The organism is Priestia sp. 179-F W1.4 NHS (assembly GCF_045369295.1).
Lineage (GTDB): Bacteria > Bacillota > Bacilli > Bacillales > Bacillaceae_H > Priestia > Priestia zanthoxyli.
Window position 1 is genome coordinate 1712466 of record NZ_JBIQFF010000001.1, and the last position, 115343, is coordinate 1827808.

119 protein-coding genes, 2 pseudogenes and 1 riboswitch (1 of these 122 only partly in view) are annotated in these 115343 nt (G+C 38.3%); of the genes and pseudogenes, 97 read left to right on the forward strand and 24 right to left on the reverse strand.

The window, feature by feature from the left end; genetic code table 11:
* From ACH0CI_RS09330 to ACH0CI_RS09350, 5 genes are all read left to right on the forward strand, one after another.
* Positions 1-142: the 3' end of a polysaccharide deacetylase family protein gene (locus ACH0CI_RS09330; RefSeq protein ID WP_406901291.1), read on the forward strand. It extends 569 nt beyond the left edge of the window; 142 of the gene's 711 nt are visible here — the last part of the coding sequence; the start codon falls outside the window, past its left edge; the stop codon is at positions 140-142.
* A 15-nt stretch (positions 143-157) separates the two neighbouring features.
* Complete coding sequence (locus tag ACH0CI_RS09335; RefSeq protein ID WP_028412811.1) at positions 158-751, forward strand: DedA family protein; 594 nt, start codon at positions 158-160, stop codon at positions 749-751.
* Positions 748-1881 carry an MGDG synthase family glycosyltransferase gene (locus ACH0CI_RS09340; protein ID WP_335707017.1) on the forward strand — a complete coding sequence of 378 codons (1134 nt, stop codon included), beginning with the start codon at positions 748-750 and terminating at the stop codon, positions 1879-1881. Before ACH0CI_RS09335 ends, ACH0CI_RS09340 begins: the two co-directional genes overlap by 4 nt.
* Before the next feature lie 92 nt (positions 1882-1973).
* Positions 1974-2723: an oxygen-insensitive NADPH nitroreductase gene (nfsA, locus tag ACH0CI_RS09345; protein ID WP_028412813.1), complete on the forward strand. Its 750-nt coding sequence runs from the start codon at positions 1974-1976 to the stop codon at positions 2721-2723.
* 429 nt (positions 2724-3152) lie between these two features.
* Positions 3153-4226, forward strand: coding sequence for a 3D domain-containing protein (locus ACH0CI_RS09350; RefSeq protein WP_406901292.1), 1074 nt, complete (start codon positions 3153-3155; stop codon positions 4224-4226).
* Between the two features lie 80 nt (positions 4227-4306).
* Here the strand turns inward: ACH0CI_RS09350 and ACH0CI_RS09355 are convergent.
* Positions 4307-5449, reverse strand: a pseudogene (locus tag ACH0CI_RS09355) (C40 family peptidase).
* A 194-nt stretch (positions 5450-5643) separates the two neighbouring features.
* Between ACH0CI_RS09355 and ACH0CI_RS09360 the strand changes: the two are divergent.
* The 8 genes from ACH0CI_RS09360 to ACH0CI_RS09395 all read left to right on the forward strand — a co-directional run bounded on the left by ACH0CI_RS09360 (position 5644) and on the right by ACH0CI_RS09395 (position 11795).
* The gene (locus ACH0CI_RS09360) at positions 5644-6693 is read left to right on the forward strand and encodes an anthranilate phosphoribosyltransferase (protein WP_154992080.1); all 1050 of its coding nucleotides are present in this window, start codon (positions 5644-5646) and stop codon (positions 6691-6693) included.
* A 152-nt stretch (positions 6694-6845) separates the two neighbouring features.
* Entirely contained in the window at positions 6846-7148 is a 303-nt protein-coding gene (locus ACH0CI_RS09365; RefSeq protein WP_335707020.1) for an urease subunit gamma, read from the forward strand.
* Between the two features lie 14 nt (positions 7149-7162).
* Positions 7163-7489, forward strand: a complete 327-nt coding sequence (locus ACH0CI_RS09370; RefSeq protein ID WP_335707021.1) for an urease subunit beta — start codon at positions 7163-7165, stop codon at positions 7487-7489.
* A gap of 1 nt (position 7490) precedes the next feature.
* Positions 7491-9200, forward strand: a complete 1710-nt coding sequence (gene ureC / locus ACH0CI_RS09375) for an urease subunit alpha (RefSeq protein WP_406901293.1) — start codon at positions 7491-7493, stop codon at positions 9198-9200.
* Between the two features lie 9 nt (positions 9201-9209).
* Positions 9210-9656, forward strand: coding sequence for an urease accessory protein UreE (ureE, locus tag ACH0CI_RS09380; protein WP_325077535.1), 447 nt, complete (start codon positions 9210-9212; stop codon positions 9654-9656).
* Positions 9649-10335: an urease accessory protein UreF gene (locus tag ACH0CI_RS09385; RefSeq protein ID WP_028412820.1), complete on the forward strand. Its 687-nt coding sequence runs from the start codon at positions 9649-9651 to the stop codon at positions 10333-10335. The genes ureE and ACH0CI_RS09385 overlap by 8 nt, the downstream gene beginning before the upstream one ends.
* Before the next feature lie 39 nt (positions 10336-10374).
* Positions 10375-10989, forward strand: a complete 615-nt coding sequence (ureG, locus tag ACH0CI_RS09390) for an urease accessory protein UreG (protein ID WP_325077533.1) — start codon at positions 10375-10377, stop codon at positions 10987-10989.
* A complete protein-coding gene (locus ACH0CI_RS09395; protein WP_406901294.1) occupies positions 10986-11795 on the forward strand; it encodes an urease accessory protein UreD in 810 nt (269 codons plus the stop codon). The genes ureG and ACH0CI_RS09395 overlap by 4 nt, the downstream gene beginning before the upstream one ends.
* A gap of 254 nt (positions 11796-12049) precedes the next feature.
* Here ACH0CI_RS09395 and ACH0CI_RS09400 read toward each other — a convergent pair whose 3' ends face one another.
* Positions 12050-12688, reverse strand: a complete 639-nt coding sequence (locus ACH0CI_RS09400) for a HoxN/HupN/NixA family nickel/cobalt transporter (protein WP_033579443.1) — start codon at positions 12686-12688, stop codon at positions 12050-12052.
* A gap of 272 nt (positions 12689-12960) precedes the next feature.
* On the opposite strand from ACH0CI_RS09400, the gene ACH0CI_RS09405 reads away from it, so the two are divergent.
* From ACH0CI_RS09405 to ACH0CI_RS09485, 17 genes are all read left to right on the forward strand, one after another.
* Complete coding sequence (locus ACH0CI_RS09405; RefSeq protein ID WP_033579442.1) at positions 12961-13422, forward strand: hypothetical protein; 462 nt, start codon at positions 12961-12963, stop codon at positions 13420-13422.
* Positions 13423-13654: 232 nt separating this feature from the next.
* On the forward strand, positions 13655-14422 hold the full coding sequence (locus tag ACH0CI_RS09410) for a carotenoid biosynthesis protein (RefSeq protein ID WP_033579441.1): 768 nt from the start codon (positions 13655-13657) through the stop codon (positions 14420-14422).
* Positions 14419-15132, forward strand: a complete 714-nt coding sequence (locus ACH0CI_RS09415; RefSeq protein ID WP_335707023.1) for a lysophospholipid acyltransferase family protein — start codon at positions 14419-14421, stop codon at positions 15130-15132. Before ACH0CI_RS09410 ends, ACH0CI_RS09415 begins: the two co-directional genes overlap by 4 nt.
* Complete coding sequence (locus ACH0CI_RS09420; protein ID WP_406901296.1) at positions 15129-16235, forward strand: glycosyltransferase family 2 protein; 1107 nt, start codon at positions 15129-15131, stop codon at positions 16233-16235. The genes ACH0CI_RS09415 and ACH0CI_RS09420 overlap by 4 nt, the downstream gene beginning before the upstream one ends.
* Positions 16232-17692, forward strand: a complete 1461-nt coding sequence (locus ACH0CI_RS09425) for a phytoene desaturase family protein (protein WP_406901297.1) — start codon at positions 16232-16234, stop codon at positions 17690-17692. The genes ACH0CI_RS09420 and ACH0CI_RS09425 overlap by 4 nt, the downstream gene beginning before the upstream one ends.
* A 132-nt stretch (positions 17693-17824) precedes the next feature.
* Positions 17825-18553, forward strand: coding sequence for a hypothetical protein (locus tag ACH0CI_RS09430; RefSeq protein ID WP_028412829.1), 729 nt, complete (start codon positions 17825-17827; stop codon positions 18551-18553).
* A 157-nt stretch (positions 18554-18710) separates the two neighbouring features.
* Positions 18711-19454 carry a sugar phosphate isomerase/epimerase family protein gene (locus ACH0CI_RS09435; RefSeq protein ID WP_033579437.1) on the forward strand — a complete coding sequence of 248 codons (744 nt, stop codon included), beginning with the start codon at positions 18711-18713 and terminating at the stop codon, positions 19452-19454.
* On the forward strand, positions 19451-20410 hold the full coding sequence (locus ACH0CI_RS09440) for a sugar kinase (protein ID WP_033579436.1): 960 nt from the start codon (positions 19451-19453) through the stop codon (positions 20408-20410). Before ACH0CI_RS09435 ends, ACH0CI_RS09440 begins: the two co-directional genes overlap by 4 nt.
* A gap of 2 nt (positions 20411-20412) precedes the next feature.
* The gene (locus ACH0CI_RS09445; RefSeq protein WP_013083743.1) at positions 20413-21693 is read left to right on the forward strand and encodes an MFS transporter; all 1281 of its coding nucleotides are present in this window, start codon (positions 20413-20415) and stop codon (positions 21691-21693) included.
* A 26-nt stretch (positions 21694-21719) separates the two neighbouring features.
* Positions 21720-22364, forward strand: coding sequence for a bifunctional 4-hydroxy-2-oxoglutarate aldolase/2-dehydro-3-deoxy-phosphogluconate aldolase (locus tag ACH0CI_RS09450; protein ID WP_406901298.1), 645 nt, complete (start codon positions 21720-21722; stop codon positions 22362-22364).
* Between the two features lie 101 nt (positions 22365-22465).
* Positions 22466-23476: a LacI family DNA-binding transcriptional regulator gene (locus ACH0CI_RS09455; protein WP_034266759.1), complete on the forward strand. Its 1011-nt coding sequence runs from the start codon at positions 22466-22468 to the stop codon at positions 23474-23476.
* 102 nt (positions 23477-23578) lie between these two features.
* Complete coding sequence (hxlA, locus tag ACH0CI_RS09460; RefSeq protein ID WP_335707026.1) at positions 23579-24214, forward strand: 3-hexulose-6-phosphate synthase; 636 nt, start codon at positions 23579-23581, stop codon at positions 24212-24214.
* Positions 24214-24762, forward strand: a complete 549-nt coding sequence (gene hxlB, locus ACH0CI_RS09465; RefSeq protein ID WP_033579433.1) for a 6-phospho-3-hexuloisomerase — start codon at positions 24214-24216, stop codon at positions 24760-24762. The genes hxlA and hxlB overlap by 1 nt, the downstream gene beginning before the upstream one ends.
* Positions 24763-25098: 336 nt before the next feature.
* The gene (locus ACH0CI_RS09470) at positions 25099-26070 is read left to right on the forward strand and encodes a DHH family phosphoesterase (protein WP_098113318.1); all 972 of its coding nucleotides are present in this window, start codon (positions 25099-25101) and stop codon (positions 26068-26070) included.
* Between the two features lie 21 nt (positions 26071-26091).
* Positions 26092-26841, forward strand: coding sequence for an SDR family oxidoreductase (locus ACH0CI_RS09475; protein ID WP_033579431.1), 750 nt, complete (start codon positions 26092-26094; stop codon positions 26839-26841).
* A gap of 270 nt (positions 26842-27111) precedes the next feature.
* Positions 27112-27759 carry a nitroreductase family protein gene (locus tag ACH0CI_RS09480; RefSeq protein WP_033579430.1) on the forward strand — a complete coding sequence of 216 codons (648 nt, stop codon included), beginning with the start codon at positions 27112-27114 and terminating at the stop codon, positions 27757-27759.
* 426 nt (positions 27760-28185) lie between these two features.
* Entirely contained in the window at positions 28186-29757 is a 1572-nt protein-coding gene (locus ACH0CI_RS09485) for an APC family permease (protein WP_406901300.1), read from the forward strand.
* Between the two features lie 58 nt (positions 29758-29815).
* Here the strand turns inward: ACH0CI_RS09485 and ACH0CI_RS09490 are convergent, their stop codons facing one another.
* Positions 29816-30379, reverse strand: a complete 564-nt coding sequence (locus tag ACH0CI_RS09490) for a YdcF family protein (protein WP_406901302.1) — start codon at positions 30377-30379, stop codon at positions 29816-29818.
* A gap of 147 nt (positions 30380-30526) precedes the next feature.
* Positions 30527-30706: riboswitch (cobalamin riboswitch) on the forward strand.
* A gap of 92 nt (positions 30707-30798) precedes the next feature.
* Here ACH0CI_RS09490 and ACH0CI_RS09495 point away from each other — a divergent pair.
* The 3 genes from ACH0CI_RS09495 (at position 30799) to ACH0CI_RS09505 (ending at position 34869) form a co-directional block, all read left to right on the forward strand.
* The gene (locus tag ACH0CI_RS09495; RefSeq protein WP_406901303.1) at positions 30799-32325 is read left to right on the forward strand and encodes a cobyric acid synthase; all 1527 of its coding nucleotides are present in this window, start codon (positions 30799-30801) and stop codon (positions 32323-32325) included.
* Positions 32326-32530: 205 nt separating this feature from the next.
* On the forward strand, positions 32531-33589 hold the full coding sequence (locus ACH0CI_RS09500) for a FecCD family ABC transporter permease (protein WP_028412841.1): 1059 nt from the start codon (positions 32531-32533) through the stop codon (positions 33587-33589).
* Positions 33586-34869, forward strand: coding sequence for an ABC transporter ATP-binding protein (locus ACH0CI_RS09505; RefSeq protein ID WP_033579427.1), 1284 nt, complete (start codon positions 33586-33588; stop codon positions 34867-34869). Before ACH0CI_RS09500 ends, ACH0CI_RS09505 begins: the two co-directional genes overlap by 4 nt.
* Positions 34870-34886: 17 nt before the next feature.
* Here ACH0CI_RS09505 and ACH0CI_RS09510 read toward each other — a convergent pair whose 3' ends face one another.
* The 7 genes from ACH0CI_RS09510 to ACH0CI_RS09540 form a co-directional block, all read right to left on the reverse strand.
* On the reverse strand, positions 34887-35705 hold the full coding sequence (locus ACH0CI_RS09510; RefSeq protein ID WP_048019032.1) for a hypothetical protein: 819 nt from the start codon (positions 35703-35705) through the stop codon (positions 34887-34889).
* Positions 35706-35749: 44 nt separating this feature from the next.
* Entirely contained in the window at positions 35750-36175 is a 426-nt protein-coding gene (locus ACH0CI_RS09515; protein WP_028412844.1) for an Hsp20/alpha crystallin family protein, read from the reverse strand.
* 89 nt (positions 36176-36264) lie between these two features.
* Positions 36265-36768 (reverse strand): Hsp20/alpha crystallin family protein, encoded by a 504-nt coding sequence (locus ACH0CI_RS09520; protein ID WP_028412845.1) that lies wholly within the window; start codon positions 36766-36768, stop codon positions 36265-36267.
* Between the two features lie 51 nt (positions 36769-36819).
* Positions 36820-37062 carry a spore germination protein gene (locus ACH0CI_RS09525; RefSeq protein ID WP_013057626.1) on the reverse strand — a complete coding sequence of 81 codons (243 nt, stop codon included), beginning with the start codon at positions 37060-37062 and terminating at the stop codon, positions 36820-36822.
* A gap of 107 nt (positions 37063-37169) precedes the next feature.
* Positions 37170-37412, reverse strand: a complete 243-nt coding sequence (locus ACH0CI_RS09530; RefSeq protein ID WP_013057625.1) for a spore germination protein — start codon at positions 37410-37412, stop codon at positions 37170-37172.
* A gap of 143 nt (positions 37413-37555) precedes the next feature.
* Complete coding sequence (locus ACH0CI_RS09535; protein ID WP_406901305.1) at positions 37556-38335, reverse strand: STAS domain-containing protein; 780 nt, start codon at positions 38333-38335, stop codon at positions 37556-37558.
* 182 nt (positions 38336-38517) lie between these two features.
* Positions 38518-39723 carry a TcaA 3rd/4th domain-containing protein gene (locus ACH0CI_RS09540; protein ID WP_335707030.1) on the reverse strand — a complete coding sequence of 402 codons (1206 nt, stop codon included), beginning with the start codon at positions 39721-39723 and terminating at the stop codon, positions 38518-38520.
* A 198-nt stretch (positions 39724-39921) separates the two neighbouring features.
* Here ACH0CI_RS09540 and ACH0CI_RS09545 point away from each other — a divergent pair, with 198 nt between their 5' ends.
* From ACH0CI_RS09545 to ACH0CI_RS09555, 3 genes are all read left to right on the forward strand, one after another.
* Positions 39922-41067, forward strand: a complete 1146-nt coding sequence (locus ACH0CI_RS09545) for an acyl-CoA dehydrogenase family protein (RefSeq protein WP_335707031.1) — start codon at positions 39922-39924, stop codon at positions 41065-41067.
* Between the two features lie 90 nt (positions 41068-41157).
* Positions 41158-41667, forward strand: a complete 510-nt coding sequence (locus tag ACH0CI_RS09550; RefSeq protein WP_406901308.1) for a GrpB family protein — start codon at positions 41158-41160, stop codon at positions 41665-41667.
* Between the two features lie 60 nt (positions 41668-41727).
* Positions 41728-42660 carry an alpha/beta hydrolase gene (locus ACH0CI_RS09555; protein WP_406901309.1) on the forward strand — a complete coding sequence of 311 codons (933 nt, stop codon included), beginning with the start codon at positions 41728-41730 and terminating at the stop codon, positions 42658-42660.
* Between the two features lie 128 nt (positions 42661-42788).
* On the opposite strand, the gene ACH0CI_RS09560 is transcribed toward ACH0CI_RS09555, so the two are convergent.
* Entirely contained in the window at positions 42789-42941 is a 153-nt protein-coding gene (locus tag ACH0CI_RS09560; RefSeq protein ID WP_080743170.1) for a YflJ family protein, read from the reverse strand.
* A gap of 149 nt (positions 42942-43090) precedes the next feature.
* On the opposite strand from ACH0CI_RS09560, the gene ACH0CI_RS09565 reads away from it, so the two are divergent.
* From ACH0CI_RS09565 to ACH0CI_RS09640, 16 genes are all read left to right on the forward strand, one after another.
* Positions 43091-43954 carry an alpha/beta fold hydrolase gene (locus ACH0CI_RS09565; protein ID WP_406901311.1) on the forward strand — a complete coding sequence of 288 codons (864 nt, stop codon included), beginning with the start codon at positions 43091-43093 and terminating at the stop codon, positions 43952-43954.
* Positions 43955-44301: 347 nt separating this feature from the next.
* Entirely contained in the window at positions 44302-45645 is a 1344-nt protein-coding gene (locus ACH0CI_RS09570) for a copper amine oxidase (RefSeq protein ID WP_406901312.1), read from the forward strand.
* A 106-nt stretch (positions 45646-45751) separates the two neighbouring features.
* Positions 45752-46714: a class F sortase gene (locus ACH0CI_RS09575; RefSeq protein WP_335707033.1), complete on the forward strand. Its 963-nt coding sequence runs from the start codon at positions 45752-45754 to the stop codon at positions 46712-46714.
* Positions 46715-46944: 230 nt separating this feature from the next.
* Positions 46945-48483, forward strand: a complete 1539-nt coding sequence (locus ACH0CI_RS09580; RefSeq protein WP_406901313.1) for an AbgT family transporter — start codon at positions 46945-46947, stop codon at positions 48481-48483.
* Positions 48484-48747: 264 nt separating this feature from the next.
* On the forward strand, positions 48748-49974 hold the full coding sequence (locus ACH0CI_RS09585; protein ID WP_028412855.1) for an ammonium transporter: 1227 nt from the start codon (positions 48748-48750) through the stop codon (positions 49972-49974).
* 14 nt (positions 49975-49988) lie between these two features.
* On the forward strand, positions 49989-50351 hold the full coding sequence (locus ACH0CI_RS09590) for a P-II family nitrogen regulator (protein ID WP_013057611.1): 363 nt from the start codon (positions 49989-49991) through the stop codon (positions 50349-50351).
* A 762-nt stretch (positions 50352-51113) separates the two neighbouring features.
* Positions 51114-52289 (forward strand): branched-chain amino acid ABC transporter substrate-binding protein, encoded by a 1176-nt coding sequence (locus tag ACH0CI_RS09595; RefSeq protein ID WP_406901314.1) that lies wholly within the window; start codon positions 51114-51116, stop codon positions 52287-52289.
* An 81-nt stretch (positions 52290-52370) separates the two neighbouring features.
* Positions 52371-53357: a branched-chain amino acid ABC transporter permease gene (locus ACH0CI_RS09600; protein WP_406901315.1), complete on the forward strand. Its 987-nt coding sequence runs from the start codon at positions 52371-52373 to the stop codon at positions 53355-53357.
* 9 nt (positions 53358-53366) lie between these two features.
* A complete protein-coding gene (locus ACH0CI_RS09605) occupies positions 53367-54653 on the forward strand; it encodes a branched-chain amino acid ABC transporter permease (RefSeq protein WP_033579415.1) in 1287 nt (428 codons plus the stop codon).
* A gap of 12 nt (positions 54654-54665) precedes the next feature.
* A complete protein-coding gene (locus tag ACH0CI_RS09610; RefSeq protein WP_335708045.1) occupies positions 54666-55463 on the forward strand; it encodes an ABC transporter ATP-binding protein in 798 nt (265 codons plus the stop codon).
* Positions 55460-56167 carry an ABC transporter ATP-binding protein gene (locus tag ACH0CI_RS09615; protein WP_335708046.1) on the forward strand — a complete coding sequence of 236 codons (708 nt, stop codon included), beginning with the start codon at positions 55460-55462 and terminating at the stop codon, positions 56165-56167. Before ACH0CI_RS09610 ends, ACH0CI_RS09615 begins: the two co-directional genes overlap by 4 nt.
* A gap of 299 nt (positions 56168-56466) precedes the next feature.
* Positions 56467-57375 carry a hypothetical protein gene (locus ACH0CI_RS09620; protein ID WP_335707252.1) on the forward strand — a complete coding sequence of 303 codons (909 nt, stop codon included), beginning with the start codon at positions 56467-56469 and terminating at the stop codon, positions 57373-57375.
* A gap of 217 nt (positions 57376-57592) precedes the next feature.
* Positions 57593-58690, forward strand: a complete 1098-nt coding sequence (locus tag ACH0CI_RS09625; RefSeq protein WP_154973683.1) for an acyltransferase — start codon at positions 57593-57595, stop codon at positions 58688-58690.
* A 121-nt stretch (positions 58691-58811) separates the two neighbouring features.
* Positions 58812-59348 (forward strand): sigma-70 family RNA polymerase sigma factor, encoded by a 537-nt coding sequence (locus tag ACH0CI_RS09630; protein ID WP_335707253.1) that lies wholly within the window; start codon positions 58812-58814, stop codon positions 59346-59348.
* 1 nt (position 59349) lies between these two features.
* Complete coding sequence (locus tag ACH0CI_RS09635) at positions 59350-59748, forward strand: PadR family transcriptional regulator (RefSeq protein WP_033579410.1); 399 nt, start codon at positions 59350-59352, stop codon at positions 59746-59748.
* A complete protein-coding gene (locus ACH0CI_RS09640) occupies positions 59745-61019 on the forward strand; it encodes an FtsW/RodA/SpoVE family cell cycle protein (RefSeq protein ID WP_335707254.1) in 1275 nt (424 codons plus the stop codon). The genes ACH0CI_RS09635 and ACH0CI_RS09640 overlap by 4 nt, the downstream gene beginning before the upstream one ends.
* Positions 61020-61029: 10 nt before the next feature.
* Here ACH0CI_RS09640 and ACH0CI_RS09645 read toward each other — a convergent pair whose 3' ends face one another.
* Entirely contained in the window at positions 61030-61317 is a 288-nt protein-coding gene (locus ACH0CI_RS09645) for a hypothetical protein (RefSeq protein WP_028412858.1), read from the reverse strand.
* Positions 61318-61538: 221 nt separating this feature from the next.
* Here ACH0CI_RS09645 and ACH0CI_RS09650 point away from each other — a divergent pair, with 221 nt between their 5' ends.
* From ACH0CI_RS09650 to ACH0CI_RS09660, 3 genes are all read left to right on the forward strand, one after another.
* On the forward strand, positions 61539-62027 hold the full coding sequence (locus ACH0CI_RS09650) for a GyrI-like domain-containing protein (RefSeq protein WP_033579408.1): 489 nt from the start codon (positions 61539-61541) through the stop codon (positions 62025-62027).
* Positions 62028-62120: 93 nt separating this feature from the next.
* Positions 62121-62411 carry a hypothetical protein gene (locus ACH0CI_RS09655; RefSeq protein WP_013057601.1) on the forward strand — a complete coding sequence of 97 codons (291 nt, stop codon included), beginning with the start codon at positions 62121-62123 and terminating at the stop codon, positions 62409-62411.
* A gap of 324 nt (positions 62412-62735) precedes the next feature.
* Positions 62736-63194 (forward strand): hypothetical protein, encoded by a 459-nt coding sequence (locus tag ACH0CI_RS09660; protein ID WP_033579407.1) that lies wholly within the window; start codon positions 62736-62738, stop codon positions 63192-63194.
* Positions 63195-63235: 41 nt separating this feature from the next.
* Here ACH0CI_RS09660 and ACH0CI_RS09665 read toward each other — a convergent pair whose 3' ends face one another.
* On the reverse strand, positions 63236-64456 hold the full coding sequence (locus ACH0CI_RS09665) for a DUF418 domain-containing protein (RefSeq protein ID WP_406901317.1): 1221 nt from the start codon (positions 64454-64456) through the stop codon (positions 63236-63238).
* 165 nt (positions 64457-64621) lie between these two features.
* On the opposite strand from ACH0CI_RS09665, the gene ACH0CI_RS09670 reads away from it, so the two are divergent.
* From ACH0CI_RS09670 to odhB, 6 genes are all read left to right on the forward strand, one after another.
* Positions 64622-65518, forward strand: a complete 897-nt coding sequence (locus tag ACH0CI_RS09670) for an NAD-dependent epimerase/dehydratase family protein (RefSeq protein ID WP_028412863.1) — start codon at positions 64622-64624, stop codon at positions 65516-65518.
* Positions 65519-65639: 121 nt separating this feature from the next.
* Positions 65640-66086, forward strand: coding sequence for an OsmC family protein (locus ACH0CI_RS09675; RefSeq protein ID WP_060746886.1), 447 nt, complete (start codon positions 65640-65642; stop codon positions 66084-66086).
* A 138-nt stretch (positions 66087-66224) separates the two neighbouring features.
* Positions 66225-67769: an MDR family MFS transporter gene (locus tag ACH0CI_RS09680; protein ID WP_406901318.1), complete on the forward strand. Its 1545-nt coding sequence runs from the start codon at positions 66225-66227 to the stop codon at positions 67767-67769.
* 66 nt (positions 67770-67835) lie between these two features.
* Positions 67836-68423 carry a PadR family transcriptional regulator gene (locus ACH0CI_RS09685; RefSeq protein ID WP_028412866.1) on the forward strand — a complete coding sequence of 196 codons (588 nt, stop codon included), beginning with the start codon at positions 67836-67838 and terminating at the stop codon, positions 68421-68423.
* Positions 68424-68787: 364 nt separating this feature from the next.
* The gene (gene sucA, locus ACH0CI_RS09690) at positions 68788-71649 is read left to right on the forward strand and encodes a 2-oxoglutarate dehydrogenase E1 component (protein WP_033579402.1); all 2862 of its coding nucleotides are present in this window, start codon (positions 68788-68790) and stop codon (positions 71647-71649) included.
* Between the two features lie 16 nt (positions 71650-71665).
* Entirely contained in the window at positions 71666-72961 is a 1296-nt protein-coding gene (odhB, locus tag ACH0CI_RS09695; RefSeq protein WP_406901319.1) for a 2-oxoglutarate dehydrogenase complex dihydrolipoyllysine-residue succinyltransferase, read from the forward strand.
* A 41-nt stretch (positions 72962-73002) separates the two neighbouring features.
* Here odhB and ACH0CI_RS09700 read toward each other — a convergent pair whose 3' ends face one another.
* Positions 73003-73611 carry a TetR/AcrR family transcriptional regulator gene (locus ACH0CI_RS09700; RefSeq protein WP_176343862.1) on the reverse strand — a complete coding sequence of 203 codons (609 nt, stop codon included), beginning with the start codon at positions 73609-73611 and terminating at the stop codon, positions 73003-73005.
* Positions 73612-73804: 193 nt separating this feature from the next.
* On the opposite strand from ACH0CI_RS09700, the gene ACH0CI_RS09705 reads away from it, so the two are divergent.
* The 8 genes from ACH0CI_RS09705 (at position 73805) to ACH0CI_RS09740 (ending at position 81946) form a co-directional block, all read left to right on the forward strand.
* On the forward strand, positions 73805-74980 hold the full coding sequence (locus tag ACH0CI_RS09705; protein ID WP_406901320.1) for a YhgE/Pip domain-containing protein: 1176 nt from the start codon (positions 73805-73807) through the stop codon (positions 74978-74980).
* 35 nt (positions 74981-75015) lie between these two features.
* Complete coding sequence (locus ACH0CI_RS09710; protein WP_406901321.1) at positions 75016-76527, forward strand: FAD-dependent monooxygenase; 1512 nt, start codon at positions 75016-75018, stop codon at positions 76525-76527.
* A 149-nt stretch (positions 76528-76676) separates the two neighbouring features.
* On the forward strand, positions 76677-76868 hold the full coding sequence (locus ACH0CI_RS09715) for a hypothetical protein (RefSeq protein ID WP_335707260.1): 192 nt from the start codon (positions 76677-76679) through the stop codon (positions 76866-76868).
* A gap of 121 nt (positions 76869-76989) precedes the next feature.
* Positions 76990-77682, forward strand: a complete 693-nt coding sequence (locus tag ACH0CI_RS09720) for a response regulator transcription factor (protein WP_028412871.1) — start codon at positions 76990-76992, stop codon at positions 77680-77682.
* Complete coding sequence (locus ACH0CI_RS09725; RefSeq protein WP_335707261.1) at positions 77679-79148, forward strand: sensor histidine kinase; 1470 nt, start codon at positions 77679-77681, stop codon at positions 79146-79148. The genes ACH0CI_RS09720 and ACH0CI_RS09725 overlap by 4 nt, the downstream gene beginning before the upstream one ends.
* Positions 79149-79173: 25 nt before the next feature.
* Positions 79174-80241, forward strand: coding sequence for a TolB family protein (locus tag ACH0CI_RS09730; RefSeq protein ID WP_406901322.1), 1068 nt, complete (start codon positions 79174-79176; stop codon positions 80239-80241).
* Positions 80242-80397: 156 nt separating this feature from the next.
* A complete protein-coding gene (locus ACH0CI_RS09735; protein ID WP_098625807.1) occupies positions 80398-81159 on the forward strand; it encodes a M15 family metallopeptidase in 762 nt (253 codons plus the stop codon).
* A 115-nt stretch (positions 81160-81274) separates the two neighbouring features.
* Positions 81275-81946: a DUF421 domain-containing protein gene (locus ACH0CI_RS09740; RefSeq protein WP_257042608.1), complete on the forward strand. Its 672-nt coding sequence runs from the start codon at positions 81275-81277 to the stop codon at positions 81944-81946.
* A gap of 27 nt (positions 81947-81973) precedes the next feature.
* Here ACH0CI_RS09740 and ACH0CI_RS09745 read toward each other — a convergent pair whose 3' ends face one another.
* The 3 genes and pseudogenes from ACH0CI_RS09745 to corA form a co-directional block, all read right to left on the reverse strand.
* Complete coding sequence (locus ACH0CI_RS09745) at positions 81974-82708, reverse strand: polysaccharide deacetylase family protein (RefSeq protein WP_406901324.1); 735 nt, start codon at positions 82706-82708, stop codon at positions 81974-81976.
* 83 nt (positions 82709-82791) lie between these two features.
* Positions 82792-84093 (reverse strand): annotated as a pseudogene (locus ACH0CI_RS09750) (polyamine aminopropyltransferase).
* A gap of 407 nt (positions 84094-84500) precedes the next feature.
* Positions 84501-85463, reverse strand: coding sequence for a magnesium/cobalt transporter CorA (gene corA / locus ACH0CI_RS09755; protein WP_406901325.1), 963 nt, complete (start codon positions 85461-85463; stop codon positions 84501-84503).
* A gap of 130 nt (positions 85464-85593) precedes the next feature.
* Here corA and ACH0CI_RS09760 point away from each other — a divergent pair, with 130 nt between their 5' ends.
* From ACH0CI_RS09760 to ACH0CI_RS09830, 15 genes are all read left to right on the forward strand, one after another.
* Positions 85594-86469, forward strand: a complete 876-nt coding sequence (locus tag ACH0CI_RS09760; protein WP_049165233.1) for an STAS domain-containing protein — start codon at positions 85594-85596, stop codon at positions 86467-86469.
* Positions 86470-86687: 218 nt separating this feature from the next.
* On the forward strand, positions 86688-87758 hold the full coding sequence (gene ssuD / locus ACH0CI_RS09765) for an FMNH2-dependent alkanesulfonate monooxygenase (RefSeq protein WP_406901326.1): 1071 nt from the start codon (positions 86688-86690) through the stop codon (positions 87756-87758).
* A gap of 121 nt (positions 87759-87879) precedes the next feature.
* Positions 87880-88653 carry an alpha/beta hydrolase gene (locus ACH0CI_RS09770; RefSeq protein ID WP_335707267.1) on the forward strand — a complete coding sequence of 258 codons (774 nt, stop codon included), beginning with the start codon at positions 87880-87882 and terminating at the stop codon, positions 88651-88653.
* 79 nt (positions 88654-88732) lie between these two features.
* Entirely contained in the window at positions 88733-88933 is a 201-nt protein-coding gene (locus ACH0CI_RS09775; protein ID WP_013057578.1) for a DUF6501 family protein, read from the forward strand.
* 279 nt (positions 88934-89212) lie between these two features.
* A complete protein-coding gene (locus ACH0CI_RS09780; protein ID WP_216890276.1) occupies positions 89213-89452 on the forward strand; it encodes a YiaA/YiaB family inner membrane protein in 240 nt (79 codons plus the stop codon).
* A gap of 124 nt (positions 89453-89576) precedes the next feature.
* A complete protein-coding gene (locus tag ACH0CI_RS09785; protein WP_335707268.1) occupies positions 89577-90098 on the forward strand; it encodes a hypothetical protein in 522 nt (173 codons plus the stop codon).
* Positions 90099-90207: 109 nt separating this feature from the next.
* Positions 90208-90426, forward strand: a complete 219-nt coding sequence (locus ACH0CI_RS09790) for a spore germination protein (RefSeq protein WP_013083687.1) — start codon at positions 90208-90210, stop codon at positions 90424-90426.
* An 8-nt stretch (positions 90427-90434) separates the two neighbouring features.
* Positions 90435-90668 (forward strand): hypothetical protein, encoded by a 234-nt coding sequence (locus ACH0CI_RS09795; RefSeq protein WP_028412882.1) that lies wholly within the window; start codon positions 90435-90437, stop codon positions 90666-90668.
* Between the two features lie 154 nt (positions 90669-90822).
* Positions 90823-91164, forward strand: a complete 342-nt coding sequence (locus ACH0CI_RS09800; protein WP_013057574.1) for a DUF1033 family protein — start codon at positions 90823-90825, stop codon at positions 91162-91164.
* Between the two features lie 70 nt (positions 91165-91234).
* Positions 91235-91792, forward strand: coding sequence for an RNA polymerase sigma factor SigY (sigY, locus tag ACH0CI_RS09805; RefSeq protein WP_232217030.1), 558 nt, complete (start codon positions 91235-91237; stop codon positions 91790-91792).
* Positions 91789-92109: a YxlC family protein gene (locus tag ACH0CI_RS09810; protein ID WP_335707269.1), complete on the forward strand. Its 321-nt coding sequence runs from the start codon at positions 91789-91791 to the stop codon at positions 92107-92109. Before sigY ends, ACH0CI_RS09810 begins: the two co-directional genes overlap by 4 nt.
* Positions 92109-92309, forward strand: a complete 201-nt coding sequence (locus ACH0CI_RS09815) for a hypothetical protein (protein ID WP_063247752.1) — start codon at positions 92109-92111, stop codon at positions 92307-92309. Before ACH0CI_RS09810 ends, ACH0CI_RS09815 begins: the two co-directional genes overlap by 1 nt.
* Positions 92310-92501 (forward strand): PLD nuclease N-terminal domain-containing protein, encoded by a 192-nt coding sequence (locus ACH0CI_RS09820; protein WP_013057569.1) that lies wholly within the window; start codon positions 92310-92312, stop codon positions 92499-92501. It begins immediately after the preceding gene.
* 12 nt (positions 92502-92513) lie between these two features.
* Complete coding sequence (locus ACH0CI_RS09825) at positions 92514-93404, forward strand: ABC transporter ATP-binding protein (protein WP_406901327.1); 891 nt, start codon at positions 92514-92516, stop codon at positions 93402-93404.
* Entirely contained in the window at positions 93401-94177 is a 777-nt protein-coding gene (locus ACH0CI_RS09830; protein ID WP_406901328.1) for an ABC transporter permease, read from the forward strand. The genes ACH0CI_RS09825 and ACH0CI_RS09830 overlap by 4 nt, the downstream gene beginning before the upstream one ends.
* A 27-nt stretch (positions 94178-94204) precedes the next feature.
* Here ACH0CI_RS09830 and ACH0CI_RS09835 read toward each other — a convergent pair whose 3' ends face one another.
* Together ACH0CI_RS09835 and ACH0CI_RS09840 are read right to left on the reverse strand one after the other, a co-directional pair.
* Positions 94205-95008, reverse strand: coding sequence for a lipid II flippase Amj family protein (locus ACH0CI_RS09835; RefSeq protein ID WP_406901329.1), 804 nt, complete (start codon positions 95006-95008; stop codon positions 94205-94207).
* Positions 95009-95116: 108 nt separating this feature from the next.
* Positions 95117-95263 (reverse strand): YuzK family famiily protein, encoded by a 147-nt coding sequence (locus tag ACH0CI_RS09840; RefSeq protein WP_014459567.1) that lies wholly within the window; start codon positions 95261-95263, stop codon positions 95117-95119.
* A 251-nt stretch (positions 95264-95514) separates the two neighbouring features.
* On the opposite strand from ACH0CI_RS09840, the gene ACH0CI_RS09845 reads away from it, so the two are divergent.
* Both ACH0CI_RS09845 and ACH0CI_RS09850 read left to right on the forward strand, forming a co-directional pair.
* The gene (locus tag ACH0CI_RS09845) at positions 95515-96162 is read left to right on the forward strand and encodes a VC0807 family protein (protein ID WP_043981572.1); all 648 of its coding nucleotides are present in this window, start codon (positions 95515-95517) and stop codon (positions 96160-96162) included.
* A gap of 135 nt (positions 96163-96297) precedes the next feature.
* A complete protein-coding gene (locus ACH0CI_RS09850; RefSeq protein WP_223260190.1) occupies positions 96298-96570 on the forward strand; it encodes a hypothetical protein in 273 nt (90 codons plus the stop codon).
* Between the two features lie 57 nt (positions 96571-96627).
* On the opposite strand, the gene ACH0CI_RS09855 is transcribed toward ACH0CI_RS09850, so the two are convergent.
* Entirely contained in the window at positions 96628-98328 is a 1701-nt protein-coding gene (locus ACH0CI_RS09855; protein ID WP_406901330.1) for an L-lactate permease, read from the reverse strand.
* A 382-nt stretch (positions 98329-98710) separates the two neighbouring features.
* On the opposite strand from ACH0CI_RS09855, the gene ACH0CI_RS09860 reads away from it, so the two are divergent.
* The 8 genes from ACH0CI_RS09860 (at position 98711) to ACH0CI_RS09895 (ending at position 109245) form a co-directional block, all read left to right on the forward strand.
* Positions 98711-100036: an FAD-binding oxidoreductase gene (locus ACH0CI_RS09860; protein ID WP_406901331.1), complete on the forward strand. Its 1326-nt coding sequence runs from the start codon at positions 98711-98713 to the stop codon at positions 100034-100036.
* Complete coding sequence (locus tag ACH0CI_RS09865; protein WP_406901332.1) at positions 100037-101398, forward strand: (Fe-S)-binding protein; 1362 nt, start codon at positions 100037-100039, stop codon at positions 101396-101398.
* Complete coding sequence (locus tag ACH0CI_RS09870; RefSeq protein ID WP_406901333.1) at positions 101382-102833, forward strand: FAD-linked oxidase C-terminal domain-containing protein; 1452 nt, start codon at positions 101382-101384, stop codon at positions 102831-102833. Before ACH0CI_RS09865 ends, ACH0CI_RS09870 begins: the two co-directional genes overlap by 17 nt.
* Before the next feature lie 171 nt (positions 102834-103004).
* The gene (locus ACH0CI_RS09875; RefSeq protein WP_406901334.1) at positions 103005-105182 is read left to right on the forward strand and encodes a malate synthase G; all 2178 of its coding nucleotides are present in this window, start codon (positions 103005-103007) and stop codon (positions 105180-105182) included.
* A 107-nt stretch (positions 105183-105289) separates the two neighbouring features.
* Entirely contained in the window at positions 105290-106066 is a 777-nt protein-coding gene (locus tag ACH0CI_RS09880; RefSeq protein ID WP_335707277.1) for a fumarylacetoacetate hydrolase family protein, read from the forward strand.
* Positions 106067-106118: 52 nt separating this feature from the next.
* A complete protein-coding gene (locus tag ACH0CI_RS09885) occupies positions 106119-106913 on the forward strand; it encodes an IclR family transcriptional regulator (protein ID WP_034268928.1) in 795 nt (264 codons plus the stop codon).
* A 143-nt stretch (positions 106914-107056) separates the two neighbouring features.
* Positions 107057-108289, forward strand: a complete 1233-nt coding sequence (locus ACH0CI_RS09890; RefSeq protein ID WP_034268925.1) for an aminopeptidase — start codon at positions 107057-107059, stop codon at positions 108287-108289.
* 119 nt (positions 108290-108408) lie between these two features.
* Positions 108409-109245, forward strand: coding sequence for a hypothetical protein (locus ACH0CI_RS09895; protein WP_406901335.1), 837 nt, complete (start codon positions 108409-108411; stop codon positions 109243-109245).
* Between the two features lie 29 nt (positions 109246-109274).
* Here ACH0CI_RS09895 and ACH0CI_RS09900 read toward each other — a convergent pair whose 3' ends face one another.
* On the reverse strand, positions 109275-109409 hold the full coding sequence (locus ACH0CI_RS09900) for a hypothetical protein (protein WP_013083673.1): 135 nt from the start codon (positions 109407-109409) through the stop codon (positions 109275-109277).
* Between the two features lie 80 nt (positions 109410-109489).
* Positions 109490-109981 (reverse strand): hypothetical protein, encoded by a 492-nt coding sequence (locus ACH0CI_RS09905; protein WP_028409022.1) that lies wholly within the window; start codon positions 109979-109981, stop codon positions 109490-109492.
* A gap of 407 nt (positions 109982-110388) precedes the next feature.
* Here ACH0CI_RS09905 and ACH0CI_RS09910 point away from each other — a divergent pair, with 407 nt between their 5' ends.
* The 3 genes from ACH0CI_RS09910 to ACH0CI_RS09920 all read left to right on the forward strand — a co-directional run bounded on the left by ACH0CI_RS09910 (position 110389) and on the right by ACH0CI_RS09920 (position 112604).
* Positions 110389-110808: a hypothetical protein gene (locus ACH0CI_RS09910; protein WP_028412901.1), complete on the forward strand. Its 420-nt coding sequence runs from the start codon at positions 110389-110391 to the stop codon at positions 110806-110808.
* 72 nt (positions 110809-110880) lie between these two features.
* A complete protein-coding gene (locus ACH0CI_RS09915) occupies positions 110881-111897 on the forward strand; it encodes a glycine-rich domain-containing protein (RefSeq protein WP_406901336.1) in 1017 nt (338 codons plus the stop codon).
* 128 nt (positions 111898-112025) lie between these two features.
* Positions 112026-112604: an HAD-IA family hydrolase gene (locus ACH0CI_RS09920; protein WP_033579376.1), complete on the forward strand. Its 579-nt coding sequence runs from the start codon at positions 112026-112028 to the stop codon at positions 112602-112604.
* Positions 112605-112606: 2 nt separating this feature from the next.
* Here ACH0CI_RS09920 and ACH0CI_RS09925 read toward each other — a convergent pair whose 3' ends face one another.
* Together ACH0CI_RS09925 and ACH0CI_RS09930 are read right to left on the reverse strand one after the other, a co-directional pair.
* On the reverse strand, positions 112607-113203 hold the full coding sequence (locus tag ACH0CI_RS09925; RefSeq protein ID WP_028412904.1) for a mechanosensitive ion channel family protein: 597 nt from the start codon (positions 113201-113203) through the stop codon (positions 112607-112609).
* A gap of 848 nt (positions 113204-114051) precedes the next feature.
* Positions 114052-115074 carry a hypothetical protein gene (locus tag ACH0CI_RS09930; protein WP_335707616.1) on the reverse strand — a complete coding sequence of 341 codons (1023 nt, stop codon included), beginning with the start codon at positions 115072-115074 and terminating at the stop codon, positions 114052-114054.
* Positions 115075-115343: the final 269 nt, after the last annotated feature.

Sequence of the window (115343 nt, forward strand, 5' to 3'; positions counted from 1 at the left end):
TTTACACGATAATGGAGATACCCCGGGAGCAGATGAAAAAGCACCTGAAATGACGATTGCGGCGTTAGAAGAATTTTTACCTTACTTAAAACAGCAAGGGTATGAAAGTATAACCATGCAGCAATTGATGAATCAATCGTAAATAGAGGAGCGAGCAGTGGACTTAACAATTATTTCTCAGTATATACATTCCTATGGTTATATTGTTATTTTACTTGTACTTTTTTGTGGGATCGTTGGAATTCCAGCGCCTGAAGAATCATTTTTAATATTATTAGGCATGTTTATTGCCAAACATCAGCTGAACTTATACGAATCATCTCTTTTTGCTTTTTTAGGTGTTATAACTGGAATGCTTACTGCTTACGGGCTAGGAAGGTATGCGGGAACCCCATTTTTTGATAAATACGGAAAATACGTAGGGTTAACCAAAGAGAAAATTGAAGCGGCAAGCGGCAGCTACCATAAATATGGGATATGGACCATTTTATTTGGTTTATATATTCCAGGCTTACGTCAAATTAGCCCATATATGGCAGGAATAAGTCGCTATCCGTTTTTGCTTTATTTGCTGTTATCGGTGGTAGGCAGTCTAGTATGGGTCCTTTCTTTTCTCGTTCTAGGTTACTATGTAGGAGACCGGATTCATATTTCGTATATCATTATGGGAGCTGTAGCTTTTTTTGTTATTTATTTACTTATAAAAAGAAAAAGAAACCGAAAACGTCTTGAGAGGAGGGATGGTCAATGAGGAAGGTTCTGTTCTTGCCGCTTTTTCAGATGCCATCTGGTCATCACCAAGTAGCAGACGCCGTTATGGATGCCATCATGGAACGTTTTTCCCACGTTATTTGTCAAAAAATTGATTGTTTAAGCTATTGGAGCAAACCGCTTGAACAAATGATTTCATCGATATACATGAAATGGATTTCTGTTTTTCCAAAGCAGTTTGAAAAATTTTATTACGGGCATGTATACAAAAAAAACGACCATACGATGGATGATTTTGTCGTGAAAAAGTGGCCGATTATCGAATATCATATGAAGAAATTAATTGATGCAGAGCAGCCCGACGTCATTGTTTGCACACACAGCTTTCCTTCCTGTGTATTAAGCGGCTTAAAAGAAAAAGGAATCATTGATCTTCCTATTATAAACGTATACACCGACTTCTTAGTAAGCGACGTATGGGGTAAAAATGGAATCGAGCTTCACTGCGTGCCTGATCAGGATACGAAAACATTTCTACAAAACGTTCACGGTGTAAAAGAGTCTTCTATTTATGTAACGGGCATTCCCGTTCATAAAGCGTTTTTAAAAAGACGGATTGACCATCTCATGCCACAGAAGCATATCCTGATTGCCGGCGGAAATTCGGGCCTTGGGAATGTACGCAAAATGCTTCAGCAGCTTCCGCAAAACTGTACGTATATGTATTATGTGCTGTGTGGAAAAAATAAAAAGTTGTATCAAGAACTAGTGAAACTAAACCACCCGAAAGTTAAAGCGGTCCCGTATGTAAAATCAAGAGAGAAAATGAATGATTTATATGAAGGAGCAGATGCCATTGTCACAAAAGCAGGAGGCGTTACAATTAGCGAGGCCCTTCATAAGAGACTACCTATTTTTATTCATTCATCTCTTCCCGGTCAAGAACAAATTAACATTGAATATCTAAAAGAAAAAGAGCTGCTGATACCGCTTAATGATGCTGAAGCCTTTGAACAGCAGCTTAAGAACATTTTAGAAAATGATGTGAAACGAAACCGGTTGATAAAGCGAATGGACGAATATGTAGACAGCTTAGAAGTAAAAGTAGATCGCGTGCTTGCAGATCACTTTAAGCTGTATCGATATGAGACAAGTCAAAATCAATTTTAAGCAGAACATTGGTTATTTCTTTTTACATTCGATAAACTAACTGTAGTTATAACATCTGTAGAAGGTTAAATGAAGTAAAAGGAGATTATAATATGAACTCAGTTATTGAAACGATTTTAAATCATCGTTCTATTCGCAAATATGAAGACAAACCATTGTCAGAAGAGCAAATTCAGACGATTGTAGAAAGCGCACAGGCAGCTTCCACATCAAGCTATATTCAAGCGTACTCCATTATTGGAGTAAAAGATAAAGAAACGAAGCGAAAGCTTGCCCAATTAGCAGGAAATCAGCCTTACGTAGAAACAAATGGACACTTCTTTGTATTTTGCGCTGACTTTCATCGTCATGATGTCATTGCAGAAATGGAGAAAAAAGATTTATCGACAGCGCTCGAAAGCACAGAGCAGTTCATGGTAGCTATTATTGACGTTGCCCTTGCTGCGCAAAATGCAACGCTTGCTGCTGAATCAATGGGACTTGGAGCTTGTTATATTGGCGGTTTGCGTAACGAATTAGAAGAAGTAAGCAAATTGTTAAAACTGCCTCATCATGTAATCCCGTTATTTGGTCTAACGGTTGGACATCCAGCGGGTATGACGGATAAAAAGCCGCGCTTACCATTTAAACATGTGTATCATGAAGAAACATATGAGCCAAACCATGAGCAGACGAAAAAAGAATTAACGACGTATAACGAAGAAATTTCTGCTTATTACAACGAACGAACAAATGGCAAACGCCAAGACACATGGACTGGTCAAATGGCTGAAATGCTTTCCAATCCTAAGCGTATGTATATGAAAGAATTTGTTGAAAAGCAAGGATTTAATAAGAAATAAAAAGACTGGGACACAAGTAGTTTAGCCGAATTGAAAAGCGAACCGCTCATCAGAATCTTTGATGAGCGGTTCGCTTTTTTTGTTATGGTGAACATAGGTTTCATTTATGTAGTTCCTTCTAGCAGTTGACTGGATTCATTTCCAACCTCTTTTTTGTTATGAAAAAAACTTAATATACCCGTTAAAGGGTCAATAAAAAAGAAGAGGCATAGCCAGCAATGATAGAGAAATTTAACGATTTTGGTTAAAACAACAATAAAAAGCAGTAAAAAGTAGAAACGTTTCATCATATAGCCAAATTATCAGAAATATTACGTTTAAACGTTCCTTTTTGTTAAGTTTTGTAATAAAAGTAGCATGGCTCTGTAACGGCTGTGAAATGTGAGGATGATATCATTCAATCATTGAGTAAATAAGGAGGTATTCGTAATGAAAAAATTTATATTTACTCTAGGAACAACAGCAATCCTTTCAGCGGGATTTGTAGGTGCAGCTTCTGCTTCTACAAGCGGAACGTATCACGTAGAAAAAGGTGATACGTTATGGAAAGTCGCTCAAAAGCACAGCGTGAGCGTAGACGAGCTAAAAGATGCAAATAACTTAACATCTAATATTATTTATCCAAATCAAGAATTAAACGTAGCTACTATAAAAGAAATGACGCACAAAGTTCAGCAAGGAAACACATTATGGTCCATCAGTCAGCAATACGGCGTGACGGTAGATCAAATTAAAGAATGGAACGGACTGAAGTCAGATTTAATTTATCCTGGCGAACAACTAAAAATTCAGTCTCCAAACGGCCAAGCTCAGCAATCAAGCCCTTCAGTAGCCCAAGCTGCTCCAGAAACTCAGCAAGCTCAAGCGCCGGCTGCACAAACTCAAGAAGAACAGCAGCAAGCTCAAGCTGAACAAGCTCAAAAAGAACAGCAGCAAGCTCAAGCTGAACAAGCTCAAAAAGAACAGCAGCAAGCTCAAGCTGAACAAGCTCAAAAAGAGCAACAGCAAGCTCAAGCTGAACAAGCTCAAAAAGAGCAGCAGCAAGCTCAAGCTGAACAAGCTCAAAAAGAACAGCAGCAAGCTCAAGCTGAACAAGCTCAAAAAGAGCAGCAGCAAGCTCAAGCTGAACAAGCTCAAAAAGAGCAGCAGCAAGCTCAAGCTGAACAAGCTCAAAAACAACAACAACCTGCTGAATCGTCACAACAAGCCAGCGGCAAATCAATGACAGTTGAAGCAACTGCCTATACGGCTAATTGTGCTGGATGTAGCGGTACAACTGCTACAGGAATGGATTTAAAAGCAAATCCAAACCAAAAAGTAATCGCTGTTGATCCTAGTGTTATTCCGTTAGGTTCGAAAGTTTATGTAGAAGGCTATGGTGAAGCTGTAGCTGCCGATACAGGTGGAGCAATTAAAGGCAATCGAATCGATGTATTCGTTCCTTCTGAAGGTGATGCTCAACAGTTCGGAAGAAAATCTGTTAAAATCACGGTTATGAACTAAGAAGTTCTTTATAAAATTGCTAGTCTAGTATAGAAATACATAGCTAGTAAAACAAAAGAGGTGCCTTATGGCACCTCTTTTTACTTTATAATACGCTTTGCGCCCGCATAGCTGTTTTTCCAGTACGCTGTTGAAAGTGATTGCGTTTTAACGCCTTTGCTGCTGACATAAATGAATTCTTGTTTGTCTAGGTAAATTCCTACGACTGAAACGGATTTGCCGTTTTTAAAGAAAACTAAATCTCCAGCCTGCAGACTGTTTTACTTTACGTCCGTTCCGCTTTTATACTGATCTGCTACTGTACGGGGGATAGAAATAGTTGAACCCGCGTTTTTATATACATACTGTGTGTACCCTGATACATCAAAACCTTTTGGTGTCGTGCCTCCATATTTATATGGCTTTCCAATTAGCGTTTTGGCATACGATACGATTTGCTGCTGTTTTGCACTAACAGAAGTTTGGGGTGCTGGAGCCGGCGCAGGTGCGCTCGTACTTTTCACTTTCAGCACTTGTCCAACTTTTAGCGCATCTGTTTTTAAATTGTTTAATTTTTTTAATTCAGCTACCGTCATGCCGTACTTTTTAGCGACTGCTGTCAGCGTGTCTCCCTTTTTCACCGTGTAGGTGCCATTGTTATCAGCCGGTGTAGATGGAGCTGTTGGTGAAGGTTGAATATCTTCATCAAGCAAATAACTCATATTTGCGCTAAACGTTACTTTTCGCTTCGTTTTATAGCTCTTCGCTTTTTGCTGAAATTGCGTATTGTATGCGTTGATTTCTTTTTCAAAATTTGCAGAGATCTTATTAAATTCCGCGTCACTTACATCTCCATACGCATAGTCTTCAAGATCTACAATGTAATTGTAAAGAGCAATTAAGCTGTCATACAAATACCCTTGAAGCTGATCAGCTTCTGAATTAAGATGATTCATCGCGTGATTTTTATCAGTCTTTGTTAGAAACTGGTCAATTTGATCCGCAAGCTGATCATATGCCGCTAACGCTTTTTCGTCATCTTTTATTCCTTCAATTTCTTTTAGCTTTTTTTCTACGGTTTTATAAAATGGTGCGTAATAATCTGCTAGCGAATTAACGTCTTTTTGATAAACGCTCACAGAAGAAGCAGCATAAGCAGAGTGGCTAAAAACAGGCGTTGTCACCGATGCTCCTACTAAAACGGATGCTGCTATAAATGGTACAAGTAGTTTCTCTTTTTTCATTTGTAAAGTCCCCCAAATATCCAAATAATAGTATAGCAGATAGATTATACTATATTAGGTTATAAAAGAACTAGTACTTTTCCTTTAATTTCATATTTTTTAGCAGTTTGCGTACCTGATAGAAGATAATCTAAGGAACAAAGGAAATATGTGATACAATGTACAAATATTCAGTTAAAAAGGAAGTGTACGATATGCAACAATTTATCAAAGAAATAGCGCGCGGAAAAAGAGGATCAACTGACTTAACGTATGAACAAGCAAAAGAAGCAGCTCGCTTAATCGCTTCTGGACAAGCTACGGATGCTCAGGTCGCTGCTTTTTTTATTGCGGAACGCATTAAAACCGAAAATGCAGATGAACTATTGGGATTCGTTCATGCTTTTCGTGAAAAAACAAAAGAGATACCGCTGTCTCAGCCGTTAAAAGATAAATCAATTGATTTTGCAAGCCCTTATGCAGGGAGAAATTCATTTTTTGCGACCATTCCTGTATCGATTTTATTAGCTGAAAGAGGTGTGCCAGCTTTTTTACACTGTACAGAAGCGCTTCCTCCAAAGTTTGGAACAACGATTGAAGATGTACTTCATTCATTACAGATCCCTCAAGCTCAAACGATTGAAGACATCGGTCATACGTTAGAAACATTAAAAATTGGCTTTGTAAATGCTGAAACAATCTCTTATCCTCTTAGTCGCATCAAACAAATTCGTCATGAAATTGGCGTAAGAACACTAATTAATACGGTTGAAAAACTATTAAATTTATCAAATGCTTCTTCTTTAATGATGGGCGCTTTTCACCGCACGGCCATTAACAAAATTGTGCCCATTTTTGCTTCGCTCCCGTTTAAACATGTATACGTGGTGCAAGGTATAGAAGGATCTGAAGATGTACCTGTACATAGAAGCAGCTTTGTTTTTACTATCTCAGAAGGAGAGATGGAGTCGTTTATTGTCAATCCAAAAGAATACGGACTGTTTGTGGAAGAAGAACACTTTGAAAAGAAAATAAGTGTTGAAAAACAAGCGGCATATGTGACGCGCATTTTGGAGGGTGAATCTTCTTCCGAACTGACTTATGTCTATAATCAAGTAGTATTAAACGCCGGCTTGCGCTATTATTTATTTGGCTATGAAACTTCTATTGAAAAAGGAGTAGACTATGCAAAACGTCAGCTAGCTGAAGGTCTGGGTTGGAAACACCTGCAGAAATGGAAAACACAAGTGATTTCAGAAGAGTAAAAGGTGAGCAAATATGCTCATCTTTTTTTATCGAAAGATATAAATCCTTTGTTTTTTATCAGAAAATTTAATATAATTAGTTGTGTGTTTGTGTTAGAAAATATCACATTTGATGTTAATAAGAAAATAGATTAGCAGAAAGGAAGCTTTCATTGAAACTTACGTCGAGAGAACAAGAAAAATTAATGATTGTCGTAGCTGCAGACTTAGCAAGACGCCGTCAGACAAGAGGATTAAAACTTAACTATCCCGAGGCAGTAGCGATTATTACATATGAAATTATGGAAAAAGCTCGCGATGGCAAGACGGTAGCACAGCTAATGCGAGAAGGTACCAAGATTTTAAAACGAGAAGATGTAATGGAAGGTATTCCGGAAATGATTCATGATATTCAAGTAGAAGCTACCTTTCCAGACGGAACCAAGCTCGTCACTGTTCACGATCCAATTCGTTAAGAGGAGGGAAAAATATGATTCCAGGGGAATACGTCTTAAAAAAAGAACCGATCACATGTAATAACAGAAAGCAATCGATTAGCGTGACTGTAATCAATAGAGGCGACCGCCCCGTTCAAGTAGGTTCACATTTTCATTTTTTTGAAGTGAATGCCGCGCTCGAATTCCCCCGCGAAGCTGCGCTTGGCTATCATTTAAATATTCCAGCCGGTACAGCCGTTCGCTTTGAGCCAGGTGATGCAAAAGAAGTAGAGCTGGTTGCTTTCTCCGGAACAAGAGAAATTTACGGTCTGAACAATAAAACAAACAGATCGCTTTCTGATAGAAAGGAAGATGTATAAGATGAGTTTTCAAATGTCGCGACGTCAGTATGCAGATATGTTTGGACCAACCGTTGGAGATGCTGTTCGTTTAGCAGACACAGAGCTATTTATTGAAATTGAAAAAGATTTCACAACCTACGGAGATGAAGTGAAGTTTGGCGGAGGAAAAGTGCTTCGTGACGGAATGGGGCAGCACCCTCTTGCAACGCGAAGTGAAGCAGCGGACTTAGTGTTGACAAATGCCATTATCGTTGATTATACAGGCATATATAAAGCAGATATTGGAATAAAAGATGGACTCATTCAAACTATTGGAAAAGCGGGTAATCCGCTGTTGATGGATGAAGTAGACATCATCATTGGTGCGAGTACGGAAGTAATTGCAGCTGAAGGGAAAATTGTAACCGCCGGCGGTATTGATGCGCATATTCATTTCATTTGTCCGCAGCAAATTGAAACCGCCCTTGCCTCTGGCGTGACAACGATGATTGGAGGAGGAACAGGACCTGCTACAGGAACAAAGGCTACCACTTGTACACCCGGAGCGTGGCATATCGAACGAATGCTTGAAGCCGCTGAAGCATTTCCGATGAATATTGGCTTTTTAGGAAAAGGAAATGCAAGTGCGAAAGAGCCTTTAATTGAACAAATTAAAGCAGGAGCAATTGGACTAAAGCTTCACGAAGACTGGGGAACCACGGCATCTGCCATCGACACAAGCCTGCAAGTAGCAGACGAGTACGATGTTCAAATTGCGATTCATACAGATACTTTAAATGAAGGCGGCTTTGTTGAAGATACGATTGCAGCAATTGGTGATCGAGTCATTCATACCTACCATACTGAAGGAGCTGGAGGCGGGCATGCACCTGATATTATGGAAATGGCAAGCTTTCCAAACGTGCTTCCATCATCAACTAATCCAACAAGACCCTATACGGTCAACACGCTTGAAGAGCATTTAGATATGCTCATGGTATGTCATCATCTTGATCCTGCTGTACCAGAAGACATCGCTTTTGCTGATTCCCGCATTCGCAAAGAAACGATTGCAGCTGAAGATATTTTACACGATTTAGGTGTATTCAGTATGATTTCTTCAGATTCTCAAGCAATGGGACGTGTAGGAGAAGTGATTACACGAACGTGGCAAACAGCTGATAAGATGAAAAAGCAGCGAGGAAAAATTGATGGTGACAGCGAAGTCGGCGATAACGCACGTGTCAAACGCTATGTAGCTAAATATACGATTAATCCAGCTATCGCTCATGGAATTTCCGAATACGTAGGATCAGTAGAAACAGGGAAAATAGCTGACTTAGTCCTATGGGAGCCAGCGTTTTTTGGAATAAAGCCTGACTTGATTGTAAAAGGCGGTTTAATTGCTCACAGCTTAATGGGAGACCCTAACGCTTCAATTCCAACCCCACAGCCGGTCTTATATCGTCCGATGTTTGCTTCTTATGGAAAAGCAAGAGCTAAAACCTCCGTTACGTTTGTGTCAAAAGCAGCGTATGAGAACAAAGTGGGCGAAAAACTAGGGTTACAAAAGCTGCTTAAACCAGTAAAAGATATTCGTCAGTTAAAAAAAACAGATATGAAGTTAAATGGAGAAATGCCTAAGATTGAAGTTGATTCCCAAACGTACGAAGTAAAAATAGATGGACAAATGATTACATGTGAAGCGGCAGAAGTTGTGCCTATGGCGCAGCGATACTTTTTATTTTGAGGTGAAAAAATGGTAATCGAAAAAATTATCGGAAATATAGCAACATTAGAAAAACGAGCTCCGCATATAGAAAAGGTATATATCGAAAGTGATCACTTAGTAAAACGCGTTCAGCGCGTTGTAACAGATCACGGTAAGGAACTCGGAATTCGTCTGAAAGAAAACCGCGAGTTAGTTGATGGCGATGTACTATTTATGGATGAAAGCAATATGATTGTTGTGCAAGTTCTGGCAGACGATATTTTGACCATTCAGCCGATTGATATTCAGCAGATGGGAGAAATTGCTCATCAGCTTGGGAACCGCCATTTGCCGGCGCAGTTTGAAAGTGGAGACATGCTTGTACAGTACGATTATTTAGTCGAAGAATTGCTTCAGCAGCTCAACATTCCCTATAAGCGCGAAAAAAGAAAAGTAAAACAAGCTTTTAAGCATATCGGACATAGTCATGACTAATTCATTGCTTTCGCTGATTCAACTATGTGATTCAAATTTCCCATCGGGTGCATTTTCGCATTCGTTTGGTTTTGAAACGTATATTCAGCGAAATCAAATTTACGACACAGAAACCTTTCAAGAAGCGCTTCGTACATACCTTGATGTTCAGCTGACGTATACGGACGGCTTAGCATGCAGGCTGGCTTATGAGTATGCTGTTCGTGACCAGTTTAACGAAATTATGAGAATTGATCATGAACTATACGCTCTTGCTTTGTCGAAAGAAACAAGAGAAGGTACAAGACGGGTGGGCCAGCGCATGTTAAAGCTTTGCTTAGAGTTATTTCAAGGCTCTTATTTAGAAAAGTATATGAGTGAAGTAAAAGCAAAGAAGGCGTACGGACATCCTGCTGTTGTATTTGCATTAGCCAGCCTGCAGTTAAACATTACAAAAGAAGAGGCAATTTTAAGTCATTTGTACGCTAGCATCTCTTCATTAATTCAAAATGCTGTTCGCGGCATACCAATCGGCCAAACCGATGGGCAAAAAACGCTCGTTCTTTTTCAGCCGCTGCTGCAGCAAGCGCTTCAGCATATTTTGCAAGCAGATCAAGAGGAATTTGGTGCCGTGACACCAGGGTTAGAAATTGCTCAAATGCAGCATGAACAATTGCATGTTCGATTGTTCATGTCATAAAAAAGGAGGGAAGGCCTTCTAACGATGAAGGCGTAAAAAATGGATGCAATTAAAATTGGAATTGGTGGCCCTGTTGGTGCAGGGAAAACAATGTTAGTAGAACGATTAACGCGTGCGCTAGAAGGGCAGCTAAGCATGGCGGTCGTTACAAACGATATTTATACAAAAGAAGATGCGCAATTTCTAGTAAAAAACAGTATCTTGCCAGAAAATCGTATCGTCGGAGTAGAAACAGGAGGATGTCCTCATACGGCTATTCGGGAAGATGCATCTATGAACTTTGCTGCAATTGATGAGTTAGTGGAACGTCACCCCGATGTTGAACTTATTTTTGTAGAAAGCGGAGGAGATAATTTAGCCGCAACGTTTAGCCCAGAGCTCGTTGATTTTTCAATTTATATCATCGATGTAGCACAAGGAGAAAAAATCCCGCGTAAAGGCGGTCAAGGAATGATTAAATCTGATTTATTCATTATCAACAAAACAGATTTAGCCCCATATGTAGGAGCCAGTTTAGAAGTAATGGAAAAAGATACAATCCAAGCGAGAGGGCACAAGCCTTTTGTTTTCACCAATTTAAAAGAAGATAAAGGGCTCAATCAAGTGATAGAATGGATCAAAAAAGAGGCCTTTTTAATCGGCCTTGAATCATGAGCTACACGGGTTATTTAGAGCTTCGTGCAGAAAGAAACAGTGAGCGAACGGTTATTAATGATACTTATCATTACGGGGCTTTCAAAGTTGCCAGACCTATTTACATGACTCTTGAATCACCTTTTGTTTATATGCTTCACGTAGGCGGGGGATACGTGAGCGGAGACAAATACAAAACGATGATAACGGTCGAGAAAAATGCTCAGCTGACTGCTACTACTCAATCTGCGACAAAGGTGTACAAAACACCGAACGCAGCTGTTTTACAAGAAACGTGCATAACCCTTGAAGAACAATCCATCATGGAATATATACCAGACCCGCTTATTTTGTATGAAAATGCTGCATTTGTCCAAGAAATAACGGTTCATATGGCAGAAAACGCTGCTTTGTTTATGTGTGACAGCATCACCCCGGGGTGGTCGCCGGATGGGCAGCTGTTTCAATATACCTCTATGCGTTCCAAGCTGAAACTGTATGTAAACGAGCAGCTGAAGGTATACGATCACTTATACTTGAAGCCAGAAAACCATCTGCGCGGCATGATGAAAATGGAAGGGTATACTCATTTTGGATCGATTATTATTGTTCATCCAAACGCCGACGACGCATTTATAGCGAAAGTACATCAGCTGTGCGAAGAGGCAGGCTGTAAAGCAGGAGCTTCCGCACTTCCGATTTCCGGATGTGCTATTCGAATACTAGCTGCTAGTACACAAGAAGTGGAAGAGATAATCGTCAAAGTATACGGATTGTTCCGGCAGGAGTTATTAAAAGCTGAAGTATCACTTTTGCGTAAGTATTAAAGTGCCTGTACAAAAGTATAGTAGTTAAAGAAAAATCCGAACGAGCTGAACTCTTGATAGAGAATCAAATTCGTTCGGATTTTTTATTGGTAGGGTGAACGTAGGTTTCCCGTATGTAGTTCGTTCTAGCCGTTGATTAGAGGACAAAGCGAAGTCTTGCACAGAAATCAACAGCTGTGGAACAAGCAGTCCAAATCATTTATCCTACTTATTCGTCTTTAGATTGAATTATTTTCATTATGTTTTATTCTCTGTTAGAACCACAGACTAAATAATCCGTCGCTTACACCTAAATTATACATATAATAGAGGCCAAATATAATGCTGACAGCACCTGTTACCTGCATCAAACAGCGGTTTAACGTCACTTGCTTTTTAGTTGTAACGAATGGAATTCCAATAACCGTCGTAAATAACAGCATGCCAAGACAAGTGCCGATTCCAAAAATGATAATGTACAGCGCACCTTGCCATACGTGAGTAACGGTGCTCATCGTTACTACAACCATCGCTGCGCTTCCGGCCAGTCCATGAACAAAGCCAATGCCTAATGACTTTAAGTAAGACGTTTTTTCGTGATGCGTATGCACTTGTTTTTTGTAAGACAGAAACGATGTAAAACCGAGATAAACGAGCATAATGCCCACTAAAAATTCAAGTGACATGCTCATACGTTCAGAAATACTGCTTTTTAACACTATTAAAATCATGCCAAAAATAAACAGCGTAAGCGTATGACCAATCCCCCAGTATACTCCTGCAAGCGAAGAGCGCCACAGCTTTTTACTTTTTGAAGCAATGGTTGATACAGCGATAATGTGATCTGGTTCTAGAGCATGCTTGATTCCTAAAAAAAATCCTAGTATTAAAATTGAAAAAAAACTTGTTTCCATGTCAGCTTTCTCATCCTTTCGTACGTATAAAACTAGTATATCGCACGCTTTTGTTTTAATAAACAGAAAATTCTAAACGAAAATGTCTGGTTGAATAGCTAAAACATTTATCAATTTACAATAAGTTACAAATATTAAAGGAGATGTAGTATAAAAATTTTACATTTACAAAAACTATAAGTAAATTATTGTGAGGTTGATAACTATGGACAAAATTTCTACTGATATCATGCTGTGGAGTTCTTTTATACGTCAAAATGTTGGGATAGAACGTGACTAGACTAGAAGCTCTTTTATGGAGCATTGCGTTGCCAGGCTTTGGACAATTACTAAACAAAAAACATATAAAAGGAATTTTGTTTATTGTACTTGAATTTCTCATTAATATGGGCGCAAATTTTAATGAAGGCATTCGCTTAAGCTTTTTGGGGGAAACAAAGCAATCCCTCGAGGTAATGAACATGCAGTGGTTAATGTTTTATCCATGTTTATATTTTTTTGCAATTTGGGATGCTGTTAAAGAAGCAGAAAACGGCGCATCGAGATTTACATTTATTCCTTTTGTCTCCTGTGCTTATTTTGTTACAGTAGGCATTATGTATTCCTCAGTGACAACCATCAACGGTGTTTTTATAGGCCCAATTTGGCTCCCTATGCTGTCTGTTGTACCGGGACTGGTTATTGGACTCATTGCCAAAAAGCTATTAGAAGTGTATATACATAAGAAAAAATAAACGTCATTTCAATCTATACATCCGTAGATTTTAATGGACGTTTATTTTATTTTTGTTTATAAATAAGTAATAAAGTCTCTTGTTTAGGGAACGTACTAACAGTGGCTATTTTCACATAATCTTAAGAGAGTGTGTTCTACTCATAGAAAAGAGCACATTGAAAATGGAGAGAAGGTGTACAAGCTTATATAATAGCAATTTGATAAAAAGAAGCTGGAGAGAAGGTGAATCGATGATCACAAATGGTATTTATCGTTTTTTTCTTATTTGGTACGTATGCGGAGTCGTTTTGCTTTCATTTGATTTGCTGCCTTCATGGTTAGAATGGGCAAATGCTGTTTTTTTACACTTGAGCAGTCTTCTTGCTCTTATTTATCTAGCTAAAGCCTATGGAGTAAGGCGGGCACTGGTCGTTGCCGTATTTGTGACAGGCGCATCTATTTATGTCGAAAGTCTAGGTGTTAAACATGGGTTTTTGTTTGGATCCTACGATTATGAAAAAGATTTTGGCGCTAAAATCTTAGGAGTTCCTCTGACCATTGGATCGGCTTGGTTTATGGTCGTAATCACAAGCAGAATATTAGCTCTCGGAATTATGAAGCGCATGGAGCTGCCGTTTATTGTCCATGGAATTGCCTATGCGGTCATTAGTTCGCTATTTGCTGTTATTATGGATTTGGCTATTGATCCCGTTGCCTATGTTGTTAAACAATATTGGGTGTGGGAAGGGGACAGCTTTTATTATAATATTCCTTTATCCAATTTCTCCGGCTGGTTTTTACTGTCTTTCTTCATTCAGCTGGTCGTATATTTCTTTTTAGCTAAGGTTCCTAAAGAAGAAGAGCCGGTATGGGAAAGAAGAATGGTGTTTTTGTATAGTGCAGTCGTCATGATGTTTGTAATTGTAGCATTAGTAAATGGCCTGTGGCTTGTGGTATGGCTGACGATGATTCCTTTTCTTATTCTTTATATTGTGTATAAAAAGGAGACTCGCTTATGATTTATCCGAAGAAAAACTCAATATTTGAGCGCTTTTTTCAACTGTTTGTCACATATCAGCTCAAAAAACAGTTTTATCGTATTCATTTACATATAGAAGAGCTCCCAAAAGATAAAAAAATGTTATTAATTGCTAATCATTCCAGCTGGTGGGACGGTTTAGTGACATTTTATTTAAATAACGCGGTATTGAAAACAGATCTATACGCTATGATGTCTGAACAAGGAATGAAGGATTTTCCTTTTTTTCAACGAATTGGGGCTTTTTCAGTAAATGCAGCGTCTCCGAAGCATACGGTGGAATCGTTAAGGTTTGCCAGTAGGCTGTTAGAAGATAAAAAAGCGGTGCTTGTTTTTCCTCAAGGAAAAGAAGAGCATCTTGAGAAAAGACCGTTAGCTTTTTCTGAAGGACCTGCTTTTCTTCTAAAAAAGCAATCTGACGTTGAAGTTATTCCCATTACATATTATTATACGTTTCGCCATGATCAGCGACCGGAGCTTTTTATCTGGGTAGGGCAAGCTGTTTTTTACGACTTAGCCAATGCAAGAGAAGATATAACCAAAACGCTAGCCGCTGCAGTCACTGCTCAGCTCGATCATCAAAAACAAAACATCATTCAAGAAAACGATGAGGAATTTACGACTTTATTAAAAGGACGAAAGACGCTTAGCGAGTGGTTAACGTGGTGGAAAGCGAAGGTGAAAGAATGATTTACTATATGCTTTTATTTATTTTGATGCTGCTTCTAACCATTGTAAATATTCAAGCAATGCCTAAATTAAATAGATACAAGTTGAATTCAAAAACACCTCAGCCTCTCATTTCTATTTTGATTCCAATGCGAAACGAAGAACGAAATGTAAAGCGAATCATTTCTTCTGTTAAAGGATTAACGTACAGCAATCTAGAATGTGTCATACTAGACGATCAGTCCACAGATGAAACACGAACACAGCTGTGGAAAGAAATTCAAGGGGATTCAAGGTTTACCATCATAGAAGGAAAAGAGCTGAAAGAAGGGTGGGTAGGAAAAGTTCATGCCTGTCACCAGCTGTCACAAGCTGCAAATGGAGACTATTTATTGTTTGTAGATGCCGATGTACAGCTCAAAGAACGCACGCTAGAACATACTTTAGCCACCGCACAAGCGACAAAAGCAGCTCTTTTAACAGGATTTCCACGTTTTCCCGTAAAAACGTGGTTAGAAGCATTGGTTGTTCCGCTTCAGCATGTGGTTGTTTTTAGCTATTTACCGGTTGTGGTAGCGAACCGTAACAAGGTGAGCAAAGCTTCAGCAGCTCACGGTGCTTTTATGTTTATAAAAAAAGAAGCTTATGAGATCGCAGGAGGACATGAAGCTGTTAAAACTTCACTAGTAGAAGATGTGCATCTAGCTCAGCTTTTTAAGAAAAAGAAACAGCGCGTTATTTTAGCCAATATTACGTCTCACGTTAGCTGTTATATGTATGAAACAACTGAAGAAGTATGGAATGGGTTTGCTAAAAATATCTTTGTTGGTCTAGGCCGATCCGCTAAAGCAGTTTGGATACTGAGCGTTTTTTTTACCTGTTACTATGTGCTGCCGTTTCCTTTGTTTATAGCAGGAATTCTTACAGGCAACATACTTTGGATTCTTCCTTTTTGCATTATGCTTTTTCAGCGGTTTTTAATTGACCGGTCGGCTCAGCAAAAAGGGCTTTTGTTTCTTACTATGCCGGCGTCGGCAATTGTGCTGATGCTGCTCATGAACCATTCTATGAAGCGTGAACGAAAAAAGCAGGGATATGAATGGAAAGGAAGGCATTATCAATGAAAAAAATACTAATTGTCGGGGCAGGATTAGGCGGATTAGCTGCAGGAGTTCTTCTTCAAACAAAAGGGTTCGATGTCACAATCGTTGAAAAAAACGAGCACGTAGGCGGAAAAATGATGCCTGTGCAGCTAGGAGAATATTCTTTTGATTTCGGGCCTAATACCATTACAATGCCAGAAGTTTTTCAGTGGTTATTTGAGCAAGCGGGCGAACGTGCAGAAGACTATATGCCTCTTGTTAAACTAACGAATCATACAAATAATTTCTTCACCGACGGTTCACAATTTTCCATGTCTATCGACGAACGAAAAATGATTGAGCAGCTTGAACGTCTCGACCCCTTTGCTGCTAAACAATACCCGGCCTATTTAAAAGAAGTAAAAAGAATATATGACATTGCAAAAAGTCAATTTTTCTACCGGACATTTTCGTCATGGAAAGATTACACAAACCCTTCTCTATTAAAAGCACTGCTGCAAGTAAGGCCGTTTGAAACAATAGATACGTTTCATCAGCGCTTTTTTCGAAATGAAAACATTCGAAATGCATTTAATCGATACGCAACCTATATTGGATCTTCACCTTATACATCGCCCGCTACCTTTTCACTGATTGGACACTTAGAAATGAATGACGGGGTGTACTATGTAAAAGGAGGAAATACTAGAATTGCAAAAGGGCTGGGGCATGTGTTCCAAAAAGCCGGCGGAAAGCTGTACACAAACTGCAGCGTGACTGAAATAGTAGTAAAAAATAAGCGGGCTGTCGGAGTGGAAGTGAATGGAGAAGAAAAGATAGACGCGGATATCGTTATTGTAAACGGGGACTTGCTAAAAGCCTATCCGGCACTCGTAAAAGAGCAGGATAGACCTCATTTTAAAAACAAAAAAGCAGCTGAGTTTGAGCCTTCCATATCAGCCTATGTAATTATGGCAGCAGTTAAAAAGCGCTTTTCTCAGCTGATTCATCATCAAGTGTACTTTTCTCAGGATTACAAGCAGGAATTCTATGAACTATTTCAGCAAAAAACGCTTCCAACCGACCCTACCATTTACGTTTGTAATTCTTCGTATACCGATAACACGGTAGCTCCGGGTGATAATTTATTTATTTTAGTGAATGCCCCTGCTGTAAAAGAAGAGAATCAAGAAAAAATGAAAGCTTACAGAGAGGTTGTCTATCGCAAGCTTTCTCAGTTTGGTTTAGATATTGAGCCCTCGCTTGTACATGAACGAATTGTTACTCCATGTGAAATTGAACAAACCTTTGGTGCATTTAAAGGCGCTTTGTATGGAGTGAGTTCAAATCGGAAAATGGATAGTTTTCTTCGTCCAAGCAACGTCTCAAAAGATGTTAAAAACTTATATTTTGTAGGAGGAACGACTCACCCAGGCGGGGGATCTCCTATGGTCACAATTAGCGGTATTAATGTAGCTACGCTTATTTCATCTTCCTAATTGATAAATCAGGATTGTCAAAAAGTTTAGTTTTTTGGTACTATAAGAAAGGACAGAGGCTGTTAACCACCTGTTCTCGCGGATGGAAAAAAATGTTACATAATGAAGTTGAAAAGGTGATTACATAACTATATGATTGTATTTACGTGTCTTATTATTATCATAAGCATTATTCGTCCGTACTTGGAGAGCGTGACTGTTAAGCGAATTGCTTCAGAAGGCAAAAAAATTCGCTACTACAAAGAACAGTTCTTTTTTTATGTGCTAATTTTACTATTTTATATTGCGGTGATGGTATACCATGCGGTTCCACTTTCTATGTTAGGATTGCAGGGAGTATATCTAGATACGATTCACCGGACGGCTCCGTATCCAGCGTGGATTGAATATCTGCTGCTTTTAATCTTTGCCGGTTTTATTATTATTTCCATTATGATCCAATGGATGAAAGATCATGGAGAAACGGTTTTTGTGGAACAGGAGATGCCCACGTCAATTGAGGCAACCGTTCCTAAAACAGAAAGAGAGCAAAAGTGGTGGCTTGCATACAGCGGTATTTCCAGCTTCGTAGAAAGCACCGTCTATTTTCCTAGCTTTTATTTATATAGTCACTATGTATTAGCCATTCAAAATACATGGGTGTTGGCTATTTTAATTGGTATTGGTTATTTCCTATCACAGCTAGCTTTTCAGCGTGACCGTTTGAGTGTCCAGACGCTGTTAGTTGGTATCGGGCTAGGCGCTTTATTTATCATGACAAAGTCAGTTGTAATCATGGTCTTGTACTATGGTTTTAGTTTCTTAATCTATGATATTTATCAACAAGATCGCAATTTAGTAAAAAGCACAGAAGATCACTAAGAAACAACACGGCATAACGCCGTGTTGTTTCTTTTTTTTATAATTTATAAAAAAAGCTTGAAAAGCGCTTTCAATAGTCTTATAATTTAGATAAATCGATTTACTAAACCGGTTTAGTAAGTGGTTAGCTAGTATAATAAGAAAGGTAGGTCGATTTATGAATCATATCATTATTCCTTTAAATGCATTTGAAACGACAAGCTCTCAGCACACCATGATTGGGAAAATATATGAACAGCAAGTACATGGAGTGGAAATTCGAAGAGAGTTAATGAAAAAAGTAGATCAAGAGATTGAGCTTATTGCCGAAGAATTAAAAAGATATCCGCTTTTTACAGTATATTCGGCTCCAATCGAACTGTGGAAAGAAAGTGGAGAGTTAAACAAACAAGAATTAAAATCTATTCTTGAAGAAGCCGTATCACTTGGCGCTCAGTGGGTAAAAGTTTCTCTTGGTTTTTATCAGCCACAATCACCTATAGGGGAATTGCAGGAGCTATTGCAGGCATTTCCAGCTTTACATCTATTTGTGGAAAACGATCAAACCAGTTATGGAGGCAACATAGCATCTTTGCACGCATTTTTTGATAACGCTTACGAAATTCCTGTTTCCATGACGTTTGATATTGGTAACTGGCTTTATGTACAGGAACGACCCCAGGAAGCAATCAAAAAGCTAAGGTCCTTTGTAGGCTATATTCATATTAAACACGTAATAAAGAATAGCGGAAAGCTAGTAACAACCTCTATATCAAACGATTCAAATGAAATGTGGAAAGATATTTTGAAAGGGTTTTCTCATTCGATTTTTAAAGCTTTAGAGTTTCCAATCGATGAACCGGAACAAATCCCCCGCTTCATTTCATTGGTGCAAGCAGCAGAACAGGAGGAAGTGCAATGAATTCATTAGACGTTATTACCTTCGGAGAAGCAATGGCGATGTTCATGGCAGAACAACCAGGACCGCTGTATGAGATTAAGCATTATACAAAAGAGCTAGCCGGAGCAGAAACAAATGTAGCAATTGGTCTCGCTCGTCTCGGTCTGCGCGCAGGGTGGGTGAGCAAAGTCGGCAATGATCCTTTCGGTACGTTTATTATGAAACGGCTACAAGAGGAGTCGGTCAACACCGATTGTGTACTAGTAGATAGCGAACATTCAACAGGCTTTCAAATTAAATCAAAAGTGGAAGTGGGAGATCCGGAAGTTTGTTACTTCCGAAAAAATTCGGCAGCCAGTCACTTGCACCCACGCGATTTTAATCGAAACTATTTTTTAGCGGCAAAACACATGCATATGACAGGAATACCGCTTGCTGTGTCAGCAAGCATGCGTGAATTTGCTCTACACGCGCTTACCTCGATGAAAGCAGCTGGCAGAACGGTTTCCTTTGACCCGAACCTGCGACCGACTCTTTGGACATCGAAGGAAGAAATGATTTTTACAATCAACGAAGCTGCTAAACAAGCAAACTACGTTCTGCCAGGCATTGAAGAAGGGAAAATTTTAACCGGATACGAAAACCCAGAAGACATCGCTTCTTACTATTTAGATGCAGGCGTAGAGCTTGTCGTTATTAAACTAGGTGAACAAGGAGCCTTTTTTAAGACGGCTAAAGAGCAAGGAATGGTTGAAGGAATAAAAGTCAAACAAATAGTGGATACAGTCGGTGCAGGAGACGGCTTTGCAGTAGGGCTGTTAAGCGGACTTCTTCAACATGATTCTCTTACTCAATCTGTCATGAGAGCAAATGCTATTGGGTCATTAGCTGTACAAAGCCCTGGAGATAACGACGGATATCCAACTGAACAGCAGTTGCAAAAATATATGGAATCCCAAAAACAAGGAGTGAAGTGATAATGAAACAGCAGCTAGCAAAAAAAAGATGGCTTCGGTTAATTCCTATCGTATTTATTACGTATAGCCTTGCATATTTAGACCGTGCAAACTACGGGTTTGGAGCAGCAGCAGGGCTGGCAGAAGATCTTCATATTACGCCAGGTATTTCGTCTTTATTAGGATCGCTCTTTTTCTTAGGTTATTTCTTTTTCCAAATTCCTGGCGCTCACTATGCTGAAAATAAAAGCGCCAAAAAGCTGATTTTTTGGTCTCTGATTTTATGGGGAGCACTTGCTACAGCTACAGGTATGGTAAGCCACGTCGGATTTTTGTTTGTTATTCGATTTGCTTTAGGAGTAGTGGAAAGTGCCGTTATGCCTGCTATGCTCGTTTTTTTAAGCCACTGGTTTACAAAAGCAGAACGTTCTAGAGCCAACACGTTCTTAATTTTAGGAAACCCGGCAACGGTCCTTTGGATGTCAATTGTTTCTGGATATTTGCTAGAATCATTTGGCTGGAGATGGATGTTTATTTTAGAAGGTTTTCCAGCTGTTATTTGGGCGTTTTTATGGTGGAAACTAGTAAACGATGAGCCAAAAGATGCAGGCTGGCTGTCGAAAAAAGAAAAAGCAGACTTACACGATGCGCTGCAAAAAGAACAAGAAGGAATTAAACCTGTTAAAGGCTATAAAGAAGCTTTCAAAAATCGTACTGTCATTTTATTAAGCATTCAATATGCTTTATGGAGTATTGGCGTCTACGGATTTGTTATGTGGCTGCCGTCTATTATTAAAGCAGCGCCTAACATGAGTATAGTGAAGACAGGGTGGTTAGCGTCCGTTCCTTACGTATTAGCAGTCGTATTAATGTTAACGGTTTCATATCTGTCAGATAAGTTTTTAAAACGAAGCGCATTTGTATGGCCGTTCTTATTAGTAGGAGCTCTTGCCTTTTACGGATCTTATTTAGTTGGCACAAGCAACTTCTGGCTTTCTTTTACTTTACTCGTTATCGCCGGAGGAACGATGTATGCTCCGTACGGACCGTTCTTTGCGATTATTCCTGAAATTTTACCGCGTAATGTTGCCGGAGGAGCGATGGCTTTAATTAATAGCATGGGGGCACTTGGTTCATTTGCCGGTTCTTATATTGTAGGATTTTTAAATGGATCAACAGGAGGGTTTGGCGCTTCCTATATCTTTATGGCTGGATCATTATTCCTTGCGGCAGTTTTAACCATTGTCGCAACGAAAAAGCCAAGAGAAGTTCAGAGTGTGAAGCCAGTTGAAACAACGGCTTAATGTAACGATAGAAAAGGAGAATTGAGATGCATATTGAGAAAATTACAAGTAGCGGTATTGTAGCGGTCATTCGAGGAGCAAGCGCTGAGCGAATTATTCCGCTTGCCTACGCGTTAAAAGAAGGCGGAGTAACAAATCTAGAAATCACAATGGAAAACCCTGCTGCCGTAGCGGTTATTAAAGAATTGAAAAATGAATTTGACGATTCGATGTTTATTGGAGCAGGAACTGTTCTAGACGAAGAAACAGCACGAATTGCCATTATGGCAGGAGCGTCATTTATTTTTTCCCCTACGGTGAACGAACGAACAATTAAAACGGCTAAAAGATACGGAGTCATTAGCGTTCCGGGCGCTTTTACACCTACTGAAATTTTAACAGCCTATGAATGCGGCGCAGATATGATTAAAGTCTTCCCGGCAAGCGTAGTAGGCCCCGCTTATTTTAAAAATATAGCAGGACCGCTTCCTCATATTCCGTTAATGCCAACAGGCGGCGTTACGGCTGAGAATGCGGGAGCTTATATTAAAGCTGGAGCAGCTGCTATTGGAGCAGGAAGCACATTAGTGGATGGCAAGCAGCTTCCAACTCCTGAATACTTACTTCAAGTAACAAGGGAAGCGAAACGTTTTACTCATGAAATTCAAGAAGCTAGGCTTGCGTACGCTTAATAAATAAAGCCTTCTGCTAGCAAGAAGGCTTTTCCTTTTTCGTTTTTTTCGTTTACACTAGGAGTAGCATAATTTTAGGGATTGAATGAAAAGGACGGATCATGATGCAAAAAGTTACTATGCTGGACGTTGCAAAAGCAGCAAATGTCTCCAAAAGCACCGTATCACAATACATTAACAAGCGATACGAATATATGGGCGAAGAAACGCGAAAGAAAATTAAAGAAGCGATTGATACACTGGGCTATCAGCCCAACTATCTAGCACGAAGCTTAAAACAAAAGCGAACGTCGATGATTGGGATTATTGTTGCCAATATTATGCACAGATTTTCTACGGAAGTCATTCGTGCCATTGAAGACTATTGCCATTCGCAAGATATACATGCCATCATTTGCAACGCAGATGATGACCCTGATAAAGAAAAGAAATATATTAATATGTTAAAAGCAAAGCAAGTAGATGGCCTTATTTTATTTCCAACGGGTGCCAATACTTCTCTTTATGAGCAGATGATCAAAGAAGAATATCCGGTTGTTATTATGGATCGTAAAATTCATGATGTAAAAGGAAAAATTCCATCCGTAGTGGCGAACAACCAAGAAGCCACAAAACAGGCTATTTTGCATCTGCTGGAGCTTGGACATAAGCATATAGCGATTATTACAGAACCCTTAACTATTACACCCCGGATTGAACGTGTAGAAGGGTACAAAGAAGCGTTAACATCAGCCAATATGCCTGTAAATGAATTTATGATTATTAACTGCAAAAAAGCGGACATGCAAAAAGCGCTGGAGAAGCTATTTGCAGCCGATAATCCGCCGACAGCGCTGCTGGCTGGAAACGATTTAGTCTTCATTGAAGTGCAGAAATTTATTAAACAACACGGATTTAATATCCCGAATGATTTATCTTTAATTGTTTATGATAATATTCCTTACGCAGATGTAGCAACGCCTGCCGTTACCACGATTTCGCAGCCTGCTTTTGACATGGGAACAAAAGCAGCAGATTTACTTATTAAACAAATTTTGAAAGAAAAGATAGCTTATGAAGAGTACCAGTATGAATGTGAATTAATTATTCGAGAAACAACGTTGTCGCATTAAGCTAAAAAGAGCGCCTATGGCGTGCTCTTTTTAGCTCATCAAAATATTCGTTTTTTTTACGCTGTTACTAAACCGGTTTAGTAGAAAGTGAGGAGAAGAAAGATGAAGATACAATTAGCATTAGATCGCGTCACAATTGAAGAAGCTATTATCCTTGCCAAGCTGGCAGAACCCTATGTTGATTGGATTGAAGTAGGTACATCTCTTATAAAAGAGTATGGAATTGAAAGCATTTATAAAATCAAACAGGCATTTCCGCACAAAACGATTGTAGCAGATATCAAAACGATTGATAACGCAGAGTATGAGTTTACCATGTGCTATCAAGCAGGAGCAGATATAGCAACAGTAATGGGCGTATCACCTTTACCCACGATAGAGACGTGTGCAAATGTCAGCGAAAAATGGAATAAAAAAATGATGGTTGATTTATTAAACACGTCAAGCAGCTCGCAAAAGCAAGTAAGTATTTATAGAAGCGCTATTTTTTGCCATCATATCAGCAAAGACGAGCAAGAAAAAGAAGGAAAATCGCTGAGTCAAATAAATTTGCGGCAGTATTTTCATTCAGATGCGCAAATAGCAGTAGCAGGAGGAATTAATCCAGCCTCAGTAGCATCATTACTTCAAATGAAAGCGGACGTCGCGATTATTGGATCAGCGATTACAAAAAGTGCGGATGTGGCAAAGGCATCTGCTGAATTTCAAGACTTATTTATGAGCAGGGGGAACGTATAATGACAAAAACACAAACGATTTTACATGAAATTACGACCGTAATGAATCACATAAAAGAACCGCAAATAGAAGAAGTAGCGTTTTCACTTTACCAAGCAAAACGAATTTTTGTTATAGGCGAAGGTCGCTCCGGGTTAATGGGCAAATCATTTGCGATGAGACTGATGCATTTAGGTGCAACAGTATACGTTGTAGGAGAGACCATTACTCCTTCGATTGCAGCGGGTGACGTATTGGTGGCTGTATCTGGTTCAGGAAAAACACAGCAAGTGGTGAGCGTAGCTAAAAAAGCCAAAGAAGTAGGATGTTCAGTTATCGGCATTTCAGCTAGTACAGAATCACCATTAACTGCTCATACTGATGAGCTGCTGCACATTCCCGCTGCAACCAAATACCGAAGCGAAAATGAAGCCGCTTCTATTCAGCCGCTTGGTTCATTGTTTGATCAATGTGCTCATGTTGTGTTTGATACGATTTGCTTAGAATACGGGAATTTGAACCAAACGGATCATGAACAGGCGTTTAAGCAGCACAGCAATTTAGAGTAAGCGGAAATAGGCTGAAACAAAAGTAGGTTGGTTAAAAGAAAATCCGAACGATGAGTCGAGATTCTTGATGGAGAATCACATTCGTTCGGATTTTTTTATTGGTATTGGTGAGCGTAGGTTTCATGTGTGTAGTTGCTTCTAGCTGTTGATTGGATCGATGTAGTTATGTCTCACTCTCTTTTGATACAGGTAAGTCTAAACGTTTACTTCACTTTTGTTTATTGCGAAGATATTCCTTCTCTTCAAAGTAAATAACAGCATTTTTATGTTGAAATTGCTATAATATACAAGCCGGTACATATACTAAGGCGACTGAAAATAAAGGAGTTTTGATTGATGACAAAAATAAAATTAATTTCACATAACGATTTAGACGGGGTAAGTCCAGCACTGTTGGGTCGGTTAGCGTTTGGCGACGACAACTTTGATTACAGCACGGTAAGCATTGGCCGCATCAATGACACAGTGACGCATTTTATTGAAGAAGAAAACGATGGAGACACAGCTTTATACATAACGGATATTAGCGTAAACGATGAAGTAGCGGAAAAATTAAATGAACTGGTAAAAAAAGGCCAGAAAATCACTCTTATTGACCATCATATCTCTGCTCTTCCACTAGCTGAGAAATACGATTGGGTTCATGTTATTGCAGAAGACGAAAACGGTAAAAAGACAGCAGCTACATCTCTTTTCTACGACTACTTAGTGCGCAACAACATGCTTCAAAAAACGGAGTTGCTTGATGAATATGTAGAACTTGTGCGCTTATTTGATACGTGGGACTGGTTTCATGAAAATAATTTGAAAGCAAAGCGCCTCAATCACCTATATTATCTAATCCCGCATGAAGAATTTAAAGAGACCATTCTAGAAACGCTTCGTGAATCGTACCATACTGAAAATCAAGAATTTACGTTTACGGACAAACACGAAATTTTACTAGAAGCAGAAGAAAAAAAGATTGAAAAATATATTTACGACAAGCAAAAACAAATCATAAAAGAAAGTGTTGAAATTGCTAAAACAGCGTACAACGTAGGCATTGTATTTGCAGATACATATCAGTCTGAGCTAGGAAATGCACTGTGTCTAGAAAACGAAGATATCGACTTTTCCGTTATGGTGGACATGGGACGCCAAAAGATTGGCTTCCGTGCAGTAAAAGACGAAATCAACTTAGCCGAAATTGTTGGGCACCTTGGAGGAGGAGGTCACCCAAAAGCTTCTGGATGCAAGTTAACGGCTGAAACGTTTGCTCTTTTCGTCACGGATCACTTGTTTAAAGACGAAGAAAAAAGTGAATAAAGCGTATAAGGAGGAGATGCTATGTCATTTAAAGATTTAGTTGTTGTTGTTACGGGAGCTGCGAATGGAATAGGAAAAGATGTATCACGCGCATACGCAAAACAAGGAGCAAAAGTGGTATTGGCAGATGTGGACGAAACCGAAGGCGAGCGTCACGCAGAAGCTATTCAAAGACAAGGCGGAGAAGCCATTTTTGTAAAAACAGACGTCCGAAAAGAAAGCGACATTTTACATCTCGTTGAAAAAACGGTCAGTACGTATGGAACGATACATATTTTGATTAATAATGCAGGCGTTTCCCGCTGGAAATCACCGTATGAGCTAACCGTTGATGAATGGGATGACATTATCAATACGAACCTGCGCAGCGTGTTTCTATGTTCTCGCGAAGCAGCTAAAGTGATGAGGAAAAACGAAAGCGGGGGCTCCATTGTAAACTTAGCTTCTACAAGAGCTTCAATGTCTGAACCAGATACAGAAGCCTATGCTGCTACAAAAGGAGGAATCGTTGCTTTAACTCATGCACTTGCCGTTTCGCTTGGTGATGACAACATCACGGTAAATGCTATTTCTCCAGGATGGATTGAGACATCTGACTACGATGGCCTTCGTGAAATCGATCATACGCAGCATCCGTCTAATCGGGTAGGAACGCCAGCCGATATCTCAAGAGCGTGTATGTACTTAACAAACGTCGAAAATGATTTTGTAACAGGAGCTAACCTCGTAGTAGACGGGGGAATGACGCGAAAGATGATTTATGAACATTAAGCATCTACGAAAAAAGACTGCCGTATTTAGCAGTCTTTTTTCATATAATCAAGAAAAGAAAAAGATAATAATTTTCGCTTGACAGAACAAAATAATCATTGTAAAGTAAGTTACATAAAGTAATTAAATTTCAATTAATATTTTTTTGGTTTAATATCTCGAATTAGAGATATAAGAATTCATTATATCTTGTTTATCTCCTTTTATCAGGGGGAAGGGTATAAACATGCAATTTAAGCTTAAAAAAACAAACAATTAGGAGTGTGGAAAATGGGTTTTTTAGATAAATTATTTGATAAATCAAGTGATCAACAACAGGTTGGAAAAGATTTTTATGAAGCAATTAAAAACCGACGTTCTATTTATGCAATTGATAAAAATGTAAAAATGTCAGAAGAAAAAATTGAAGAAATTATTAACTTTGCGGTGAAACATACTCCTTCAGCATTTAATTCCCAAAGCGCACGCGTAGTCGTTTTATTTGGCGAACAGCATGATAAAGTGTGGAATATTACGAGAGAAACGCTTCGTAAAATTGTTCCAGCTGAAAATTTTTCAGATACGGATCAAAAAATGAACTTATTCGGAAGCGGCTATGGAACAGTTCTTTTCTTTGAAGATCAAGAAGTAGTTGAAGGGCTGCAAAAGCAGTTCGCATCTTACAGCGAAAATTTCCCGGTTTGGTCTAACCAATCATCAGGCATGCTGCAGCATGTGATCTGGACAGCTCTTGAGCTCGAAGGCCTAGGAGCAACTTTACAGCATTACAATCCATTGATTGACGATGAAGTAAAAGCAGCTTGGAATATTCCAAGTTCATGGAAGCTGATTGCTCAAATGCCATTTGGTAATCCCGTGTCACCAGCGGGAGAAAAAGAATTTCAACCACTAAGTGAACGTGTAAAAGTATTTAAATAAGCAAAAAAAAGAGGCACGGGCAACATTATTTTAATTAAAGCAAAATCCGAACGATGAATCGTTCGGATTTTTTTATTGGTATGGCAAGCCTAGGTGTTGCGTATGTAGCTGCTTCTAGCGGTTGATTTCGTTATATCTCAGACCCTTTTTTACGGTAAATAGTTTGAATATTCTTTTATGTTTAACCTAAGAAAAATGCGGTTAAATAGGAGGAGTAGTCCTCAAATCTTCTGTGGAATTTATGCGCTATACATAAGCAATTCAACGATGTTTTACAAAAAAATAAAGTTTTTAACTTGGTTTTTTAGAGAATATTTGTTAACATATCCACTTGTGAGGTCTTAGTAAGAGGAGGATGATGTAAAGAATCCCATATCGGACGCAAGGGCGTAGATATGTGGAGTGGAAATTTTAAAGGAGGATATTATGTCTGATCAAGGAAATCAAGGAAAGTTTAAAAAATCAATATCGTTACTTGACCTAACGTTAATTGGGATGGGAGCTATTTTTGGTTCCGCCTGGTTATTTGCGGTTAGTAACGTAGCGTCAAAGGCTGGTCCAGCCGGAAGTTTTTCGTGGCTGATTGGCGGAGTCATTATTTTACTTATCGGTTTAGTGTATGCTGAACTTGGAGCAGCGCTGCCGCGTACCGGTGGAATTATCCGTTATCCGGTTTACTCACATGGTCATTTAGTGGGTTACTTAATTTCATTCATTACCATTATTGCTTACACAAGTTTGATTGCCATCGAGGTAACGGCTGTACGTCAGTATGTTGCGTTTTGGCTTCCTGGTCTAACTAAACATGGTTCTGAATCGCCTACTACAATCGGCTGGTTATTTCAGTTCGCGTTATTAACGCTATTTTTTATCATTAACTACGTAAGTGTAAAAGCATTTGCTAAGTCAAATGTTATTATATCTGTGTTCAAATATGCGGTTCCTCTTACAATTATCGTCGTGTTAGCTTATCACTTTAAATCAGCTAACTTTACAACTGGCGATTTTACTCCGTTTGGTTTTAATGGTATTCAAGCAGCCATTTCAACAGGTGGCGTTATGTTTGCTTACCTAGGACTTCACCCTATTGTTTCTGTAGCCAGTGAAGTTAAAAACCCGCAGCGTAATATTCCAATCGCGCTCATTATCTGTATTGTACTTTCAGCGATTATTTACACAGCACTGCAAGTATTGTTCATTGGTAACATTCCGGCTGATATGCTATCAGGAGGATGGGGAACAATTCAAGAGCAATTCTCTTTACCATTTAAAGATATTGCACTTATTTTAGGCCTTGGCTGGTTAGTAACGCTTGTTATTTTTGATGCTATTTTATCACCAGGCGGTAACGGGAACATCTTCATGAATACAACTTCTCGTTTAGTTTATGCTTGGTCTCGTAATGGAACACTATTTAAACGTTTCTCAAAAGTAGATAAGAAAACAGGAATTCCACGTGCGTCACTATGGCTATCGTTTGGAATGTCCGTATTCTGGACACTGCCATTTCCTTCTTGGGAAGCGCTAGTAAACGTATGTTCAGTAGCACTTATTCTGTCTTATGCGATTGCGCCAATTTCAGCTGCTGCATTCAGAGTAAATGCAAAAGACCTTAAAAAGCCTTTCAAATTAAAAGGCATGAGCGTTATTGCTCCTGTGTCATTTATCTTCTGTTCATACATCGTATATTGGTCAGGATGGACGACAATTTCTTGGCTTCTAGGATCACAGCTTCTAATGGTTGTTATCTACGTAGCATTTAAGAAATACGTACCAACTGACGTTGTAAAATTTGCACAGCAGCTTAAATCTGCTTGGTGGCTAGTTGCTTATTATATTATTATGCTTGTTATCTCTTACCTAGGCTCATTTGGTGGAGGACAAGATGTGCTAAGCAACCCGCTTGACTTAATTTTAATTGCTCTTGTTTCAATCGGTATTTTCTACTGGGCGAAATACACGGGTTTACCAAAAGCAGTTATCGATACGGATGATTAATAAAAAACACGGCATGAATTCATGCCGTGTTTTTCGTTTGTATAGGGGTGTACTCTATTTATTTATCAAACAGCCACGTTTTTAAGATAGCAGCATACTCACGAAAGTAGGCTTGAAGTTTAATTGAATTTGGTGTCTTTGCACCTAAAGGATAAACGTCAAAACCTTGACGCTTGGCAATAATAGAGGCGCGAAATAAATGAAAATCACTGCTAACAAGCACGACTTTTTTGTGTTGAATATCAACTTTCTTTTTAGTGAAAGTGAAATTCTCAAAAGTAGAAGTTGACTGATCCTCTTTTATCATTCGATTCTTTTTAATTCCTTCTTTTCGTAGAAAACGATAGGCTGCTTCTGCTTCAGAAATTTCTTCATCGGATCCTTTTCCACCCGTTACGATAACTTTTGTTTGTTTATGAGTCTTTAAATAAGATAAAGCCGTTTTTGCTCGTTCTTTTAAACTAGGGGACATTTGATCTCCGTCTACTTTCGAACCTAAAATGAGCACATAATCTGCTTTTTGCGGAACAGGCTGCTGAGCGGTTTGATACATACAAAAAGACATGATTGCTATGTAAAGAACAAGCAAACTAATAAAGATATAAATGATTTTTTTCTTCAACTACGAGCACCTTCCTAGCTATTTCATAAGATGTTTGGAAAATAATCGTTATTATAGCATACGAGACCCAAATAAGTATAAACACAGTAATATATAATAATAGAAGAAAATCGTTATTGTGAATGGTTATAAAATTCGTTACAATAAAGAATAAATGATTTTAAAAGTGCCTCTAAGGAGGATAATAGGGAAATCGGTGTAAATCCGGTGCAGCCCCCGCTACTGTAAATGTGGATGAACCTGCAAAGACCCACTAGTCAAACTAGGAAGGATGCAGAAGTAAAATGAAGCATAAGCCAGGAGACCTGCTTTTAAAAACCCCTTATTTTTCGGTGGGAGAAATAAGTCAAGACAATGTGTTAATGAGCGCATGACCAAACCTTGACTTTTACAGTTAAGGTTTTTTTATGTGATAGGGAGTGGAAAAAGTGAAAAAAGGAAAACCTCTTATGATTCAAGGAACGCACTCAGACGCTGGAAAAAGCATGATTGCTACAGCGTTTTGCCGTATTTTTAAAGAAGACGGCTATCAAACTGCACCGTTTAAATCGCAAAATATGGCGCTTAATTCATACATTACAATGGATGGAAAAGAAATTGGAAGAGCGCAAGGAATTCAAGCTGAAGCGGCTGGAGTAGAAGCAACAACCAATATGAATCCTATTTTAATTAAACCAACTCGTGATCATGAATCTCAAATTGTCGTTCATGGAAAGCCGCTTCGTAATATGTTTGCTTTTCAGTATCGGCAAGAATTTTTTAATGAAGGTTTGAACGTTATCACGGAGTCTTATAAAGAGCTTGCCAATCATTATGATCGAATTGTGATTGAAGGTGCTGGAAGTCCTGCTGAAGTGAATTTGAACGATCGGGAACTGGTAAATATGCGCGTAGCAAAGATAGCCCAAGCCCCTGTTGTATTAGTAGGAGACATTGATAAAGGAGGGGTTTTTGCGAGTCTGGTGGGTACTCTTCAATTGCTTCCAGATGAACATAAACCTAGAGTAATTGGAGTGTTAATCAATAAATTCCGAGGAGACTTAGAGCTTTTAAAACCGGGGTTGAAGTGGTTTGAAGAATACACGGGAGTTCCGGTACTAGGAGTGATTCCTTATATGCACGACGTGGAAATTGACGCTGAAGATTCGCTATCACTCAGAAATTACTCAACGCTTGTAAATCCGTTAAAAGAAATCGATATTGCGGTTATCTCGTATCCTCGCATCTCAAATTTTACAGACATTGATCCTCTAAGCTTAGAAGAAGACTGTCATGTGAGACTTGTAACCAAGCCATCACAACTAAGTACGCCTGATTTAATTGTTTTACCAGGAAGCAAAAATACGATTGAAGATGCGCAGTTTTTACAAGAAAGCGGCCTGGCTCTAGCCATTAATCAAGTCTTGAACGCAACGAACGCTCACGTTATTGGCATCTGCGGAGGATATCAAATGTTAGGCGAGACAATTACGGACCCCGATGCAGTAGAGTCCCGGATTGAATCTATTAAAGGGCTGGGTTTGCTTCCAGTGGAAACCGTTATGACAACCAGCAAAAAAACAGAAAGAGTTTCTGGATATGTTCAGTTAGAGAGTGAGAAGGTTTCAATTGAAGGCTATGAAATTCATATGGGAAAGACGGTTTCTAAAAGCATGACGGAAGCCTTTGCGGTGGTAGATGATCAAAAAGAAGGAACGGTTAAAGACAACATCATTGGTACGTATGTTCATGATGTGTTTCATAACGATGCTTTGCGCAGAGCTTTGCTTAATCAAATTCGTAAACATAAAAAATTGCCGCCTATTACGGATACATTCAACAGTCGCCTGCAAAAAGAGGAGTCTTTTTCAAAAGCAGCAGCATATGTGAGAGAAGCTATAGATATGGAAAAGCTGTATCATTTAATAGACAACTATAAAAGCCCGGAGCAAGCACAAAAAGTGTAGCTTGTAGAGGTTTTCGCTTGTTTTTTCACCGAGAACTTTAGTACGCTATTCTACGTTGCCTAGTTCAACAGTCTAGCACTCGTAACAAATAAAAGATGATTGTTTCCAATACTATGTAGGATGGAAACATGGTTTATGGACAGGAAAATGAATGGTTAATGTAATGTAAAACATCACGCCTCGTTTCCTAGAGGAGCTGAAAGTATTGATTTTTAAACGTATTTTTTTAAACAAAGCATCTATTTTATACATAGTCAGTTTATTTATTGTATGTACTTCGGTGATTATGGGAGTATTTATTGGTACAGTTTCGTTAACCGTAGGAGATACAATCAAAATTATTATTGGCCACCTTACCGGACTATCCTTATATCACGGTCCGGAAAACATGGATTTAATCATTTGGCAAATTCGTTTTCCAAGAGTACTGGTGGCATTTTTAGTAGGAGCTTCGCTTTCAATAGCAGGGGCTGCCTTTCAAGGGCTATTAAGAAACTCTCTTGCGGATCCTTACACGATCGGAGTTTCCTCAGGTGCAACCCTTGGCTCTGTCATGGCAATTTATTTTCACTGGAGTATTTTTGGTTTGTCTATCTTCACGCTGCCTGTAGTCGGCATCGTATCTGGTTTTATTACTCTTCTTTTAGTTTTTGGTATTACGAAACTCGCAAGCGGCAATTTGGCCAATGAAACCATCATCTTAGCGGGGATTATTTTATCATCCTTTATGAGCGCGCTTATTTCATTAATTGTAGCTCTTTCTCCTGAAGAAGATGTAAGGCAGGTTTTATATTGGCTAATGGGAAGCGTATCAATGAGAGGATGGTCGCATATTCAAATTTTAGGGCCGTTCTTTTTAGTCGGTACGATTATGCTGCTGTTACATGTGAAAGAGCTGAACGGCTTAGCATTTGGCGATCAATCCGCTCAATTTATGGGGATAGACGTAAAGAAGAAAAAAAGAATGATTTTAATAGGTGCATCCGTATTAACCGGGGCTGCGGTATCAGTATCTGGGGCAATTGGATTTGTTGGCTTAGTTATTCCCCACGTAGTGCGTCTCGTAGCGGGAGCTAATCATAAGCATGTACTGCCGCTTTCTATTTTAATCGGAGGAAGTTATTTGGTTTTAGCCGATTTATTAGCAAGAACGATATTAGAACCTCGTGAACTGCCGATTGGAGTCGTAACCGCCTTAATTGGTTCGCCAATTTTTACGCTGCTGCTTGTAAAAGAACGTATGCGGAAAAGAGGAATATCATGATTGAACTATATAATGTGACGGGAGGATACGATAAACAGAAACCGACCGTTCGTGACATCACGTTCACCGTAGACAAAGGTTCTTTTGTTGCTTTACTAGGACCAAATGGAAGCGGAAAAACAACGCTTATTCGCTTAATTATGAATGTATTAACCACTCAATCAGGAGAAGTGAAGGTAGAAGGGAAGTCAGTGAAGGCTTATTCACCAAAACAACTGGCGCAAAAAGTTGCAGTCATGACGCAAGAAAATCAAATTGGATTAGAATTTACGGTTCAAGAAATTGTTTCACTGGGACGTTATCCTTATCAGGCAAAAGGTTTGTTTAGCACTGTATCAGCACAGGATGAAGAAGTGGTAGAAAGCGTGATGAAATTAACAAACGTCTGGCACTATCGAAATCATACCTTTCAATCGCTGAGCGGTGGAGAAAAACAGCGGGTTTTACTTGCTAAAGCACTGGCGCAAGAACCTGACTACTTACTTCTTGATGAACCAACGAATCATTTAGATGTAAAACATACGATGGAACTGCTTCAGCTGTTAAAAACGTTACAGCAGGAAATGAGCTTGACGGTTCTGGCCATTTTGCATGATCTCAACATTGCCTCGCTGTTTGCAGATAATGCCGTATTATTGAAAGATGGAAGAGTAGAAGAAACGGGGATGGATGCCATTTTTCAAGATGCAGCTACGTTAAAAAGAGTATATGGCGTTGATTTGCATGTATTTCACCATCCCGCTGTGAACAAGCGGCAAATTGCTTTTGTGCCGCCGTATCAATATCCAGAGACGGACTTCCATGAGTTGTATCAGTTGCAAAAGGAACCGGGCAAGCTATGTTTATCCTTTGCTCGTCCTTTGAGAACTCTTTCACTGGGTTCCAATGAAACAGGTCTAGACTGGTGTCAAGAAATTGTTCAACAGCAAAGCAGTTCTAACACGGCGTGGAAATCTGCGTCTTTATCTAGTCATGAAGTTCGCTTAAAAGACGATAAAGGTTACTCGTGGCTGACTGTACTGACACATGGACAAAAAGAGAATGAAATGAATATTGTTCTACTAACAAATACACCGCTTTCGGACGCGAACTTACTTCATGCTGCGATGAAGGTAATTGAATACCGGGCTTTCTTAGGAAAAACAGGCCGTATTGTTGTAGCATCATCTCATCATAAAGAAGAAAATCAAGAAGAAATTTCAGCGTTCTTAATGGAACGCCTACAGAAAGAATTACAACTATTTATGGAAACAAAAATGACCGACAATTGCTTTAAATAAGCAGTAGCGGTCATTTTTTATTCTTCGGAGTGATCAGGCTTTTCTGTTTCACCTCCTGAACTCATCGTTGTCTCAGTTGTATGTTCATCAATCTTTTTTTCTTTTAGCTTAACAGAGAATAAGTCTTTGACTTCTTCATCCACTTGATCAGAGTCAGCGCTGTAAGTTGTACCAATGTTTAAGTGGCCGGTCAAATCTTTAATTCCTAGCTGGCCAAAATTATTACTAAGGTCAATTTTGTCTAACAATACTTTTTCCACCATAATTTTTTCAACAACAATGGACTGCTTTGGCTGAGTTACTTCATCAATCTTTTTGTCAAGAGTTTTCACCATCTCATATAAAGCTGTATTGGACGATTCTTCCTTTAACGCAGAGAGCTGATTTTGAATGTCTTCGAAATTAGGAGCTGACTGCATAGTCGAAAGTAAATGAGCTGTTTGCTCGTGCAGTTGAGACAATGATTGAATAAGATGAGCTGATTCATGTAATTGCTGATGAAGCTCTTCTATTTTAGGAATCGCGTCGGTTAAACGCGTCACTTGATCAATAATTCCCTGCAGGTTCAGCGCTGAATCTGACGAATGAACAGGTTTTGTGAATTCAACTTCATCAGATGTCTTAGGCTCCGTTTGGCTCGGCAACTTCTTTGGCTGCTGAGGGGGTTTCTTTAGATTAGACTGTTTTTTAGTTTTCATCTTTTCGGGTAATTCTTTCCGCTTTTGATTAGAGCTTTGGTCTATGGGACTTACTTTTTTTTTGGTTGGAAGGGAAGACGGATTTATTTTGCGGACTGTTTCAATTTTAGGCGATTGTTTAAACCACTTAGAAAACATGAAATTCCCTGCCTTTCATGCTACGTATAGTTCTGCACAATAAATTACAAATCAAATTTCACGTGCAATAGACCATCTTTAAATGATGCGTGACACGGCGCTTCTCCTACAGCAGGTGGAAGGATGATTGATCGTTGAAACGTTCCTTCACGTCTTTCTTTGTGAAGAACATTTGCATCCTTCATCGTTAAAAGAGATGAACCGGATATGTGTAAAGTATTTTCATGCATGGTCAATTCGACGTCTGTTCGTTTAGCACCGGGTATTTCAATCACAACTAACAGTTGATTTGCCCATTCGTATACATCAATTAAAGGATAATCTCGATACTCATTTACAATTTGAGGAGAAGCATCTGCTTCCGTATCATTCTTTTCTTCAGGATCATCGTCAAAAATCTTTTCCCAAAATTTTGTATGGTTTTCTTCTTGTAACGTTTCTGCCCACTTTTTAAACTTTCCATGATTCATATTTGTCACCTTCTTTAAAAAAATAAAACAAGGCCTTTTGCCGCTTTCTATTTTATATGTATGCATGAAAACAGAAAAAAACGTCCACTTTAATCTAAATCGTGGACGTCTATTTGAGACATAGGAATATTAACATGTTTAGGCATCCGGATTTCCAACACCCCGGAACGATATACGGCGCGTGTACCTTTTTTGCGAACCGAACAAGGAAGCTGAATTTCTTCTTTGAAGGATTCTTCTCCATCTATTCCTTCAATCGTACACACGTATGGAGTATGATAGACTTTAATGCTTGATACAATATCGCGGTTAGGAATTTTTAACTGAACAATGCATTCGTCTAATGTATTAATGACGTTTGAATCAAATCTTCTTAGCTGTTGTCCATGACCTTCATTTCCCACATCCTGCTGTTCTTTCATCATGTCTTGGGCCTGCTTAAAGAATTCATTTCCTTGCATAAAATCCGGAAAAGAATGGGACATCGTAGAAGAAATCATTTGCTGAATATATTTATTCATGTCTTTAGATGCCATTCCTTTTGGGATATTTTCCATCATTCCTTTAAACGGAGACTTTCCAAATGGAAACATATTTACACACCTCCTTGTAATGTGCCAAGTAAAACGACAAAATCGTTAAATCTAAATTTGATTTCCAATTGGAGCTGAAGGGTTTGCAATTTGATCTTGATCGCTTACGTCAGGATCTAACACGCCCGTATTCATTTGAGAGCAAGTAGGAGAGAAGTTACCTAAAGAGAAATTTGCGCCGTTAAACTTTGAGTTCGCCGTGTGACTGTTTTGAATGGTGGAACCGAAATCAATATTTGCGTTTTGTGTGACACCGTTTGTTACGATATTAAAAACGTTAATTTGAAGAGGCATAAAGAGACTCCTTACTGTTTTTATTCATTCTACTCCAACGGCCTATTGCGTTCAGAGAGAATGTATTCACCGTTTGTCGTCATGCTGTTGACAAGCATTGCCCTATATCACTGCTGATAACCATTGACATGATCAACGTTTGCAATATCTGTTTGGTCATTTGTATCAGGATCGATATAAATGTTTCGCATTTTCGAGGAAGCAGGTGAGACATCGCCATAAGAAGAGTTCGTACCAGTGGATTTTGAATGAGCCGTGTGACTGTTATGGAGTGCTTCGCCAATGTTGACAGAACCGTTGCTTGAGATACTGTTGATCTTTAAATTATAAATGTTAATAACACTTGGCATAGGCTCTCACCCTTTTCTATGGTTGATTAATGTATCCTATGATGATAAGTGCCTAAACGTTCACAATTCCTCATAACTAAAATCGCCTTTTCCGATTGAAGGAAAAAGCGATTGAGAGAGGATTACTTAATGATATGATGGGCTTATGAAATGGGTGCAATACGACAATTCTTTTTTTCTAAAATGTAAGAGATGCTTTGTTGGACAGTGGAAAATGTTCGCCAATTAAACTGAGAATCTACAAGCGACAGAGCCATTTTTGAAGAAAGACCAACAATAAGGCAAGTGGTACCAATCAAACGCAAAGCATCGTGGAGCGTGTTAATATAATAACCGTGTTCTTCATCTAATGAATGAAGGGAAGATAAATCAATAAGCAAATAGCGCGCCTGTTCTTTTACAACTGCCTCCAATACCGTTTCAGTTAGCTTCTTTCCACGTTCTATATCCATCTTACCGGTAATGGGCACAGCTAAAATCTCGTCCCATATCTTTAATAAAGGAGTGGACAAATCCTCAATTAACCGTTCTTTTTCAAGCTCTGCTTCGGCTTGATCTGTAAAGTCTAATAGCATAAGCAAGTAGCCATAACGCTCGCCGTCTTTTGTATCAATGGGGTGAATCACAGCTTCTGCTACATATTGACTGCCAATCGTTATACGCGTTCTGTAAGTTGTATGAAGAGAGGTGAGTAATTTTTCCGTTTCTTCAGAATTGGAATGAAAGAAGTCCATATGCTTTCCAATTAACTCTTCGACATGAGATAACTGGTAGATTCGGAGTACTGGCTGAAGTGTTTCAATTGCTCTTGCATTCATCCACTGCACACGATAGTCTTGATCTGCAATGATCATGGTTTCTTGAATATTTTCTAAAATCAAATGTCCATTAAGCTTTTGTGGAAGTCGTCCAATTCCATTCATTCTCGATCTCTCCTTATGCGTGTAGTAAGTTTATGTACATCTACTTTATATTTTACAGTGAAAAGAATGAAGAAGGCTATAAAAAATTTATTAACGTATGTAGGGATCATGGTATGTAAAAAAACGTAGGAGTAAGCACTCGCTTCAATCAAAAAACTCCCCTGGGTAAAGGGGAGTTCACTTTATTCATATGATTTAATAAAATCAACGTTATATTTTTCAACGCTTGATAAGTAGGAATCTCTAAATGATGAATCAGGCGTATACCATGACTTTTCATAAAAATAGGCTTGAAGATCTTTCGATTTAAATACATACCCATGCCGCGCATAGATTTCGTTTCGAGCTAGCCTTCGTTCACTCGAGCTCAAACTGCTAATATCACTATAGCTTAATTTGTAAGAGTCCGAACCAGGAAGAATATAAGAGCTTGAAGTAGCATAAGAGCGCGGCCCAGGCACGATTACTTCTCGTTCTTTTATGACGGTTTTTTCCTTTTCAACGGGCGGCGTTTGTATATTTAACATAATACTTTCTTCACTTTGAATGGTGTAAGGACTGCTTTTGAACGTGGTGCCGCCTTTTTGCACTTCTGCATGAACAGTGACGCTTCCATCCGTGGCAACAGGCCCTATTTGTGATGAGCTATTCACCTGAAGCCCCGTGCTTTTTCCGTTTAGGAATAAAATAGCGTCATCTCTATTCGATGAGATTGTAACATAAGCCCCTTTAAATACAACAGATATATTTTCTTCTTTTTGACGGTGAAAATTTACAGTGGGTTGGTCTGTAAGCTTTCCGTAAGAGCTTTCATAAGAAGCTGTAAGCGGGTAATTTCCAATCATAAAAGGCCCTATTTTTTGCGTTTGATTTTTGGATATGGATTGTTTTGTATCATTGACTGTAACTGTTGCATCCTCTGGCGTGGTGAGGGAGATATAATATGATGACGGCACAACCACGTACTGTTTTTTGAAGAGTAGTGAATGTTTCTGTTCTTTTATTGTAAAGTAGATACTCGATTTATTTTTCAAATCATTTTCAACGTCTCGTAAAATAGAACCATCGGAAGTTGCATCCAACAGAGCTTGAATAGATGTGTCATTAATAACTATAGTAGACTGCGAAGAGTCTAATAACTCTCTTAACACAGCTGTATCTTTCGATTCCAATGCCTCAATAAAGCGGTCAGCCGTTTTTTCTTCTGAACCAGAGAAAAAGAAATAAAATACAAAAGTTAAAAGAAGTATAAGCACAATACCCCCGCCAATATACCAGCTCTTTTTATGCTTAGCTGCAGCTGGCGACACGGTGAAAGAAAAGCCGCAGTTATTGCAAAATAATTGATCTGTGCTTGCGCTGGCACCGCATTTTGGACATTGATTCATTCACACCATTCCCTTCTTTTTATTCCATTAAATGTATGGAACGTGTAGGTAAAACAGACCATTAAATTGGAAAAAGAATAGATTTAACGAGAAAGATAAACACACCAAACATGCACAGAAAAGATGAGGTATGCTATGATAAGAACTATATATTAATCCGATAGGGACACTCTGTCATATAAAAAGGAGATGAAGCAAATGAGTGTTTCATTTGTAAATAAAAATCAAAAGTCTACGTACGAAAAACTGCTACCTCTAGTCGAAAAATTTAAGAAACGAGCTTTTAAAATAGATGAAGAAGGTACGTTTCCGTTTGAAAATATTCAAGAGTTAAAAGAAGCTGGCTATACACGTCTTTCTCTAGAAAGCAACTATGGAGGAGATGAATTACGCCTTTATGATTTTTTATTATTTCAAGAATTAATTGCTCAAGGGGACGCTTCTACGGCTCTTAGTATTGGATGGCATATGGGGATTACAATGGACTTGCGTGAAAAACAGCCTTGGAGTCAGCAAATGCTCGATTTTATTTTTAAAGAAATAGAAAAAGGTGCACTTATTAATACCGCTGCTACTGAACCGAAGACAGGAAGTCCTACTCGAGGAGGCAAACCGGAAACGCTAGCTGTAAAAACAAAAAAAGGCTGGCGAATCAATGGCCGAAAAACATTCACCACGATGTCTCCAGTGTTAAATTACTTCTTAGTAAAAGCAAGCATTGAAGGTGAAGAAGAGATCGGCTTATTTTTAATTCCTCGTGAAACAAGCGGACTTTTAATAGAAGAAACATGGGATATGATTGCAATGCGCGGGACAGGAAGTCACGATCTTGTGTTAGAAAATGTCGATATTGAACAAGACTTTCTTGTTGAACGCCTAGGTGGCTTTAAAAAGAATGAGCCAAGCGGCTGGTTGCTTCATATACCAGCTTGCTACATGGGTACAGCCATCGCAGCAAGAGATTATGCTGTCGCATTTGCTACAGAATATTCGCCTAATAGTATTGAAGGAACGATTAGCGAGTTGCCAAATGTGCAGCGTTTAGTCGGAGAGATGGAACTTGAACTCATGCAGGCGCGTCACTTTATGTACAGCGTGGCAAATAAATGGGATGAAACAAGCGACCGAGCAGCATTAGCGGGAGAATTAGCAGCTGTCAAACACGTAGTGACCAATAGTGCCTGTACGGTTGTTGACAAAGCCATGCGCATAGTAGGAGCGCGTAGCTTGCAGCGCAGTAATCCGCTGCAGCGCTATTATAGAGACGTGCGTGCTGGGCTCCACAACCCTCCAATGGATGATATGACGGTTGTTAATTTAGCGAAGCAGGCGTTTGCTAGATAAAACTTAATAACATGTTAAATGATGAAAAACTGCTTATTATAGGCTATTCTATAGTAAGCAGTTTTTTCGTTACAAAAGGAGGAATTGAAGATGAAGTCCGTAAGAGAAATTCAGCTGACACCTCATAATATCGCGTGGGAAAAGGAATTTTCAAAAGAAGCTGCCACCTTAACAACTATAATGTCAGCTCAAGTTTTAGAGGTTCATCATATCGGAAGCACTGCTGTTCCCGGCTTAAGCGCAAAACCGATTATTGATTTACTTATTGAAGTGAAAGATATAAAAAAAGTAGATACATATAATCAGAAGATGGAACAGCTTGGATATGAAGCAAAAGGTGAAAACGGCATAAAAGGAAGACGATACTTCCAAAAAGGTGGAAATGAAAGAACCCACCACGTTCATATTTATGAAAAAGGCCACCCAGAAATTAATCGGCATATATGGTTTCGAGATTATCTGCGTACTCACCCTGATGCAGCAAAAGAATACGAAACGTTAAAAACAGAACTAGCGCATCGCTATCGCTTTGAACCGGAAAAATATGTGGAAAATAAAACGAATTTTATTCATAAAATAGATGGGCTAGCTTTAAAATAGAGAAAGGGAAGCAGCAATAAGAATAGGAAAGATGATCTTAGATAAAAAGGAGGAACGAGCTTGACTCCAGTTCTAAATCGACAGACAAATACAGGTAAAAAGAAAAAAACAATATGGATCAGCCTGATATCCTTTGTTATTCTTTGTTTTGTACTTTGTACGGCCATTTCTCTTTATGTAGGCATAAGCCTGACAAAACTAGATAAAAATCCTGCTGTGAAAAATCCTAGTGATTACGGCATGCACTATAGCAATCAAGTATTTTTGAGCAAAGACGGAATAACCCATTTAAAAGGATGGATGATTGAACCAACGGAACAGCCAAAAGCGACCATTATTATGTCACATGGATACGGAAATAACCGTGAAGCACAAGGAGCTGGCTTTCTGCCGCTGAGTAAAGAATTTGTAAAAGCGGGATATCGAGTAGTCATGTTTGACTTTAGAGATTCAGGAGACTCAGAAGGAAATCAAACGACGATTGGTGTAAAAGAACAGCTCGATTTATTAGGCGTTATTCAGAAAATGAAAGAAACAACAAAAGAGCCAATTGTGCTCTACGGCATTTCAATGGGAGCCGCCACTTCTTTATTAGCAGCCTCTCAAGATGACGACGTAAAAGCAGTGGTAGCCGATAGTCCTTTTAGTGATTTAACCTCTTATTTAAAAGAAAATCTATCTGTATGGTCTCATTTACCAAATTTTCCATTTACACCGCTAACCATTGCTATTCTTCCTGTTATTGCAGATGTAAATCCTGCTGAAGCTAGTCCTATTAAAGCAGTCGAGCATATTTACCCTCGACCAATTTTATTTATACACAGCACAGGAGATACAAAAATCCCTTACACTGAAAGTGGAAAAATGGCTAAAACACACCCGGATGCTTTTTCCTTCTGGAAAACTGATAAAGCAGAACACGTTCAAAATTATCATGTATACAAAAAAGAATATGTAAAGCGCGTATTATCTTTTATTGAGCAATCGCTGTAAAAAAAGTGGATGGGACAAAAATATGTTAGACGAAATGAAAAACGAACCATTAATCAAGACTTTTGATTAGTGGTTCGTTTTTTTATTAGGACAAACGTAGGTTTCATTTCGTTATGTCTCAACCTCTTTTAGCCGTTGATTTTACCTTGTTCTATAAGCTCAGCATGTAAATTACGAAGAATGTAGGTTTTATAACTTTCTAGCTTTCTTCCATCGATTTTAGATATATTGGCCGCTTTTAACTGCTGAACAAACCAGCCCTTTGAATAGATATGAGCCATTGTTAATCACTCCTTCAAAAAAATCCACTCTAAATAATTAACTATATTCATAAAAAGAACTAAAAAGAAGTGAACGAAGCAAATGAATTGACGTTCATTTTTTACAGCGTTATACTGCTCTACAGCTACATAAAAGGAGGAAATGAACAATGAGCAAACAGTATATAAACGTAAATGGCGTTAATTTGCACTACATAAGCAAGGGACAAGGAGAGCTTATGCTATTTCTTCATGGGTTTCCTGACTTTTCGCATATTTGGCGACACCAGATAGATGAATTTTCTAATGATTTTCACACAGTTGCTCTGGACTTAAGAGGATATAACTTATCTGAAAAGCCAAGCGGACTAAAATCATACGAGATTGATGTATTAGTAGAAGATATTCGCCAAGTGATTGAAGGCCTAGGATATAGCTCCTGCACGCTAGTTGTACACGACTGGGGAGCAGGAATCGGATGGACATTCGCTTATCGCTACCCGGAATATGTACAAAAATTAATTGCTTTTAACGGTCCGCACCCTTATACATTTATGCGTGAGCTTAGAACAAATAAAAATCAGCAAAAAGCAAGTGAGTATATGAAATGGTTTCAAAAACAAGAAGCACAGGACTATATGGAACGAGACAACTTCTCAGGTTTGCGTAAGCTTGTGATCGACCCAGGTGTAAAAAAAGGATACCTAACAGCTGATGATGTTCAAGCATACATGAACTCTTGGAAAAATGGCTCTGTGCTGTCCATGCTAAGTTATTACCGCAATTTAAAGATTTTCACGGAAGAAGACCTTCGAAGAAAATCTTTGTTTCCGTTAGAAGAAGAAGTGTTAAACATCCCGGTACAAATTATTTGGGGAAATCAAGATCCTACTTTTATGCCTGAAAACTTAGATGGTATTGAAGAGTATGTGCCAAACATATCTGTTCACCGATTAGCTGAAGCATCTCATGCCCCTCAGCATGAAAAGCCTCAAGAAGTAAACAGCGTGATGTGGAATTTTTTAAATAAGTAAAGAGAAAAAGAAAGGTTTCCTTTAGAAACCTTTCTTTTTCTTTTGAATTTAAAATAATTTTTAAAAAAGTGATCTAGCTGAACAAAGCGTTCGTTAGATAAGTAGAAAGGGAAGGAATTCTTGATGAAAATGACATCTTAAAAAAGTTTTAAAAAAGTGATCCAAGGTCATTCGCCAATCGTTTAGTAGATAGAAAGAGAATACTTCCTAAAAAGAGTCATTAAATACGGGAGAACATGAAGGTAAAATATAAAGAATATTCAAAACGTTCAATCTATTTAATGATTTAAGATGTAGTAAGAATGAAAAAAGTAGCGTACATCAACTAAAAATGAGGAGAGTGGAAAATGATGAAATTAAGCAAAAAGTTAATGATCCCTGTACTAGGAGCTTCACTATTGATGCCCACAATTGCAAACGCAGAGGAAGCACAACCAACGGCAGTAACAAAAGCTGCAGATTTACGAGCGAACTTAGACTACTTATTATCTGAACACTTTACGCTTGCCGTTGCCGCTATGACAACAGCCTATGACGGTTCTAAAGACGCTGACGCTGCGTTTAAAGCATTGGACCAAAATGCCGTTGACATGGAGCCTGCTATTGCGTCTGTCTATGGTGATAAAGGAGCATCTGAATTTGAAAGAATTTTCAGAGAACATAACAATTACACAGATGATTTTGTAAAAGCAACAAAAGAAAATGACAAAGAAGCCATGGTTGAAGTAGATAAAGAAGTAAATCAATTCGTAAATGAATTTGCTAAGTTCTTAAGTACTGCTACGGAAGGCAAACTACCTGAAGATGCAGCAAAAGAAGCGCTTCGCGTACATGAAGACCAAGTAAAAGAAACATTTGAAGATTATGTAGCAGGTGACTACGAAGCGGCCGCTAAAACATACCGCGAAGGATATCAGCAAATGTTTGCCATTAGTAAAGCGTTATCAAATGCAATCGTAACGCAAATGCCCGATAAATTCGACAATACCAAAGTAGATACACCAGCAGCAGATTTACGTTCTTCATTAAATAGCTTAGCAGCAGAACATTTTGCTTTAGCAACAATGGGAATGGAAAAAGGGTTCAACGGTTCAAAAGATTACGACTATGTTAGCTGGTTAGAAAATGCTAACACAGCAGATTTTAAAGCTGCAATCGGTTCAGTATATGGCGATGAAGGGGCTGCACAATTCGAAGAAATTTGGCAAGGAGATCACATCAATGCCCAAGCTGAACTAGTAAGTGCACAAGTAAAAGGCGATGAAGCAGGAGAAAAAGCTGCTAAAGACAAGCTCCATAAATTCGCGCAAGAATTTGGTGCATTCTTAGGAACAGCAACAGATGGAAACCTTCCAACTGCAGACGCACAGGCAGCGATAAAAGCACATGAAGATACGGTTATTAAAACATTTGAGCAATATGCATCCGGCGACTACGCTGGAAGTTATGATACGTACCGTGAAGGGTATAAATTAATGTTTGGTGTCGGCCAAGCTTTAGGTGAAGCGATTGTAAAACAAAATCCCGATAAGTTTGCTGAGACAGCTATGCCAACAGATATGCCGAAAACAGGTATGGGCGGGGCATCTGAATCAACGATGAACCCACTAACAGCGATCTATGTTGCACTAGGTTCGTTAGCTGTATTAACAGCTGGAGTTATTTTACGCAAGAAACCAGTAAGCAAATAATATTTTTTCTCCTTTTCCTTATGAATTACAAGTCAAGAGTCCTAAAAAAAGAAGAGAGGTTGTTCTCTCTTCTTTTTTATAAACAGCTGTGAAACGAGGTGACGATGTGAAAAAAGCGATTGTTCTCGCCTACTGTATATTAAGTTTAGTCCTGCTTGTTAGCGGCGGACTATATTTTAAAGAACAAATGGTAGAAGCAAAAGAAATGAAGCAACAGAATGCAGCTAAGCAAAAAGAAAAAGAAGCACAATCAAAGGATTTAAAAAGCCGGGTAACGCTTGAAGAGGAATTTGCTGTATTAAAAAAGCATAAAACAGAAGCCAAACAGTTAAACAAAGAATTCAAAGGAATTATTCCTGCAAAAGTGTCCATTCCAGCTATTCATGTGGAGGCTTCAATTGAACAAGTAGGGTTATTAGACAGCGGTGAAATGGCAGCGCCATCTACAGAAAATGGAGTTGCTTGGTTTGAACCAGGAGCTAAACCTGGCGTAAAAGGAAATGCTGTACTAGCAGGACACGTAGACAGTAAAACCGGCCCTGCCGTCTTTTACAATCTAAAAAACTTAAAAAAAGACGATGAAATTACCGTAAGAGATGCACAGGGGACCACGCTTACCTTTGTTGTTAAACGTACAAAAAGCTATCCGCGAGATAAGGCACCTTTAAACGAAATTTTTGGGTACAGCAACAAACGTAATTTAAATCTAATTACGTGTACAGGCACGTTTGACCGTGCAGAAGGAACCCATCAAGAGAGGTTAGTTGTATATACAGAACTAAAAGCTGACCAAGCAAAAGAATTGGAGCGTGAAGCAACTGCACCACAAACTCCCACACATGTAAAGATGAGCGGTAATTTGCTTACGTGGTACGCGGTACGAGAAGGCAATATTATCGGTTACCGAATTTATAAAAAGAACCCAGGCGGAACATTTGTCCATATTGGCAGCGTTTCGGAATTTGAGCGAAAAAGCTTTGCCGACTCCGACGCATCTCAGTCTCGTTATTATGTAACAGCTGTTAACGAGTCAGGAAAAGAGTCTGCCCCATCTAGTATAGCGAAATAACAAAAAGCTCTCTTCAAACGGAGAGCTTTTTGTTATTTTTGATTGTCGATTCAAAAGATATCTTCTGGCTTTCTATTTATCTAAATGCTATTAGTTTTAATAGATAAATAAAAATTCCTTAAAAATAATACTTGAATAATATAAATATTCAGATTATTATGTACTAATAGTCTTTTTGGTAATTAAAAGGAAAAAAACAAAAAGAATCTAAAAGAAAAGGGAGAGAAAGTATGGCACAACCTAATTTGCAAACAGAGCAAAAATCACATCCAACAACCTTACTAGACAAACTATTAGGAAGAGTAGAAGCATTCGGAAACAAACTACCCGATCCTTTTATTTTGTTTGTATGCTTAGCGCTTATTATCGTATCAGCGTCTGTTGCTATTAATAGTATGGGAGTAACAGTGGTCCATCCGGGTACTAATAAGACTCTTCCAATTAAAAGTTTGTTGTCGCATGAAGGCATTCAGTATATCTTAACATCGATGCTGAACAATTTCACTGAATTTAAGCCCCTAGGACTTGTACTTGCTATGATGCTTGGAGTCGGACTTGCAGAAAAAGTAGGTCTGCTTGAAGTGGCCATAAAGAAAACGATTTTAAATGCTCCAAAAGCTCTTATTACATACGCCATCATTTTTACAGGGATTATGGCCAACTTAGCCGCAGATGCTGCTTTTGTCATCGTGCCTCCGCTTGCCGCAATGATATTTTATACAGTAGGAAGACACCCGCTTGCTGGATTAGCAGCAGGATTTGCTGGGGTGGGATCAGGCTTTACAGCGAATCTTATTATATCCGGAACCGACGGATTGTTATCAGGTATTTCTACTGAAGCTGCTAAAACAATCGACCCAAGCGCTGCTGTCAGTCCTGCAGCGAACTGGTACTTCATGGCGGCTTCTGTATTCGTTTTAACTATTATAGGAGCGATCGTCACTGAAAAGATTGTAGAACCTAGACTGGGTAATTATAAAGGGAAAAAACGCAATGATTTTGGTGAAATCAGTGAGGTAGAAGCAAAAGGATTAAAAAACAGTATCGTTGCTACATGTATTTATGTCGTTGTACTAGCTGTTTTCTTATTTTGGCCCAACTCTCCTCTACGAAATGAAGACGGCGGAATTGTTCCATCTCCTTTTTTAGATGGTATCATTCCGATTACGCTGCTGTTTTTTGTGGTAGTTGGCTCTGTTTATGGAATAACAGTAGGGAAAATCAAAAGTTCTAGAGATATACCTGCTTATATGACTGATTCGATGAAAGATATGGCTAGCTATATTGTCCTTATTTTTGCCGCCGCTCAATTTATTGCTTACTTTAATTGGACTAATATTGGAACGTGGATTGCAGTAGAAGGAGCGGATGCATTAAAAGCACTAAATCTAACTGGACTTCCAGTTGTGGTTGGTTTTGTATTTTTAACTGTGGTTCTAAGCCTTCTTATTTTTAGCGGCTCTGCTCAATGGGCACTAGAAGCACCTATTTTTATTCCATTATTCATGCTGTTAGGATACAATCCTGGATTTATTCAAGCAGCTTACCGAATAGCGGATTCGTCTACGAATGTAATCACTCCTTTAAATCCATACATGATTGTCATTTTAGCCTTTATGAAAGAATACGAGCCGAAAGCAGGACTTGGAACCATCATTTCACTTATGCTTCCTTATACTTTAGCCTTCTTAGGAATTTGGATTGTAATGTTGATTGTTTTTGCTGTATTCGGTATTCCTTTAGGACCAGGTGTATATATGTATTTGTAAAAAAAATCCTCTTCTTGGAGTAGAAGAGGATTTTTTATGTCAGAAATTCTAACACACACAAATAATATTGCAGCTTCTGTGTACATAGAAGAATAAATAACAAAAAGAAAAGAGTTTTAAAAACAAAAGTTTTCTGAATAAATTTGCAAAAAGTAGTTGCTAAATACATATAAATCAAATATGATAGTAAACATAACGAGATATGTTATATAATCTAACATTGAATTTAGGGGTTATTTATTCGTACTTAAGGGGGAAATCATCATGCAAATGGGCGATTCAGTATTTATGTTTTTTTCGGCATTATTGGTTTGGATTATGACACCAGCTATTGCATTGTTTTACGGAGGCATGGTTCGAAGTAAAAACATGTTAAGTACCGCGATGTATAGCGTAGGTTCCTTAGCTGTCATATCTGTTCTTTGGATAGTAGCTGGCTATTCTCTAGCATTTTCGACCGGTGGCAATGCTTTTATTGGAAACTTGGACTGGGTGGGATTAAAAGGCGTTGGATTCACTCCAAACGGGGACTACAGTGCAACGATCCCGCATAACATGTTTATGATGTTTCAACTAACATTTGCTGTGTTAACAGTAGCTATTATCTCTGGTGCTTTTGCAGAGCGCATGAAGTTTTCAGCATTTATCTTATTTGCTATCCTATGGTCATTATTTGTATATGCACCCGTTGCACACTGGGTTTGGGGAGTTGGCGGATGGCTTCGTGAACTAGGAGCTATTGACTTTGCTGGCGGAAACGTCGTTCACATTTCATCAGGTGTAGCAGGATTAATTCTAGCTCTTGTTGTTGGAAAACGAAAAAATGCCGATGCTGCAGCACCTCACAATTTACCGCTAACTCTTTTAGGCGGAATGCTGATTTGGTTCGGGTGGTTTGGATTTAACGTTGGAAGTTCCTTAACTATTAACAGCGTTGCAATGACGGCTTTCATTAACACGAATACAGCGGCAGCAACAGGAATTATCGGCTGGCTTGTAGTAGAGTGGATTATTAATAAAAAGCCTACGCTTCTTGGAGCCGTTTCGGGAGCGATTGCTGGACTTGTAGCTATTACACCAGCTTGTGGATTCGTTACACCGTTTGCTTCTATTGTAATTGGTTTTATCGGCGGAGCAGTTTGTTTCTGGGGTATCTTCTCACTTAAAAAGAAAATCGGTTACGACGATGCGTTAGATGCATTTGGTCTTCACGGTATTGGGGGAACATGGGGAGGTATCGCAACGGGTTTATTTGCCACAACTTCTGTAAATGATGCCGGCGCGAATGGTTTATTCTACGGAGATCCAAGTCTACTATGGAAACAGCTGGTGGCTATCGTAGCAACGTATCTATTTGTCGGCATCGCTACCTTCATTATTGTTAAAGTGGTTGGGTTGGTAGTATCTCTACGCGCAACACAAGAAGAAGAAACGCTCGGGCTTGATATTACGCTGCACGGTGAAAGAGCGTATCACGAATCGAATATGTAAAAGGGGTGGGCACAGTGAGTGATGTTTTAACAAAAATTGAAATTATTACGCGCCCTTCAAAGTTTGAAGAGCTTAAGCAAGAACTAGCAAAAATTGGCGTGAGCGGTATTACGGTTACAGATGCGTTAGGATGCGGATTGCAAAAAGGCATTACGGAACTTTACAGGGGCGTCAAAAAACAAGACAATATGCACGCCCGAATTAAAGTGGAAATTGTGGTCTGCGAAGTTCCCGTATCCGACGTTGTTGATAAAGCAAGAAAAGTACTAAATACAGGTCAGCCTGGAGATGGGAAAATATTTATCTATGAATTAAAAAATGCGATTAAGATCCGAACAGGGGAAGAGGGATCACAGGCATTACGAAACAATAGTTAAACTCGGGGAGAAGCGGAAAACAAAGGGTCATAAAAAGAGGCTGGGACAAAAGTAGTTTAGCCTAAGTGAAAAACGAACCACTCATCAACATATTTAATGAGTGGTTCGTTTTTTTTGTTTTTTGTGATGATGTCTATCGTTTTATTTGTTTCTTTCCTTCTAGTAGTTGATTGCAGGGCAAGGCGGAGACCCCGCAGGAGCACAAGCGACGAGGAGGCTCAGCGGCCGCCCGCGGAAAGCGAAGCCCTGCACAGAAATCAACTGCGGTGTCATAAGCCGGCCAGCCCATGTATCTCATTTGTCCGTCTTTCGGTTAGATTCATTTCGTTATGTCTCAACCTTTTTTAGGTTGAATAGTTACAAGGCATGTTTCCTTATGGTGACATGCTTTTTTGTTATATATACGGCCAAGGAGTATATCGCAAAAACCAAGTGAATATAATTAAAATTATTTTTATAAAATTAAGAAAATTATAAAAATACGTGTCATTATTACTGACAAGTTTGGTAAAATAGTGCTGTTTATCCTTTTATAATAGTAAAAAATGACTATAATTTTACTTTTATTAGTTTCTCTCTGTATAGGAGAGTGAATCTATTATGAAAGGATGTGACAATCAGTGTACATAAACAGCAAGCTTTTTTACCGTTTTCAGAAATGACATTTGCCGAAAAGATAGAAAGCGTTCTAGACGCGAACAAAGGGAGGGAAAATCGTTATAAAAGACTAGCCGCTATTACGCGTTTTATAACGATTACTACATGCTAAGTAAAAAAATGTTATCCATTTTAGCAACAACGGTCTTATCAGTAGGATTTGTAGCTGGCTGTGGCAGCAACAGTACATCAGGAGAAGATAAAGGCAGCAATGTTATTAAAATTGCTACGCAAAGCCCTTTGTCAGGAGGTAGTGCAACGTTAGGTGAAGCGATCAAACTGGGAGCTCAGCTAGCTCTTGATGAAGAAAAAGATACGTTTAAAAAATTAGGATATAAACTTCAGCTTGTGCCGTATGACGACCAAGGCGATCCTAAAAAAGGCGTAGCAAACGCTCAGTTAATCGGATCAGACAAAGCTGTCTATGGCGTAATAGGACATTTAAATTCAGGGGTTACCATTCCTTCATCTGAAACGTATGAGAAATACTCAATTCCAATGATTTCTCCTGCAAGTACAGCAACGGATCTAACAGACCGAAAGTTAAAAACAGTTAACCGCATTGTAGCCCGTGATGACTTCCAAGGGCCTGCAGGAGCGAAATATGCTGTTAAAGAGTTAAAAGCAAAAAATATTTTTGTCATTCAAGATAAAACAGCCTACGGACAAGGGCTTGCAGACGCTTTTAAAACAGCGGCTGAAAAAGAAGGGGCAAAAATTGTTGGATTTGAAGGAATTACAGTTGGAGAAAAAGATTTTAACGGTGTGTTAAATCAAGTCTCTAAAGAAAAGCCGGATCTTGTTTATTTTGGTGGTCTCTATGCAGAAGGCGGACTTTTAATTAAACAAGCTCGTGACAAAGGAATTACCGCTAAGTTTATGGGAGGAGACGGCTTAGACTCATCAACTTTGGTTGATATTGCTGGAGATGCTGTAAAAGATACGTATCTTACATCAGTAGCAGGCGATGCTTCCAAGACGCAATTTGCTAAAGATTATGAGAAGAAATTCAATAAAAAAGTAGAGTCATATTCTGTATACGGGTATGATTCCATGAAGGTTATGCTTCAAGGTATTCAAAAAGCAATTGAAGACAATGATAAAAAGCTTCCTTCTCATGAAGCAGTGCGTGATGCCGTACGAGGTATTAAAGAATACAAAGGAGAACTTACGCAGGTAGGATTTGATGAGAAAGGAGACAATAAATACGCTAAAATCTTTATCTATAAGTTTGACGCTCCTTCATACCCAGCTAAATTAGAAGGGGAAATCTCACAGTAAACCTTAGAAAAGAAAGGTATGGATGTTCCGTACCTTTCTTTTCTTAAAATTGATTTTATAGGACGAAAGGGACGAGGTTATATGTTTGCTCATATTATACAAACACTGCCGCAAGTGTTAATCGACGGACTAACATTAGGAGCTGTATATGCAATTATTGCCCTAGGTTATACGATGGTATATGGCATTTTAGAACTCATCAATTTTGCACACGGCGAAATTTTTATGTCAGGGGCCTTTATCGGAACCGCTATTTTAATAGGATTAACAGGCGTAGGTTGGATTGCAGCTTTTCCAGCTGTTGTGACGTTAATTTTAGTTCTTCTTATTACGAGTATTGCGACTGGGTTTCTTGGTATGGGAATTGAAAGAGTGGCTTATCGCCCCCTGCGCAAGTCTTCTAAACTGATTACACTTATTACAGCTATCGGAATGTCGTTTCTATTACAGGATTTTGTGCGCTTCATTACGGAACTTAAGAATGGTAATTATATTGTTAATACCCCTGCTTTATTTTCAGGAAAAGTATCGGTTAACGCTTCTTCTCTTTCATCATCATTTGATGATGCTACATTTAAAGTAACGTTTATCGTAGTGTTAATTGTTGCTCTTTGCTTAATGATCGGACTCGAAATTTTCGTCAATCGAACCAAATGGGGAATGGCAATGAGAGCCGTAGCTCAAGATTCCGATACGGCTTCACTCATGTCCATTAATGTAAACAAAGTTATTTCTCTTACTTTTTTTATTGGTTCGGCTTTAGGGGGAGCAACCGGCGTGTTATTTGCGCTTCATTACGGAACAATTGACCCTTACATTGGTTTCATATTAGGATTAAAGGCTTTTACAGCAGCAGTTTTAGGAGGAATAGGCAATATAAGAGGCGCAATGTTTGGAGGGCTAATGCTTGGCATTCTTGAAATGTTTGCAGCTGCGAATTTATCAACAATTACCGGCAATGTTTTAGGAGCAGAGTATAAAGATGTATTTGCATTTGCTATTTTGATTTTGGTGTTAATTTTTAAACCAGAAGGCTTATTTGGAAAAGCCGTTACAGAAAAAGTGTAGGTGATGACGATGAAAAAATTAATGAGTAGGCTTGAAGGAAACAAAAAGGCGCAAATCATTTTATTTTTTATATATGTAATTGCAACAAGCGGTAGTTTAATGCTTGCCCAAAAGTCCGTCGTCGCATTTTTACTTCTTTTATTTTCATTATTACTTCTGTACTTTATGTCTCTTTCTACTAAATTAAAATGGCTAATAGCAGGGGTCATTTTAATTGTGCTGCTTCCTTTTTCAGCTAGCCAAGGCCCTGCTTATGAATCATATATGGAAGTATCTACGCTAGTAGGCATTTATGTTGCTATGGCACTTGGGTTGAACATTGTAGTCGGATTGGCCGGATTATTGGATTTGGGATTTGTTGCTTTCTTTGCAGTTGGGGCTTACACGTATGGAATTTTCGCGACTAATCAAGCTGCTAATTTTATGCCTTTTGGTACGTACCCATTATCAGGAGAAAGCTTTTGGTTTTTTATTATTGCAGGGTGCCTAATAGCCGCTTTATTTGGAGTTTTGCTTGGTATACCTGTGCTGCGCGTAAAAGGAGACTATCTAGCTATCGTTACGCTTGGATTCGGGGAAATTATTCGAATTGTGTTTAACAATTTGGATAAACCGATCAATATTACAAACGGGGCAATGGGGCTGTCCTCCGTGACGCCGCCTTCTATTTTTGGGATTAATTTAGTATATCCAAGTCAGTTCTATTATGTAGTATTAGTCATCTTAGCTGCGGTTATTTTTATTGTACGGCGATTTGAATATTCTAAAGTAGGACGATCGTGGAAAGCGGTTCGTGAAAATGAAATTGCCGCTCAAGCGATGGGAATTCACCTTGTTAGAACAAAGCTGCTTGCGTTTGCTATTGGTGCATCATTTTCAGGCATGATGGGAGTTGTTTTTGCCGCGAAGCAAACGTTTGTCGATCCAACCAGCTTTACGCTGTTAGAATCTATTACGATTTTAGTGATGGTTATTTTAGGAGGAATGGGGAGCGTTCCGGGCGTCATACTTGGAGCAGCGGTTGTAACCATTCTTAATCTTCAAGTATTAACGGAGCTCACGGATTGGTTTAATCAGCTGAGCTTAAACGGAGTTATCTCTATACCGGATGCACTTTCGCCAGCTAAAATGCAGCGATTTATCTTTGGCGGACTTCTTATTTTATTTGCTCTATACAGGTCTCAGGGATTGCTTCCTGCTAAACAGCCTACGTTCGATTTGAAAGAGCTGAAAGAAGAAGCTGAAGAAGAAATACAGCCTGTGATTTCAACGGCTAAGAAAAACGTCAATCTATAGAGGTGAAAGAAATTGTCTATTTTAGAAGTGAAAAATGTAACCAAGACCTTTGGCGGTTTAGTTGCCAATCAAGACGTAACAATGGATATTCAAAAAAATTCAATAACAGCTGTAATAGGACCAAACGGCGCTGGAAAGACCACGTTTTTTAATATGGTGACAGGTGTTTATCAGCCAACCTCAGGTGATATTATGTTAAATGGTCAATCCATAACAGGGCTAAAACCTCACAGCGTATCAAAACAAGGGATTTCTCGGACATTTCAAAACATCAGGTTGTTTAGTAATATAACGGTTTTAGAAAATGTGTTAGTTGGGATGCACAACCATTTGAAAGCAACCACTTTTGAAACGCTGTTGAATTTACCTCGAGCAAGAAGAGCGGAAAAAACAGCTAAAAAAGAAGCGTATAAGCTGTTGGAATACGTTGGGCTAGAAGCTTTATATAACGAAGTAGCCACTAACTTATCATATGGAGCGCAGCGTCGACTCGAAATTGCGAGAGCGTTAGCTACTAGACCCTCACTGTTATTATTAGACGAACCGGCTGCTGGTATGAATCCGCGTGAAACAAAAGAGCTGACGGATCTTATTCACACGATACGAAGAGACCGGGAAATAACCATTTTATTAATTGAGCATGACATGAAGCTCGTCATGGAAATTTCTGATCATATTATTGTATTAGATCATGGAATAAAAATTGCAGAAGGAAATGCTGAACATATCCGTACGCACCCGAAAGTGATCGAAGCCTATTTAGGAAAAGGAGCGGCAGAGGAGATAGAAAGGAAGGAGAAAAGCACATGACTCTATTAAAGTTAACTGAAGTTGACACCTTTTACGGAGGAATTCAAGCGCTTAAAGGAATAACGATTGATGTAGAAGAAGGAGAAATTGTGACTCTTATTGGAAGCAATGGAGCCGGTAAATCTACCACACTAAAGTCCATTAGCGGTCAAGCTCCTGTCAAAGCAGGTAGTATCGTGTATAAAGGCACCCACATCACGAAATTCCCTCCTCACCAAACGGCCCGGCTAGGAATAGCTCACGTACCAGAAGGAAGAAAAATTTTCCCTAAGATGACGGTAAAAGAAAATTTAACGATTGGAGCCTTCTCACTTTCTAATAAAAAAATAATAGAAGAAAATATGGCTAGAGTATTCACATATTTTCCGAAATTAAAAGAAAGGCTGACTCAAAAAGGAGGAACGATGAGCGGCGGTGAGCAGCAAATGCTAGCTATCGGGCGAGCGCTTATGATGAACCCTTCTATGCTTATGCTAGATGAACCTTCTATGGGGCTTGCTCCCATCATTGTAGAACAAATATTTGAAATCATTATGGAATTAAATAAAAGCGGAATGACCATTTTACTCGTTGAACAAAACGCTTATCAAGCACTGCAAATCGCGCACCGAGGCTACGTGATTCAAACGGGAGAAATTATTTTGCAAGGAAAAGGACCGGAATTAATTCACAATGAAAAAATAAAAGAAGCTTATTTAGCTTAAAAAACAAACCGCATCGCGTTTTAACGCTGCGGTTTATTTTTGTTCACAGGGGACGATTTGGATAAAGCAGGTAAGCATTGCTATTATCTGGTTTAGTTTCTTAATTAAGTAGGGAACGTTTAAAATAAGATTATTGAATAAGTGAGTAATTAGATAACCTCCTAGATGAAAGGAATGCTTCAATTTAAAGCTTTTTCATAAAAAACAAAAAAAGTTGAAACTTTTTTCATCAAAAAACGTTTATAAAGTAATAGAAAAAAATGGGTACGGTTATTTACACTCAAAAAGGAAGTGAGAGCGTGGCGACGCTGAAAACTAATTATTTGACTGACTTATGCTTAATCTATAGAGAAAGTCAATTTTATGTAATGCAAATACCTAGTTTCTACAAAAAAATGGCTAGCAAATACTTTCAGTTTCAGCCCCAAGAAAAAATAATTGCGTATTTACACAGCTCTTTTATAGCAGGCCTAGATAAAAGAGGAATTTGCTTTACAAATAAGGGAATTTATTGGAAAAGCAGAGGGATGAAAAAAGGAAAAATGTTATGGGAAGAGTTCGCTAACATTCAATCCATTACCATTCGAAAAGAAGAAATGATCTGTTTTAATGACGTGGAGAAATTTCAAGTTAATCAAAACGATTACTCAGCTAGAAAGCTAGTATCTCTATTAAAAAAAATCAAGAAATTTATTCGCACTCATTCTCATGAATATATGTGTCAAGACTATATATATCCGTGTGTATCCTCAAAAGAATTAACTTCTATTTGTTCATCTTTTCAAATTCATCAAACACCTGATCCAAAAGATGTGTTGTCGGTAGAAGGACAACTATGTGAAGAAGTTGAAAAAGAAATGCGAAACAGGCTCTATTTACCTGCAAAAGAAAAAATTGTAGCTCATTTAAATACATATCCTCTTCAAAAAACCGAAGGGATTACCGTTTGTTCTAAAGGAATTTATTTCTCAAAATCTTTTAAAACAGTTTACTACCCTTGGCACTTATTTCGCCACGTGAGTATTTCGGTGGAAACGGAGGAATTAAAAATTGCTAAAAAACATTCGTTATCTCTCAACTCAGCTGTCTTATCAAGTGGGGAAGTAATGCTGTTTCTCAAACAAATTAAACAGCATGTGCAGGCTTTGCATGAAAAAGAAATCGATATTAAACAAGATAATAAGTTTGCATGGAAAATGTTAATTTAAAAAACAGGTTACCGGTAATCTGTTTTTTTGTTTTGTAGTTCTTTGGAATCATTTATTTGGAATATTGAAAGACATCATACAAGTAAACAAGACTAGAATATTGGAAGTTAAGAAAATTTTTCCATGACTATAAGGTTAATTTTACCAAAATGTCTTTTTCGTTTGGATAATTATGCTAAAATAGAGCTCGAGTTTATTTTAAGGAGCTGACAACAAGATGGAACGTAATTATTCAATTGATTTTATTAAGTTTTTTGCTACAGTGTTTGTGGTTTGTATTCATGTTAACCCATCACATGACGATTTCTTTTTAGGGAACCAGGAAAATGTGCTAGATGTCATTGTTGACACATTTGCACGATTCGCGGTTCCTTTTTTCTTTATTGTATCAGGGTATTTGTTTACGAATAAAATTCAAAAACATCCAAAACCTTCTGCATACTTAAAAAAATACACGTGGAATATTTCAAAGCTTTATGCATGTTGGTTCATCTTTTATTTATTGTTTGGTGTAGTTCTGCGCTTATTTCAGAACCACGGAACATTAGCAGAGCGAAAAGATGCAGTAGCTGATTATTTAACATCATCCATCACATTCAAAGATATCTTTTATTATGGAAGTGACACAAGCGGATTTCAGCTTTGGTACTTGATTGCGTTAATTTGGGCTGTTGTCATCGTTTTCTTATTTCAAAGATGGAAAAAGATCGGTTTATTAATGCTTATCAGCACCGTATTATATGTAACTGGGTTATTTGGACAGTCTTATTCTTTATTTTTTCCACTTTCTTTTCAAACGAGAGATGCCCTGTTCTTTGGTTTGTTCTATACAGTATTAGGAGCTATGTTTGCCCTTTATGGTAAGCAAATTCTGTCAGTATTAAACGTAAGGCCCATGATTTATTTAGCCAGCTTTTTTGTGTTTTCAGCGTTAGAGATCGCCGAGCGCTACTGGTTGGTCAATATCCAGCACAGCAAGCCCGGAGACTATTTTATTTCTACGATTTTTTTATCGGCATCATTGTTTTTATTCGTATTAAGCAGTCCAAGTCTTGGCAAAAACTCGTTTTTCTCAAAGGTTGGGAAAAATTCAGTTGGCATTTATGTCGTGCATATATGTATTTTAAATGAGACCTATCGATTGCTTCGTTCCATAGATTCTTCTTTCTTTACAAATAGTATCGTCGCATATGTACTTATCGTCCCAGCAGTTTTTTGGTGCTCGTACTATTTATACAGAGGGATTCAATGGACAAAGGGAAAGTTACATGCAAAGCCGCACAAACATTCGTTTACAAAGCTACAGCATAAATAAGAAAAGCACCGGAGCAAGGGACTGACCCCAAAGCTTCCGGTGTTTTTTTGATAAAAAATGAGTCATTTAAAACCTAATTGGCTTGAGCTTCGTCTAATGTATTGAAAAAGAGGTGAGTGAAGTGAACGATTTGCTATTTGCATTAGTAGAGCAAGAAGAGTATGAAATTCTTTTAGAAGAGGCTATGAATGAATATGGTCAATCCATCTTGCAGCTTGTATATTCTTACGTGCGAAATTCTACTGTTAGTGAGGATTTGACACAAGAAATTTTTGTGAAGTTTTATAATTCTCTTTCTACGTATTCTAAGCAATCTAGTTTGAAAACTTGGTTATGGCGCATTGCTATTAATCACTGCAAAGATTATTTAAAAAGTTGGTACGTGCGAAAAATGCAATTTACAGAACATATACATACGATTTTTGAATCAAGCAAAGAAATGATCGAAGAAGAAATGGTAAAAAAAGAGGAGTCTGAAGAATTGGTTCAAACTGTAATGAGTCTTCCATTAAAGTATAGAGAACTCATTTATCTGCATTATTTCGAAGAATACACAATTAAAGAAATAGCTGAGCTTTTATCTATTAATTCTAATACGACTAAAACACGATTACGGCGTGGAAAAGAATTGTTAAAACAAATGATAGAGGAGGGCTAATATGGATGAAAGATTACGTCATCTAAAAGGCTCAATGAAGCAATCTGTATTCCAAAACCTGCAGTTTACTGACAAGCACAAGCAAGCTATTAAGCGAAAAATAAAACAAGAAAACATTTTACTGCCAGCGCTACAGCTTCTGTCAGTTGAAAAAAATGGAATAGAACTTGTTCAAAAACTACGGAGTAGAGGAATTCAAGAGTTTGATGAACAAGAAGGGTTTGTGTACATTCTGCTGCATCAGCTTGAGCAAAAATCATACGTAACAAGCCGCTGGAAAGAAGATCAGAAGAAATACTATCAGCTGAATAGTAAAGGTAAAAAGGTAATGAAAAGCTTAGAAAATGGAAGTCAACGATCAGCTTTTGTCCTTCAAGGGTTATTAGGAGGAGGACAATGAAAAAAGAAGAATTTTTACAGTCAATTACTCAAGAAATAAAACATAAAGAAGCAAAAGAAGCAGTGTATCAAGAGCTTGATACCCATATTAAAAACTTAGAACGAGAATCTATTCAGCGCGGTGTTTCTCAAGAGGAAGCTGAAAAAAAAGCTGTTGAACAAATGGGCAGTTCAGCGGAACTAAGCAGACGCTTTCAAAAGCTATACCGCACAAAGATTGATTGGATCTTAGTTTCATTATTTGTTGTAGCGTTAGGCTTAGGAATGTTGACAATTAAGCTAGGTTCATCTATATCAATGGAAACCAAACTTATTACTGCATTAATTGGACTAGCCCTGACAGCAGTATGTGCTTTTCAAAACTACCGCAAGTGGAGAGAGTGGGGGTGGGTAGCATTTATAGCTCCTACACTCCTCCTTGTATTATTTAATCTGCATATATTGCCAGAAAGGAGTCAACCAAACGTTCAAGGTACAACCGTAGTAAACCTATCTTTTTTTAGCCTAGATTTAAATTTCATTTTAATATTTTATTTAATAGGTTGGGGATATATTTTACAACGTAGGTCATGTAACGTTCCCATTATAGCAGTACTATTTATTTTAACCATAGTCTTATACGGGCGTTTAACTAGTATTCCTAATGTGATGATGTACATCATCATGATCGCTTCTATGTTTATATTTAGTGCTCGTAAACATGCTAAAAAGATCACTTTGTTGTTTCTGCTCACACTGTTTATAATTATAGCCGTTATGCTGCTCCTTTCAGGAAGCTCTTATTACTTAAGTCGTCTATCAATTGTGCTGCATCTAGGGAAAGATCCAGCAGGGGCAGGCTACGTCCCTGTACATCTTTCTCGCCTGTTCCATCAAGCTGAGTGGCTTCCTCAAGCTAATCCATCAGAGGGATACCGAATAGGTGGAATCGACACAGAATTTGTATATGCAGGTTTGACCTATGCCTACGGCTGGGGAATTTCAATTTTTATTATGCTAGTGTTGAGTGCTTTATTAGTAAAAATGATACTGTTAATTAAACAGATTCGCGATCCGTTTGGAAAAATGCTTGTTTCCGGAAGCGTAAGCGTGTATGCATTTCAGTTGCTTTATAATTTAGGTATGTCGTTTAATCTCCTCCCAATTATGGGTGTATGGTTGCCATTTATAAGTTATGGTATGGGTCCCACAATTGCAAATGCGGTGTTCATTGGCATTGTGCTTAGTATATATAAAACAAAAGATATACCGATAAAAGAGCTGGTTAACTAAGCCAGCTCTTTTATGATGCAATAGCATACAAAAGCTGCTTTTGCATTTTAGGAGATAAAGGAATATTTTGATACAATTCGTAAATATGATGTTCGTTCCGGTGATAACAAATCCAATCCTTGTACGTTCCTTTTAAGAAGATACGAAAAAACACGATTCGCTTATTCGTGCCGCCTGTTTTTAATTCAATTTTCAAATCATCTGTTTCTAATGTATACTGTACTGTAGAAGAGGAGAGAGCAAGTTTAGTTGTTTTTTTACTTGTTTTAATGAATTCGGCAAGTTCAATGATCTTCATTTTTTTACCTCACTCTATTGTAAATTAGGGGTATCTTATACGTATGATGTGTACAAAGAAAATAGAATCGTTTTTTTATAGTTTAGAAGAATGATCTTCAGCCCCTTCGTTAAGGGATTTGCATAAAAGGTTGACGTTTTCTTTGAATACAAATAAAATGCATATTAAGAAGTATTTCCCTCATTGTAACTACAGAAAAAGAAGAATTAAGGGGGCTCAATATGTTGACTGACTTAGTCGTAAGTCAAAAAGTAGTCAAGGTAAATGAATTTACTGTTGTAGGAGTGCCTATTCGAACAGATGAACCTGTGGAAGAAACGGGCACAGGTCTTATTCCTGAGCACTGGCAGACTTTTTATAAACAACAGTTAGCTAATAAAATCGCCAATAAAGTAAATGGTAATACATTTGCTCTTTATACAGAATTTGAATATAATCAAAAAATGGATTTTACATTTGCTCTAGGATATGAAGTTTTACCTGGCGGCGAACTCAAAGATGATATGAGAGAGTTCATCATCCCAGAAGGTGAATATATGGTGTTTACAACAGCTGTTGGGCCAGCTAGACAGGTAGTCGTAGAGGCTTGGGCTTATATTCGCGAGTGGGCTAAAAAAAATCATCGTGCCTATAAAATAGACTTTGAATTATATGATGAACGCTGTATTGATCCTGAGTGCAGTCAAGTTGATATTTATGTTTCGATTTAATAGCTAGTTTTGCTAAGTAGTTAAGATGCAGATAAGCGTTTTTTGCTGCGTTCTTACTTTTGACGATAGGAATACAAAAGGGGTTTAGTGAGAGTGATCAGCAACGATTTATTACAAGCTTTAAAAGACGGATATAAACAGAGAATTAAATGGGTACTTATAAGTCAAATGGCACTGTTCATCACCGTAGCAGTCATACTTGTATCAAATTTTGTCACTAAATTTTCGTTTAACCAATTAAGCTTTATTTTTGTTTTGGTTAGTATAAGTTCGCTGTTATCAGGGGTAGAGCACGTATTGTTAAAACGTGAGAAGTGGCAATGGATTTTTGATTTTATTTTAGCTGCTTTTTTTATTGGTTTATCTATTTTTTTACACCGTTAAAGCGCCTGGTTCAGCGCTTTTTTATTTTGAACAGCTCAGCACACAAATTTCGGACCTTTCTAGTATAAACAAAACAAAAATAGGTATTTATGACGAAAATAGTCAGAAGATTTAGTAAAAAAGTCTTGTATCTTGTCTTTATTTCGATTATGATAAGTTTACACCCTTCGTATTCACTTCTTTGGATGTCAGTACCTCTATTTTTATACTACAGAAAAGAGGTGAAGCCATTTCTTCAGTTTTCCTGCTAGCCTGCATATTAACCCTTTTAGCTATTTTATTTAGTAGCAACTACCCTCAAAATTAAAGGAGAGATCCGCGCTTATGTCAAAAGCTCCTGTAAAAAACGATATTGAACTTCAACTATCTGAAACGCACTTTTTTCAACTGCTTGATTTAATTTATTTAGGTAACTGGATGGTCACAGCATGTTCTGGAGTGGAAGATGAGCATGCACAGGAATATACGGATGTAGAAAAACAAATGTTTTCACACGCAGAGCCTTTCCTTGAAAAAGGACCTTTTCACACGCTAAACAGTGAGGTTATGTTTACAGAAGAACATGAAGATTCTCTTCAAGATATTATTGGAGAATACGATAACGAAGTGTTTTGGGAAGCGCTAGCCTATCGCATGGCTAAACGAGATGTGATAGAGCAAATAGGACCCACTAAAGAAATAAAAAATGAAGTTTTTATGCAAATTTTCCATCGAGAAATGGATTATATACGAGAGTTTGAGACAAATGGAATTAAACGAATAACTATACCGCCTTTGCAGTAAAGGAGACAAATCGGCTTTCAACCTTGAAGGCCGATTTGCTGTTAAGCTGAAGCTTTTCTATTCCGCCTGAGAGGCGGAATAGATCGGTATGTAAAGCTCCGCCATAACCATTCACACGGACCGTAATAGAAATAATAAAGCCACCACTTATTAAGAAAAAGCTGGAGTGCATAGATGATAAGACAAATAACCGTGCTTTCCGTTAAGGTAAGAGTTCCGTATAAACCAAAGATTCGAACCATCCACAGGCAAATTAAAGTTTGGCTAAGGTAAGTTGTTAATGCCATTGTTCCACTATACTTAAAAAGACCCAGCATTGAAGCGTAAGGAGAAAATTGCAGGAATAACAGTAAGGTGGTAAGATAAAAAAAACATAGAAAAATGCCGCTCAAGCTTGTAAAAAGGTGAATGGCCGCCTGCTGATAGAGTTCGTATCTTAAAATCTCTGTTTTTAGCATAGCCAGAATAATAGTTAAAGTGAAACCTGCTGCGCCTGTTATTGACTGAATTTTCTTGAAAAAAGAACGATTTTGTTCGATATTATGTACCAATCCTTTTTTAGCAGTATATAAGCCAAACAACAACATAGAAAATACGGGAAAGATAGAAAACGGTAGATTTAATAGCATAGGCACCACTTCAACATTCAAACGATAAAACAGCCAAGATAAATAGTCTGCTTGCCTGTAGGTGGATAAATATTGGGTTAAGACATGTTCATGTAAAGCTTTATACTCCCACTGAGCCTCCTGCAAGACGTGGGCTGGAATAAAAAACTGCATGCAAGCCAAAAGATAAAAAAAGCATAGCAAGCCTATTGCCCACAGCAAAATCGTCTTAGCTTTTCGATTGTAAAAAAAGAATAATAAAAAACCGCCAATAGCATACACATGCAAAATGTCTCCATACCAGAAAAAGACAAGATGAAAAAGCCCGATTAATAGCAAAGCAGCCATTCTTCTTGACCATAAAGCAGCGGCAAAGTACTGCTTTTCTTGAGCTCTATGCAAAAAAATTCCGCATCCAAGTCCAAACAAAAAAGAAAAAATGGTAAAAAACTTCCCTTGCACAAACAGCTGCAAGAATAAATCAATATAAGCATCTATTCCTTCATACTTATAAGAAACATTGTACAGCTGAAAAATAAATATCGGAGAAGTAAAAGCAGGTATATTCACTAAAAAAATGCCCAGCAAAGCAATGCCCCGAATAATATCAAGAACAACAAGACGTTCGTTAAGGGGAAGTGGAGAAGGATTCATCGCTGTCGCTCCTTTTGGTTAGATATGTACATCTTAACACGGCAGTGGCGAAAAAATAGGTGGAAGTACAAAAAAATAAGCGGAAAGATTCATAGCTTTATGGATGAAAAAGTTGGATAATAATGGTATGGTCACCCATATCAAATATGAAAGGTGGAGAAAAAGATGAAAACAGCACTTGTGTTAGGTGGAACGCGTTTTTTCGGAAAAAATTTAGTTCAGACATTGCTTTCTAAAGGAGTACAGGTTACGTTAGCAACGCGAGGCAAAACACCGGATGATTTCGGCGACCGAGTTGAGCGAATTTTTCTTGATCGTGTAGAAAAAGATTCTGTAATCGAGACAACAAGAGGAAGAAAATGGGATGTTATCTTCGATCAAATATGCTATTCTTCACACGGCGCAGCTGTTGCTGTTGAAGCTTTTCGTCATAGTACGAGTCACTATGTACTTACCTCGACTCTTTCAGTATACGGTTCTTTAGAAAAAACGTGTTATGAAGAAGATTTTGATCCATACAAGTATCCTATTTCATATACACGCCGTGAAAATATTTCCTATCAAGAAGGAAAACGCCAAGCCGAGGCAGTATTCTTTCAAAAAGCACCGTTTTCGGTAACAGCTGTCCGTTTTCCAATTGTTATGGGAAAAGATGATTATACGGACCGCTTGCGTTTTCACATAGAAAAAATTATGCATGGAGAAGAAATTGGTGTACCGGCTATTGAAGCAGAAATGAACTTCATTTCACAGGAAGAAGCAGGTGAATTTTTAGTTTGGTGTGCCGAACAGAAGCTAAAAGGGCCGATTAACGCTTGTTCAAATGGTACCATTTCACTCAAAAATTTATTTTCATATATTGAACAAGCAGCGGATAAAACAGCAAGAACAACCTCTCGTTTAACGGATGAAAATAGTTCTCCGTACGGAGTAGATCATTCTTGGACGATGAGCAATGAAAAAGCTAGCTTTTGGGGATATTCATTTACGAACCTGCAGGACTGGCTGCCTTCATTAATCAAAACTGTCGTTGAAAGCGAAAAGAAAGTACCTTTAAGTTAGAGAACAACAAAGACTGCACGTTTAGCAGTCTTTTTGCTATTACAAGCAGAACATTTTTATTTTATGAGCAAAAAAGGTACGCTAAGTATACATCATTATATAGAAGAAAGAAGGATACACTATGGCAAAACATCACTTTCATTTGCAAGCAAATTGGCCAGGAGGCCGAAATGAAGTGGGAACAATTGAAGCAGGGCAATTAAAAACAAACATTTCTATTCCACCAGAAATGGACGGGCCAGGAGCTGGGACAAATCCAGATGAAATGCTGCTAGGAGCAGCAGCCACCTGCTACATTATCACGCTTGCAGCGATGCTAGAAAGAAGTGGAATCCATCAGGAGGCTTTAACGATGGAATCAGAAGCTATCGTGGACGTAACGAATGGTGTGTTTACGTACGAAAAAATCATTCATAAACCTCACGTGATCGTCACACCTGAATTTGCGGCCCAAGAAGAGAAAATCAATCGACTTATAAAAAAAGCAGAAACGTCCTGTATGATTTCAAGAGCCATTCAAGGAAATGTAGAGATCGAATTGGAACCTCAGCTCACAGTAAAAGCGTAATGAATCCATTACGCTTTTGTTATGTTTATTTCTAAAAATAGCACATTTAAGATTGTAAAATACTCAAATTTGAATATAATAATTTAAGTAGCTATCATTTCTGTTCATCAAAAAGATGACGCGAAAGGAGGAACTGAAATGGTTTCATCAGAAAAACATATTCGTTTTATCGTAGCAGGATTGCTGCTCGGTATTTTTATGTCAGCCATGGATAATACCATCGTAGCGACGGCTATGGGGAAAATCATTTCTGATCTAGGCGGATTAGATAAGTTTGTTTGGGTTACGTCCGCTTATATGGTTGCCGTGATGGCAGGTATGCCGATATTTGGTAAACTATCTGATATGTACGGCCGTAAACGGTTTTTTATTTTTGGATTAACCGTATTCTTACTTGGATCCGCATTGTGTGGTTTAGCACAAAGCATTGTGCAGCTAAGTATTTACCGAGCGATTCAAGGAATTGGAGGAGGAGCGCTTCTTCCGATTGCTTTTACCATCGTATTTGATATTTTCCCTCCTGAAAAACGCGGGAAAATGACGGGATTATTAGGTGCCGTTTTTGGCTCAGCAAGCGTATTTGGTCCACTTCTCGGTGCTTACATTACGGAATACATCAGCTGGCACTGGGTGTTTTACGTGAACGTGCCAATTGGACTTTTATCGTTATTTTTTATTATGCGCTTTTATAAAGAGTCAAAAAGTCATAAAAAGCAAAAAATTGACTGGGCTGGTGCAGCCACTCTTGTCATTTCAGTAGTAAGTTTAATGTTTGCTCTTGAACTTGGAGGAAAAGAGTATGAGTGGTCTTCTCCGCAAATTTTATCTCTTTTTGCTATCTTTGCTGTGGCGCTGTCACTCTTCTTTTTTGTGGAAAAGCGTGCGCAAGAGCCGATCATTTCATTTTGGATGTTCAAGCGCCGTTTATTTGCAACATCACAAATTCTCGCTTTCTTATACGGAGCAACGTTTATTATTTTAACGGTATTTATTCCTATTTTCGTTCAAGCTGTCTACGGAGGTTCTGCTACAAATGCAGGTTTAATTTTAACTCCGATGATGTTAGGCTCAGTAGCAGGAAGTGCGATCGGCGGAATTTTTCTCACAAAAACAAGCTTCCGAAACTTGATGATTATGTCCGTTTTTTCATTTGCAGTAGGAATGTTCTTGTTAGGAACAATGGAACCTGATACACCTCGTTGGATGCTCACGGTATTTATGATTTTGACTGGATTTGGCGTAGGGTTTAGCTTTTCTCTTTTACCAACGTCGTCAACTCATAAGCTAGATCCACAGTTTAGAGGTTCTGCCAACTCAACAAACTCATTTGCTCGTTCTTTAGGAATGACGCTGGGAGTTACGATTTTTGGAACGATTCAAAGCAATACATTTACAAATGAGCTGCAGCGCAATTTTCAAGGTATGGGAAATGGATCACAAGGAGCATTTTCTCAAATAGAAGATCCGAGTGCAGTTTTTCAATCAAGTGCCCGAAACAGCATTCCGCCTCAAATATTAGATAAGATTGTTGATGCTATGTCTACATCGATCACGTATGCATTTATGCTTGCTCTTATTCCAATTGCAGTAGCTATTATTACTGTCTTTTTAATGGGAAATGAACGAGTGGAAGTTCCCCCTAAAAAGCGGGTAGAAGCTAAGGAACCGGCAGCTCAAAAATAGAAAAGGCACGAATTTATTCGTGCTTTTTTTACTAAATAAGATGCATATCAAGAGGTGAAAGGTGTTATGAGTGTTAAATTAGTCATACTGGGCTTATTAATGGAAGGAAATAAGCACCCTTATGAAATTCAGCAAACCATTAATGAAAGACAAATGAAGCACTATATTAAACTTGCAAGCGGTTCTTTATATTACGCTTTTGATACGCTCGAAAAAGATCAGTTGGTGAAAGTAGTCGATGTGATTCGAGAGACGAACAGACCTGAAAAGACCGTTTATTCTATCACGGATGCTGGAAGAGAAGAATTTGAGCGTCTTTATTTTGAACAGCTGTTAAAAAAGGAGCATATGCATAGACCTGTTTATGCTGCTCTTTCATTTACTTCTTACGTGGATCAAAAAAAAGTGGCTTCTGCTTTAGAAAAAAAGATTGAGGAAACGGCAGCTTATTTAGAAAAAATGCAAAATTTGTACCAAGTTAAAAAGGTGGATCATTCCATTGCAAATCTGTCGATCATTATGCGCACGATTATGCATTTGAAAGTAGAACTAACTTGGTTCACTCATTTACTCGAAGCGGCGAAAAGTAGCAAGCTTACAGAAGTAGATGATGGTTATTTTAAAGACGTTGAAAAAATCGTAGATGAGTTTTAAAAAAAGAAGCAAAACACTGCTTCTTTTTTTAAATAGTCATAAAATATATTTCAAGCAATTTAATTTTGCCAAAAGCTAGGTCAATAACAATTAATTAACACCTGATTCGACCTTTAATCAGCTTTGCTTATAAAACGCTTTCAAAAAGTAGTAAGACTATTAAAAAAGTAAAAAAAATTAAAGAAATATAGCGATTTCATTTTGATTGACGAGTAAAAGAGTGGTAAAATATAAGCAGATATCAGATACACACGCAGTGAGATTTATCACTCGTTGTAAAGATGTCAGACGATAAGGTAATCGACATTCAAAATGGAAAGATTGTTGAGTACGACAATTATTATAACTCGTTGGGGGTTTTATCATGGGTAACGAAACGTCGAATAGAGGGGAGCCTTGGCAAGGATTTTTGGGTCCGAACTATGGCTATGTATTAGAACAGTATGAGTTATATGAAGAGCAGTCAGATCTAGTAGATCCAGACTTAAAAGAATTATTTGATTATTGGGGTGCTCCTCCATTAAACGAAAGTGAGCAGGTTCAGCAAGCTGAATACGCACAGGCTGCACCTTCAGCTAACACATCTAAAATTGCATCGGCTATTAAGCTAGCGGAAAACATCCGTGCTTATGGTCATCTATACGCGTCAATTAAGCCTCTTGAAAGCGAGAAGAAAGATCCTGTCTTGCTTCACTTGGAAGATTACAATTTAACGCAAGAAGATTTAAAATCAATTCCGGTTGATATTTTATGTACGAATGCGCCATCACACGTCAAGAATGGTTTAGACGCAATTAACTATTTAACAGATGTCTACACAAAAACCATTGCGTTTGAATTCCATCACGTACATAACATGGAAGAGAATAAGTGGCTGACTGACATGGTCGAGTCAGGTGCTATTTTCCAACCTCTTTCAAATGAGAAAAGAACTTCTGTATTAAAGCGTTTAACAGAAGTAGAAGGCTTTGAACAATTTTTACACCGTACATTTGTCGGACAAAAACGCTTTTCTATTGAAGGCGTAGATATGTTAATTCCACTTGTAGATGAACTGATTGCACGCTCAGTGGAAACAAGCCCAAAAACGGTTAATATCGGTATGGCTCACCGTGGACGTTTAAATGTATTAGCACACGTATTAGGCAAGCCGTATGAAATGATTTTTGCGGAATTCCAGCATGCGCCTAACAAGGAATTAGTTCCTTCAGAAGGTTCAATCGGTATCAACTACGGCTGGACGGGAGACGTAAAATATCACCTGGGTGCCGACAAACAAATTAAAGCAGAGAACACAGTTCGAGCTCGTTTGACATTGGCTAGTAACCCTAGTCACTTGGAGTTTGTTAATCCGGTTGTGGAAGGGTTTACAAGAGCGGCTCAAGATGAGCGTGATGTGAATGGATACCCGAAACAAGATGTAAAAAAATCGTTCGCGATTTTAATTCACGGAGATGCTGCGTTCCCTGGTGAAGGTATTGTACAAGAAACGCTGAACTTAAATCAATTGACTGGTTATCAAACAGGTGGAACAATCCACATTATTGCTAACAACATGATTGGATTTACAACAGAAAGCGTCGATTCTCGTTCAACAAAATATGCAAGTGACTTAGCAAAAGGGTTTGAAATTCCAATTGTTCACGTAAATGCGGATGATCCGGAAGCCTGTTTAGCTGCTGCTTATTTTGCTTATGAGTATCGCAGACGCTTTAACAAAGATTTCTTGATTGATTTAATTGGATACCGTCGATTTGGCCACAATGAAATGGATGAACCGTCTGTAACGCAGCCGAAGATGTATGAAATTGTGACAAAACGTCCAACTGTTCGTGCTATGTATGCAAAGCAGCTCGAAGAACAAAACGTTATTCAAAGCGGTCAAGCAGATCAAATTAATGAAGAGTTACAAGCGAAGTTAAAAGCAGCTTATGAGAAAGTACCGCCAAAAGCTGAAAAACAACATAGAATTATGGAAATGCCACAAGCAGTCTTCAAAGGAATTTCAGATATTGATACATCTGTTACAAAAGAAGAGCTGTTTGAAGTGAATCAAGAGCTAGTGAAATATCCTGAAGGATTTAACGTATTTCCAAAACTTGATCGCATCTTATCTAAACGTGCCAAAGCGTTTGAAGAAAATGAAAGCGTGGATTGGTCATTGGGTGAGGCATTTGCATTTGCTACGATTTTAAGAGACGGCACGCCAATTCGTATTACAGGCCAAGATTCTGAACGTGGTACGTTTGCACATAGACATCTTGTTCTTCATGATCATAAGACAGGGGATGTTTACTCACCACTACACGCAATGAAGAACGTAAGCGCTTCCTTTGATATTCGTAACAGTCCATTATCTGAAGGTTCAGTGCTTGGATTTGAATACGGCTATAATGTATTTGCTCCTGAAACGCTTGTTCTTTGGGAAGCACAATTCGGTGATTTTGCCAATGCAGGTCAAGTTATTATTGACCAGTTTATTGCAGCAGGTCGTGCTAAGTGGGGACAAAAATCTGGAATGGTCTTATTGCTGCCACATGGCCATGAAGGTCAAGGGCCAGAACACTCAAGCGCTCGTCTAGAACGTTATTTACAGCTAGCTGGAGAAAACAACTGGACAATCGCAAACGTAACAAGCGCTGCGCAATATTTCCACTTACTTCGACGACAAGCTGCCATTTTACAGCGCGAAGAAGTAAGACCGCTAGTAGTTATGACACCAAAAAGTTTGCTTCGTAATGCTTTTAGTGTGTCAAACCTTGAAGAGTTTACAAAAGGCTCTTTCCGCTTAGTAGTAGAACAGCCTGGATTAGGCAAAAAAGAAGATGCAGTTGAACGAATCGTTCTGTGCAGCGGAAAAATCAGCAGTGAGTTAACGGAACGCTTAAACAAAGCAGAAGATGATAAAGATTGGCTACACGTTCTTCGTCTAGAACAAATTTATCCGTTCCCAAGACGCGTAATTGCTGAAATCTTTGCTCGCTATAAAAATTTAAAAGAGATTGTCTGGTTACAAGAAGAGCCGGAAAATATGGGTGCATGGAACTATGTAGAAGATCGACTGCGTGAAGTAGCACCAGAAGGAGCTACTGTTGACTACATCGGCCGCACAAGACGCTCAAGTCCAGCTGAAGGAGATCCAACAGTTCACAGACAAGAACAAGAACGTATTTTACAAGATGCATTAACTAAAAATGAAATTGCTAACGACGTTGTTACACGATAAGGAAGGGGAATGAACCATGGGAGAGATTAAAGTACCGGAATTAGCAGAATCAATTTCTGAAGGAACAGTTGCGCAGTGGCTAAAACAAGTAGGAGATTTCGTTGAAAAAGGCGATTATATCGTTGAACTTGAAACAGATAAAGTTAACGTTGAAATTACAGCTGAAGACTCTGGTGTGCTAACAGAACTTCTTGCTGGCGAAGGCGACACAGTGCAAGTTGGTGAAACAATTGCACGTCTTGAAGCGAAAGAAGGAGCTTCAGCACCAGCAGCACCAAAAGCTGAAGAAAAACCAGCAGAGGAAGCACCAAAACAAGAAGCTGCTCCAGCTCAGCAAAAAACAGTTGAAGAAGTAGCGCCAGCAGCTGAAGCGCCTCAACAAGGAAGTCAAAAACAATGGCTGATTGCTTCTCCTGCAGCTCGCAAAGCAGCAAGAGAACGCGGAATCAAGCTAGATCAAGTACCAACTACTGATCCTCTTGGCCGTGTGCGTAAACATGATATTGATTCATATGCAGATCAAAAATCAAATGAGCAAAAACAGCAGGCACAAGCAAGTAAGCCAGCTAACCCGGTATCTCCGTCTCCAGCGGCAAGTGAAAATAGCGACAAACCTGTTGAACGCGAACGTATGTCACGTCGTCGTCAAACAATTGCCAAACGTCTCGTTGAAGTTCAGCAAACAGCGGCTATGTTGACAACGTTTAACGAAGTAGACATGACGGCTGTTATGGCTCTTCGCAAACGACGCAAAGACAAATTCTTTGAACAGCACGACGTAAGACTTGGCTTTATGTCATTCTTCACAAAAGCAGTAGTAGCAGCACTTAAAAAATACCCATTATTAAATGCTGAAATTCAAGGCAACGAGTTATTAATTAAAAAATTCTACGATATTGGTATTGCTGTGTCAGCTCCAGACGGTCTTGTTGTTCCAGTTGTACGTGATGCTGACCGTAAAACATTCGCTGGTATCGAAGGATCTATCGTTGATTTAGCGAAAAAAGCGCGCGACAACAAATTAGCATTAAAAGATTTACAAGGTGGAACGTTCACAATTACAAACGGCGGTGTATTCGGTTCATTAATGTCTACACCAATTTTAAACGGGCCTCAAGTTGGTATTTTAGGAATGCACAAAGTTCAGCTTCGTCCGGTAGCAATTGATGAAGAGCGTATCGAAAATCGTCCGATGATGTACATTGCACTTTCTTACGATCACCGTATCGTTGACGGCAAAGAAGCCGTAAGCTTCCTAGCTACTGTTAAAGAACTATTAGAAGATCCAGAATCTTTATTACTAGAAGGTTAATAAAAAGAACCTGCTATTCTCCGAGAGAATAGCAGGTTCTTTTATGTTCGCTTAATGCCTGCAACATAAGCAGGACCCAAAAAAGTCATGCTAGCGAGTGTCAGAGCCATTTCTCTAGGTGACTGCTTCATATCTTGTTCTAGCCAGTGCTGAATGACGCCAAGATGCGCTGACGTTACATAAGACATTAAATGTTCAAGTGGAACAAGCGGAGGCGTTTTATTATCCATGAGCTCTAATTTTTCCAGCATATTGGTTTTCATAACTTCTTTAATTTTAAGATGAAAGCCAGGGTTGCCTTTTGGACCAAGCATAACCTGCATAAAACGCGCATTCTTTTGAATATATTCAAAAAGCGCAATAATAAACGGCAAAGGCTGTTCTTTCAAATTAGCAGATACAATCTCATTTGGATTTGCTTTTTTGATAAATTCTTTTATCTCTTGAATGACTTCATTTTCACTTTTTTCAAGCAAATCGTATTTGTCTTGGTAGTGTAAATAAAAAGTTCCTCGATTAATATCGGCTTTTTTCGTCAGATCTCTGACCGTTACGCCTTCAAATCCTTTCTCTTCCATTAATTCTGTTAAAGCATCTCGGATAAACTTCTTCGTTCGAATAATTCTACGATCTGTTTTTGAATTCCCCACAGTTTTTAAACACCTACTTTTTTCTTTAATAATGAACAGTTATGTGTTTTGTGTTAAGTAAGCGACATTCCCATGATTATTGCATATTGAGAATGCAGGTAAATTTATTATAATTTACATAGTGATCACTAATCAACAGCATGTACATTATCTCTCCGTCAACGTGTATATGCTTAAAGAAGGGGATATCTATATGAAATTAAGTAATCAAAAGCTTATATATCTTTCACCAATTATAGTGGTAGCAGTTATTTTCATTTTTACCCTAACGTTAATTCCTTCAGTAAGCCAAGCACCTAAGAATTTGCCAATCGCATTTGTAAATGCCGACGAAGGAATGACAGTTCCAGCAAAGGGTAAGGTAAATATAGGAGATCATATAAAACAAAATATGAAGAGTTCAAGCGCTGAACAGGCTTCGGTTAAATGGATTTTTGTATCAACTACTAAAGAAGTTGAAACAGGGTTAAATAATCAAAAATACTACGGAGCGCTTATCATTCCAAAAGATTTCACCAAAAAACAGGCGACTCTTCAGACGGCTCAGCCTAAGGCACCTGCTATTAGATTGTTAGTGAATCAAGGAATGAATACAGCTGCTTCAACACTAGCCAGTCAGGTGCTAAACGGAGCAGTTGATCAGATGAATGAAAATATGCGCTTGCAGCTAGTGAAAAGATTTGAACAAAGCGGAACGCAACTAAGTGCAAACCAAGCATTAGCACTCGCTGCACCGATTCAAAAGACAGTGATAAACGTCAATAAAACAGGGACTCATAGTGTCAACGGAAATGCCCCCGTTTCATTATTTCAGCCGCTGTGGATGGCAAGCATAGCAGGGGCAGCAGTTGTCTTCCTCAGCATCCACAAAATCACGTTTTCTTCTCGCAAAGAGAAAATTGTTAACCAAGTAGGGTTCGTAATCATTGGTGCTACACTTGCTTTAGCTGCCGGTTTCGGGCTAGCGTGGCTAGCTGAAGTAGTTGGAATAAGCGTTCCTTCATTTTTGGATACAGCACTATTCTTAGCTATTGCTTACTTCAGTTTTTTCACCTTGATATCAGCCGCACTTTCATGGTTAGGACTAAAGGGACTTCCGATTTTCGTTATTATTCTATTTTTTGGCGCACCGCTGCTTCCAATGGCCCCAGAAATTATGCCTGATTTTTATCGAGAGTGGATTTATCCATGGCTGCCAATGAGGTTTATGGTAGATGGCGTAAGAGAACTATTTTTCTTTGGAGAACATCTGACATGGAATCATTCTGTATCCGCTCTAGCTCTTATCTCTTTAATAAGTTTGTGTGCTCTGTTTGCTTCTGCTTTACCTGCATCTTCTGTAAAAAAAGAGAAGTCTCGCTCAATATAAAAGATACTGCAACTGAATGAGAAGGAGAGATAATGATGAAGCCACAAATCCTAATCGTTGGTGCCGGACCTACTGGCCTTGTGATGGCCTATAATTTAGCAAGACATAACATTTCTTTTCGAATTATTGATAGAAACGAAGGGCCTGGGCAAGCCTCCCGCGCAATGGCTATTTTACCGCGAACCCTTGAATTATATCAGCAGTTCGGTTTTGCAGATGAAGTCATAGACCGCGGGATTAAGATGGAAGATGTATACGTCCGAGTAAAGAATAAAATAAAAGCAAAAGTTCATCTAGGATCTTTAGGAGAAGGATTAAGTCCTTTTCCTTTTGTTCTTACATTTCCACAGGACGACCACGAGCGGTTTCTGCTTGAAAAATTAAAAAATCTTGGGATTGAAGTAGAATGGAAGACGGAGCTACTATCTCTAGCTGAACACGGAGAAGGGATAAAAACTTTATTAAAAGCCCAGCAAGAGGAAACCGCTTATTTTAAGTATATTTGTGGATGTGACGGAGCACACAGTACAGTTCGTAAACAAATGAATATAGAGTTTAAAGGAGAAAAATATAAACAGCATTTTTATGTGATGGATGTTCACGGCTCTGGTGAAGTGATGAAGGATCAAAAAATCAGTATTTCATTTAGCAATGAAGAATTTTTGATTTGTATGCCTGTTAGAAGTAAAGGAACGTATCGAATGATCGGCATTATTCCTTCAGCACTTTTGGATCAAAACGATATAAAAGCTGAAAATATTCAAACTTTTCTTCAACAAACATTTGGTGCTGAGATTGAAAACATAAATTGGTTCTCAACATACAATATCCATCACAGAGTAGCAAGTCGTTTCCGACAAGGGCGTATTTTTCTAAGTGGAGATGCAGCCCATATTCATAGTCCTGCAGGCGGCCAAGGAATGAACACAGGAATTGGAGATGCAATCAACCTTTCATGGAAATTAGCAGCTGTCCTTCAACACAAAGCGGCACTTCCCATATTAGATACATACGAAGAAGAAAGGTTACCTTTTGCAGAGCTGCTTGTAAATACAACTGATCGCGCTTTTAAGCGAATGGTGGCAAGAGATAAAACGAGTCAATTTTTTAGAAAGCATATCTTTCCGCCTGTACTATCCTTTTTATTTCGCTTTCCTTATCCCCGTCACAAAGCATTTACAATTTTATCTCAAATCCGCATTAAATATCGAAATAGTAACCTAAGCAGCGGACAAGGGACAAACGTGCAAAGTGGTGATCGGTTACCTTATGTGGAAGGGAATTTTGAATCTTTACAGTCCTTAAACTGGCAAATACACGTCTATGGAACAGCAGCACAGAAGCTAAAAAAGAGCATGAGAGAAAAAGGCTTCTCTTTGCATGAGTTTTCTTGGAACCCCTATATGAAGAAAGCAGGGCTTCAAAAAGATGCACTGTATGTTATTAGACCGGACGGGTATATCGGTTTTATTAGCAGCGAACAGCGTATAGAGCTTCTTTATCAATATTTGAATACTCATAAAACCCTTCCTTTTACAAATGAATAATAACGCTAATAAAAAGCTAAGACAACATGATTTTAGCTAAAAGAAAATTGGATCGATGAATCGAGATTTTTCAAGGAAAATCAACTTTATTCGAATTTTTTTATAGTCATGGTAAACGTAGATTTCATCTATTTACTTTACTCTAGCGGTTGATTGGAGGGCAAGGCGCAGACTCCTGCGGGAAAAGCGGAATAGGTGAGACCCCGCAGGAGCGCAAGCGACGAGGAGGCTCAGCGGCCGCCCGCGGAAAGCGAAGCCTTGCACGGAAATCAACCGCGGTGTCAAAAGCGCTCCATACTAAGCCTCCTTTATCTCATTTGTGCGTCTTTAGATTGAATTGATTTTGTTATGTCTCAATCTCTTTATTTTTGTTTACAATTTCGAAACAACTTGGAGATGTTTTTGCTAAAGCTGTTTGATAAGATAGACGAAGAGAAATATCAAATGAAAGTACGTGATACATTGAATAAAAGGATTTTAGTAGTAGATGATGAAAAAAGTATTGCCACAGCGGTATCTTATGCTTTCAAGCGCGAAGGATATATTGTAGACACAGCATCTGACGGTGAAGAAGCACTTGAAAAAGTAAAAAGCTTTCGACCTGACGTGATGATATTAGATGTGATGATGCCAAAATTAACCGGGTATGAAGTATGCCGAAAACTTGAGAATCGAAGAGGAATGGGGATTATCTTGTTAACGGTTAAAAATGATATCGTCGATAAAGTTCTAGGTTTAGAGTTAGGCGCTGATGATTACATGACCAAGCCATTTGATGTAAGAGAACTTGTAGCTAGAGCTAAAGCACTTGTTCGGCGAATAGAAAAAAATGAAGCTCCTGAAGCTGTGGGAGAAATCACGGTGGGAAAAGTGAAAGTGAACTTAATTCAGCGCACGTTACATGTTGCCAATGAGTTAGTTAAGCTTACACCAAAGGAGTTTGATCTTATTGCTTTATTGCTTGCCAATTTAGAGAGAGTGTACACACGAGAAGATTTACTAGATCTTGTCTGGGGAATGGATTATGCAGGCGGTACACGTACGGTAGATATTCACATGCAGCGCCTTCGAAAAAAAGTAGGAGAAGCAGAGCCTTATTTGCTTCAAACGGTATACGGGGTTGGATATAAAGCGACTGCAGGGATCAATGAATGAAAATCAGCCTAAAAGCTAAGATGGGACTCGTTCTTGCTTTTTTAATTATTTTAACAGTAACCGTACTGAGCGTACTCGTATTAAAAGGAATTGAGACCAATCAGCGTGATCAGCTAGAAAGTGAACTTATTCAAAAAAGCAAAGCAGCGGAGCAAACGATTCATCAAAGTTATGTAACAGGTGACCCGTCTCTGAATACAGATTCCTTTCTTCAGCAAAAAGGACAGCGCCTTGCATCTTCAATTGCATCACAAAGCGGAATGCAAACAGTCCTATATAATCAAAAAGGACAGGAAGCAGGAAGCTCTATTCCCATCGGCCAAAAAGATGTGGATGTTTCTGATACGCTTAGCTATGCTTTGAAAGGAAAAATAGCCTATCAAATCTCGGGTTCTTCCCTTATTTACTTTGCACCTGTGTCAATCGAGAATCAATTTATTGGAGTCCTTCGTTTTGACCATTCCCTAAAAAATAATCAGCAGTTTATAGCTGACATTAGGCACTTATTTCGTATGGGGGGAACGATTGCAGCGGCAGCAGCTTTTTTAATTGGCTATGCTTATTTTTATCGCATTGCTTCTCTCATCGCTACGCTTCAAAAAACTTCACAGCAGATTCGAAAAGGCCATTATTTAACTCATGTGCCCTTCAAACGGCGCGATGAACTCGGAGAGCTCAGTCAAGGCTTGTTTTTTATGAGTACGTCGATTGAAAAAAACATCGATCAAATGAATAACGAAAAAAGAAAGCTTGAGTTCGCCATTTCGAAACTGCAGTCTCTCGAACAGCAGCAAAAGCAGTTTATCGGTAACATTAGCCACGAATTTAAGACGCCTTTAACATCGATCAAAGCTTATGTTGACTTACTTGATATGTATCGAGATGATCCTCAGCTTATGGAAGACGGTGTGCAAAACATTCGTAAAGAAACGAATCGCCTCCATGAAATGGTGGATAAAATCTTAAAGCTTTCAGCACTTGAGAAATATGATTTCGAGCAGCGACCAGAGCAAGTTGAATTGAAACGGCTTCTAGAAGACATATGCGATCGTATGAAAGGAAAAGCTGCTAAATTTGATTTGACTCTTCATACAAATATAAAAGAAGCGGTTGTTTGGGCTGATCGCGAAAGCTTAATACACATTTTTATTAATTTAATTGACAATGCTATTAAATATAATGAACCCGGAGGAAAAGTGGAAGTAGCATCTTATACTTTAGAGAATTCTATCATTGTAGATGTAGCCAACACCGGAATAGGAATTCCACCCGAAGCAGAAGAGAAATTATTCCAACCATTTTTCACCGTAAATAAAGATCGGTCGCGTTTATCCGGAGGAACAGGTCTTGGCTTAGCATTAGCCAAAGATTTAACTGAAAAACAAAACGGTGTTATCAAGCTGCATCATTCTGACTCTACATGGACAACTTTTAAAGTGTCGTTTCCTTTAAAAAACGAGAACTGAGTTAGCTAAAAGGAGTGAACCGTTATTGAAACGGTATAGATTAATGATATATATCGCAAGCACTTTTCTTATTTTAGCATCATGCGGCCAAGGAGAAGGTCATAGAGAAACGGTTGAAAAACCAGACAAGAAAATTACTGTATTGGACCACGTAGATCAAGATGGAAAAATAGAAGTGAAAGACGTTCAAGATATTAACGGAGTAAGAGCGTTTCAATTTTCGAATGAAAACACAGTGATTGTTAGTCAAGAAAATAAACAATTTCGGTCGCACGATTTCGGTCCCAAAGAGGTATATGCGCAGAATTTAGCTACTTATAATCTTAAAAACAAGTCTACTTTTGTGTTGCATCCAAGCAATGAAATTCAACATGCGGCGAAGCTTTCTCCAAATGGCAAATATCTTTTTTATAAAGTTGCAAAAGGCGAAGATACATTTGGTTATATAATGAACGTTCAAACAAAAAAAACAGTTGAAATCAAGAATGTTCTTCTCTACCCATCAAGCGGAGAGTGGCTTAATAATTCAGAAGTAATGTTTATTACAATGGAAGGAAAGCTTTCTAAAGCAAATGTAAAAGGAAAAGCAGAACCTCTATTGCACAGAGACGATCGAATCTTAGATGCAGTTAAAGGGATAGGTGGCATTTATTATATTGGTGTAAACAACCAGCTTTTTTTTCTTCATAACGAACAGACGGACCCTGAAAAAATCCGAGATAATGTGGTTTCTATTATCCCGTCTCCAAATGGAAAGCAATTAGCGCTCGTTCAGCAAAAAGATGCCCAAACGAGAACGCTGTCTATCACAGATTTAAAAGGATCAGAGGCCTTTCAGCTTGCTCTGTCCACTCAAATTTTTGGTGTCAGCTGGTCTCCCGACGGTTCGAAATTAGCTTATAATTTTATTTCTGAAAAAGAGGGAGATAAAGGGATATTCATAGCAGATGGATTAACAGGAGATGTTACACACTTAAACGTAAATTTAGACTATGCCGCTGATCAGCTTGCCTGGAGTCAATCAGGAAATAAACTAGTTGCATCGAGCTTTACGCAAAATCAAGTTCATACGTATATTATCTTTTTGAAATAGACTGCTTAGGCAGTCTTTTTTTTACGCATACTAAACTTCTTTAAGAGTGTTTACAAGTTTGAAACAACTGAATAAAAGACAGAAACATTTATGTTTTATTCTTTCTTTACAGGCTTTTATAGCGTATCAAAAGCCATGTGGAAGGAGTAAGACATCATGAAATACTTTTTATTTATTTGTTCTTTAGCTTTTGCGCTGATGATAGCAGGGTGCGGCACAAGCAATTCTTCATCAAAGCCTGTCGGAGAATTCACAAAAAATGGACAGGCTCAAAAACTAGAAAGCTCATCAGCTTCTTCATCTTTAACGAAATCTAATGTAGACGAAACAGTGGTAATAGCCAATCCAGAATCGGTTACGGCTTTAGTTAATAAGAAGCATCAGCTTCCTGAATCTTACCAGCCTTCCGATTTAGTCTATGCCGACGTTCCGTTTATCTTTAACGAAAAAATAGAAAAACGAATGCTTAGAAAGCCTGCGGCACAAGCGCTTGAAGAACTTTTCCGAGATGCTGAAAAAGAGGGGATCAGCTTACTTGGGGTATCTGGTTATCGATCTCACGAGCGGCAAAAAGAGCTTTTTGCATTTTACGCAAAGCGAGACGGTGAAGAACAAGCACGCACCTATAGCGCCTACCCAGGAACGAGTGAACACGAAACGGGACTAGCAATCGATGTCACAGGAGGAAAGGGAATATGTGCTGCGGCAGACTGCTTTGCTGATACACTAGAAGCTCATTGGCTTTCAAAACATGCGTATCAATACGGATTCGTTATTCGATATCCTCAAGGTGAAGAAGAAGTTACCGGTTATAAATACGAACCATGGCACCTTAGATATGTAGGAAAAAAGGCAGCCTCATCCATTTTTAATCAATATATAACGTTAGAAACCTATGCAAGTAAGACAAAAGCTTAATCAAAAGTTCTATAGCTGGAAAACGAAGGAAAGAAAAATGAAAAGTCAGGTTTATCACTCTCACATATGATACAAACTGATACTATAACATGCTTGCTATAGAGGAAGGGTATCGATGTATAAAGATATTGCGATTGAACTGATATGTGGATTTTTAGCGCTATTTATTATGCTGAAGCTTTTAGGTAAGACACAGTTTGCTCAAATTACTCCGTTTGACTTTATTACAACGCTTGTCCTGGGAAATATTGTGGGGGATGCAGCTCTTGAAAAAGGAGTAGAATTAACTGAAATTCTTTATAGCGTTTTGATTTGGGGGCTTCTAATTTACGTAGTGACAAAGCTATCTCAAACCTTTACAGGATTTAGGGGAATTCTTGAAGGCAAGCCTTCAATGATTATTTACAAAGGGAAAATCCTTTATAAAGAGCTTAAGAAAAACAATTTGGATTTGAACCAGCTTCAGCATCTAATGAGACAGCAAGGGTATTTTTCACTGTATGAAGCAGAATACGTCATTTTAGAAACAAATGGAGAGGTGAGCGTTGCTCCTAAACATGAATTCGGCCCTCCGACGAAAAATGATTTAAACATTCCTTATTCTCAAACTAACTTACCTATTGCTTTAATCATGGATGGAAAAGTAGTGCCTGGCAATTTAAAAGAAGCCAACGTAGATGAAAAGTGGTTAAAAAAACAGCTTGCAATCAAGAAAATAAAGGAATACAGCGAAGTTTTTTATGCTGAATGGCAGCAAGAGCGAGGACTGGAAATAACAAAATTCTAAAAACCCTTTTCTTTTAAGAAAAGGGTTTTAGTTTTCTTTTAATAGCTTAGCAAAATCTTCAATCGTTGTAGAATACGTGACGTACAGACGGGGAATAAGATAGTTTTCATTTTTTTGTCCACTTTCAGTAAAAAAATTTGGAATCGTTGAAAGACCAAATGTATAATTCTTTTTTGTTTCTTCCACTACGCGGCTATTGACCTTTCCGTAGGGATAAGCAAGAGCAATAACGGGCTGGCTCGTGATGGCTTCAATTTTCAGCTTTGATTCAGCTAGCTCATAGGATAAATTTTTCGTCTTAGTTAAATCCGGATGAGTAGCGGTATGAGACTGAATAGAAAAAAATCCTGAATCAACAAATTTTTTTAAATCGGCTGGCGACAAACGGTTGGGACGAACGATAAAATCTGAAATTACAAAAATTGTAGCCGCTGGATGAAATTGAGGGCTGGCTGTTCTTTGAAAAATAGGCAAGATAGTAAGATTGTTTTTATATCCATCGTCAAATGTAATAAATATAGGTTTTTTCACATGCTTTAGTTCCTGCCATTTTTCAAATGTTAGCGGCGTATACCCTTGCTTTTTAAGATAAAGAAGTTGTTTCTCAAAATTTTCAGGTGTCACATACAGTTCTTTTTCCCCGTGGCCTGTGTAGGAATCAATAGAGTGGTAAATCAGTATAGGTACTTTCACTTGGCTAAAAGCGGGGGAAGGGAAAATAACAGTTAGCAATAAGATAACAAAAACCGAAATTTTTCTCATAACAATCCTTTCTAACACGCAGTGATGACGAGACTATCTTAGTATGTCAAAAGAAAAGGAATGTATAAGCCAAGCTTTCTTTTTTACAAATATAAGCCTTCTTTTTTAAATATTTTATGCAGAACCAAGTGCTCAGCAGAGTTCACAACGGCAAACTGTTTTTTAGAAAGAGAATGAGGAGAAAAACGCATTAGCTTAGTAAAGTCTGATGGCAGCGTAGTAGATGAAACATCAGTAGAGAGTATAGGGGCAGACAAAGATGTTTTCGAGCCGATGTGAAAACCCCAATCTCCAAAAGAGGGAATAATGGTGTGGTAGCTCAACGTATAAAACTGAGAAGCTTTCATCGTCTTATTAATGCTCCAAAAAACGATAGGTGTGTCTCTAGGAGAATTTGACTGACACACGACCAAGCCGCTGCGCGATAGTGAACGTTGGAGAAGTTCGTAAAATTCTTTTGTATAAAGAGCACTTATTTTTTTGTTAGTAGGATCAGGAAAGTCAATAATGATAATATCATAACACGCTGAATTCAAAGAGAGGTAGTCAACAGCATCTTGAATATGAACGGTGACACGAGAATCTTCAAATGAGCGTTGATTTAACTTCTTTAATTCTTTTACATTCATCGCAGCATTTACAACGTCAGCATCTATTTACACAAGGTCTATTTCTTTAACTTCTTTATATTTAAGGACTTCTCGTAAAGCTAAACCATCTCCACCGCCCAGAATAAGAATGCGGCGAGGACTTAAGGAAGCTGCAAAGATAGGGTGTACAAGAGCTTCATGGTACGCATGTTCATCTAATGAACTAAATTGCAGCTGTTCATCCAAATACATTCGAATATCAGATGCTTTGATTAGCTGAATATCTTGAATACGGTTTTTTTGATGAAACAAAATGTCATGCTGGCCTGATAAGATCTGCTGTAGACTAACGTGATCTGAGTCATCTCCACGATCGAGAAGACGAGTGCTTTCAGCATGCTGACGATTTTTTGTTAGAGTTTCGGCGTGTTGAATTCCGCGAGAAATTGAATATACAACAGCTTTTTTTGAAGCTAATTGCTTCAGCAACGCATAACCAATTTCAATTATTTCTTTGTCTCCGCACGTATAAAAATCTAATGAAGCGTAGTTTTCCTCCGGCCAAGTATGAATAGACAAGTGAGAGGTAGCTAATACGAGAATACCTGTAATGCCTTGGGGCGTAAACTGGTGAAAATAACAGTGCAAAACTTCCATCTCTGCATCTAGTGCAGCTTCAATAAGAATTTGCCTTAAAAGTGAGGGATCATTTAATATCACTTCATCGCATTCGAACGCATCCATTAGCAAGTGTTCGCCTTTAATATCCACTACTTCAGCCTCCTTTCTGAGCATTATTTTCACTATCTTATGAAATTTTTCAGAAAAAGGAAACGCAAGCACGTTAGTTTATAAATATTTTCGGGAAATAACTAGTTATCATCACATAGAAAGGCGGTTTAGGCAAACATATTTTCGTTGAAGGAAGAGCCGAACAATCAATCCATACTCTTAGTAGAAATCGAAAACTTTCGAATTTTTTCATTGATAGGATGAACGTAGGATTCATGTATGCAGGATTTCTAGCGGTTGATGGGAGAGCAAGGCGAAGACTCCTGCAGGAAAAGCGAAACAGGGGAGACCCCGCAGGAGCCTAAGCGACGAGGAGACTCATCGGCCGCCCGCGGAAATTGATAGCACTAGCTCACTTATCCAATTTATTCATCTTTACATTGGATTGATTTCGGTATGTCTCAATCTTTCTACTCTTTATCAGCATTAAACCAGCCTTTTCGCTTGAACCATAGAATTAAACCAAGCGTTATCAATCCCATGAAGCCAAGCACAAAGAAATAGCCATAGTGCCACTTTAGCTCAGGCATATTTTCAAAATTCATTCCGTATACGCCAACGATAAAGGTAAGGGGAATAAAGATAGATGAAATAACAGTCAGTGTCATCATAATTGAATTCATCCGGTTTGAATTAAGAGAAAGATAATTATCGCGCATATCAGACGTCATTTCCCGGTTTGATTCAATCATATCGGCTAATTTTAATAAGTGGTCATAGACATCTTTAAAATACCTTTTTTGTTCAGGATGAACATCTAAGCGTTCAGAATTTATAACACGGTACAATAAATCGCGCATAGGCAAAATGGTTCTTCTGATTTTTAGCAAATCACTTCGAAGTTTAAATACATCTTCCATTAAAACAGAGATTGATTTTTTTGCGTCTATGTTTTCTATATCATTCAGCTCATCTTCAATTTGATATACAGTGGGAAAATATTCATCTACCACTTTATCCATCACAGAATACGCAAGGTAGCTTATTCCTTTTTCTTGAATCGAAGGTGTATGAAGCAGCTTTTCCCATACTTTATCAATTGCAGCTGACGGGTGAAAATGAAAAGTAACCATATAATTATCGCCGATAAAAAGATCAACTTCTTCAGCTTCTAACGTTTGCCGATTTAACGAATGAAGGACAAAAAAACTGTATCCTTCATAATAATCGAGTTTTGGACGCTGCAGAAAATGAAAGCAATCTTCAATCGCTAACGGATGAAAGTGAAAGGATGATTGAAGCAGCAGCGCTTCTTCTTCAGAAGGGCAGTTAAAGTCAATCCAACAGTACTGAATAGAGGGGTCGTGAATCTGATCTAATTGTATATGTTTCACAAGTTTGTTATCGTTCATAAGAGCTAACGTTCGTATCATTTGAAAACTCCTTCGTGTTTTTATAGCCATTTTCAATGTAGCATAAAATCAATAAACTAAACGTATTTTTTTGAAAATTTTCTTTCTCCTCTTTTTATAAAACTAGTAAGGGGGAAAAAGTTGAATTATAATGATAGTAGTAGCTCGTATGGAAAGGGGAATTGTTTTGAATAAAAATGAAGCACTTCGAATGTTTTTCTTAAAACATGCAGATCAACTGACGGAAGAATGGTATGAAAGCCTTGAAGACAATGACCCAGAATCGGTTTATGCATCTACTCATCCGGAAGTCATTTCAGTATTAAAAGGTCAAAATAATGAATTTCATTTATACATAGCCGATGTATTTATAAAAAGTGAAAAAGAATTTTTTGATTCATTTGAAACGTGGATTTTAAAGATTGCGGAAGACGGAGAGCATGTAAGAACGCCTATTCATTATATTATTCGAGAATTTTTCCGAGTTAGAAAACAGTATTTAACATATTTAAATCAATTTGTAGAAGCGTATGACCAAGATATTACGCAAGAAGAACTAGACGAATGGAACGAATTGATTGTACGCGTGTTTGATATCACCGTTTATAAATTTGTTGAAGAGCACCATCAGCATTCAAGACGGTTGCTTGAAGCACACAAAGAGCTGATTAACGAGCTGAGTTCCCCAGTTATTCCATTGAGCGATCATATTGCGATTCTTCCGCTTGTTGGGGATATCGATACAGCAAGAGCGCGCCGAATTTTAGAAAATACGCTAACTCGCTGTGCTGAACAGCAAGTGAATCACCTTTATATTGATATTTCAGGAGTGGTTATTGTTGATACGATGGTTGCTCATCAGATTTTCCAGCTAATTGATGCCTTAAAATTAATAGGCGTAGAATCAACTATCTCTGGGGTACGTCCTGAAATCGCAATTACCGCTTCTCATTTAGGTTTATCGTTTGAAAATATATCAACAAAATCAACTCTTGCTAATGCGATGGCTTCACGTATGAGGAAATAAAAAAACAAGAATTATTTTTAATTCTTGTTTTTTTATTTCAATTCATACTTGACATATAGGTTAAACAGGTATTATGATTTTACTAATTTAATAAATAAAAAGAGTAGTATTACATACGCTAATATACAAATGCATCTCTGTAATTAGCGGACAAGAATTGAACAAATAATATGAAAACGCTTTATATAGAATACGAGAATATTTAGGAGGAAATGGAAATGAACATCTTATGGTTTTTCCCTACAGCAGGGGACGGACATTATCTAGGCACAACCGAAGGAAGTAGAACAAGTGATATTCACTACTTAAAGCAAATCGCACACGGGCTAGATTATCTAGGATATGACGGTGCTTTGTTGCCTACTGGTTCAAATTGTGAAGATTCGTGGGTGATTGCATCGGCACTTGCTTCCGTTACGAAACGACTGAAGTTTTTAATTGCACTTCGCCCGGGTGTAATGTCTCCCACACTTTCAGCACGGATGGCTTCGACATTCGATCAAATATCAAACGGCCGACTTATGTTAAATATTGTGACGGGAGGAGATCCCGTGGAACAAGCAACATACGGCAACTATTTAAGCCATGATAAACGCTACGAGTTAACAGATGAATTTTTAACGATTTGGCGAGATGTAATGGAAGGAAAAAAAGTGGACTATAAAGGAGAACATCTTGATGTAACAGGTGCGTACATTCCGTCGCCTCCTGTCCAAAAACCGTATCCTCCGCTGTACTTTGGCGGGTCTTCTCCAGCGGGCAAAGAAGTAGGCGCAAAGCATGCAGATGTATATTTGTTATGGGGAGAGCCTCCTGCAGTGATCAAGACGAAAATTGATGAGATGAAAGAAAAAGCTGCAAAAGAAGGCAGAGACATTCGCTTTGGTATTCGACTGCACGTTATTGTAAGAGAATTGGAAGACGAAGCGTGGGAATCTGCAGATAAATTAATTAAACATGTTAATGATGATACGATCAAAGCGTTTCAAGATAAGTTTGCGTCATTTGACTCCACTTCCCAAAAAACACAGTCAAGTTTGCACAGCGGCACAAAAGATCGAGGTGCACTGGAGATTGCTCCGAATCTATGGGCTGGAATCGGCTTAGCACGAGAAGGAGCTGGAACCGCTCTTGTTGGAAGTCCTGAAATTGTAGCGGATCGTTTAAAAGAGTACAAAGAGCTAGGAATTGATACGTTTATTTTATCGGGATACCCGCATCTAGAAGAAGCATATACGTTTGCTGAGCTAGTATTTCCACATATTCAAAAAGAACGAAGCAAGAGATAATTCTTGCTTCGTTCTTTTTGAATCGTAAAAAAATAAATAACCCAGTTGACTTATAGGAATTATAGGTGTATTATAAAGGTAGTTCATTTAGTCAGAAAATTTGTGATAAAGGGTGAAGAAAATGGAACGTTATGACGTAATTCAAGGCGCAGAATCTTTTTATTATAAAGGCAACGACATTGGTATACTTGTTTCTCATGGATTTATGGGGACTCCTCAAAGTATGGAATATATCGGAAAAGAATTAGCTAAAAAAGGTTTTACTGTGTACGGTTTGCGACTAACGGGACATGGTACTCACTACTATGATATTGAACAAACAACGTACGAGGAATGGAAGCAGGACTTTTTAAATGGGTATCAGCGTTTGAAGCAAGAATGCCGTCATGTATTTATCTTAGGTCAGTCCATGGGAGGCACTCTCACCTTTCATACAGCAAGTCAAGGATTAGATCTTGACGGAGTTATTGCAATCAATCCGGCTATGACGTCTATTCCTTCAATGGAGCCTTACCGCTCTCGTCATACGCCTCGTTATTTAAAAGAAGAGCATCCTGATATTAAGGATCCAAACGTATATGAAATTACGTATGACAAAGTACCAGTGCGCTCTATGCGTGAGCTGCTTTCTTTAATGGACGAAACAAAAGAACGCTTATCTTATGTAACATGCCCGGCTTTAGTACTAACATCAACCGTTGATAACGTAGTACCGCCTGAGAATTCAGCTTATATCTTAAACCATATTCAATCAGCAGAAAAAAGACAGCACATGCTTCGAAACTCTTACCATGTTGCGTCGATGGATTTTGATAAAGACACAATTGTTGCACAAACGGCACAGTTTGTACAAGCAACAGTTGCCAAAAAAAAAGTGCATGAGCGAATTTTTTAATTTTTAAATTCGCTCCGTTTCTTTTTTACTTCAAGTAAGATAAAATGAATCTTGAATGAAAACAAAGGAGTGTACATACATGATTCATTTAGAATGGAACGATCGTCCAACAATTAAACAAGTAAAATGCATACATACAGATGCAAAAAAATTCGTGGTTGAAAATGTTTTAACAGCAGGAAAAACATATGATGTAAAAAACGAAACAGAAGAATTTTATTTTGTTGTTGATAACACTGGCCAAGTCGGCGGCTTTTATAAAGAATACTTTGAAGGCTAAACAAAAAAATCATCGTCTCGGCGATGATTTTTTTATTGCAATAATTAAATGGAGCTTTCCTTAATGAAAACGAATGAACATACTTTTAAAGAGAAATTCCATATATCTCATCATTTCGAAAAAAAGCTTTATGATAAAAATAGGATGTAAGACCTAAATTCTTCCGTTTCTTGTTCTGATTAAAAGGGTAACTGACTATAAATACCCATGACAACAATTATTTTACAATGTAAAATGAAAGCGACGCTTAACAGAAAAAGGAAAAGAGGAGGTCATACGATGAAAAAGCGTAATACAGCAGCTTTTACATTTTTAGCATGGACAGCTTTTATTACAGCACTATTAGCTATGTTTATAGGAATTTATACCTTAGATGCATCATTACCGGTAAAAGGTTATTATACCGTTGGAACATTATACTTAACGATGTCTGCTTTTGTGCTCCAAAAAACCATTCGTGATAACGAAGAAGATACGGCACACGAACGCAAATATGACAAAGCAGAAGAAGAATTGTAAAGCTAAAAAAAGCATTTTTCTAGCTCCTTGAAAAACATCCCCATTTTTGGGAGATGTTTTTTTATATAAAAAAACAGGGAACTTGTCACTCCGTGTCGTATTAATAAAGAAGGAGGCGATTGAATTGACACAACTAATGATTAATAACGTAAATTTTCACGTTGATATGTTTGAAGAAAAAATGATTACTGATGCGAATACAGGTGAAAAGTTGAAAAGGCTAAACTTTTCTTTTTCGGTTGTAGGCAAAGCAGCTTATGATAAATATGATGCATTTTTTGAGGATCCGTACTTTGAAGTAACAAATATGGAGACAAAAGAAACGCTAACACTAAAAAACATTTCGCATAGCACATTTTATCAGTCACCTGAAATTACAGATCATACAAATATTGTTTTCAGAGTGAAGCTGCAGCAAGAACCTGTTAAAGAAAAAGAACAAGTGAAAAATGAACGTCCAACAGAGAGCACGGTAAATGAAATGCTTTTATCTAGAATAAAGTTTAAGGCTCTTGTCGAAATACTTGAAGAAAAAGGACTTCTAACAGAGAATGAGTTGTATACTAAAATTGAAGAAGTAGCAGAACGAGATTTTGATATTCTTCGAGATGAATTAAGTCATTCTAAAAAAGAGGTAAAAGCGTAAAAATACCCCACTCTGCAGGGGGATTTTTTATTTATATCCATTAATTTATAACCCTTTTGATAAATCATTCATATATTACATCACGATGAAAATAAAAAGGGTGAGGATAATGCCGATTGTTATTAATCATGTAGTGATTCCAAATGTTACAGGAGGAGTCGTTACATTTGGCGACACGTACTATGTTTCTCCAAAAAGCAACAGTAAAACTGCGCAAGGTTCAGGGTCTTCAAATACAGGAATTTGTGTAAATACAAATTCGGGACTTTCTAATACAAATACGCTCGATCCGGATGGTTCTGACCAAAACGGCTTCGGAAACGGATAAGGAAAGAGATGTTTTACTCTTCTTTCTACACGCCTTTTCAGTATTCGTTTTATCCGTATTTTATGCCTTCTTTTGCACGTCCAATTGGATTTGTCGTGTCACCTGATGGAGCGATGGATAACTGGTGGGGCAAAAAACCATCTTGGTGGGGCAAAATCACGCCTTCAGCCGGCGTTTTTCCTCCTGTTACCCAGTATTATACGGGCAGTTTAGTTCCTTATAGTTTAAGGGGCTATTACTAATATAAAAAAGAAGTTCAGATTAAGCCAACTTGTTAGCGCCTATTTCCTAAAATAGGCGTTTTTTTCCGTTTTACTTGATTCAAAGTTATTTTTGCTGAATAATAAAGAAAAGAGAATTTTTAGAAGTAAGCTGTAAGTAAGGAGATGTTCAATCATGACAGATAAATGGAGAGTTCATAAAATAAAAAGTGATTGTGAACCTTGGCTGTTTTTAGAAGGCTGGGAAAAAGATATTATTGAAACCATTGAATTTGAAAAAAAAGAAGAAGCGCTTCGCTACTACGCGATGATGATTTATGAATTTCATCAAAAATACGCAAGCGTGCGAAGTGATGAACTAGCGCTCTTTAGCTTTTGGAACGAAGGCGAAAAGGAATTTTGCGAGGCCTGTGATGATGATCTTCAAATCTTCCACGGTGTTTTATTCGCTAAAAACGATGAAGTCTATTCATTAGAAGAAGATGAAGAAGGATTAAAAATGCTTCGTACTAAATAAAAACGTCCTGCGGGGCGTTTTTTTTATATAAAAAATGAACGATTTCAATCGCTCAAGCGTCATATAGGTGATGAAACAAAAAGGAGGGGTGACCGCTTTGGAACAAGATGATTTCATCCTTGTCCAAAAAGCATTACAAGGTGATGATGATGCCTTTTCATTATTATTTCAGCGCTATCATTCATTTTTATATAAATACCTTTTAAAGCTGACATTAGATGAGGACTTATGCAGTGAATTGTGTCAGGAAGCAATGATGAAGTGTTACGTGAATCTTTCTTCATACAAAAATGAAGCAAAGTTTTCGACTTGGATGATATCCATTGCTTCAAGACTGTACATGGATTATTTGCGTAAGCAAAAACGTGAAAAAAGCAGTCTTCAGCGAATAAAGCAGGCTTTATCGCATCAGCTTCAGTGGAAAGCTAAATACAAAGGAGTGGAGTGGAGCGAGATGTTTTCCGATTTTAATGAACTCGATTCGCGCTTTCGAATTCCTGTCTTGCTTCGACATTATTACGGATATACATACGATGAGATTGCCCATATGCTGAATATGCGAGCAGGAACGGTCAAATCAAGAGTAAATAAAGGAGTAAACATACTGAGAAAGGAGTGGAAAGAATGAGAGAAGAAAATGACAATCAGTCCTTGCATTCTTTAAAAAAAGATTGGGAGCAGCTAGAGAGTTTAGCAAGTCATGAACGTATTTCTCTTCGTGTCATTAAAGAGCAACTTCTTATTGAAAAACAAAAGCAGAAAAAGGCTTTTCGGAAAGAGTTATGCTTATTTACATTAACAGCACTTGTTATTTTAACAGTAATGGCGACGGCTATTTTACAAATACCTGCCTTATTTATCGCCATTGAGGTAATTGGCATCATTGTTGCGCCTCTTTCTTTTATCGTTTTTCACTATAAACGAAAAAAGGAGATGTTTTTATAATGAATGAAAAATGGATTATTGTGCTGTTTATTTCACCATTTCTCCTTCTTCAAAGCTTTCTACTTTTTATCAATGCAAAAAAACGCGGCGCTCATCCATGGTTTTGGGGAATATGGGGGCTGATTCAAATTCCAATGCCAACGCTGTTTTATTGGTTTTTTATTATTTGGCTTCCAGCACGAAGAAAAAGGGGGATGTAAATGAAGGACATTAACTGGTTGTTAATTGCTCCAATTCTATTCTTACAATTGCTTTTAATGATTCCAGCGTTAATAAGCTGCATAAAGCAAGAAGAGACAAACGGACCAAAATGGCTATGGGGACTCATCATTTTATGTGTAAGTACAGTTGGCCCCGTTTTATATTTTGTTTTAGGACGTAAAAAACAGTGAGGTGGAGCGAAGATGTTTATGCAAGTAGAAGGACTGACAAAAACGTACCGTAATATAACCGTTGTAGATAACCTTTCATTTAATCTCGATAAAGGAAAATGTGCAGCATTGTTAGGCCCTAATGGTGCAGGTAAGACGACTACTTTGCATATGATTGCAGGTCTTACTGCACCTAATAAAGGGAAAATTTCTTTTGAAAATAAACAGCATCAAGACGTACGATCATTTATTGGCTTTCTGCCGCAGCATCCTACGTTTTTTAATTGGATGACGCCTCAGCAGTATTTAACTTTTTTAGGCCTTTTATCTAACATTTCAAAGAATGTGCTTTCTCAACGAATAGATGAAGTACTTAAAACGGTAGGTTTAAAAGGAAAGGAAAAGCAGAAAATTGCAAGCTTTTCTGGAGGAATGAAACAACGTTTGGGCTTAGCTCAAGCCTTGTTACATAAACCTGAACTGCTAATTCTAGATGAACCCGTTTCGGCTTTGGATCCTGAAGGCAGAAAAGATGTCCTAATGATTATCGAAACATTAAAAAAAGATACGACCATCCTTTTTTCAACTCACATTTTGCATGATGCAGAACAAATATGCGATAACATGATTATGATTAAAAACGGACGCATGAAATGGAATGGAACAAAGAGTTCGCTGCGCCAAGAGTTTGCGGCTCCTGCTTTTACGATTGAAACAGAAGAAAGGCTCCCTGCATCATTTAGCAGTCTGCCAAGTGAACAGGTGCTGTTTCATTCTCCTTATAAAGCCACTGTAAGTCTAAAAGATACATCTCAGCAGCAACAGCTGCTTCAACTGCTTGTTGATCAACAAGCAAATCTTGTTTTATTTGAACGAAAACAGCATTCTCTTGAAGACGTGTATCTAGAGGTGATGAATAAATGAACACATTTGGAGTCTTATTTAAAAAGGAGCTGCATGAATTATTTGCGAACGGCAAAGGAATTTGGCTGCCCGTCTCTTTACTTTTGCTAGGCATCACACAGCCTTTAACGAATTATTATATGCCACAAATCATTGACATGGCAGGAAATTTGCCAAAAGGAGCAATTATTCAACTTCCTACGCCAAGCGGTCAAGAAGTATTGCAAGGTGTCCTTTCACAATATAGCACAATAGGAATCTTATTGATTGTACTGGCAAGCATGAATATGATTTCAAATGAACGACAAAATCATGCGGCTGTACTTGTTATGATGAGACCGGTGAGTGTCATTCAATACATTATGAGTAAATGGGCTGCGCAAATCGTACTGGTTATTGGCTCAATGTTTATAAGCTATATAGCAGCGTGGTATTATACAAATCTTTTATTTTCACATGTGGATTGGACTCATATGATAGTTAGCTTTCTTTTATACAGCCTGTGGCTGATTTTTATCTTGTCCGTGCTAGTGGCAGCTGGAACCTTTCTTTTACAAAGCGGAGGAATTGCTGGAGTAAGCATTTTGATTATTGCGTCACTTTCATTTTTAAGTACTTTGTTTACGAATCAATTAAAGTGGAGTCCTGCAGCGCTGTCACAATACGCCGGTCGTATACTTGAACAATTGCACTGGTCACAAAGTGTCACCTATACCGTAGTTGTTACATTAGTAAGCTGCTTTCTTCTTTTAATTGCTGCTGTTTATAGATACAAAAAAGTAGAATATGTATAAAAAGACTTCTGAAACGAAGTCTTTTTTCTAAGGAATTAATTTACAAATCCAAGCGATATAAAGAGCAGCGGGGACTAAGAGAATCTGGGCACATACTGTCCCGCATAAACGAGAGATGACGAGTGTACCAACCATTTTATTCATAGATTGCTTAGTCGATTCACCTTTCATTACCTTTTCAGTTAGAATGGCTACTTGCGGATCTACAAACACTGCAAGGGTAATCATCGCTAGTCCGTTAATAAGACCAGAAGACATCAGAATCGATTTAGAAAGAGTAGGCTCGAGCGTAGAAGCATAAAGAGTGGAAAGAACACCTACTGTATAAATGGTCGTAGCCATTAAATTTAAAAGAAGCAATCGCTTGGGCACTCCGCCTATTCGCAGCTGAGACAGCATAATCCACCTAGGACGCTTCACGTGTTTTTTTGCTTTCTCAAGGGTATATATGGAAGTAATGTTTTTCATCATTTTGGGTACAGATCCTGCTACTTCTAAGTGTGAAATCATGCGAGAGAAGATTGATACAAAGCTAGGAATTAAAAGAGCACCTGCGATTGTCCCAATAGAGGCCGCGAGCAAGATAGTTTGAAGCTGCTGAAGTAGAAGGGACAAATCTTCTTTAGACTGGACCGCATCTCCTAATTTGCCGGTCAGCGGAGCTTGCACCATATTAGCTGTTCTTGAAACGATGACAATAATATTAAAAAGAGATAGGGCTACGACTAGTTTTCCAGTTTTCAAGCCCGCGATTCTCACAGAGTAGGCTAGTGTTTCAATCATGTGAATAATTCCTACAAATACACAAATAATCAGTAATTTTTCCATCATAATAAGTAAGTTCCTTTCTTTGATACACGCACGTCCTTATTATGTATAATTTTGGTTCATTTGTAAATAAAAAGCCGCTTGCTACTCTTGGTAGCAAGCGGCTTTTTATTATCGATGCTGGTTAATATCACGAAGTATATCTTTGCTAGCCTGATAATCTTTTTCCCGTTCTTTTTCCACCTGTAGACGTTTGTCTAGTTTACGGCTATATTCAGCATACCCCACGCCGTGAGAAAGCTGCATGGCCTTTTCCATTTCTGACGTGTACGTTAGGTGAAGTGCGATAATGAATCAATCCTTTCAGCATTTTTCACTTGTGGCACATGTATTGCTGCTCAAGTGTTTCGATGTTTATAATTCTTGAAGTCTTTCTAAAAATCGTTTTCCCTGTCGCTTTGGATCTAAACATAAATGATTAAAATTTCATAACATTCCAGGTAAAAGCCTTTTTTTCTTGCGTAGCATCCCATATAATAGCAGGAACAACGTTTTTAAAGGAGTTATATATGAACAATACAAAACGAGTATGGTTTGATTTACTTTTTTATATCGCTATTCCTTACCTAATATGGAATCAGGGAAAAGACATTATTGGTGATTACTATGCCATTTTGCTTTCAACAGCACCAGCGTTTGTGTATACCATTTATACATTTATTAAAGATCGCCAGTTTAACGTAACAGGATTGTTTATTGTCATTACGCTGCTGGCACGTACCATTATTGATTTAATTTCAGGAAACGCAGCGACGATGTTAAACAATCAAGTATACTTTATGATTGGACTGGCTGTAGTTGTCCTTTTTACCATTGTGATAAAAAAGCCAATTGGTTTGTACTTTTTTGTAGATACGGCGTACTTAATGGGCTATAAGCGAGAAGACTCTCTAAAACTCTTCCACCAGCCTGATTTATTCAAAATGATGAACTGGCTTACAGTACTGTTCGCAGGTCGCTATGTATTTTTAGCAATTGTAAAATACGTATTGATTCAAAAGTACGGAGTAGAAGGGTACGGGAACATGATTGTATTCCGTCAGGCCGTTACGTGGGCATTCTCTATTTTAATTGCCATTTACACGTATTTTATTTATAAAAAAATTCAAGATAAAACAGGGATGGATAATCCAATGAATCCAAATGTAAATGAATAAAAGGAGAAGCGTGCGTTTAGCTAACGTACGCTTTTTTTGTTACAAAACAGTGAACAGTGCCCGAAACACTAACATCTCATTTAAAATTAATAGTAAAATAACGCTATTAGAAACGGGATGAAAGTAGGTCAAGAAATGAAACTATTATTAGCATGTCAAAAGCAGCCTTATCGGATCCTAGAAATGATTATGGTGTTTTTCACTTTAATTTTTGTCGTACTGTCGTTTTTTGATTACCGTCAGCTGTTTTTTCTCGTGTTTACCCTTGGAATTGTATTTGCTATTCGAGCGTTTGAAATGCAAGAAGGAGAGAAAAAGACGCAAGGAAACATCTGGCTGCTTGTCGGTGTTGTCATGATTTTGCTAGACATAGTTTTATTTGTTGTATATGCCATTAATCGATCTTAACTAAAAGAAAAAGGCTTCCGTGCAGAGGTTCACCTCTAACTGCGGAAGCTTTTTTGATTAAGGAATCATCCACGATAATACACTAGATTGTAAAAATGTTAGTAGGCAGACAATCAGCAGTAAAAATAAGCTGTGCTTCACCGTAAAACGAAGCAGATCGGATTCTTTTCCTGCCAGCCCAACCGCAGCACAGGCAACGGCGATGGACTGCGGCGAAATCATTTTACCGGTTACTCCCCCAGAAGAGTTTGCTGCAAGCGCAAGAAGCGGGTCCATTCCAATAGACGTAGCCGTGATTTTTTGCAAGTTGCCGAACAATAAGTTGGCTGATGTATCTGATCCTGTAATAAAAACACCAAGCCAGCCGAGTACAGGAGAGAAAAAGGGAAATAACGCGCCTGTTTTAGCTAATAGCAGTCCTAAGGTTGTACTCATTCCAGAAGCATTTGTCACGTAAGCAAATGCAACAACGGACATAATCGTAAGCAGCGGCAGCGCTAATTCTTTGCACGTCTCGTTAAACGTAATAAACCAGTCTTTCCAAGAGATGTTGACGATAAATTTTGTGACAACAGCAGACAACAGGATAGCTGTTCCGGCAGCGCCTAGTAATTCTAACTTGTACACTGCCGCAATCGGTTCTCCATTTCCATTTAAAATTAAATTACTTAACCAAGGTACTTCTGGCATAAACGTTAAATAATGTCCGATGGAATTAATAGCCCCCAAAAAAGCGTTAGCTCCTTCATAATGTCCCGTCAAAGCGGTTTTAATTTGAGGAATTCCCCATATGGAAATAAAGATCGTTAAAATTAAAAAAGGTGACCACGCCTTTGCAATTTGAGCTCCCGTGAATGAGGGTTGATCTTGAGTTTTTCTTGGCTCAGCGGAAGCGGAGGCTACTTCATGTGCTGCTTTTTCAGATTGAAAACGGAACGTTGTTTTTGGTTTCCAGAATTTTAAGAAAATAGCGAGCGCAAAAAGTGAAACGAGTGCCGATAAAATATCGGGAAGTTCAGGTCCTAAAAAGTTAGAGCTGACAAACTGGGTAAGAGCAAAAGAGACGCCGGATACTAGAATAGCAGGGAGTACTTCTACTGTTTTCTTAAATCCAGCCATTACAAAAACCAAATATAGCGGAATAAATACAGAAATAAAAGGAAGCTGGCGGCCTACCATTTTAGAGATTTCCATTGCCGCTACTCCAGTAGGACCCTCCATAGCCGTGATAGGAATACCGATTGCACCAAAAGCAACGGGTGCTGTATTTGCTAATAAACATAAGCCAGCGGCATACAGCGGATTAAAACCTAGGCCTACAAGCAAAGCTGCTGAAATCGCAACAGGTGCGCCAAAACCAGCAGCACCTTCAAGAAAAGCCCCAAACGAAAAAGCAACCAACAAAGCTTGAAGTCTGCGATCTTCTGTAATAGATACGACAGAGGTACGAATAATATCAAACTGACCGGTTTTTACAGTTAGTTTGTAAAGAAAAACGGATGTAATGATAATCCATCCAATCGGCAGTATACCGTATACAGCTCCTTGACTAGCTGACATAAAAGCCATGCTAGCCGGCATTTTATAGGCAAGCATCGCAACGGCAAGTGCGACCAGTAAGGTTGTAATCCCAGCCATATAACCTTTCATTCGTTTAATAGCCAGAGCCCAAAAGAAGTAAAGAATAGGAATCAAAGCGATTAATGAAGACCAAATGACGCTGTTTCCTACAGGAGTGAACTGCTGTGTCCATGTCATAACTAACACCTCATTTTCAAATTAGTGAACTACGAATTTAGTAAAACGAAACCATTAAAACTACGATGATAAGGTCATCTGATGACTTATGTAAAAATGAATTCGCTTACATTATATTCTAATACTTTCGTGATAGGCAAGTACTAAAAGAAACTTTTTTTCTAAAGAACGGACATTTTTTTGTTGATAAGAAGAAAATACTGGTTGAAAATCCCAAGAATAGGTGATTAAATGATTGTAAGCGCTTAAAATATATCTTTTCATCTATTCTACTAATTATTCTTCTTATTAATCTACTACTTTCAGTCGTATTATACATGGCACTTCTGTATGTTATTAGTGAAACGTTGTTTGCTATTACAAAACGAGAGGAGTCAATTTATTGAGTACGTTAGAACTTCCAGGTCATTTAAAATCCATTTTATCTCATCCTTCCACACTTGAAGAACAGCATATGAATCACTTCCTTGGAAATAACGGGTCCGTGCATGTTAAGCCAACTTCAGAACAAGAAATAGCAGCCGTTTTAAGGTATGCGGCGGAACACGGAAAAAAAGTCGTCATTGAAGGGAACGGTACCAAAAAAGGCTTTGGCGGGCTTATAGACACAGCAGATCTTTTGCTTTCGCTGACTGAATACAGCGGAATTGTTGAACATACAGTAGGCGATATGACGGTTACTGTAAAAGCTGGTACGCCGTTTGGAGAGCTGCAAACGTATTTAAAAACGTACAATCAGCAAGTTTCACTTGATCCAGCTCTAGGAGACTACGCTACAATCGGCGGAGTTATTGCAGCGAATGAAAGTGGCCCAAAGCGCTTGTCTTATGGATCAGCTCGAGATGCAGTAATCGGTATGAGAGTCGTATATTCAGATGGAACCATTGTTCGTTCAGGGGGAAAAGTGGTCAAGAACGTGGCTGGCTATGATATGAATAAGCTGTTTATTGGTTCAATAGGAACGCTCGGCGTTATATCCGAAATAACGTTAAAGCTGCGTCCGCTGCCCAAGTATCAAAGCGTTCTTTTTCTTTCTTTTTCAAAGGGCAACATCGAAGAAATTCATGCGTTTGTTAGCAAAGTCTTAGACTCCATGATAGAGCCCGTTTCCTTGGAATTATTAAATCCTTCTCTAGCTGAAGATGTAATAGGGCAGCATCTGTTTACGCTTGTAATCAGCTTTGAAGACGTGGAAAGTTCCGTTCATTATCAAGAGAATTACATCAAAAGTATTCAGCCTGCTGATACGATTTTAAAAGTACTGCAGGAAAAAGAAGCCGAGGTGTTCTGGGGATTTTTTAGTAACATTAGTCCAAATGGTGCACTTTGTTCTTCCGAAGAAGAAACGGAAGCCACTTTAAAAGTCGGCGTACCAAATATAAATGTACTCGACGTGATAAACAAAAGTACTGCTTTAAAAACGTCCCTTCCCATGCTGATAAAAGCACATGGAGGAGTTGGACACGGTCTTTGCTCAGTCTACATAAAGGGCTCAGAAGAAGCCATTCTTTCCGTTATCACTTCATTTACTGAAACGGCTAAAACGTACGGAGGATATGTGGTGGTTAAACATTTGCCTTTTATACTGCGTCAAAAAGTAAATGTGTGGGGGGAAAAACCTTCTCATTTTCCGTTACTAGCAGGAATTAAAGCAAAGGTGGACGCTAAAAATGTGCTTAACTATAAACGATTTATAGGAGGAATCTAAGTGAATTCAGCGAAAGCGGATATCAAAGATGCTCCATGTCAAAGCGTTAGCAATTATTTGTGGAAAGACGCGCCAGACGAAAAAAAATGGGCGGATTGTGTACACTGCGGAATGTGCTTGGAGTCTTGTCCTACTTACGAAATAACGGGGCAAGAACAGCATTCACCAAGAGGACGCGTGCACCTTATCAAATCGGTAGCAGAAGGAAAGATAAGCGTGAATGAACAGTTTACAGATCCTGTATTTGCTTGTTTGGACTGCCGTGCCTGTACAACTGCTTGTCCTGCAAATGTAGACGTTGGCGGACTCATTGAAGAAGCTCGCGGCCAAATTCGTCAGGCGATGCCTTTGACGGGATGGAAAGGAATGATCAGCAAGTTTTTTCTAAAGGAACTTTTTCCTCATTCCCATCGCTTAGAAGTTGCAGCAAGTCTATTAAAGTTGTATCAAAAAAGCGGGATGCAAAAAATGGTTCGCACAACAGGCATGTTAAATATGATGCCAACACATCTAGCAGAAATGGAACATGTAATGCCTAAAATTACCCGTTCTGTTCGAAAAAAATATAAAAAAGAACGCGTTCTAAAAGCAAAAGCCGAAAGAAAAGCCGAAGTTGCTTTTTTAACGGGCTGCATTATGGACGTCATGTTCAGTGATATTAACGAAGCGACTCTTAATGTATTAAGAAGAAACGGAAACGACGTTGTTATTCCTCATTCTCAGACGTGCTGTGGTGCTTTGCACGTTCATGCAGGAGACCGAGACATGGGAAGGCAGCTTGCAAAAAAAAATATAGAGGCGTTTCAGCATGCCGATACCATTATTGTAAACGCTGCGGGCTGCGGCTGCATGTTAAAAGAGTATCCTGAACTATTTAGAGAAGAAGAGCAAGAGTGGCTTGAAAAAGCCGAAGTCTTTGCTAAAAAAGTCCAGGATATTTCAAAATACCTTCATGATACGGGATATCGCCCTCCGCAGGCGAAGCTGCATACGCGCATTACGTATCACGACGCTTGTCATTTAGCTCATGGTCAAGGAATTAGAGAAGAACCAAGAGATATTTTGCTTTCTATTCCGGGAGTTGAAATGGTTCATATGGCTAACGCAGACAGATGCTGTGGAAGCGCAGGAATTTATAATTTAACAAACCCTGACATGGCGGGAGCCGTGCTTCAAAGTAAAATGGAAAATGTGCCCCCTGACGTAGAAATGATTTCAATGGGAAACCCAGGATGTATGCTGCAGATGGCAGTAGGAGTGAAAAAATATGGACGAAGTCAGCAAATTGTTCACACGGTACAGCTTTTGGAGTGGGCTTATCAAAAAGAAGAGGAGGAAGCGCATCGTGTTGAAGAAAAATAGAATAAAAGATCTTCACGTGAAAAATCTTTCTCAACTAGTAGATGCTCATTCTATTTTGTATCACAAAGAAGATTTACTTGCGTACGACTGCGATGGGTTTACTATTCACAGACACTTGCCTAAAGCGGTGTTATTTCCTAAAAATACGAAAGAAGTTTCTAGCATTGTTAAATACTGCAATGAACATGACTTGCCTTTTCTTGCAAGAGGAGCAGGCACAGGACTGAGCGGAGGAGCGATTCCGCTTAATAACGAAGTGATTATTAGTTTAGTAAAAATGAAGCGGCTGCTTAGCGTCGACTATGAAAACAGACGTGCCGTTGTAGAGCCCGGATTTATTAATCTTAAGTTAACTAATTCAATCTCTGAAAAAGGATATTATTATGCACCCGATCCTTCGAGTCAGTATTGCTGCACCATTGGTGGAAATGTAGCGGAAAACGCGGGAGGGGCACACTGTCTAAAATATGGCGTAACTACCAACCATATTTTAGGGCTAGAGGTGGTGCTTCCAAATGGAGATGTGATTGAACTTGGCAAGCAAGGTATTCCAGATGAACCGGGATATGATTTATTAGGACTTTTAACAGGATCAGAAGGGACGTTAGGAATCGTTACAAAAATTACGGTGCGCATTTTGAAAAACCCCGAAGCCAAACAAACGGTACTTGCCTATTTCGACCGCGTAGAAGACGGCAGTCAAGCGGTATCCGACATTATATCAGCCGGCATTGTGCCCGCTGCGCTTGAAATGATGGATAAAACCGCCATTGAAGGAGTGGAAGCTGCTGCGTTTCCAGTCGGACACCCTAGAGATATTGAAGCTCTTTTATTAATTGAAGTAGACGGCATTTCAGCCGGTATCGAAGAGCAAATCATACGTATTTTAGACGTATGCAAAAAACAAAACGTACGGGAAGTGAAAGTAGCTGAAAGTGAAGAAGAGCGCGCCAGGTGGTGGGCAAATCGCAAAACAGGATTTGGAGCGATGGGAGCTATATCCCCTGACTACCTCGTACAAGACGGCGTTATTCCAAGAAGTAAACTGCCTCAAGTGCTGAAGCGAATCAACAAAATTAGCGAAGAAGCAGGCCTTCGTATTGCCAATATTTTTCACGCTGGAGACGGGAACTTGCATCCGCTTGTATTATTTGATGCTAGAAAGCCAGGGGAAACTGAAAAAGCACTCGAAGCCGGAAGCGCATGTTTGCAAGTATGTGCAGAAGTAGGAGGAACGATTACCGGGGAACACGGTGTGGGCATTGAAAAAAAGGAAGAAATGCGATTTGTTTTTAATGAAGATGAAATTCAAGCACAAACGAATATACGAGAAGTATTTAATCCTAAAAATCTATTAAATGCAGGAAAGCTTTTTCCAAGTCCGAGCCGCTGCGCTGAAGTCAAAAAAGAAAAGAAAAAAGTGGGTTATTTTTAGAAAATTCTTGAAAATACATTCGCTCGATGATATGATTTTTTTAACAAAAATAAAACGCTGTTTTGTAATAAGAAACAGTACCGCATATGTTCGTCTTAACCATTTTGGCAAAAAGAATTGAAAGCGCGTCCAAATTTAAAAATGTAAAGAAGTAAGAGGAGGAAACAGACGGTGACAAACTACAAACAAGTTGGAAATCTGAAAGTAGCTCCAGTTCTCTATCAATTTATTAATGAGGAAGCTCTCCCGGGCAGCGGCCTAAGTACAGAAAATTTTTGGTCTGATTTTGAAGCGTTAGTAACTGAGTTAACACCCGTAAATAAACGTTTGTTAGAAAAGCGTGATCAGCTTCAAGCTCAAATTAATGCATGGCATCAAGAAAATCCTGACGGTGACTTTAACGAATACAAATCGTTTTTAACGAGAATTGGCTATTTAGAAGACAAGGCAGAAGATTTTCTTATTGGTACAGAAGGAGTAGACAGCGAAATTGCCTATCAAGCGGGACCACAGCTTGTGGTACCAGTGAATAACGCTCGGTATGCTATTAACGCTGCTAATGCACGCTGGGGTAGTCTCTATGATGCACTTTACGGCACTGATGCAATCAGTGAAGAAAATGGAGCTTCGCGCACGAGTTCTTATAATCCAATTCGAGGAGAAAAAGTTATTGCGTTTGCAAAGAATTTTCTTGATGAAGTTATTCCGCTCGTTCAGTCTTCTCATGCAGAAGTGGTTCAGTACAGTCTTGAAAATGGAAAGCTTGTTGCTCAATTAAACGATGGGAGTTTAACAGAGTTACAGGAAGAAGATAAATTTGTAGGGTATCAAGGAGAAGAAGAAAGCCCTGATGCTCTTTTATTCAAAAACAACGGCCTGCATTTTGAAGTTCAAATTGATCGTACGGATTCGATTGGAAAAACAGACGATGCGGGTGTAAAAGATATTTTAATGGAAGCAGCTCTTACGACGATTATGGACTGTGAAGATTCAGTAGCGGCAGTAGACGCAGAAGACAAAGTAGACGTTTACCGCAACTGGCTGGGATTAATGAAAGGTGATTTGACGTCTACTTTTAAAAAAGGAAGTCAAAACATGACAAGGCGTTTAAATCCAGACCGTATCTATATTTCTCCTGACAAGGAAAAGATTTCACTGTCTGGCCGTTCGCTTATGTTTGTTCGAAACGTCGGGCATTTAATGACAAACAGCGCTGTTTTGGATCAAAATGGAAGAGAAATATATGAAGGTATTTTAGACAGCGTGATTACTAGTTTAATTGCCAAACACACCTTGCTTAAAAACGGTACGTATCAAAATTCTAAAAAGAGCTCTATCTATATCGTTAAACCGAAAATGCACGGCTCCAAAGAAGTGGCTTTTGCCAACACGTTATTTAATTCAATTGAAGATATGCTAGGGCTTGAGCGTCATACGATTAAAATTGGCGTAATGGACGAAGAGCGCCGCACAACGCTTAATTTAAAAGCGTGCATCAAAGAAGTAAAAGACCGAGTGGCGTTTATTAATACTGGATTTTTGGATCGAACAGGTGACGAAATTCACACTTCTATGGAAGCAGGCGCTGTTATTCGTAAAAATGATATGAAGGCGTCTAAATGGCTTCAAGGCTACGAGCAGTCTAATGTAAATGTAGGGTTAGCAAGCGGATTCCAAGGCCGCGCTCAAATCGGAAAAGGAATGTGGGCAATGCCGGATATGATGGCCGAAATGCTGAAACAAAAAGTGGGGCATTTAAAAGCAGGAGCGAATACGGCATGGGTGCCTTCACCAACCGCAGCAACGCTTCATGCTCTTCACTATCATCAAATTGATGTAAGAGATGTTCAAAACGAATTGCTTACTCAGTCTACCGATCTACGAGATGACATTTTGCAAATTCCTGTGGCCGAAAAACCAAATTGGAGCAAAGATGAAATTCAGCAGGAGCTAGACAACAACGCTCAAGGAATACTCGGCTATGTAGTAAGATGGGTCGACCAAGGAGTAGGGTGCTCAAAAGTACCAGATATTAATAATGTAGGGCTAATGGAAGACCGGGCAACGCTTCGTATTTCCAGTCAGCACGTAGCCAACTGGCTTCATCATGGAATTTGTACAAAGGAACAAGTAACGGAAACGCTAAAGCGAATGGCAAAAGTAGTGGATCAACAAAATGAAAATGATCCTCTGTATCAGCCAATGTCATCGAACTACAGCGCATCCATTGCTTTTCAGGCAGCCTGCGATTTAGTATTTCAAGGCTATGATCAGCCAAACGGCTATACGGAGCCCATTTTACACCGCCGTCGTATCGAAGCAAAGGCAAAAGCAGCTATAAAACAGTAAAAAAAACGGCCTGTCAGCATAGAGATGGCAGGCTGTACTTACATCTTAAGAACCTGACTACCTACGATCCTTATTAAAACAAAGCAAATGGGAAAAGGAGCTATGTCATGAAATTTGTAAGGTTCGCTGTACAAGATAGCCGTCATACAGGTGTACTAAAAGAAGATACGATCAGCGTTATTGAAGGAAATATATTTGAGAAATGGAACTATACAGGACAGACTTTTTCAGTAAATGAAGTAAGGCTTTTGGCTCCTTTAGAGCCGAATCAAATTATTGGAATAGGCGCTAATTATGCAGCTGCAAAGTCGGAGCTGCCAAAAGAAATGCCTTCTATTCCTGTCTTCTTTTTTAAGCCCACATCCTCTGTGATTGGTCCAAACGAAGACATTGTCATTCCAACTGCCATTAAGCACGTCAAGTTTGAGTCTGAGCTTGCAGTTATTATTGGAAAAGAAGCGAAGAACATCGCAGTAGAAGACGTACAGGACTATATATTTGGTTATACAATTGGAAACGATGTAACGGCTCCGGATTATTTTCATAAAGACGGGCACTGGACCATTGGAAAATCCTTTGATTCATTTACGCCTCTTGGCCCCGTAATCGAAACAGAGCTTAATCTTAAGTCCATTCATGTAAAAGCGTTTTTAAATGGCGTTGAAAAACAAAACAGCTCGACAGATTTAATGATTATTTCGGTTGGAGAAATGATTGCTTACCTATCTACTGTTATGACCCTTAAGCCGGGAGATGTGGTTTTAACAGGAAGTCCGGTCGGCGCGGAGCTGGTGAGCGCAAACGATGTTATTGCATGCACCATCCGAGAAATTGGGACCCTCCAAAATCCGTTTGTTGCAGAGAAAGAACGTGTAAACGTATAAAAGTGATAAAAAATGCCCGGCAGTAAAATGACACATAGAGGAGAGAGGAAAAATGGAGCGAGAAAATATGGTTAAGTCTGTAAGCCGGGCATTGGACATTGTCACAATTGTCAGCATGGAAAGAGAAGGGGTAGGGGTCACAGAAATTGCAAAGCAAATGGACATTAATAAAAGCTCCGTATACCGTATTCTAACTACTCTTGCTCAGTATGGCTATATTGAACAAGATCAAGAAAGCGGGCGGTACAAGCTTGGGTATAAGTTTTTAGAAGTAAGTTCAAAGCTTTTAGATTCGATTGATCTACGAACGGAAGCAAAGCCGTTTTTGCAAGAACTTGAAAGTGAGACAAATGAAGTTATTCATCTTGTTGTCTACGATCAAGGTGAAGTAGTGTATATTGAAAAGCTAGAAGGAAATCAGACGCTGCGCATGCACTCAAAAGTGGGGAAAAGAGCGCCTATGCACTGTACGTCTGTTGGTAAAGCTATCCTAGCTTTTTTACCGCTTAACACGGTAACAAGCATTCTTGAAAGAAAAGGCTTACCAGCTCATACCGATCACACCATTACAGATGAAGAAAGCTTTCTCCGGGAACTTTCAGAAGTGAAGCAAAAGGGATATGCGCTGGATTTAGAAGAAAATGAATACGGAATTACTTGCATCGCAGCCCCTATTTTTGATCACCTTGGTCAAGTCGTTGCTGCAGTCAGCATTTCCGGTGCTACGATGCGTATGACCAATGAGCGATTAACGTACCTTCAAGAACGCATGGTTGATATAGGCAAGAACATTTCGGAGCGGCTCGGCTACAAAACGGAATCTGTGAAAGACAAAAGTTTGTTCTGATTCTTAGAGAACAAACTTTTTCTATATAATAATCTGTAAAATAACGTAATTATATTATGTAAACTATAGGCTAGGATTTTTAATTGATGTTTTATTCATGATACAATAAAGTTGTTAGAATATATACGTAAAGGAGATAAATTATGGAACAGTTTGAGCGCAATATTGAAAAGTACGCCGAGCTAGCTGTAAAAGTCGGTGTAAACATTCAAAAAGGGCAAGTATTAAACATTAATGCTGATATTTCTTCCGCTGATTTTGTTCGTGAGATTGCGAAAAAAGCGTACGAAGCCGGAGCAAAGTCTGTTGATGTAGACTGGCATGACGATCATTTAGTTCGTTTGAAATATGAAAAAGCGGATGAATCTGTATTTAATGAATTTCCTGCTTGGAAAGCTCAGGCAAGAGAAGAGCTTGTGAAAAACGGAGGCGCTGTTTTATCTGTAATTTCAAGCGGTCCTGACTTACTAAAAGGAGTAGACGGCAAACGTATTGCTGCGTTCCAAAAAGTAAGTGGAAAAGCAATGAAAAAATTCCGTGAAGCGATCCAATCTGATAAAATCAGCTGGTCCATCGTAGCTGTTCCTTCGAAAGACTGGGCAGCTAAAGTATTTCCTGACGTTCCAGAAGAACAGCAGCAAGAAAAACTATGGGAAGCTATTTTTAAATCTGTGCGCGTAGACCAAGAAGATCCAGTGGCCGCATGGGAAGAGCATAATGCTTCATTACATACAAAAGTAGACATTTTAAATGAAAAGAGATTTTCTAAGCTTCACTATAAAGCGCCAGGAACAGATTTAACAATTGAACTTCCTGACAAACATATTTGGGTGGGCGCAGGCAGTGTTAATGAAGAGGGTAACTCGTTCATGGCCAATATGCCAACAGAAGAAGTATTTACACTTCCAAAAAAAGACGGCGTAAATGGTCAAGTAACAAGCACAAAACCGCTGAGCTACGCAGGAAACTTAATTGAAAACTTCACGCTAACATTCGAAAACGGAAAAATTGTGGATGTAAAAGCAGAAGAAGGCGAAGAAACGTTAAAGCACCTAATTGAAACAGATGAAGGTGCCAAATACTTAGGAGAAGTAGCCTTAGTACCGCATCAATCGCCAATTTCTCAGTCAAACATCATTTTCTACAACACGCTGTTTGACGAAAATGCATCCAACCATTTAGCCATCGGCAGCTCGTATTCCTTCTGTTTAGAAGGCGGAAAAACGATGTCTAAAGAAGAGCTATCACAAAACGGAGCAAACGACAGCATCACCCACGTTGACTTCATGATTGGCTCAGCTGAAATGGACATCGACGGCATCAAAGCTGACGGTACAAGCGAGCCTGTGTTTAGAAAAGGGAACTGGGCGTTTTAATAAACAGTTTAATCTACGAAGTTTCTAAAATAATCAAAGTAATAAATGAATTAGCCACTTCTCAATTTATGGAAGTGGCTATAAGTTTTTTTTATGTAAGGAGGAGAGTAATACGTTAAATGAATGAATTAGTAAAAATTGTTTTAAATAGTGTAGACCAATTATTTGGCAAAAATTATGTGCAATTGATTACTTATTTATTAATAGCATTAATCGGAATATGGTTGTACAAAGAGTTCAGAACTCAATTACTAAATAGTGAAAACTATAAAAGAGAAAAGTACAGTGAGGTATTAATAATTTTACTAGAATTGGAATATGCACTAAATAGATTCTTAATAAATGAATTAGAGTTTACTCAATTAGAAGAGAGTTTAAAGGCTGCTTATCCGTATTTATCTTATGATCTAAGTAAGGAGGTTGGAAGCTTCAGTACTGGAATAGAAAAGAGAAAAGTCGGGGAATTCGTCGAAAGATTGAGTGCAGAGAGAAATAACCTTAAATATAACCAACCTAATGCTTTCTCTTATTTAAGTGAAAGAAGTATATCTCGGTCGTTTGGTCACTTATTTAGAACAATGCTTTCACCTGTGCTTATACCTTTCTTGTTGACTTTATTAACTGTAGTAGTTTCATTTATGCTACTATATCTCACGTCTGCTATGTCAACTGTTGAATCTGTTGTCAAACAATATTATTTGATACAAGGTGTAATAGATTACATATGTTTCTTAATGATATTAGTTGGTATCGCTGATATTATTAATAACCAAAAAGTGTCTAGCATGAAACACTTAGTTATTTTTCTTATTATTTTTATAACTTTGTCTATTACTGCATTTTTACTTTTTTCAAAGTTCATTATTATTCCTACAATTCTATTTGTATGCTATGGAATATTATTAAAAATGTACTTACCAAAAATTATTGTTGGGCTAAAAAGAAATAATATATAAATAAAAAGAAGAATCACGGCAGGTGAACTTCAGTCAGTTCCACCTTGCTGTGATTCTTCTTTTTTAACCGGAGCGTCACGCTTGAACATGTGATAGTAGGTAAACCCTAAGCATAGAGCGCCAGCGATTGAACAAAAATATTGCAAAAAACGGACGAAATCCATTGGAATGACCTCCCATTTTCAGTTTCGCTTCTAGTATGTACAGGGAAGTGAAATAATATGTGAAAAAGGGAGGTTTTTTCTTATAGTTCGTATGGTTCTTGGAGAGTAAGGTAAGGCTGCTGATCTTCAAGACCAAGACGCTTATTTAATTGTCTTTTCATTAAATCGTACTGGTAGATGAGGTGAAATTGATTTTTTTTCGGTGTTTCACAGCGAATGTAGGTTTCTTGCCCGTTCTTGTCTGTGAAATGAATAGTTAGTTCACCGAAATAGCGTTGAACAGGAGCTCCGTGAAGGCCTTTTTCATTTTTGACAACCTTTGAAAATTCTGCTCGTTGAATACGGTTAAATGGAATAATAGCTACTTGATTGATAACAAGACGCTGATCGTACATGTCAATTTTAGATATGGAAATTTGATTAATCCCTTCTGCAAATTTAACATGTCCGTTTACAGAAACAAGCGGTTTGCGATCCTCAGGATCAACAGCGCCTTGAGGCCGCTTAATGACGTAGAAGCTAGCTACGCCAAGTGCTACGATACCAACCACAACAATAAGTGCAAACATCATTTTGCATTCCACCTCCTGAGTATAGATGTGTAATCTGAATTTAACAGCAAGCTGTTTCAGTTGCCATATTGCCTCAACAATGAGGGTAGAGAAAAGCAGTTCGGCAGTTCATTATAAGTATATACATACGTTCGACAATATGGTGTGATATTCCTTCTTATTATGACTTTTTTACGACAAAATGGGCAAAACTCTTTCCGAAAATGAAGTGAATCAGTTACAATTTAAGGATAAGGTACCAAATTTCTTTTCTATCTCAAAAAAGTGCAGAAAAGCGTAAAAAATTCTAGGTACTTTCTCATATTTTTACTATTTTTATAGAATTTATTCCAATTTCTAATCCTTTATCGTGTATAATCTCTTGTGTGCAGCATGATATACATAAAGGTGTAAGGAGGCACAGTTCATTGTCTTTATCAGCAAAAAAGATATTATTATTAGTTTTAGTAGTTATATGTTTAGTGTTAGTTGTGATGCAATTCATAAATCGATCAGCAGAGCCGACTTCTGGACAGGCCCAAGAAACACTGAGTAAGCTTCCTGAACAAGAAACCGTTAAAGAAAAAGCGAAAGGCGACGAGGAAGCGCACAAATATCGAGTGTATTATATTACTATTGAAAAAATCGAAAATGGTACATACAGCGGAACAACAAAAGAAGGAACGGGCATTAAATTTTCCGATAAAAATTTAAATGAACCGATTCCAAGTAATTTGAAAAAAGGGGATATCGTCAAAGCATACTTTGATCTTGAATATAGCACGAAAGGTCTAGTCAAAGTAGAAAAGGTAGACGAGATACCCGATGATGACGAGAGCTCAAGTTAATTGAGCTCTTTTTTTGTGTTTTACGAATGTGGTAAAATATTGAATATATAGATACGATACAGGGGGAAGAAGATGATAGCAGCAATTATAGTAGGAGCCGTAATTCTTTTAGTTTTGATTATTAAAGGGGTTGCAAAGTCGAGAAGATTTCGCTTGTATAAAGAGGAGCTTCCAGATGAGCTCGGAATACATAAAGATAATGGCTTTGAAGATATAGTTCATTCACTAGAAGATTCTTTACCGGCAGCCTATGTTCAGCAAGTGAAACAGCGTATGCAAGGGCGAAATACAAAAGCCGATGAAGTAGAATGGACGTTTTTTGAGATGAAGCGCTATTTTTTATTAAATGCAGTCATCAAAGACGTACCAATGTTTAGTGCAAAAGTAGATGAAGTATGGCATGAAATGATTATGTTTACAGTAGATTATGAGCGCTTTACAGACCGTTTTTTCAACCGTTTTTTGCATCATCAGCCAAATGTAGAAACAGCTCCATCCCCACAGCCGAATAAGCGAGCGTTCTTTGATTGGATGTATGCTCATTTGTTTGACATAACGGGTAACAGCCGACTGCTTTGGGGGAAGTTTTTTCAGCATCCGCTTGATAAAAGTACGCTTCAAGATTTTCAAAGGTTATCAGAAGATGAATTACTAGATCGCTATTTTTTAAGAAACGGCAAATGGGAAAAACAGCAGAGAGTCCTGATTCAAACGTTAAAAGAAGAAGTCACTGCTGCACGAAAAAGAAAAAAAACGGGCGGATCAACTTATTTTAAAAAAGCGGCTAAAAAAGGAAATGTATCAAACGAACTTCTTCTTCAAGGCTTTGTTTTTTATTCTCTCTACAAAGCCACCAGCTTTTCAAGCCATATGAATGAACTGTTGCTATATAAAAAGACGATGTATGCGGGAGAGACAGCCTCTTACAGTGGGTATAGCTGTTCAAGCCCCTGGGAAGACAACCGCCACCATCACCACAACGATGGAGGTCATCACCATCATGACAGCGGCAGCAGCTGTTCGAGTTCAAACTGCAGCAGTTCAAGCTGTTCAAGCTCTAGCTGCGGGAGTGGGTGCAGCAGCAGCTAATAAAGTAAAAAAACTCGTATAAAACGAGTTTTTTTACTTTAAATGCAACGACGACAAAATGATTCACTGACAAGCAATGAAAAATTTGGTATAATCGTTACGTTTTTAAAAAAGGAGAGACAGCGAAAATGAATATTTTATGGGACTTTGATGGAACCATCTTTGATACCTATCCGACTATCGTGAAAGCATTCAAAGAATTACTAACAGATCAAACGATTTCAGAAGATGATATTTTAAAACAAATGAAAATATCTTCTGACGTAGCAATCAAGCATTTTGATATTGAAAAGTCTTTGTTTGATAAACACTTCCATGTGCTCGAACAAAAAATCAATCCTAAAGATAAGCCTGCTTTTTCTCACGTAGAAGACGTACTGAGCTTTGCGGATACAAATGTAATTGTTACGCACAAGTCTAGACAATCTACGCTTGATATCCTGGCATTTTTTAATATGGAGCACTACTTCACGGAGATTATTACAAAGGATGATGGCTACAAACGAAAGCCTGATAGCGGAGCTTATGCCTATCTTCACGATAAGTATCAGCTCGATTTAGTAATTGGGGATCGCGAACTCGACTTAAAACCTGCCCGTGAACTGGGAATTAAAACATGTGCATTTCAAAATAACGATATTGAAGCAGATTATCACCTTACATCATATGATCAATTCTTTACAACGGTCGTAAATAAAAACTCGTGAAGCTATTCTTCACGAGTTTTTATTTGTTCAGGTGTATGTATTTCGGGGATTTCACCGAGCGTGTAGTTCGCTACTTTTGTAATGTTACTATTAGCAAAAAAATAAAACTCTCCGTCGACTCCGCGAATTTTTGTCGTGCGCAATCCAATTTCTTCAACAGTTCCTTTCGTATCATTTATAGATACGTGATCTCCTACTGAGAATTGATCTTCAAATAGAATAAAAAACCCGTTTAAAATATCTTTAATCAAATTCTGTGCACCTAAGCCTGTAATAAACCCTGCTACGCTAATACCAGCTAAAAGTGCTTTCATATTAATTCCGATTGCCTCTAAAGACGTAATAAGTGCAATAAAATACACAACGTACATGACAATGCTCAGACAAAGTTTTTTCAGCGTTATTTCTTTTCGTTCGTTGTACCTCAGCAGTTTAGTTTTAAATCTGAAATCAAAGATTTTATTAATGACACTGCGAGCAAACCGGATGACAATTTGAGCAATGATAAAAATGAGGATAATCTTTATGATTACTTCACTAATGTCAATCCACCTACCGGTATTAAATAAAGTTTGCTGTACCCACTGTATGTATTTCATGACTAAGTCCCTTTCTTGCTTTATAAATTTTTCTCTACTGAATAGTATAATTTATTTTAAAAAATATACTACTAGAATTTATTAAGAGGCGTTTGAACTATTGTTTTATTTTATTTTAATTTATTTGTATTTGGTATATGTAATGAAAACTCCTTAATTTAGAAAAAGTGAAAATCCTCAGGTATAGATATTTTTAAAACATTTCTTTATACAAATATTAAATAAAATCTTATAGCAGAGATTAGTATAGATCTTATTAGCAAACATTATATACAGATATTAAAGAAAGAAAAATCCTCTAAAAACCCAATGATATCAAGGGTTAGAAAGAAAATAGCTTTTCAATAAATAACTGTGTGGAAAATAGCCCTTTTTTGTGAACAGCATCCTTTGGCTAAAGGATGTTTTTTATCGTAGTAGATATGGAATCTATTTTATTTACTATGTTTTTTCTTCTACAATAGATGGATTTTAAAATCAATAGTATGAAGATTGCTGTCAAAAGTATGAATTATTTCCACTGTGGATAAAAGTAGTTATGTTAAAGAGTAAATAACCTGGAAATTATCGTTAATAAAAAAATAAAAGGGATGTTTTTATTAATAAAGAGGATGATATAACAGTCATTGAATATGTTTTCTTTCTTTTTGTGGATAAGTATGAAGGTGTTTTTTTAGTAATATTCCATAGTTATACACAAGAAATATCATTTATTTAAACTTATTACGTTTATATGGATAGGATAATGGAATTGGAGAGCTGAAAAATGGGTGTTTGTTTGTACTATTTGTATCAAAAAGAGAGGAGAAGGGATAGAAAATAAAAAAAAGGCATGCCAAAGAAGCCCCTTATGAAGCTGTAAGTTCGGCAGGGACTTGATCTTGAAGATTTTTTGAAAGCTCTTTTCGAATGAGCGTACGGATTTTCCCACCGTAATTTTCAACGACTTGAGCATCATGGCTGAAGAAGGCCTGTTCAATCAATGTATAAAGGGCAGACTTCACTCGTTCAATACCATATTCAAAAGAAAGCTGAACCAAATCAGCGATGTCTTCGTTTTGGAATGAAGACATAACAATTCCTGTAGAATCTGTGCTGTGTCCAGATAATTTTACAAAAGTCTCTTCAATAGTACGTCGAATCGCCGCATCGTATTGATCTCTCTTTTCTTGTTTTGACATCTTGCCATTTTTAGCTCCGTCTTTTAAAACAAAGAAAATAGTAGATCCTTGGACAACGGTTTTAAATGCGCTCGCCTGCGTTTCAGCTATTTTTTGCATCATACCCTTGTAGTGAGTATATTTCGGCGTAAAAATTTTATAATCATTAAAGCTAATTTTTGAAGTGTTTTCTCCAGGATTAAACTGACGCTTAATCGTATCGTTGTCATAAACCAATTCTTTGCGCAGCTCTAAGCGAAGGGCATTTACGTTTTCAATTAGAATAAGTTCTTCAAAGCGAGTATATTCTAATTCCATAAACCCAAAGCCGTGTTCTTCAAAATATTGAGGGTAGGGAACAATACAAATATTGATTCCTTTGCCGCTGCGAGAATAGGAAATTAATTCTGTTTCTGCTAATACTACATTGTTGTTGCGAACTGTTCGAACTGTACAATTCAAAGCGGCTGCAATCTCTTTTTCAGAAACATCACAAATAATACCTCTTTCATCAACGTGAAGGAAGTGATAAAAAATTAATTGTGAAATTTGAGATTTAGATAAACGGTGATGTTCTGCCACTGTTTTGATTGTAGGGTTCCCATCAGCGTCTAGGTCCATGTGATCTTCAATATCTTTATATTTTTCTACGGTGCTAGACAATTGGCGAATAATTTGTTTTCCAATTTTCGCAAATTCTTTTTTTATCATGAGAATCCCTCCAATCTATTTCATATCAACAATAATTTATTAGGGTAAAATAACAAAGAATACCTTGTGAAAATTATATCAATAAGAAACAGAATCGCAAACGAACGAGTAGTACGCGAAAAACGGCAAAAGGCTCAAAGAATGCTGTCATAGCAAGGGATTCAGCGTATAGGTTTTTTAGTACGACAAAAACGGCAAAAGCAAGCAAGCGCCGGTAGAACAGTGTTTGTTACGATCAGTAAAAATCAAAAAAAACTTTATGCGTTTTA

Coding starts and splice junctions, on each gene's coding strand:
- ACH0CI_RS09340 (WP_335707017.1), top strand. CDS start 748: ATGAGGAAGGTTCTGTTCTTGCCGCTTTTTCAGATGCCATCTGGTCAT.
- nfsA (WP_028412813.1), top strand. CDS start 1,974: ATGAACTCAGTTATTGAAACGATTTTAAATCATCGTTCTATTCGCAAA.
- ACH0CI_RS09350 (WP_406901292.1), top strand. CDS start 3,153: ATGAAAAAATTTATATTTACTCTAGGAACAACAGCAATCCTTTCAGCG.
- ACH0CI_RS09360 (WP_154992080.1), top strand. CDS start 5,644: ATGCAACAATTTATCAAAGAAATAGCGCGCGGAAAAAGAGGATCAACT.
- ACH0CI_RS09370 (WP_335707021.1), top strand. CDS start 7,163: ATGATTCCAGGGGAATACGTCTTAAAAAAAGAACCGATCACATGTAAT.
- ureC (WP_406901293.1), top strand. CDS start 7,491: ATGAGTTTTCAAATGTCGCGACGTCAGTATGCAGATATGTTTGGACCA.
- ureE (WP_325077535.1), top strand. CDS start 9,210: ATGGTAATCGAAAAAATTATCGGAAATATAGCAACATTAGAAAAACGA.
- ACH0CI_RS09385 (WP_028412820.1), top strand. CDS start 9,649: ATGACTAATTCATTGCTTTCGCTGATTCAACTATGTGATTCAAATTTC.
- ureG (WP_325077533.1), top strand. CDS start 10,375: ATGGATGCAATTAAAATTGGAATTGGTGGCCCTGTTGGTGCAGGGAAA.
- ACH0CI_RS09395 (WP_406901294.1), top strand. CDS start 10,986: ATGAGCTACACGGGTTATTTAGAGCTTCGTGCAGAAAGAAACAGTGAG.
- ACH0CI_RS09400 (WP_033579443.1), bottom strand. CDS start 12,688: ATGGAAACAAGTTTTTTTTCAATTTTAATACTAGGATTTTTTTTAGGA.
- ACH0CI_RS09410 (WP_033579441.1), top strand. CDS start 13,655: ATGATCACAAATGGTATTTATCGTTTTTTTCTTATTTGGTACGTATGC.
- ACH0CI_RS09415 (WP_335707023.1), top strand. CDS start 14,419: ATGATTTATCCGAAGAAAAACTCAATATTTGAGCGCTTTTTTCAACTG.
- ACH0CI_RS09420 (WP_406901296.1), top strand. CDS start 15,129: ATGATTTACTATATGCTTTTATTTATTTTGATGCTGCTTCTAACCATT.
- ACH0CI_RS09425 (WP_406901297.1), top strand. CDS start 16,232: ATGAAAAAAATACTAATTGTCGGGGCAGGATTAGGCGGATTAGCTGCA.
- ACH0CI_RS09430 (WP_028412829.1), top strand. CDS start 17,825: ATGATTGTATTTACGTGTCTTATTATTATCATAAGCATTATTCGTCCG.
- ACH0CI_RS09435 (WP_033579437.1), top strand. CDS start 18,711: ATGAATCATATCATTATTCCTTTAAATGCATTTGAAACGACAAGCTCT.
- ACH0CI_RS09440 (WP_033579436.1), top strand. CDS start 19,451: ATGAATTCATTAGACGTTATTACCTTCGGAGAAGCAATGGCGATGTTC.
- ACH0CI_RS09445 (WP_013083743.1), top strand. CDS start 20,413: ATGAAACAGCAGCTAGCAAAAAAAAGATGGCTTCGGTTAATTCCTATC.
- ACH0CI_RS09450 (WP_406901298.1), top strand. CDS start 21,720: ATGCATATTGAGAAAATTACAAGTAGCGGTATTGTAGCGGTCATTCGA.
- ACH0CI_RS09455 (WP_034266759.1), top strand. CDS start 22,466: ATGATGCAAAAAGTTACTATGCTGGACGTTGCAAAAGCAGCAAATGTC.
- hxlA (WP_335707026.1), top strand. CDS start 23,579: ATGAAGATACAATTAGCATTAGATCGCGTCACAATTGAAGAAGCTATT.
- hxlB (WP_033579433.1), top strand. CDS start 24,214: ATGACAAAAACACAAACGATTTTACATGAAATTACGACCGTAATGAAT.
- ACH0CI_RS09470 (WP_098113318.1), top strand. CDS start 25,099: ATGACAAAAATAAAATTAATTTCACATAACGATTTAGACGGGGTAAGT.
- ACH0CI_RS09475 (WP_033579431.1), top strand. CDS start 26,092: ATGTCATTTAAAGATTTAGTTGTTGTTGTTACGGGAGCTGCGAATGGA.
- ACH0CI_RS09480 (WP_033579430.1), top strand. CDS start 27,112: ATGGGTTTTTTAGATAAATTATTTGATAAATCAAGTGATCAACAACAG.
- ACH0CI_RS09485 (WP_406901300.1), top strand. CDS start 28,186: ATGTCTGATCAAGGAAATCAAGGAAAGTTTAAAAAATCAATATCGTTA.
- ACH0CI_RS09505 (WP_033579427.1), top strand. CDS start 33,586: ATGATTGAACTATATAATGTGACGGGAGGATACGATAAACAGAAACCG.
- ACH0CI_RS09510 (WP_048019032.1), bottom strand. CDS start 35,705: ATGTTTTCTAAGTGGTTTAAACAATCGCCTAAAATTGAAACAGTCCGC.
- ACH0CI_RS09515 (WP_028412844.1), bottom strand. CDS start 36,175: ATGAATCATGGAAAGTTTAAAAAGTGGGCAGAAACGTTACAAGAAGAA.
- ACH0CI_RS09520 (WP_028412845.1), bottom strand. CDS start 36,768: ATGTTTCCATTTGGAAAGTCTCCGTTTAAAGGAATGATGGAAAATATC.
- ACH0CI_RS09525 (WP_013057626.1), bottom strand. CDS start 37,062: ATGCCTCTTCAAATTAACGTTTTTAATATCGTAACAAACGGTGTCACA.
- ACH0CI_RS09530 (WP_013057625.1), bottom strand. CDS start 37,412: ATGCCAAGTGTTATTAACATTTATAATTTAAAGATCAACAGTATCTCA.
- ACH0CI_RS09535 (WP_406901305.1), bottom strand. CDS start 38,335: ATGAATGGAATTGGACGACTTCCACAAAAGCTTAATGGACATTTGATT.
- ACH0CI_RS09540 (WP_335707030.1), bottom strand. CDS start 39,723: ATGAATCAATGTCCAAAATGCGGTGCCAGCGCAAGCACAGATCAATTA.
- ACH0CI_RS09545 (WP_335707031.1), top strand. CDS start 39,922: ATGAGTGTTTCATTTGTAAATAAAAATCAAAAGTCTACGTACGAAAAA.
- ACH0CI_RS09550 (WP_406901308.1), top strand. CDS start 41,158: ATGAAGTCCGTAAGAGAAATTCAGCTGACACCTCATAATATCGCGTGG.
- ACH0CI_RS09560 (WP_080743170.1), bottom strand. CDS start 42,941: ATGGCTCATATCTATTCAAAGGGCTGGTTTGTTCAGCAGTTAAAAGCG.
- ACH0CI_RS09565 (WP_406901311.1), top strand. CDS start 43,091: ATGAGCAAACAGTATATAAACGTAAATGGCGTTAATTTGCACTACATA.
- ACH0CI_RS09570 (WP_406901312.1), top strand. CDS start 44,302: ATGATGAAATTAAGCAAAAAGTTAATGATCCCTGTACTAGGAGCTTCA.
- ACH0CI_RS09580 (WP_406901313.1), top strand. CDS start 46,945: ATGGCACAACCTAATTTGCAAACAGAGCAAAAATCACATCCAACAACC.
- ACH0CI_RS09585 (WP_028412855.1), top strand. CDS start 48,748: ATGCAAATGGGCGATTCAGTATTTATGTTTTTTTCGGCATTATTGGTT.
- ACH0CI_RS09595 (WP_406901314.1), top strand. CDS start 51,114: ATGCTAAGTAAAAAAATGTTATCCATTTTAGCAACAACGGTCTTATCA.
- ACH0CI_RS09600 (WP_406901315.1), top strand. CDS start 52,371: ATGTTTGCTCATATTATACAAACACTGCCGCAAGTGTTAATCGACGGA.
- ACH0CI_RS09605 (WP_033579415.1), top strand. CDS start 53,367: ATGAAAAAATTAATGAGTAGGCTTGAAGGAAACAAAAAGGCGCAAATC.
- ACH0CI_RS09615 (WP_335708046.1), top strand. CDS start 55,460: ATGACTCTATTAAAGTTAACTGAAGTTGACACCTTTTACGGAGGAATT.
- ACH0CI_RS09625 (WP_154973683.1), top strand. CDS start 57,593: ATGGAACGTAATTATTCAATTGATTTTATTAAGTTTTTTGCTACAGTG.
- ACH0CI_RS09635 (WP_033579410.1), top strand. CDS start 59,350: ATGGATGAAAGATTACGTCATCTAAAAGGCTCAATGAAGCAATCTGTA.
- ACH0CI_RS09640 (WP_335707254.1), top strand. CDS start 59,745: ATGAAAAAAGAAGAATTTTTACAGTCAATTACTCAAGAAATAAAACAT.
- ACH0CI_RS09645 (WP_028412858.1), bottom strand. CDS start 61,317: ATGAAGATCATTGAACTTGCCGAATTCATTAAAACAAGTAAAAAAACA.
- ACH0CI_RS09650 (WP_033579408.1), top strand. CDS start 61,539: ATGTTGACTGACTTAGTCGTAAGTCAAAAAGTAGTCAAGGTAAATGAA.
- ACH0CI_RS09660 (WP_033579407.1), top strand. CDS start 62,736: ATGTCAAAAGCTCCTGTAAAAAACGATATTGAACTTCAACTATCTGAA.
- ACH0CI_RS09665 (WP_406901317.1), bottom strand. CDS start 64,456: ATGAATCCTTCTCCACTTCCCCTTAACGAACGTCTTGTTGTTCTTGAT.
- ACH0CI_RS09670 (WP_028412863.1), top strand. CDS start 64,622: ATGAAAACAGCACTTGTGTTAGGTGGAACGCGTTTTTTCGGAAAAAAT.
- ACH0CI_RS09675 (WP_060746886.1), top strand. CDS start 65,640: ATGGCAAAACATCACTTTCATTTGCAAGCAAATTGGCCAGGAGGCCGA.
- ACH0CI_RS09680 (WP_406901318.1), top strand. CDS start 66,225: ATGGTTTCATCAGAAAAACATATTCGTTTTATCGTAGCAGGATTGCTG.
- ACH0CI_RS09685 (WP_028412866.1), top strand. CDS start 67,836: ATGAGTGTTAAATTAGTCATACTGGGCTTATTAATGGAAGGAAATAAG.
- sucA (WP_033579402.1), top strand. CDS start 68,788: ATGGGTAACGAAACGTCGAATAGAGGGGAGCCTTGGCAAGGATTTTTG.
- odhB (WP_406901319.1), top strand. CDS start 71,666: ATGGGAGAGATTAAAGTACCGGAATTAGCAGAATCAATTTCTGAAGGA.
- ACH0CI_RS09705 (WP_406901320.1), top strand. CDS start 73,805: ATGAAATTAAGTAATCAAAAGCTTATATATCTTTCACCAATTATAGTG.
- ACH0CI_RS09710 (WP_406901321.1), top strand. CDS start 75,016: ATGAAGCCACAAATCCTAATCGTTGGTGCCGGACCTACTGGCCTTGTG.
- ACH0CI_RS09725 (WP_335707261.1), top strand. CDS start 77,679: ATGAAAATCAGCCTAAAAGCTAAGATGGGACTCGTTCTTGCTTTTTTA.
- ACH0CI_RS09735 (WP_098625807.1), top strand. CDS start 80,398: ATGAAATACTTTTTATTTATTTGTTCTTTAGCTTTTGCGCTGATGATA.
- ACH0CI_RS09740 (WP_257042608.1), top strand. CDS start 81,275: ATGTATAAAGATATTGCGATTGAACTGATATGTGGATTTTTAGCGCTA.
- ACH0CI_RS09745 (WP_406901324.1), bottom strand. CDS start 82,708: ATGAGAAAAATTTCGGTTTTTGTTATCTTATTGCTAACTGTTATTTTC.
- corA (WP_406901325.1), bottom strand. CDS start 85,463: ATGATACGAACGTTAGCTCTTATGAACGATAACAAACTTGTGAAACAT.
- ACH0CI_RS09760 (WP_049165233.1), top strand. CDS start 85,594: ATGATAGTAGTAGCTCGTATGGAAAGGGGAATTGTTTTGAATAAAAAT.
- ssuD (WP_406901326.1), top strand. CDS start 86,688: ATGAACATCTTATGGTTTTTCCCTACAGCAGGGGACGGACATTATCTA.
- ACH0CI_RS09770 (WP_335707267.1), top strand. CDS start 87,880: ATGGAACGTTATGACGTAATTCAAGGCGCAGAATCTTTTTATTATAAA.
- ACH0CI_RS09775 (WP_013057578.1), top strand. CDS start 88,733: ATGATTCATTTAGAATGGAACGATCGTCCAACAATTAAACAAGTAAAA.
- ACH0CI_RS09780 (WP_216890276.1), top strand. CDS start 89,213: ATGAAAAAGCGTAATACAGCAGCTTTTACATTTTTAGCATGGACAGCT.
- ACH0CI_RS09790 (WP_013083687.1), top strand. CDS start 90,208: ATGCCGATTGTTATTAATCATGTAGTGATTCCAAATGTTACAGGAGGA.
- ACH0CI_RS09795 (WP_028412882.1), top strand. CDS start 90,435: ATGTTTTACTCTTCTTTCTACACGCCTTTTCAGTATTCGTTTTATCCG.
- ACH0CI_RS09800 (WP_013057574.1), top strand. CDS start 90,823: ATGACAGATAAATGGAGAGTTCATAAAATAAAAAGTGATTGTGAACCT.
- sigY (WP_232217030.1), top strand. CDS start 91,235: ATGAAACAAAAAGGAGGGGTGACCGCTTTGGAACAAGATGATTTCATC.
- ACH0CI_RS09810 (WP_335707269.1), top strand. CDS start 91,789: ATGAGAGAAGAAAATGACAATCAGTCCTTGCATTCTTTAAAAAAAGAT.
- ACH0CI_RS09815 (WP_063247752.1), top strand. CDS start 92,109: ATGAATGAAAAATGGATTATTGTGCTGTTTATTTCACCATTTCTCCTT.
- ACH0CI_RS09820 (WP_013057569.1), top strand. CDS start 92,310: ATGAAGGACATTAACTGGTTGTTAATTGCTCCAATTCTATTCTTACAA.
- ACH0CI_RS09825 (WP_406901327.1), top strand. CDS start 92,514: ATGTTTATGCAAGTAGAAGGACTGACAAAAACGTACCGTAATATAACC.
- ACH0CI_RS09830 (WP_406901328.1), top strand. CDS start 93,401: ATGAACACATTTGGAGTCTTATTTAAAAAGGAGCTGCATGAATTATTT.
- ACH0CI_RS09835 (WP_406901329.1), bottom strand. CDS start 95,008: ATGATGGAAAAATTACTGATTATTTGTGTATTTGTAGGAATTATTCAC.
- ACH0CI_RS09840 (WP_014459567.1), bottom strand. CDS start 95,263: ATGGAAAAGGCCATGCAGCTTTCTCACGGCGTGGGGTATGCTGAATAT.
- ACH0CI_RS09845 (WP_043981572.1), top strand. CDS start 95,515: ATGAACAATACAAAACGAGTATGGTTTGATTTACTTTTTTATATCGCT.
- ACH0CI_RS09850 (WP_223260190.1), top strand. CDS start 96,298: ATGAAACTATTATTAGCATGTCAAAAGCAGCCTTATCGGATCCTAGAA.
- ACH0CI_RS09855 (WP_406901330.1), bottom strand. CDS start 98,328: ATGACATGGACACAGCAGTTCACTCCTGTAGGAAACAGCGTCATTTGG.
- ACH0CI_RS09880 (WP_335707277.1), top strand. CDS start 105,290: ATGAAATTTGTAAGGTTCGCTGTACAAGATAGCCGTCATACAGGTGTA.
- ACH0CI_RS09885 (WP_034268928.1), top strand. CDS start 106,119: ATGGAGCGAGAAAATATGGTTAAGTCTGTAAGCCGGGCATTGGACATT.
- ACH0CI_RS09890 (WP_034268925.1), top strand. CDS start 107,057: ATGGAACAGTTTGAGCGCAATATTGAAAAGTACGCCGAGCTAGCTGTA.
- ACH0CI_RS09895 (WP_406901335.1), top strand. CDS start 108,409: ATGAATGAATTAGTAAAAATTGTTTTAAATAGTGTAGACCAATTATTT.
- ACH0CI_RS09900 (WP_013083673.1), bottom strand. CDS start 109,409: ATGGATTTCGTCCGTTTTTTGCAATATTTTTGTTCAATCGCTGGCGCT.
- ACH0CI_RS09905 (WP_028409022.1), bottom strand. CDS start 109,981: ATGATGTTTGCACTTATTGTTGTGGTTGGTATCGTAGCACTTGGCGTA.
- ACH0CI_RS09915 (WP_406901336.1), top strand. CDS start 110,881: ATGATAGCAGCAATTATAGTAGGAGCCGTAATTCTTTTAGTTTTGATT.
- ACH0CI_RS09920 (WP_033579376.1), top strand. CDS start 112,026: ATGAATATTTTATGGGACTTTGATGGAACCATCTTTGATACCTATCCG.
- ACH0CI_RS09925 (WP_028412904.1), bottom strand. CDS start 113,203: ATGAAATACATACAGTGGGTACAGCAAACTTTATTTAATACCGGTAGG.
- ACH0CI_RS09930 (WP_335707616.1), bottom strand. CDS start 115,074: ATGATAAAAAAAGAATTTGCGAAAATTGGAAAACAAATTATTCGCCAA.